Raw genomic sequence first — 88,045 nt, 5'->3', positions numbered from 1 at the left:
GCTCAGCGTTATTGATGGTGGGGACTCTGTCCAGCTTCCCGGCCTGGCTTGATCTCTATCAGTTCAACGTGGCGAACTATAATGACGCCATGATTTTCTATATGTTCCGCCACTTTTTAATGGCGGTGCTGATAATCATCTCGGCATTGCTGTATACCCTGCGTACGTCCGCTCTCTCACGAAGCACCCACATCGGTATCGTTGTCGGCGCCTCGCTCTTTACGGGCAGTATGCTTGGGCTGGCATTGTTCTATTCCAGCCATTCAACCCTGCTCACACTGGACCTGGTAGACAATGAAACCCGACAGTTTATGGTTCTCTGGAGCCAGGCGATTAATATTATTTTGATCGTCCTTTGGGTAGTAACGTTAATCACCCTGATGGCCATTACCCGCGTGAGGAATTTGTTTTGGGTCGGCGGCAATTTTTTATGCGTCTGTTATATCGTCACCCTGCTCATGCTATTGTTAGGCGGACACGCTGAAGATATTTCATGGTACCGGGCACGGTTATTCGAAACTGTCGCTACATTAATCATTATCTTCATCTTACTTTCCGATGTATTTAATTTGTATCGTGACTCGCATGTAAAATATCAGGAGTCTTATCAAAACTCGATCCGCGATCCCCTCACCCGTCTGTATAATCGTAGCTATTTCTATGATTCATTAAACCACGCGCTGAGTACAGCAACCCTGGCGCACCCGGTATCGGTGATCGTGAGCGATCTTGACCGTTTCAAACGCATTAACGACTGCTACGGCCATTTGCAGGGGGATAAGGTTTTACAGTTTGTCTCAAACCTGTTGACCGATTCAGTGCGACCGCAGGATATCGCAGCGCGGATCGGCGGCGAAGAATTTGTGCTCATGCTGACAAATACCCCTTCCGATCTTGCGCAACAGGTTGCCGAACGCATACGTCTCAAATTGAGCGGTTTCGACAACGTTAGCAGCGGCGGTTATCTCCCGGAACCGATAACTATCAGTATGGGGGTATTCACCGCCACCTCGCCGGAGACCAGCGCTGAAACCTGTGTGGAAAGCGCGGATAAAGCCATGTACGAGGCAAAAGAGACGGGCCGCAACCGGGTGGTGGTGTTCAGAACATGACAGAGGCCTTGCACCAGCAAGGCCTGTAAACAACGTCAGTCGCGCGACTGTAAATCGTGGATGTTTTGCTCAAGACGGGCGATGAGTCCGATCAGCATTTCCAGCTCAGCGGGGGAAATACCGGCCAGGATCTCCCCTCGCGTTTTACTGATGACGGTTTCCATCTCAGTGATAATCGGGGCCGCTTTTTCCGTCAATTTGATCCGCTTGGCGCGACGGTCGCTGGCGCAGGTTTGTCGGGAGATGAGTCCCTTCTCTTCCAGCTGGTCAAGGGTACGCACCAGAGACGGCTGCTCAATTCCAATCGCTTTTGCCAGTTGGATCTGTGACTGATCGGGCGGGAGCTGATGAATGTTATGCAGCGTAACCCAGTGCGTCTGCGTAAGTTCCAGAGGTTTCAGGCGATGGTCAATCAGAGCACGCCAGATGCGTACCAACCTTGCCAGATCAGAACCTAATGGCGATTCCAATTTCATCTCCTTATAATTAGCTTGCTAAGTGATTATAGTGATTTTAGAATAGTTTGCAGTATTTGTATTGCCAAAACAAATGCAATCACGGTATTCATCATTCCTTAAAGGATGATTTACACTGAATGGTAATGCGCCATCGCATTGAAATCTGCCAATGTGGCCCTCATTCCACCGCAAAGGATCGCTGCTTGTGACGTTGTTTTCCTTCTCCGCAGGGTTGCCCCTCCAGGATTTGATTGTTGGCGCATCGGTCTACTTTCCGCCACTGTTTAAAGCCGTGATGGTCGGTTTTGTAATCTGGCTCATTGCGCATCGTCTGCTGCGCGACTGGATGTATTCTGGTGAAATCTGGCACCCGATGTTAATGGATCTCTCCCTGTTTACCCTCTCCGTCTGTCTTGGCCTTGCCGTGTTAACCGTGTGGTGAGAATAGCATTGAAAACGTTAAAATATTTTTCCACTCTTTTCGTTTTAGCGCTGGCGGTGATGGCCGGCTGGTGGCTCTGGAATTATTACATGCAGTCGCCCTGGACGCGTGACGGCAAGATCCGCGCGGAACAGGTCAGCATCACGCCGCAGGTGTCCGGCAGTATCAGCGCGCTGCTGGTGAAGGACAACCAGTACGTTCATGCGGGCGATGTGCTATTCCGCATCGACGAGACCCCTTTCCACATTGCGGTGCTTAATGCCCAGGCGCAGCTCGCAAAAGCTCAATCAGATCTGGCAAAAGCCAATAACGAAGCCGAACGCCGCCGCCATCTGTCGAGAAATTACATCTCTGCGGAGGATCTCGATACCGCCAATATCAATGTAAAAGCCATGCAGGCCAGCCTGAAGGTTGCAGAGGCAACGCTGAAACAGGCCGAGTGGCAACTGACCCAGACCGTGGTCAAAGCCCCGGTGGATGGATGGATCACGAGCCTGTCTACCCGTGTGGGTGATTACGCCACCACAGGCCAGCCGGTCTTCGCCCTGGTCGATAGCCACTCTTTCTATGTTGTAGGTTATTTTGAAGAGACCAAGCTGCGCCATATCCGCGAGGGAGCGCCTGCCCGGATCACGCTTTACAGCGGCGCAGAAACGTTACAGGGTCACGTTAGCAGCATAGGTCGGGCAATATACGATCAGAGCGTGGAAACCGATTCTGGCCTGGTGCCTGACATTAAACCCAACGTCCCGTGGGTGCGCCTGGCTCAGCGGGTGCCTGTTCGCGTCGAGTTTGATCAACTGCCGAAAGACATTACCCTGGTCTCTGGCACAACCTGCACCGTCGCCATCGGATCGCGATGATGAACCTGGGGGCTTTCTCCTGGCGCAATACGCCGTGGATAAAAGCGACACGGCCGCAGTGGCGTTACGCGCTGCGCAACGGCATCGCCATGTGCCTTGCGCTTACGGTTGCCTATTATCTGAATCTGGATGAGCCTTACTGGGCGATGACCTCTGCGGCGGTCGTCAGCTTCCCTACCGTCGGGGGCGTTATCAGTAAAAGCCTCGGGCGCGTGGCGGGTAGCCTGCTGGGGGCAACCGCCGCACTGCTTCTTGCCGGCCATACCCTGAACGATCCCTGGCTCTTTCTGTTAGGCATGTCGGCATGGCTGGGGCTGTGTACCTGGGCCTGCGCCCATTTTACCAATAACGTTGCCTATGCGTTTCAGCTGGCGGGTTACACCGCGGCCATTATCGCCTTTCCGGTCGTCAACGTGCTGGATACCACCGAGCTGTGGGATATCGCCCAGGCACGCGTGTGTGAAGTGATGGTCGGCATTCTGTGCGGAGGCGTCATGATGATGATCCTGCCCAGTACCTCAGATGGCACTACGCTTATCACCGCCCTTAAAACGATGCACGCACGTTTGCTGGAACATGCCAGCCTGCTCTGGCAGCCTGACAGCAGCGATGACATCCGCCTCGCGCACGAAAAGGTCATCGGCCAGATCCTGACCATGAACCTGTTGCGCATCCAGGCTTTCTGGAGCCACTACCGTTTTCGTCGCCAGAACACGCTTCTGAACTATTTACTGCACCAGCAATTGCGGATGACGAGCGCGATCTCGAGCCTTCGCCGGATGTTGCTGAACTGGCCTGCACCGCCAGCCCATACCCGGGAGATTATCGAGGCGCTGCTCGCCGCTCTTGCGCGTCCGGATGCCGATATCTATACCGTGGCCCGCATTATCGCGCCGCTCGCCCCAACGGATGAATATGACTACAGGCATCGTGCCTTCTGGCAGCGTCTGAACTATTTCTGCCGCCTGTATCTGCGTAGCAGCCGCTGGTTAAAAGCCGTCGAAAATGCCACGCCCGTCACCGAATTTTCCGTTCCCGGTAGTCCTGCTCTGGCGCGCCATACCGACGCAATGGAGGCGCTGTGGAGCGGTTTTCGTACGTTTTGTGCGTTGACGGCCGTGGGCGCATGGGCCATCACCACGCAATGGGATGCGGGCAGTGCGGCCCTGACGCTTGCGGCAATCAGCTGCGTGCTCTATTCCGTCGCCGCTTCCCCCTTTAATTCCCTTACGCTTCTGCTGCGTACGCTGGTACTGCTGTCGCTATTCAGCTTCGTGGTGAAATTTGGTTTGATGGTGCAGATAACCGACCTCTGGCAATTTCTGCTGTTTCTCTTCCCGCTATTAACCACCATGCAGTTGCTCAAACTGCAAATGCCTAAACTGGCCGGTCTGTGGGGTCAGTTGATTGTTTTTATGGGCTCATTTATCTCTGTAACGAATCCACCGGTTTACGATTACGCTGATTTTCTCAACGACAACCTGGCGAAGATCCTCGGCGTGGGGCTGGCGTGGCTGGCTTTCGCTGTGCTACGCCCGGGCTCGGACGCGCGTAAAAGCCGCAGGCATATTCGGGAGTTGCGCAGGGGTTTTGTCGATCAGCTGAGCCGCAGGCCACATCTGCGCGAAAGCGAGTATGAATCGCTGGTTTACCATCATGTCAGCCAGCTGAACAACAGCCAGGATTCACTCTCCCGTCGCTGGCTGCTGCGCTGGGGCGTGGTGCTGTTAAACTGTTCGCACGTGGTGTGGCAACTGCGCGCCTGGGAGACGCGTTCCGATCCGCTGTCGCAGGTCCGTGATAACTGTATTTCCATGCTCCGAGATGTGATGAGCGAGCGCGGGGTGCAGCAGCGCCCCCTGAGCGTCACGCTCGCCGAGCTTCAGCGTATTTGCGACGCGCTGGCGCACCATCATCAGCCTGCGGCCCGCGATCTGGCGTCCATTATCTGGCGGCTGCACTGCTCCCTGTCACAGCTGGAACAGGCGCCGCCACCCGGAACGATTGGCGATCAGATCACCCCGCAGGCATAGCGCGCCCCGCCGCCGCCAAGCGGTTTAGGCTGATCGGACATGTTATCGCCGCCCACGTGGACCATCAGCGCCTTGCCTTTGACCTCGTCAAGCTTTTTGAGTCGTGGCGCCACAACCGGATCGGTGGCTTTACCATCGTTATTTACCACCAGCACCGGCAGATCGCCGAGGTGCCCCATCCCTTCCGGGCCTTCATGCTTACCGGAGTTGTGCGGGTCGAGATGCCCCCCTGCGGCTTCCGCAGCTGTTGGTTTCCCCTCTTTCATTGCGGGTTGACAGCTGCCTTTGGCATGAACGTGAAAACCATGTTCGCCGGGTGGAAGAGCCTTGAGATCGGGAGCAAATTCCAGCCCTTTATCGGTTTCGGTGATTTTCACCGTCCCGATGGACTGGCCTACCCCCTGAGAAGTGACGAGATTCATTTCAACGTCCTCGCTGGCTGCCTGCGCACCTGCACAAACAACCAGCGTGACCATTGCCAGAGCAAAACGCTTCATAAGACCTCCACGGGTTATTTTTTGCACCTTAAGTCTATACCAGCGGCGCAGATTTCACCGGAAAGTCAGGTACAGGCGTGCTCAGGGTACGTCGTAGCCCAGCGCCGCCTTGCGGATGCGGAACCACTGCTGACGCGTCATATCCAGCTCCTCAGCCACAAGCGCAGCGCGGACGCGCTCAATTTTGCCGGAGCCAATAATTGGCAGCGGTTTAGACGGCAGGCACAGGATCCAGGCGTAAACCACCTGCTCGATACTCTCCGCATTCAGTTCGCGCGCCACCGTTTCAAGCTCGTTACGCAGCGGCTGGAATGCCTCATCGTTAAACAGGCGGCCGCCTCCCAGACAGGACCATGCCATTGGACGGATGCGCAGCTGTTGCAGTTGGTCGAGCGTGCCATCCAGCAGCAGCGGCTGATGAACAGGCGAGATCTCCACCTGATTCGTCGCCAGCGTAAACGGCAGGCGAGACTGCAATAGCGCAAACTGTGCCGGGGTGAAGTTAGACACGCCAAAATGGCGCACTTTGCCGCTCTGGTGCAGCGTCAGGAAGGCTTCCGCGACCTCATCCGCATCCATCAACGGATCGGGTCGGTGGATCAGCAGCAGGTCGATACGATCGGTGGCCAGGTTAATCAGTGACTGCTCGGCGCTTTTAACGATATGCGCGCTGTCAGTGATGTAATGCCCAAGCGCATGCTCCGGTTTTGCTGTGGTGGCAATACCGCATTTGGTCACAATCTCCATACGTTCACGCAGCGCCGGCGCACGCTTCAGCGCTTCGCCAAAGGCAGCCTCGCACTGATAGCCGCCATAAATATCAGCGTGATCGACGGTGGTGATCCCGAGATCGAGATGCTCTTCTATAAAGTCCGCCAGCTGGACCGGAGACATATTCCAGTCCATAAGGCGCCAGTAGCCCATAACAAATCGGGAGAATTCCGGGCCCTGCGGGGCAAGGGTAATACGCTGAACCATAACATTTTCCTCAAGGAAGTCATGTCACCAGTATACGCAATTACCCTGCTAAAACAGTGAAGGTTGCTGAGGTTCTACGCTTTCAACCGCTTTGTTTGCACGAATTTTACGCAGCAGACGCTGTCGACAGAGCCGTAAGACCTCCTGCTTTTGCGCGTCGCTGAAATTTTGCCAGTTAAAACGTTCATCGCGCGTGCGCATGCAGCCACGACAGTATCCTCGTTCATCTACCTGGCAAATACCCCGGCACGGGCTCTGGACAGGGAAAAACTCCAGTTGCTCTGCCACACCTACCTCCAGAACGTCATTATTCCCTACAGTGAAGACCCTAAATGGCTTGCATGCAAGGATGTCCGCCACAAACAGAGCATTAAGGTTTCGCTAATCTTCCCTTCTTATACTCGCCGCATTGATATAACGAATGGTCTGGTCATCATGTGGTTCACTAAAAAGTTACACTGTAACGATATAAAATTTACTCTGGGCTGTGCACTTTTCTTCACCGTACTGAATGCACTGTTTATCCAGCGCAGCTGGTCAATCATTGCGCCTGCGCATCTGCACGATCTCCTGTTTGCTGCCAGCGTGCCGCTGGTGCTGTTCTGCGGCTGGGTGATTGTCTTCAGCCTGCTGAATATTCCCTTTGTTCGCAAGCCGCTCATGATTGTCCTGACCCTGGGATGCGCCGCCGCAACCTGGTTTATGTATACCTATGGCACGGTTATCGATCAGAACATGATTGTTAACGTGTTCGAAACTAATTCCCAGGAAGCGACTGCCCTGGTGACGCCGCAGATGATCCTGTGGCTGGTCGTTGCGGGTCTGGTTCCATCGATTATTTTAGCCCTGACGCGCATTCGCACCGGAAAATGGTGGTATGCCCTCCTGACGCGTGTCGCCGCTATGCTGGGTGCGCTGCTGGTGATCATCCTGGTCGCGGCGGTGTTTTATAAAGACTATGCTTCGCTGTTCCGCAATAACAAAAGCATCGTCAAAATGGTCACCCCGGCGAATTACGTGAGCGCCGTGGTGAAATACAGCAAAATGCGCTGGTTTGCCGGCGACCAGACGCTGGTCCGCATTGGCGAGGATGCTCATAAAGGCGCGCTGATTTCCAGCCAACGCAAGAAAACCGTGCTGATTGTGGTGGTGGGCGAAGCCTCCCGCGCCGCAAACTACTCGTTAAATGGTTACCCGCGTGAAACCAACCCCGAGCTGAAAAAGCAGGATGTCATCAACTTCCCCCAGGCCTCCTCCTGTGGCACGGAAACCGCCGTTTCCGTCCCCTGCATGTTCTCCGGCATGACGCGGAAAAAATATGACGCGGACCTCGCCCATCACCAGGAAGGTCTGCTCGATGTACTTAACCATGCCGGTTTCAACCTGCTGTGGCGCGACAACGACGGCGGGTGTAAAGGCGCCTGCGACCGCGTGCCGCACACGGACATGACCCAGTGGAAACTGGATCAGTTCTGTAAGGACAAATCCTGTATCGACGACGTCAACCTCTACCGTCTGGACAACGTACTGGATGGAATAAAGCAGGATACGGTTCTGGTTATTCATCTGATGGGCAGCCACGGTCCGGCCTACTACAACCGTTATCCGGACAGCTTTCGCAAGTTCACCCCAACCTGCGATACCAATGAAATTCAGGATTGCGATCATCAGTCGCTGATCAATACCTATGACAACTCGATTTTGTATACCGACAGCGTGGTCAGCCGAACCATCGACGCGCTAAAAGCCCGGCAGGCCAACATGAACACGGCGCTCATTTACCTCTCCGATCACGGTGAATCGCTGGGCGAAAGCGGAATTTACCTGCACGGTACGCCGTATATGCTGGCCCCGGAGCAGCAAACGCATATTCCGTTTATGTTCTGGCTCTCCCCGGATTATGCGAAAAACTTCGGCGTAAACACGGATTGCCTGCGTGACCATGCCGCAAAAGAGGCGGTTTCACAGGACAATTTATTCGCCACCGTTCTGGGCATGATGGACGTGAAATCAGCGGTTTATCAACCGCAGCTGGATATTCTGTCGCAATGTCGTCGCTAAGCGGGCTTGCATTAGACCGAACGGTCTATTAGAGTAAGGGCATGAGCAGACACACTGAACACGATACACGAGAACATTTGCTGGCTACCGGCGAGCGCCTTTGCATGCATCGCGGGTTTACCGGTATGGGGCTGAGCGAGTTGTTAAAAACCGCTGAAGTACCTAAGGGATCGTTTTATCACTATTTTCGATCCAAAGAGGCGTTTGGCGTTGCCATGCTGGAGCGGCACTACGCCAGCTACCATCAGCGCCTGGCAACCCACTTCGCCAGCGGTGAAGGTGACTACCGGGATCGTGTTCTGAACTACTATCAGGAAACGCTGACGCAGTTCTGTCAGCAGGGCATCATCAGCGGCTGCCTGACGGTAAAACTGTCTGCCGAAGTGTGCGATCTCTCCGAAGATATGCGCACCGCAATGGATAAAGGGGCCAGCGGCGTTATTGCCCTGTTGGCTCAGGCGCTGGAGAGCGGGCGCAATGAAAAAACGCTCTCCTTCTCCGGCGATCCGCTCACGCAGGCACAGGTGCTCTATTCCCTCTGGTTAGGCGCCAACCTGCAAGCAAAAATGTCTCGCAGCGCCGTGCCGCTCGAAAGCGCGCTGGCGCATGTGAAAAACTGTATTACCGCGCCTGGCGTGTAGCCGGCGTTTTTATTTACCCTTTTACTAGTCGACTGGTCTACTCAGGAGCCGTTATGTCCGCTGAAAAGCTGTTTACCCCACTGAAAGTGGGTGCCGTTACTGCCCCAAACCGCGTGTTTATGGCCCCACTTACCCGTCTGCGCAGCATCGAGCCGGGCGATATCCCAACGCCATTGATGGGTGAGTATTACCGTCAGCGCGCCAGCTCGGGCCTGATTATCTCCGAAGCCACGCAGATTTCTGCCCAGGCAAAAGGCTACGCCGGTGCACCGGGTCTGCACAGCCCGGAACAGATCGCCGCGTGGAAAAAAATCACCGCAGGCGTGCATGCTGAAGATGGCCGTATTGCGGTTCAGCTGTGGCACACCGGTCGTATCTCACACAGCAGCATCCAGCCTGGCGGTCAGGCGCCGGTTTCTGCCTCTGCCCTGAACGCCAATACCCGCACTTCCCTGCGCGATGAAAACGGTAATGCGATCCGCGTCGACACCACCACGCCACGCGCGCTGGAGCTGGACGAGATCCCGGGTATCGTGAATGATTTCCGTCAGGCCGTCGCCAACGCCCGGGAAGCGGGCTTCGACCTGGTTGAGCTTCACTCTGCGCACGGTTACCTGCTGCATCAGTTCCTGTCCCCGTCTTCCAACCAGCGTACCGACCAGTACGGCGGCAGCGTTGAAAACCGCGCGCGTCTGGTGCTTGAAGTGGTGGATGCTGTCTGTAATGAGTGGAGCGCAGACCGCATTGGTATTCGTGTCTCCCCGATCGGTACTTTCCAGAACGTCGACAACGGTCCGAACGAAGAAGCAGACGCGCTGTATCTGATTGAAGAGCTGGCGAAACGCGGTATCGCCTATCTGCACATGTCCGAGCCGGACTGGGCAGGCGGCAAGCCTTACAGTGAAGCCTTCCGTCAGAAAGTGCGCGAGCGCTTCCACGGCGTGATTATCGGGGCGGGTGCGTATACGGCAGAGAAAGCCGAGGATTTGATCGGTAAAGGCCTGATCGACGCCGTGGCCTTTGGCCGTGACTACATTGCTAACCCGGATCTGGTTGCCCGTTTGCAGAAAAAAGCCGAACTGAACCCGCAGCGTCCTGAAAGCTTCTATGGCGGCGGCGCGGAAGGTTATACCGACTACCCTTCACTGTAATCCCGCTTTGTACATTGATAGCGGCGACCTTTCGCCGCTATACTAAAACATCGTTTCTGTTCAAAAAGATAATCCATTCCACTGGTTAATGAGGAAATTATGCGCCTACTTCACACCATGCTGCGCGTTGGCGACCTGCAACGTTCCATCGATTTCTACACTAACGTTCTGGGCATGAAGCTGCTGCGCACCAGCGAAAATCCGGAATATAAATACTCTCTGGCGTTTGTCGGTTACGGCCCGGAATCTGATGAAGCGGTCATCGAGCTGACCTACAACTGGGGCGTGGACAGCTACGAGCTGGGTACAGCTTACGGCCACATCGCGCTGAAAGTGGATAACGCCGCCGAAGCCTGCGAACGTATCCGCAGCAATGGCGGTAACGTCACCCGTGAAGCCGGTCCGGTTAAAGGCGGTACCACCGTAATTGCGTTTGTGGAAGATCCGGACGGTTATAAAATCGAACTGATCGAAGCCAAAGACGCTGGTCGCGGCCTGGGCAATTGATCCCGCAGGGCGCACTATGCGCCCGTTGTTTTGCTGCATCCCCTCTCAAAATTTGCCATAATGCGCACTGCTTTTTCCCCCTTGTAAGAGACCCTGATGTCCGATAACGCTCAATTTACCGGTCTGTGCGACCGTTTTCGTGGTTTTTATCCCGTTGTCATTGATGTTGAAACAGCCGGATTTAACGCTAAAACCGATGCGCTGCTTGAGATTGCCGCCATCACGCTGAAGATGGATGAACAGGGCTGGCTTGTACCGGACACCACGCTGCATTTCCACGTTGAACCCTTTGAAGGGGCAAACTTACAGCCAGAGGCGCTGGCCTTTAACGGTATCGATCCGACAAACCCGCTGCGCGGGGCGGTAAGCGAATACGAGGCGCTGCACGCCATTTTCAAAATGGTGCGCAAAGGCATGAAAGAGAATGACTGTAGCCGCGCCATCATGGTGGCCCACAATGCCACCTTTGATCACAGCTTCACTATGGCTGCCGCCGAGCGTGCCTCGCTCAAGCGTAATCCATTCCATCCGTTTGTGACCTTCGACACCGCCGCGCTGAGCGGCCTGGCGCTGGGGCAAACCGTGCTCTCTAAAGCCTGCATCACGGCGGGTATTGCGTTTGACGGCACCCAGGCGCATTCCGCGTTATACGACACCGAGCGTACGGCGGAGCTGTTCTGTGAGATCGTCAACCGCTGGAAACGTCTCGGCGGCTGGCCGCTGCCGATGGGCGACGAGGCCGATCTTCAATCGTAGGTTGGGTAATCAACAGTCCCACAGGCAAAAAAAAGCGACCAACATAATGTGGTCGCTTTTTTATATCCGCAGAAAACTTACTCTGCGTCCGGCTCTTCGGTTTTATACTTCGCCGCAGTCTCTTTGATCAGCTGTTGCAGTTCGCCGCGCTGATACATTTCAATCAGGATGTCGCATCCGCCGACCAGTTCACCATCAACCCACAGCTGTGGGAAGGTCGGCCAGTTGGCATATTTTGGCAGTTCAGCGCGAATGTCCGGGTTTTGCAGGATATCAACGTAAGCAAAACGCTCACCACAGGCGGACAGCGCCTGAACCGCTTGCGCGGAGAAGCCGCAGCTTGGCAGCTTCGGAGAACCTTTCATGTACAGGAGAATCGGGTTTTCAGCGATCTGGCGCTGAATTTTTTCAATAGTGGTGCTCATGTCTTGCTTCCTTTAACTTCTGTTACGGCATCAGTCTGACATTGTAGCGGGTCAGGCCGACATCGGAAAATAACATTTTTGTCACGTCTAATTATATTATCGCTTATCGCATAAAGTTGCATTGCTAATGTCGTTTATCCCCAGACGAGGTGCGGTTTTGCTTAAGGAGCGAACAGGAGTGCGTCAGAATGATGAATTTTTTTGCACTTGCTAACGAAACATAATTTTTGAATGAAAAATGCTATTAACTTCTTCTGAATTTATGGATTAGAATCGACAGGTTTTGTAAATCTCACGCGGGTATGCATTGTGGCCTGCATTTATCAGGGGACTGCCCAGTGGCGCGGATAACTAAAATCTCGATGACGCTCTGTGCTTTACTGTTTACCACACTCTCATTTACGCCAGCGGCGAACGCCTCTGAACAGGCGCGGCATTCTGCTGTACAAAAATCGCATCTGGCAAAAACCACAGAACGTAAGAAAAAAACCACCAGTAAAACAGTAAAGAAGAAAACCACCGCTCAGACCAAAAAGACCGCCTCCAGTAAACCCAAAACTCTCCGTTCCGGCACGCACAAAACCACCCGCACGACCGCCAGCCTGGTGAATGAAAAATGCACCGTGCGCAAAGGCCATAAAACGAAATGCGCAAAAGTGACGAAGCTGGCTGACGTGCATAAAGCGCGTATGCAGAAAGCGCAAAAAACGGCGATGAACAAACTGATGGGGCAAATAGGTAAACCGTATCGCTGGGGTGGCACCTCTCCGCGCACCGGTTTTGACTGTAGTGGGCTGGTTTATTATGCCTATAAAGATCTGGTGAAGTTTCGCATTCCGCGCACCGCCAATGAGATGTACCATCTGCGCGACGCCGCGCCTGTAAACCGTGGCGAATTGCAAAATGGCGACCTGGTGTTCTTCCGCACCCAGGGACGCGGTACGGCCGATCACGTTGGGGTGTATGTGGGTAACGGTAAATTTATCCAGTCACCGCGCAGCGGTCAGGACATTCAGATCACCTCCCTCAGCGAAGATTACTGGGTGCGCCACTATGTGGGTGCACGCCGCGTGATGACGCCAAAAACCATTCGCTAAACCCTGCCCTGCCGCCTCTGTGGCAGGGTAAGTTCCTCTTTTGCATACCCTTTCAATTTGCTATTCTGTCCTTGTTGTCTGTAGGGTTATTGGCAACGTATAAAACTATAAGGAGAGAAGCAATGTCGTTCGAATTACCTGCACTACCGTATGCAAAAGACGCCCTGGCTCCGCACATTTCCGCGGAAACCCTGGAGTACCATTACGGCAAGCATCACCAGACCTATGTCACCAACCTGAATAACCTGATCAAGGGCACCGATTTTGAAGGCAAAACGCTGGAAGAGATCGTGCGCAGTTCAGACGGTGGCGTATTTAACAACGCCGCTCAGGTGTGGAACCACACCTTCTACTGGCACTGCCTGGCCCCCAACGCAGGCGGAGAACCTGCCGGTGAGCTGGCGGCAGCGATTAACGCCGCGTTCGGCAGTTTCGCGGATTTTAAAGCGAAGTTTACTGACGCAGCCGTTAAAAACTTTGGCTCCGGCTGGACCTGGCTGGTAAAAGAGGCTGATGGCAAACTGGCTATCGTTTCCACCTCTAATGCGGGTACCCCTCTGACCACCAGCGCCACGCCGCTGATGACCGTGGACGTATGGGAACACGCCTATTACATTGATTACCGTAATGCGCGCCCGAACTACCTGGAACACTTCTGGGCACTGGTTAACTGGGAATTTGTTGCGAAGAACTTCGCCGCGTAAGAGACACGCAGAAGGGGCAGCCCTTCTGCGTTTTTGTTTATTCCGCCGTACACACCGCTTCAGGCTGTTTACGACCAGACATCATCACCAGCAGCAGGCCGAGTGCGGCAATGATCGCCCCCATCACCGGCACAAAGCTGTAACCCAAACCACCGGAGATCACCGCCCCGCCCGCTGCGGCCCCCAGCGCATTGCCCAGGTTAAACGCACCGATATTCACCGACGAAGAGAGCCCCGGCGCTTCGTGCGCAACGCGCATTACGCGCATCTGCAACGGTGGCACCACGGCAAAGGTTGCGGCGCCCCACACCACCATGGCAATCGCGGCACCCACTTCGTTACGCGCCAGCCACGGGATCGCCACCATGATGACAATCAGCAGCGTTAAAAAACCTTTCAGCGTCCCGCTGACGGAGCGGTCGGCAAATTTCCCGCCGAGATAGTTGCCAATCGAGAACCCGACACCAATCAGCACCAGCATCGCGGTAACAAAGAGTGGCGTTGCGTGGGTAATGTCGTGCAACACCGGGGAGATATAGGTGTAGAGCGTAAACATCGCCCCCGCCCCCAGCACCGTGGTGAGCAGCGCGGACAACACCTGAGGACGCATCAGCACCGCCAGCTCTTTACGTACTTCCGGACGTTCTCCCGCACTTCCTTTCGGCAGTGAGAAGAACAGCGCAACCATCGCGACCACGCCCAGTCCGGCGGTTGCGAGGAAAGACATACGCCAGCCGATGGCTTCTCCCAGCCAGGTGGCAGCGGGAACGCCGCCGATATTAGCGATGGTGAGGCCCATGAACATAGTGGCTACCGCGCTGGCCTGCTTATGTTTTGGCACCACGCTGGCGGCAACAACCGAGCCCAGTCCGAAGAAGGCGCCATGGTTGAGGCTGGTCAGAATGCGCGAAAGCATCAGAGTGGTGTAATCGGGCGAAATCGCGGAAAGCACATTTCCGAGAGTGAAAATCGCCATCAGGAAAATCAGCGCATTGCGGCGAGCGCGGTGGGAAAGCAGCAGCGTCATCAGCGGCGCGCCCACCATCACGCCAATCGCGTAGGCGCTAATTAACATACCGGCCGCAGGAATTGAGACGTCCACACCCCGGGCGATAACAGGCAATAACCCCATAGGGGAGAATTCAGTGGTGCCAATCCCAAAGGCGCCAATCGCTAGGGCCAGCAGGGGAAAATTGATTTTCATGAAGAGACTCCGGATACCGTGCCATAACCCGGCACAGAACTAAGAAGTCAAAAGCATGACATCAATCACAAAAAATGAGAAGTTAACATTTTGGCAAAAGATTTTTGCCGGAGAGGTAACAATAGCGGCAAGAGAGGGAGAAGGTTCTCCCCCCTCCTGAATCAGTGCAGCGCAGCGGTTAAACCACCCGCAACAATCAGGGCAAGAACAACAATGGTGGTAAACAGCGAAAACTTCAGATCGGTACTCATCAATTTTTCTCCTTTTATTCACCCTACGAAAAGTGAGCTTGCTCATTTTTACACAGTTCAGGTCAAAAATCTTCCAGGATTTAAGCGGATATCCACTTTACCTCTTCCCCTTTTCATCAAGATAGGACAAAATTCCACGCTAAATTTATTAGCGTACCGGCCACTGACCCCCTCCTGACGTCCTGTGTCGTTTTCCCGGCGTGTCGCAACTCATGTTTGCGTGATAAGGGTGAGAGAAGGCAAACGTTTACCTTCAATTTTTTCAGGAGCTTAGGATATGGTCTGGAGTGACATTTAATGGCAACAATTAAAGACGTAGCAAAACGCGCAAACGTTTCCACTACAACCGTATCACATGTTATTAACAAAACGCGTTTCGTCGCTGAAGAGACGCGTAATGCCGTCTGGGCGGCAATCAAAGAACTGCACTACTCGCCAAGTGCCGTCGCCCGCAGCCTGAAGGTTAATCACACCAAATCGATTGGCCTGCTGGCCACCAGCAGTGAAGCGGCCTACTTTGCTGAAATCATCGAAGCCGTTGAAAAAAACTGCTTCCAGAAAGGCTATACCCTGATTCTGGGCAACGCGTGGAACAACATTGAAAAACAGCGCGCTTACCTGTCAATGATGGCGCAAAAGCGCGTCGACGGCCTGCTGGTTATGTGTTCTGAATACCCTGAGTCGGTCCTTTCCATGCTGGAAGAGTATCGCCACATTCCGATGGTGGTCATGGACTGGGGCGAAGCGCGCGCAGACTTCACCGACTCTGTTATTGATAACGCCTTTGAAGGCGGCTACATGGCGGGGCGTTATCTGGTAGAACGCGGTCATCGTGAAATTGGCGTGATCCCGGGACCGCTGGAGCGTAACACCGGAGCTGGCCGTCTGGCCGGTTTCATGAAAGCGATGGAAGAGGCGCTGATCACCGTGCCGGAAAACTGGATTGTTCAGGGCGACTTCGAGCCGGAGTCGGGCTATCGCGCCATGCAGCAGATCGTCTCCCAGCCGCATCGCCCTACCGCGGTGTTCTGCGGCGGCGACATCATGGCGATGGGCGCGCTCTGCGCGGCGGATGAACTCGGCCTGCGCGTCCCGCAGGATATCTCGGTGATCGGCTATGACAACGTGCGCAACGCCCGCTTCTTTACCCCGGCGCTGACCACCATTCACCAGCCGAAAGATTCGCTGGGTGAAACGGCCTTCAATATGCTGCTGGACAGGATCGTCAACAAGCGTGAACAGTCCCAGTCCATTGAAGTCCACCCGCGCCTGATTGAACGCCGTTCCGTTGCGGACGGTCCGTTCCGCGACTACCGTCGTTAATATCATTACGGGGCCAGCTATGCTGGTTCCCGCAACCACTCCCGGTTCAGCGTTTCGCTGTCGCCCAGATAATCCAGCAGCCAGGCCATGGCGGGCGAGACGTCGTTTTGCTGCCACGTCAGACAGCACGCGGCATCCGGGAAGGGGTTTTCCAGCGTCAAGGCCACCCACTCTCCCGCATCGATGCGCGGGCGCGCAAAATGCACCGGCACCATGCCAACGCACAGCCCCGCGCTCAGACAGGTGGCCGACGACTCCCAGTCCGGCGCGACCACGCGGCGCTGATTATCCAGCAGCCAGGTAATGCGCTTGGGCAGCGAGCGGGAGGTATCTTCCAGCACCAGCGAGGGCCAGTTGCGTAAGGTGTCATCGCTCAGCGGACCTTCCAGCGCCGCCAGCGGGTGATCGCGTGCGACCACGCAGGTCCAGCTCAGCATGCCCATGTCGCGAAACGCGTAGCGCCCCCCAACCGGGATCGCCTGGGTTGCACCAATCGCCATCTCCGCCCTGCCGTCCGCCAGCGCATCCCAGACGCCGTTGAACACTTCCTGCGAAACACGCAGTTCGACGTCGGAAAAATGACGATAGAAATCGACGATCATCTGCCGGGTCCGCTCCGGCTTAACGATGTTATCCACCGCGATAGCGAGATGCCCGCGCCAGCCGTTGGCGATCTGCTGGCACTGCTCACGGGTGATCTGCATTTTTTTGATAACAGACCGCCCTTCCTTCAAAAACCACGCTCCGGCAGGCGTGAGCTCCACGTCGCGATGGCGCCGCTCGAACAGCGGGACCGCCAGCCACGCTTCCAGCTGGCGCACCGTATAGCTGATAGCCGAGGGAACGCGATGCAGCTCCTGGGCGGCACCGGTAAAGCTGCCGTTACGCGCCACGGCATCAACCACTTCAAGGGAATAATCTGACCACATATTTAGCCTGCAAAATTTTTGAATGCACCCGCCAAATATTAGCGTTTCACAAGCCGCTTTGCACTCCCTACACTCTGCGCCAACGTACACCTGCCTCCTCAGGAGAAAAAACAGTGCAACCCAGGAAAGGATTTTTAGTCTGGCTCGGCGGCTTAAGCGTGCTGGGCTTTTTGGCGACCGATATGTATCTGCCCGCGTTCGCCGCGATGCAGGAAGATTTGCAAACCCCTGCCGCCGCCATCAGCGCCAGTTTAAGTTTGTTCCTCGCCGGCTTTGCTTTTGCGCAATTGCTGTGGGGGCCGCTCTCGGATCGTTTCGGCCGTAAGCCCGTCCTGTTGTTGGGTCTGGCGATTTTTGCCGTAGGCTGTCTGGGCATGCTGTGGGTCCGCGATGCCGCCTGGCTGCTGGCGCTGCGCTTTATTCAGGCGGTCGGCGTCTGCGCCGCAGCGGTGACCTGGCAGGCGCTGGTGACCGATTACTACCCCGCCTCGCGCACTAACCGCATATTCGCCACTATTATGCCGCTGGTCGGCCTGTCGCCGGCGCTTGCCCCGTTACTGGGCAGCTGGATCCTCGCGCATTTCGACTGGCAGGCTATTTTCGCCACGCTCTTTGCTATTACGCTGGTCCTGATGCTGCCTGCTTTCGGGCTTAAACCTGCGCATAAAAAAGAGACGCATCCGGACGCAAAGCCCATCACCTTTACCTCTTTACTGCGGTCGAAAGCCTATCGCGGTAACGTGCTGATTTATGCTGCCTGCTCTGCCAGCTTCTTTGCCTGGCTGACCGGTTCGCCGTTCATTCTGCATGACATGGGCTACAGCCCGGCGGCTATCGGCCTGAGCTATGTACCACAGACCATCGCCTTCCTGGTGGGTGGCTATGGCTGTCGCGCCGCGCTGCAAAAATGGGAAGGCCAACAGATGCTGCCCTGGCTGCTGGTTTTGTATGCGCTAAGCGTGATTGCGACCTGGGCTGTCGGCTTTATTCCCGGCGCCGGGCTTGCAGAAATTTTGATTCCGTTCTGCGTCATGGCGATCGCTAACGGGGCCATCTACCCTATTGTTGTAGCCCAGGCGTTGCGTCCATTTCCGCAGGCGACAGGCCGCGCTGCCGCGCTGCAAAATACCCTGCAACTTGGCCTGTGCTTCCTGGCAAGTCTCGTGGTCTCTGCGTTGATTGCAACCCCGCTGCTCACCACTACCAGCGTGATGCTGGTCACCGTTGCGCTGGCGGGTTTGGGCTATCGCATGCAGTCCTCAGCCCATCGCGAGCAGAGTGAAAACGCGCATACAGAAACGTCGCACGCCTGATTGCGCGGGAAACTATGTTAAATACCAGTGATTAGGTTGCTAACAATTTTCTGTTGAATCACCAAATTTTGCGGCCTATACTAAATTTGGTTCGATTAAATACGATAAATATTAAGTGTTAACGGGAGCCGGAGCGCTCCCGTTTTACCATTGAAGGCATTTCGGCAAGGGTTATCTCCCTTCCTCTGTTCTACGTCGGATATTAGCCTCGCGGGCATTTACCGTGAGATTTCTCACAAACCAAAAAAGCGTCTACGCTGTTTTAAGGTTCTGATCACAGCAAGGTGATGGAGAAGCTATGAGTTCATCGTGTATAGAAGAAGTCAGCGTTCCGGACGATAACTGGTCCCGGATCGTCAGTGAACTGTTGGGACGTGCGGGCATTACGATTAATGGCTCATCCCCCTCCGATCCCCAGATAAAGCATCCCGATTTTTTCAAACGCGTGTTACAGGAGGGGTCGTTAGGGCTGGGTGAAAGCTATATGGACGGCTGGTGGGAGTGTGAGCGGCTGGATATGTTCTTCTCCAGCGTATTACGCGCCGGTCTTGAAAAACAGCTCCCTCGTCATTTCAAAGATACCTTACGCATTGCCTCCGCCCGCCTGTTCAATCTGCAAAGTAAAAAACGGGCGTGGATCGTCGGTAAAGAGCATTACGACCTGGGCAACGATCTGTTCAGCCGTATGCTCGATCCTTTAATGCAGTACTCCTGCGGATACTGGAAAAAAGCGACGACCCTGGAAGAGGCGCAGCAGGACAAGCTGCAACTGATCTGCGATAAATTGCAGTTACAGCCCGGTATGCGTGTGCTGGACATCGGCTGTGGCTGGGGTGGTCTTGCCTGGTTTATGGCGAAAAATTACGGCGTCAGCGTAGTCGGCGTCACGATTTCCGCTGAACAGCAGAAGATGGCGCAGGAACGCTGTCTGGGTCTGGATGTTGATATTCGGCTTCAGGACTACCGCGACCTGAACGAGCAGTTCGATCGCATTGTTTCCGTAGGTATGTTCGAGCACGTGGGGCCGAAGAACTACAAGACTTACTTCGAGGTCGCCGATCGTAACCTGAAGCCTGAGGGAATTTTCCTGCTACACACCATCGGCTCTAAACGCACCGATAACAATGTGGATCCCTGGATCAACAAATATATCTTCCCGAATGGCTGTTTACCCTCTGTTCGCCAGATTGCGAACGCCAGCGAACCGCATTTTATTGTGGAAGACTGGCATAACTTCGGCGCAGATTACGACACCACCCTGATGGCCTGGCATGAACGTTTCCAGGCTGCATGGCCTGAAATCGCCGACAACTATTCGGAACGATTCAAACGGATGTTTAGCTATTATCTGAATGCCTGTGCGGGCGCGTTCCGTGCGCGGGATATACAGCTTTGGCAGGTGGTGTTTAGTCGTGGGATTGAGCACGGTTTGCGTGTGGCTCGCTGAAAAAATAACCCCGGTTAACCGGGGTTATTTTTTATTCTTCTTCCATGGTTTTAATTATCGCCGCCTCTTTCGCCGCCAGTACGCGCTCAACGGTATCCACGACCGCCTGGGTCTGGGGATCAATTTCGATATTTACGCGCTGCCCTAGTTTTTTTGCGCCAAGCGTAGTACGTTGCAGCGTTTCAGGAATTAAATGCACGCAAAAACGCGTTGGCGTCACTTCACCGACGGTCAGACTAATCCCATCGATGCCAATAAATCCTTTATAAAGGATGTATTTCATTAATGACGGATCCTGCACCTTAAACCAGATTTGACGGTTATTTTCCGAGGTCACGATTTTCGCCACTTCTGCGGTGGTCATAATATGGCCCGACATCAGATGCCCGCCAATCTCATCGCTGAATTTCGCCGCGCGTTCCACGTTGACGATATCTCCCACCACCAGCTCACCCAGGTTAGTGATACGCAGCGTCTCTTTCATTAAATCAAAGCTAATCTGGTTATCGTTAATTTCGGTCACCGTCAGGCAGCAGCCGTTATGCGCTATCGACGCCCCGGTTTCAATGCCGTCGAGCATATATTCAGGCAGCTCAACTACGTGAGTGCGGAAATTCGGTTTTTCATCAATGGACACCACTTTGGCAGTGCCCTGCACAATACCAGTAAACATGCTTACAGCTCCTGTTCATTCCGAACGGCGATGACACCGTATAATCCCACCACAATAACAGTTGAAAAAACAGGTTGCCAGTGATGCGCAATTTCTGGCGATTTTTTCACTAGATAATTAGTTAAACCCCGCTACAATAGCTGGCATCCCTCTGTTTTTTCTTCTTGCTGCCAGTAACGGCGGCCTTTTTAGTCTCTCAAATAACTACAATACAAAGGTGTTCACGTGCAGAAGTATATGATCGAAGCGCGTCAGTTATTGGCACTGGCCATACCGGTGATCGTCGCGCAGGTAGCCCAAACCGCAATGGGATTTGTGGATACGGTAATGGCCGGTGGTTACAGCGCCACCGATATGGCCGCCGTGGCGATCGGAACCTCAATCTGGCTTCCGGCCATTCTTTTTGGTCACGGCCTGCTGCTGGCGCTGACGCCCGTTATCGCGCAGCTTAACGGCTCCGGTCGACGCGACCGCGTGGCCCATCAGGTGCGCCAGGGCTTCTGGCTGGCCGGGGGTGTCTCCGTCCTGATTATGATCGTCCTGTGGAACGCCGGGTATATTATTCGCGCCATGCATAATATCGACCCGGCGCTGGCGGATAAGGCGGTCGGTTATCTGCGCGCCCTGCTCTGGGGCGCGCCCGGCTATCTGTTCTTCCAGGTGGCACGTAACCAGTGTGAAGGGCTGGCAAAAACCAAGCCGGGCATGGTGATGGGCTTTATCGGCTTGCTGGTGAACATTCCCGTGAACTATATCTTCATTTACGGTCATTTTGGCATGCCGGAACTCGGCGGCGTGGGCTGCGGCGTGGCAACGGCTGCGGTGTACTGGGTGATGTTCGGCTGTATGCTCACCTACATTAAACATGCGCGATCCATGCGTGACATTCGTAACGACACCTCGTTCAGCGCACCTGACTGGACGCTCATGACCCGTCTCATTCAGCTGGGGTTACCCATTGCGCTGGCGCTGTTCTTCGAAGTGACGCTGTTTGCCGTCGTCGCCCTGCTGGTCTCGCCGTTAGGGATTATTGATGTCGCAGGACACCAGATCGCCCTGAACTTCAGCTCTTTGATGTTCGTCCTGCCGATGTCCCTGGCTGCCGCGGTGACGATTCGCGTGGGCTTCCGTCTGGGGCAAGGCTCGACGCTGGACGCGCAAACGGCAGCCCGCACCGGCCTCGGCGTCGGCGTCTGCATGGCAGTCTGTACCGCGCTCTTTACCGTGCTGTTGCGTGAGCAAATTGCCCTGCTCTATAACGACAACCCGGAGGTAGTGACCCTGGCCTCGCATCTGATGCTGCTGGCGGCCATTTATCAGATCTCTGACTCCATCCAGGTGATTGGCAGCGGCGTGCTGCGTGGGTATAAAGATACGCGTTCCATCTTCTTCATCACCTTTATCGCTTACTGGGTGCTGGGTCTGCCGTGCGGGTACATTCTGGCGCTCACGGATCTGGTGGTGGATCGCATGGGGCCAGCCGGATTCTGGATGGGCTTTATCATCGGCTTAACGTCTGCGGCCATTATGATGATGCTGCGTATGCGCTTCCTGCAACGTCAGCCGTCTGCGGTAATTTTGCAGCGCGCTGCACGTTAATGACACAGTAGCCGCCGGCTGGCGGCTACTTTCTCTTCACTTTGCGCGGTAATGAAGCAATCGCGTGAAATCAGAGAGAAAAATGCATTTTCCCTCTTGCCACCTTGGGGCTGTGCCGCTAATATTCGTCCCCGTTGTCACCGACAACACAATGCGTTCATAGCTCAGTTGGTTAGAGCACCACCTTGACATGGTGGGGGTCGTTGGTTCGAGTCCAATTGAACGCACCATTTTGCGTCTGTAGCTCAGTTGGTTAGAGCACCACCTTGACATGGTGGGGGTCGATGGTTCGAGTCCATTCAGACGCACCAATCTGTTTTCTCGCACATTTCATTCCCGTTCAGCCTCATGCAGAGGCAGCAAACCTTTTAAGCACATCGAAAGTGACCTCCAGCCCGCGCGTGCAGCGAAAGAGCGGAATGGCATAAGCCCCATCAGGTTAGCAAAACGCCCGGCGTTTGCCGGGCGTGAAAACAACGTAAGTCAATGATTACGGCTTATGTTCAATCGCCGGGTTGTTGTTGATGGCGATGCGCTGCGGTTTCTCTTCTTCCGGGATATCCTGGTGTAATTCAATCGCCAGCAAGCCGTTTTCCAGCGAAGCGCCGGTTACTTTCACATGCTCCGGCAGACTATAGCTGGCCCGGAAGTCGCTGCGGCTGATACCCCGATGGATCCACCCTTCTTCGCCGTTTTCGGTTTTCTCTTCTTCACGTTTACCGCTGATATTCAGCTGACCGCCAACGGTTTCAATTTCCAGTTCGCTCTCTTTCCAGCCCGGCACGCTGAGCGTCAGTTCATAGCGGTTATCACCCACCCGCCGGATATTGTAAGAAGGCGTGGAGGGCAACGGCGTACTGCCGGTTAGCTGGCTAAAAAGGCGATCGATACGGTTAAAACGGTCCGCAAACAGAGAGTCGGAGAGATCGTTCAACATGGGAAAAGCTCTCAGAGTCATCATGTACCTCCTGAACAGTAAAAAAGAATATTCAAAAAGTTCATGTCTTACGGGCAGATATTCCTTACCCGCTTTCTATATGAGGTTACCGCACAATCTTTCAACCTCAGGAGCCTGCAAAATGTAGCTGGAACCTAAAAAAAGCAACGGGCCGTTAAGCCCGTTGTTCGTTACTTCATCGCAATTCTATCACTCTCGCCCGCTCAGCCTGCTTTCGGTAGTGATCATATCGCTCCCGGAACCATGCCTGCTGTTCATTACTCATATTGCCGGTCACGGCATCGATATCAACTGGCTGACCCAGGACGTACATACGGGCAAAACTGCGTGCCAGAAAATCAAAATTCTTTAATGCGTTTATATCTTGTCGCTTCATTAGCATATCCCTCCAGTCATTGTGATTACTGTTCAAGGTCATATGCTTTTCTGATCTCAGTATCCGCCTGAAAAAGATCGTTTTTTGAGCGATGCGTGCGCATCCATCTGCCAGTGTTCACATTTCAGGAACGACAAAACTCTTCAGCCCTGGTCATGATTTTCCCTCCCTTTTATCACTCATGCAGAAAGCATAAACGCCAGCCATGCAGTAAGTTCGCCATGTAGCCGGAAGGTGCGAACGGCATGCTTTAATGCCAGACGCTGTAACAGGTCGCCCAGCGCGTTCAGGTGGGTTTCCACCTGCAAGCGTCTTATCAGTTCGAATAACAGACAAAGAACGTTTACACTGGCGGATTAATACTGATTTCCTGAACAAACGGGTAAATGGGTGAATCCGGGCTTGTTGGCCATATAGAGAAGGGCGCATGTAGGTTGCCGCGGTTGTGTATCGAACTGCGCATTGTTTTCTCCAACACGCTGCTCCTGGCCTTTCACGGCTGTTTTCTTTTTCGTCTGCGCTTGCCTGGCGGAGGGGGAGGGTTTTACCTGCCGGGGCAGTTCGGAGGCACCATAACATGAACAGAATCGCTTCGACTGGCTCAGACTTCCGTCATTGCAGACAAAACGACCATCCGATGTACAGTGTGCTATGCCATCTTTTGAGCCCGAGCAGGGCTGTCTTCCACGGGCGGCATCAGCCTGCATGTTAAAAAGTACACTGACCGTAAGATGGAGAATTCTCCTGATAAAATCAGCTGGTTCTCCTCACTGACGCTGTGCAGGTCAAGCCCGCCGGCGAAGTTACCGTACTTTTTAACCCCCATCACATACAGATAATCGTTAAACCTGGGACCAAACAGTCTTTCCTTTCAGAAATCAGGCAGAATCATATCTAATCAGCCAGGGTCAATTGAATTGACCTTCCCATAAGTTCAGGAAGGGGCGCAACATCCCCTCTTCAAAACGTCTTAATTTTTTCCTTCATTGAATGATTTAACCTTTCTCCTGCTACGCTTATTTTATGGTTCAGAAATGCAGGAACGCTTTCGATGAAAAAAATCGCCATTATCGGCTCAGGTCCAACAGGGATTTATACCTTTTACTCACTTCTTAACAACGCAGCACCGCTTTCGATCACCGTGTTCGAAAAGGCAGACCAACCCGGTGTCGGGATGCCCTACAGCGACGAGGATAATTCCCGGCTGATGCTGGCGAACATCGCCAGTATCGAAATTCCGCCCATTTTTATTACCTATCTCGACTGGCTCAAACAGCAGAGTGCGGCCCATCTTGCCCGCTATAACGTCGACAGTGAGAAACTGCACGACCGGCAATTCCTGCCGCGTATTCTGTTGGGTGAATATTTTCACGATCGGTTTCTTGCCGTCGTTGCTGAGGCGAAAAAGTCGGGCTTTCATGTCGAGGTGCACCCCAACGCAGAAGTCACGGATATTAAGGCTGATGCAGACGGCGTGGCCCTTTCAGTGAACGATGCCCCTTTCTCAAGGCGGTTTGATCTTGCGGTTGTTGCCACCGGCCACGTCTGGCCTGATGAAGATGAAACCACCCGCGCATATTTCCCAAGCCCATGGTCAGGGCTGATGGACGCGGAGGTCCGAGCCTGTGAGGTGGGGATCATGGGTACCTCCCTCAGCGGGCTGGACGCTGCAATGGCGGTTGTGATGCAGCATGGCCGGTTTAGCGGGGAGCAGTTCGTTGTCAATAAAGGCAGCGAAGGGTTAAATATCACCCTGATGTCCCGCACGGGCGTTCTGCCGGAGGCCGACTTCTACTGCCCTATCCCTTATGAACCGCTGTCCGTGTTAACGGAGTCTGTGGCGGAGAGCGAAATCGCCAAAGGCCCGGAAGGGCTGCTTGACCGCATCTTTGCGCTGATGGTGAAAGAGCTCGAGCTGGCCGATCCGCGCTGGTGCCAGGCGATATCGCTCGGTACGCTGAATGCCGACACGCTTCGTGATGTCTGGTTTGAGGATCGTAAAAAGCATGGCCCTTTCACCTGGGCCGAAGCGAATCTGAAAGAAGTGGAGCGCAACAAGCGCGAAAAACGCACCGTTGACTGGCGCTATACCGTGCTTCGTCTGCATGAAGTGGTTCAGGCCATCGTCCCTTCACTCAGTGAGCATGACAGAGAGCGGTTTAAATCCGGGCTGGAGCGTGTGTTTATCGATAATTATGCCGCCATTCCACCGCAGTCTATCCGCCGTTTACTGGCGCTGCGCGAGGCAGGGATCATTAGCGTGGTCGCACTCGGTGATAATTACGACCTGGATATCGGCAGCGATCAGACCGTCATCACCACGGCAGAAAAGCGTTACCGCTTCGACGTGTTTATTGATGCGCGCGGGCAAAAGCCACTCAGAAACAAGGACATTCCCTTCCCCACCCTGCGTAAACAGCTTGCGGAAACCGGCGATGACGTCCCGGACGTGGGGGAAGACTATACGTTGCTGGCGCCTGCATCACTGCGGGGGCGCATCGCTTTTGGGGCGATCCCCTGGCTGATGCACGATCATCCCTTTGTTCAGGGTTTGTCTGAGTGCGCTGAAATTGGTAAAGCGATGGCGAAAGCGGCTGGAAAACCTGCGTCGGGCGTGCGAAGGAAGTTACCATTCATGGAATTTTAACAGAGCTTCCCTGCCCTGCGGGGTCGGGTTACTCGAAGAAGACGTCCGGGTTTTCCGACAGCGACACGAACGATTTAGTGTTCTTGTCCAGGGCAAGGATTTTGCCGCTTTCGATGTCATATACCCAGCCGTGCAGGCGAATGGCGTTGTTGCGCAGGCCTACCGCCACCGACGGATGGGTCTTGATATTGCTCAACTGCGCAAAGACGTTCTCCTGCACCATCGCATTCACCTTATCGATTGGCTTATCCCATGTTTTCTTCTCAACCACCGCTTTTGCCGCATCAGAATAGCGCAGCCAGTGGGAAACGGCCGGCATCGGCTCCAGATCGGCGTTGTCAGCAATCGCCTTCATTGCGCCGCAGTTGGAGTGGCCGCAAATAACGATATCGGTCACGCCCAGGGCAACAACAGCATATTCGATGGTCGCAGAGACACCGCCAGGCTCCGGCCCGAACGGAGGCACAATGTTGCCCGCGTTTCGAATGACAAAGAGCTGTCCTGGCTCCTGTTGCGTAACCAGTTCCGGAACCAGACGGCTGTCGGAGCAGGAGATGAACAGCGCTTTGGGATTCTGACTGGACGCTAAACTACGAAAAAGCTCTTTACGTTGCGGGAAAATCTCTTTTTGAAAGCTGAGAAAACCTTCAATGATATGTTGCATAGCCATTTCTCTTTTATCTGTTTTAGTTTAGGTATGATCGCGATCACACTCGTAAAATTTAACCACCGCGCCTTAGCCGAGACAAGCAATATATTTCTGGCCCGACCGCTGCACGATCTCATCCGCGTTCGCGGGGATGTTCTGCCCTTCAAAGGCCCCGTACAGGCGCTGGTACGTTTTCCCTGTCAGTCGACCAATCACCGACTCAACGGTGCGGGCAGGCAGCGGCAGCATATTCGGATAACTCCACATAAACGACACGGCGTCCTTACCGGGCGTAACCTGCAAAATATCACCGGCCAGCAGCACGCCGTCGCCAGACTGCCAGTGCAGCACCGTGCCGCCTGCAAAATGCCCGCCCAGCCGCAGAAGAGTCACCAAAGGCATAATCTCCAGGGCGTCCTCCTCCCAGAAGCGTATCGCCGGGCTGTCACGCATCACCCACTGCCGATCGCTGGCGTGCAGGTAGATCGGTGCGTTAAACGCCGCGGCCCACTCCTGCATGGTGGTGTAGTAATGCGGGTGCGAAATCGCGATCGCGCTGATCCCCCCGAGCGCGTCAACTAACGCTCTGGTCGCCGGGTCAAGATTGGCGATGCAGTCCCACAGAACATTGCCCTGTGGCGTACGCAGCAGAAGCGCCCGCTGGTTGATGGCAAAAGAGGGAACAGTTTTGATGCTGAACAGCTGCGGCTCCAGCTGTTGCCATTTGTTGGTGTGCGTGGTCGTAAGGCTGTCGAAGTCCGTCCATGTCTGGCCCGTCACCGGGACATACTGGCGCTCATCGTCGCAAATCGGGCAGTTTTTGGGCTGTTCATCGTAAGCGGTACCGCAGGTTTTACAGAGTGTAATCATCGGCTTTCCTCAGCAATAAATCACTGAGTATGGCAGGGATTATCCATATGTGCTGAGGGGTGCCTGGCCCGCTTTTTTTGACTTATACTATGCCAGTATCAAAAACTGAATAACGCAGGTGGCACATGGAAATTGATCTCGATAACTTAGTCTTTAACGGGCTGGATGAAGCAGAAGAGCGCAACGCGGAACGTCTCGACGATGCGGATAAAAAAGCCCAGGCGATTGTCGCCGATGACGACTGCGGCGATGCCTGCAAGATCTGAAGAAAAAGCACCGGGCTCCCCGGTGCTTTTTTTTTATGAATGCCTTTTGCTACCCGCTATCAGATCTCCGGCGTTTTGCTAAACCCGGTCAGCATCAGGATCAGGCTTTGGGGAGATGACCCCGTCTCAAACTGATAGTGATTTCCCTGACGATCGCCGCCGATATACCACGAAATGTCGGTTTTCCCTTCTGCCAGCGCCTTGCGCACCGCTTTATCCACGTCCACCATCCGGTATTCCCGGGAGTGGTTCAGGTACAGCACCGCATCCGAGCGATAGTTGCAGGACGGTCGTGACTGCCAGCTCACGGTGGCCGGTTCCCAGTCGTTACTCGCCGGATAGAAGAAGATTTGATCCGCGCCGTCAGTTTCCACTTTCCCGCCATAAATTCTCACGCGGTATTTAAACTTGGCAGGATCCTGTCCGACAGGCAGCGGAGGGATGTTGAACTTCACCAGCGACAATGTTTCGCTGTTTTTCGTGCGTCCACCGTTCTTCCAGTTATCCTGCACCAGTAAGACCTGGGGATCGGGCTGTGAAAGTGCCGGTTCCATGCTGCTGAGCCAGACGTTAGCCTTCGCTTTTGAATAACCATACGGCACGGTGGTGCCGCAATCCATTCCCCGGTTCATGCACAGGTCGGTCATAAATCGCGCGGCATCTTCCGTCCAGCCGTTCATGAAGTCAGCATGCGCCGTATACAGGCTCCCCCACCGCTCTTCACGCTCACTGCCATGCATGATGGGGTCGAGGGAAAGCTGGACTTTGCTGGTATCCAGAGAGCTAATTGTCGGAAGCACGTACGCAATATTCATGTTCACCGTCGGGATCTTCACCGGGAAGGCGGACGGACACTGTCCTTTCGTATCGTAGGTGGCGTTAGCCAGGCCGTGGGCGGGCTTCAGGTTGACCCCGTCCCAGCAGTTCGGGAACTGAATGCCGATATTAAACTGCACGGCATCCTTCGCCTTGCGTAAGCCGCAGACTTCACCCGTTCTGGTGGTGTAGCCCTTGCCATTGGCGCATAAAAAGGTGATATGCGGATTTGGCGCGGTGCCGCGGTGATCGCCCGCCAGCAGCGACAGCCCCGCCGGGAACGGATGAAGCGGCCAGGCGTCAACGTTCGATGCCTGATAATAGGTTTTTTGATAGGCGGGTTTGACCACCGTTCCGTCCGGCAATTTTAGCGACGGAGCCCAGTAGGCCGAGCTGTCTGCTTTGTTATCGCAGGTGGTCTTTTCCTGGGTACGCAGAGATTCACGGCTGGAGTAAGCATCCGCGTGCACGTTACCAAAAAAATCGTGCAGCATAGCCTCATTGGGCATGCCGAACATCATAATGGCATCATCGCCGAGGGTGTGGGAATAACTGCATACAACATGCGCCTGTGGACCAGCGTGTGCCGCCTGCATGGTAAGCAGAAGTGCGGAGGCAGAAAGCGCGGGGGTTAATACTGTCCGTTTCATTATTATCTCCATCTGTGAAAGGAGATAGTGGTAACAAAACGGCCATCATATACCGAGGATTAGCCTGGGTATTATTCCCTTCATCCTCGCTTTACAGACACCACGCACAGCTCATCCCAGTACATTTCGCGCGTCCGGCGCAGTTCAGCGTGACGTTTTATCATGGAACCACTCCGGGTCGATGTTGGCTACGTCCACGCCATACAGGCTGGCGACAGGCAGTATTGACTCAAGAACACGTTGCGCGCTGTTCTCCGCATTCACTGGTCGGGGCGCAAAAAACCGCCGTAACGTGCTTATCCATTTTTTCATCGTCATTACCCTTCTCGCTTAACCTGTCCTCAGTTAAACACCCAAATTGCGCCCGGGGAAATATCAAAATCCACTGTCGATGTGCAGGATCTGCAAATAGCGCCCCGCCGTCTGCTCTCTTCTTTAACACCTTGTTCACTCATGCTTTTTTTCTCATAGCAAAGAACGATTTCTTATTTGGCGATAGCTTTCCCTTATGGGAGCGTAACGGGGTAAAACAAAAACAACGGGATGGCGTATGACTATGGCTGCAAAAATGAAAGGGTTTAAAAAACGGGCGCAGGTTCTGGGATTAGTGGCAGCCTGGGGCCTGGTTTCAGCGCAGGCGCAGGCCGATCGGCTGGCGGATATCAAGGCAGCAGGCGTGGTGAAAGTGGCCACGTTTGATGCCAATCCACCCTTTGGCTCGATTGATGCCAAAACGCATGAGATCGTGGGTTACGACGTGGACTTCGCCAAAGCGCTGGCGAAATCGCTCGGCGTCAAGCTTGAACTGGTCGCCACTAATCCGGCTAACCGTATACCGCTGCTACAGTCCGGTAAAGCGGATCTCATCGTGGCGGATATCACGATCACTCCGGAACGCGCACAGGTCATTGATTTCTCAACGCCTTACTTTGTCACCGGCCAGCAGTTCCTGGTTCCGGCAAAATCACCGGACAAGCTTGATGACTATAGCCGGGCACGCATTGGCGCCGTAAAAGGTACGACGGGTGAACAGGCGCTGCACCAGCGTTTTCCGCAGTCCCGCGTCCTCTCTTATGATGATATTCCGCTGGCGCTGACGGCACTGCGCAATGGCAACGTGCAGGCCATTACCCAGGACAGCACCATTCTGGCCGGTCTGCTGGCGCAGGCGCCGGATAAAGCCGACTTCAAAATCCTGCCCGACCTGCTCAGTAAAGAAGAGATTGGCGTGGGGGTGAAAAAGGGTGAAACGGCGCTGCTGAAAGCCGTTAACGATGAACTGGTAACCCTGGAGAAAAACGGCCAGGCGGCAAAAATCTATGACGTCTGGTTCGGTCCGGGCACCCCAGCTCCACAGCCTCGTAACTTTAAAATAGAAGCCCGGTAATATGCTCTCAGGTTTATTTTCACGCTCCGCGGCCAATGCCGCGGATTTTTCACTTCTGGAACAGGCCAGCGTTGAGTTTCGCCATGTGGACAAACGCTACGGCGATCATCCGGTTTTAACCGACATTAACCTCACCATCATGCCGGGTGAAGTGGTTGCCATTCTCGGCCCTTCGGGTTCCGGAAAATCGACCCTGATTCGGCTTATCAACCAGCTTGAGAGCCTGAGCGGCGGGGAGATTCTGATCGACCACAAGCCGACCGGACAGCTTTCCGGCAGCAGGCTACGTCAGTTACGCAGCCGCGTCGGGTTTGTGTTCCAGCAGTTCAATCTCTATGCCCACCTTACCGCCAGTCAGAACATCACCCTGGCACTGGAGCACGTTCACGGCTGGAAACCCCTGCCTGCCCAGGAGCGCGCGCTGGCGCTGCTGGAGAAGGTCGGCATGCTGGAGAAGGCGCACCGCTTCCCCGCTGAACTTTCCGGCGGACAGCAGCAGCGCGTGGCGATTGCCCGTGCTCTGGCCTCGTCGCCGCAAATCATTCTCTTTGACGAGCCGACGTCGGCACTCGACCCGGAAATGATTGGCGAAGTGCTGTTTGTGATGAAAACCCTCGCGCACAGCGGGATCACCATGATTGTCGTTACCCATGAGATGCAGTTCGCCCGGGAAATTGCCGATCGAATCGTCTTTATCGACGGCGGAAAAATTCTGGAAACCGCGCCCCCGGCGCAATTTTTCAATCAACCGTCGCATCCCCGTGCGAGGCGTTTCCTGCAAAAAGTGCTGGATCCGCTGCATCAGGAGCAACTGTAATGCCCGCTCTGGACTGGCAGGGGGTGCTGGCCGGACAGCCCCTGCACTGGATCCTCTCCGGATTTCTCACCACTCTGTGGGTGACGCTGGCGGGGATTATGCTGGCCAGCCTGCTCGCCTTGTTCTTTATGCTTTTGCGGCTTTCCGGGGGACGTTTCGGGACATTGATCGTCAGCTGCTGGGTATCGCTGTTTCGCAATACGCCGCTGCTGGTACAGCTGCTGTTCTGGTATTTCGCCGCCTGGAACGGGTTGCCGCAGGGGCTGCGTGACGCGGTGAACGCAGACCACAGCTGGTCCATTTTACCCGGTGACGTCTGGTGGTTTACGCCAGAGTTTTTATGCTCCGCCTGGGGGTTAGGCGTCTTTACCTCGGCGTTTTTAATTGAAGAAGTGGAATCGGGGCTGCGTTCCGTACCTGCCGGGCAACGGGAGGCGGCGCTCGCTCAGGGATTTTCCTCATGGCGTCTGTTTCGCTACATTCTTCTGCCACAGGGGCTCGCTAACGCGTGGCAGCCCGTCGTTGGCCAGTACCTTAACCTGATGAAGCTCTCCTCGCTCGCGAGCGGGATTGGCTTCGCCGAACTGACCTACCAGGTCCGCCAGATAGAAAGTTACAACGCCCATGCACTGGAAGCCTTCACCTTCGGTACGGTGCTCTACTTGCTTACCGGGATGGTGACGGGAAGCGTGCTGGTGCGCCTCGGCCCCCATTCAGGGAGGAAAAATCATGATCCCCGGATTTAACGTTATTGTCGAAAACCTGGATTATCTGCTTTGGGGACGTGCGGCTGCGGGAGAACCCGGCGGCGTACTGCTCTCACTGCTGATGGCCGCAGGCGCCGCCGCGCTTGCCCTGCCCGGCGGGATTGTGCTGGCTTGCGTCGCCTGGCGCTATCCCGGCGTGGTGCGCAGTGCGCTGTTTGCATGGGCAGAGTTGATTCGCGGGATCCCCCTGATCTTCGTGATATTCTGGATGTGGTATCTGCTGCCACTGATAACCGGCAGGGATCTCCCGGGCGCGACGACCGTCACGCTGGCGCTGGCCTGGTTTACCGCGGCTGCGGTGATGCATTCGGTGTTAGCCGGACTGAGAGCCCTGCCGTCGGGCCAGAATGAGGCCGCGCTTTCTCAAGGGTTCAGTACGCAGCAAACGCTGTGGCGCGTGCTGCTGCCGCAGGCGCTGAGAAATATTCTGCCGTCGCTGGTGGGGATTTTTATCAGCCTGCTGAAGGATACGTCGCTGGCGTTTATCGTGAACGTTCCTGAACTGACCACGGTGGCGGGACAGATCAACAACCGGGTGCAAATTTACCCGGCGGCCATTTTTATCTTCACGGGTGTGATCTATTACCTGCTCTGCTGCTCGCTTGAGCTGCTCGCGAAGCGCTGGCGAGTTAGCCGGCCAGCGCTTTAACCACCGTTTCCATCGCTTTGGTGGTCAACTCACTGCGCTTAACGCGCTGGTTCGCCAGCGCGGTACGCAGAACGCCCGCAATGACAATATGTTTCGGCTCCTGCCCTAAATCACGCATTTCGAGAACGACCTTGCCTACCACCCGACACATCTCCTGGTACAGCGCTTCGTCTTTGGTCACATTGCCCATTGCCATCACTCCGTTGCCCTAAACCGTCAGCTTAAATCATTCGTCGGCTGGATACAAAAAAGAAGCCCGGCGTGTAGTTCGCCGGGCTTCGTCTGGAAAATCAGGAGATTAGTTGTTTACCGGGATGACTGCGCCTTTGTATTTGGTGCGGATCCAGTCCTGAATCTCTTTGGAGTGCAGCACGTTCACCAGCGCGACGATATCCTTCTTCTTCTCGTCACCGCGATGAACGGTAATGATGTTGGCGTACGGGTTATTCTCACCGCTTTCAACCGCAATGGGATCGTGCACCGGATCCAGACCGGCATCAATTGCGTAGTTGGCGTTGATCACCACCGCAGCACCTTCGTCGTTGTTGTACATCTGCGGCAGCAGAGATGCCTCAACGTTAGGGGTGAATTGCAGCTTTTTCGGGTTCTCCACGATATCGCTGATGCGCGCGGTCACTTTATCGATGCCTGGCTTCAGCTTGATCACGCCCTCTTTTTCGAAGATGGAGAGAATACGCCCTTCCTCGGAAACCGCATCACGCATGATGATTTTGCCGCCTTCCGGCAGATCCTTCAGCGATTTGTATTTTTTCGAATAGATACCGATCGGCTCAATGTGGATTGCGCCCGCACTGACAAAATCATAATCCTTATCGCCCGCGTGATCTTTCAGGACGCTGTTCAGGTAAGGGATGTGCTGGAAATAGTTGGCGTCAATGTCATGCCCCGCCAGCGCCGTGTTTGGCAGAATGTAGTCCTGGAATGGTTTAATCTCCAGATCGATCCCCTGCTTCGCCAGAATCGGCTTAGCCTGCTCCAGAATTTCCGCGTGCGGGGTGTTGGACGCCCCCACGGTGAGCGTGTCCGCCCAGGAGGCAAAGCTCAGGGCGCTCAGGGTTGCGGCGGCGATCAGTGTCAGTGTCTTTTTCATGATGTGGTTCCTGTGTGTATTTATTAGCGTTTATCTAACAGTGAAGTAATGGCATCGCCGCAGAACTGGATAATGAACACGATGATCAGAATGGTCACCGTTGCCACCAGCGTGACGTCACCATGGTTGCGCTGGAATCCTTCCAGATAAGCCAGATTTCCCAAACCGCCGGCACCTATCACCCCTGCCATTGCGCTGTAGCTCACCAGCGCAATCAGCGTCACCGTCATACCTGAAACCAGTGCGGGTGAAGATTCCGGCAATAAAACCCGAAACACTAACGTGCTCAGCCGCGCGCCCATCGAGCGCGTGGCCTCAATGACTCCTTTGTCCACTTCTCGCAGGGCAATCTCGACCAGACGGGCGTAGAACGGCGCCGCGCCCACAATCAGGGCGGGCAGCGCAGCGTTAGCGCCAAGAATGGTCCCCACAACGGTCTTGGTGAACGGGATCAGCAGAACGATAAGAATGATGAACGGAATCGAGCGGAACACGTTCACCACAATCGACATCACGCTGTAGACCGTGCGGTTGTGGAATAACCCGCCGCGGGCGGTTAAAAACAGCGCCAGACCGAGCGCGATCCCCAGGACAAACGTCGCCACGCCGGAAAGCGCGGTCATGTAAAGCGTCTCCTGGGTTGCAGCCCAAAGCTGATCCCACTTCAGGTGCGGAAAGAGTTCTTCAGCCATGCTTGATTACCTCGCCTTCAATATCGCTTTGCTTCAGGTCGGCGAGGATATTGTTCAGTTGTTCGTCCGATGCCACCACGTGCACCCAGAGCTGCCCGAAAACACCGTGGGCGGTTTGCGTCATTTTGCCGTGCAGGATGTTAAACGGCAGGCCGTAGCGCAGGGTCAGTTCACCGACGATCGGCCTGTGCGTGCTGTGCCCGGTGAAGGTCAGCCTGATCACCGTGCCTTCCAGATCGTTTGCCAGTTCGGTATTGAAGGTCTCTTCCTCCGCGTACTGGCTCACCTGGCGGACAAACTGCCGGGTGATCGGCTGCTGCGGATGCGTAAACACGCTCAGCACGTCCCCCTCTTCCACCACCTTGCCGTTTTCCATCACCGCCACGCGGTCGCAGATTTTGCGCACCACGTGCATCTCATGCGTAATGAGTACGATGGTCAGGTTAAAGCGACGGTTAATGTCCAGGAGCAGATCGAGGATCTGATCGGTGGTCTGCGGATCCAGCGCCGAGGTGGCTTCGTCACACAGCAGTACGTCCGGATGATTGGCCAGCGCGCGGGCAATGCCCACACGTTGTTTTTGCCCGCCGCTCAGCTGGGATGGGTAGGCATTCTCGCGCCCCTTCAGGCCGACCAGCTCCACCAGCTCGGCAACGCGAGCCTGAATTTGCGCTTTTGGCACACCGGCAATTTGCATTGAAAAGGCGATGTTTTCCTTCACCGTGCGCGACCAAAGCAGATTAAAGTGCTGGAACACCATGCTGATTTTCAGGCGTGCCTGACGCAGCGCTTCTCCCTTCGCGGCGGAGATATCCTGACCGTTAATGGTGACGCTGCCGGCGCTGGGCTTTTCCAGACCGTTCAGCAGACGGATCAGCGTACTTTTCCCGGCCCCGCTGTAACCGATGATCCCGTAAATCTTTCCCTGCTCTATCGTCAGGTTGACGTTATCTACGGCTGTCAGCGCCTGTTTCCCGTTGTCAAAAACCTTCGAAATATTGCTGAGTACAATCATTCTTATTCGTTATCCGTTTCGCATATAGCGGTTTAGCAGTATGGATGTCCAAAAGATAGTAAACAGCCGTTATCAGCTTTTAAATGACCAAAAAAGAATTTCTTATAATGCTCAGGAATAAGTAGCGAACTGGCGGGTGAAAAGCATTTAGATGAATATCAGCAATAATTATCTGCCATTTGCATATCAGGTCTTACTCACCCGACGAAATCGGCTAATTTTGCAGCACTTTATGCGGATATAGCCATCCTCACATCCGGACAACTTTACGTCTTGCTGTCTTTCCATCTGAAAACACAAGGATTATTCCTTTCCGTTCTAAAACTCAGTGAAAAGTTCTTTATTGAGAAAATTTCATGGTTCTATCATCCGGTCATCACCTCTTCACAGGACATGACCATGACGCTTTACCACTCCGTCACCGAACTGATTGGCCGTACGCCGCTCATCCAGCTGCACAAGCTGGACACCGGCCCCTGCTCGCTGTTTCTGAAGCTGGAAAACCAGAATCCCGGCGGCTCGATTAAAGACCGCGTCGCGTTGTCGATGATTAATGAAGCCGAGCGTACGGGCCAGCTACGGCCCGGCGGCACCATTATTGAAGCCACGGCGGGGAACACCGGCCTGGGGCTGGCGTTGATTGCGGCGCAGAAGGGCTACTCGCTGATCCTGGTGGTACCGGACAAAATGAGCCGCGAGAAGATTTTCCACCTGCGCGCGTTAGGGGCGCAGGTCGTGCTGACCCGTTCAGATGTGAATAAAGGGCATCCGGCCTACTACCAGGATTATGCCCGGCGGCTGGCGAACGAACTGCCAGGCGCGTTTTATATTGATCAGTTCAATAACGCGGCCAATCCGCTGGCGCACCGCACCACTACCGCACCGGAACTGTTTGAACAGCTTGACGGCCAGATCGATGCCATCGTCGTCGGCGTGGGGTCCGGCGGTACGCTGGGTGGCTTACAGGCGTGGTTTGCAGAACATTCGCCGCAGACGGAATTTGTGCTTGCCGATCCGGCCGGGTCGGTGCTGGCGGACCAGGTTGAAAACGGACGCCATCAGGATGCCGGATCGTGGCTGGTTGAGGGGATTGGCGAAGACTTTATCCCTCCGCTGGCGCACATCGAAGGGGTTAACCGCGCCTGGCGCATTACCGATCGCGAGGCGTTCACCACCGCCCGCGATCTGCTAAAAACGGAAGGGATCCTGGCAGGCTCCTCCACCGGCACGCTGCTGGCGGCGGCGCTGAAATATTGCCAGGCGCAGACTACGCCAAAACGTGTGGTCACCTTCGCCTGCGACAGCGGCAATAAATACCTCTCGAAGATGTTCAACGACGACTGGATGCGCCAGCAGGGGCTGATTTCGCGTCCGCAGGCAGGCGATCTCTCGGACTATATTGCCCTGCGCCACGATGAAGGCGCGACGGTGACTGCCGCCCCGGACGACACGCTTTCCACCGTGCTGGCCCGCATGCGCCTGTACGACATCTCCCAGCTGCCGGTGCTCGATAACGACAAGGTCGTCGGCATCATCGACGAGTGGGACCTGCTGCGACACATCGGGGGAGATGCCGATCGCTTCTCTCTCCCCGTGACGGCGGCCATGACGCGTCAGGTCGAATATCTGGATAAGCAGGCCCCGGAGAGCGCCCTGTACGCCATCTTTGACCGTGGCCTGGTGGCGATTATTTATGACGAAGATCGCTTTCTGGGTCTGATCACACGCAGTGATGTACTCACCGCCTGGCGTAACCGCCTGACAAAATAAAAGGAGCAAAAGATGAAAAACCTGGCCACCCTCAGCGTTCACAGCGGTGAGTATCACGACCCGCACGGCGCCGTGATGCCGCCAATTTACGCCACGTCGACGTTTGCGCAACCGGCACCGGGTGAACATACCGGCTACGAATACTCCCGGAGCGGCAATCCAACCCGCCACGCGCTGGAGACCGCCATCGCCGAACTGGAAGGCGGCACGCGCGGGTACGCTTTCGCGTCAGGGCTGGCAGCCATTTCCACCGTGCTCGAACTGCTGGATAAAGACAGCCATATCGTCGCCATTGACGACGTGTATGGCGGTACGTATCGCCTGATCGAAAACGTGCGCAAGCGCAGCACCGGGTTACAGGTGAGCTGGGTTAAGCCGGACGATGTAGCCGGGCTTGAGGCCGCCATTCGCCCGGACACGCGCATGATCTGGGTGGAAACGCCAACGAACCCGCTGCTGAAACTGGCCGACCTGGAGGCCATCGCGGACATTGCCCGGCGCCATAATGCGATCAGCGTGGCGGATAATACCTTCGCCTCCCCGGTCATTCACCGGCCGCTGGAGGCGGGGTTCGATATAGTGGTCCACTCCGCCACTAAATATCTCAACGGTCATTCAGACGTGGTTGCCGGGCTGGCTGTTGTCGGGGCAAATAAGGATCTCGCGGAACGTCTGGGCTATCTGCAAAACGCGGTTGGCGGCGTTCTGGACCCGTTCAGCAGTTTCCTGACGCTGCGGGGGATTCGCACCCTCTCACTGCGCGTTGAGAAGCACAGCGCCAACGCACTGGCAATTGCGCAATGGCTGGAGCAGCATCCGCAGGTAGACCGCGTGTTCTATCCCGGGCTGGCGTCACATCCCCAGTATGCGCTGGCCCGCAGACAAATGGCGCTGCCGGGCGGCATGATCTCCGTTGTGATTAAAGGCGATGCGCAACACGCGACAGAGGTGATCCGTCACCTAAAGCTCTTTACCCTGGCGGAAAGTCTGGGCGGTGTGGAGAGTCTGGTGAGCCAGCCCTACAGCATGACCCACGCCTCCATACCACTGGCGCAGCGTCTTGCAAACGGCATTGTGCCGCAGCTTATCCGCCTGTCGGTGGGGATTGAGGATGCGAAGGATCTGATCGCCGACCTTCAGCAGGCGCTGGAAAAGTGAGCAAAAAACGGCGGGCGTTGCGCCTGCCGTCATAAGATGACATTAGACCTTAACGCCTTGATAACAAACTTATGTGAATCTGCACAGATTGTTTTGAAACGCTGTTTCCATTTTCCTTTTTACTGTAAATCAGCGTATAATGCGCGCCAAATCCCTGGTGAATGGTTTCAGCGCTTGGAATACAAAAAACAACGTACAACTTCTCCTCTCCTTCGTTGGGCTGGCACTCAGGCACACTTTCTTCTGCACGCTCATTTGATGTCACCTATTCTTAGTGCGTGTCATATACTCTTTCGCAACACAGGTTTGACTCCGCGGCGGTGCGCCCCCGGAGCGAGATTTCCATATCCTTCCCAACTTAAAGACTAAGACTGTCATGAAAAAGACGAAAATTGTTTGTACTATCGGCCCGAAAACCGAATCCGAAGAGATGCTGAGCAAAATGCTGGATGCCGGCATGAACGTGATGCGTCTGAACTTCTCCCACGGCGACTATGCTGAACACGGTCAGCGTATCCAGAACTTGCGCAACGTGATGAGCAAGACCGGGAAAAAAGCGGCAATCCTGCTCGACACCAAAGGTCCTGAAATCCGCACCATCAAACTGGAAGGCGGTAACGACGTTTCCCTGAAAGCGGGCCAGACCTTCACCTTCACCACCGACAAATCCGTTGTAGGTAATAACGAAATCGTTGCCGTGACCTACGAAGGCTTCACCAGCGATCTGTCCGTTGGCAACACCGTGCTGGTGGATGACGGCCTGATCGGCATGGAAGTGACGGCGATCGAAGGTAACAAGGTTATCTGTAAAGTGCTGAACAACGGCGATCTGGGCGAAAACAAAGGCGTTAACCTGCCGGGTGTGTCCATTGCTCTGCCAGCGCTGGCTGAAAAAGACAAACAAGACCTGATCTTCGGCTGCGAACAAGGCGTGGACTTCGTTGCTGCCTCCTTTATCCGTAAACGTTCTGACGTGGTTGAGATCCGTGAGCACCTGAAAGCGCACGGCGGCGAGAACATTCAGATCATCTCCAAGATCGAAAACCAGGAAGGCCTGAACAACTTCGACGAAATCCTCGAAGCGTCTGACGGTATCATGGTAGCGCGTGGCGACCTGGGCGTTGAAATCCCGGTTGAAGAAGTGATCTTCGCGCAGAAGATGATGATCGAGAAATGTGTTCGCGCGCGTAAAGTGGTTATCACCGCAACGCAGATGCTGGACTCCATGATCAAAAACCCACGCCCTACCCGCGCTGAAGCAGGCGACGTAGCAAACGCCATCCTCGACGGTACCGATGCCGTTATGCTGTCTGGCGAATCTGCAAAAGGGAAATACCCTCTGGAAGCGGTCGGCATCATGGCGACCATCTGTGAGCGTACCGACCGCGTGATGAAAAGCCGTCTGGATTACAACAACGACAGCCGTAAACTGCGCATCACCGAAGCCGTGTGCCGTGGTGCGGTAGAAACCGCTGAGAAACTGGAAGCCCCACTGATTGTCGTGGCGACCCAGGGCGGTAAATCTGCGCGTGCCGTGCGTAAATACTTCCCGGATGCGACCATTCTGGCGCTGACCACCAACGAAACTACCGCGCGTCAGCTGGTGCTGAGCAAAGGCGTGATCCCACACCTGGTGAAAGAGATTGCCTCTACCGATGATTTCTATCGTCTGGGTAAAGAAGTGGCTCTGGAACTGGTTGATTGTGGCCTGGCCCAGAAAGGCGACGTGGTGGTTATGGTTTCTGGCGCGCTGGTTCCAAGCGGCACCACCAACACTGCATCTGTCCACGTGCTGTAATATTTCACGAACAAATTATTGTTTTGTTAAAAAGCGTCCTTCGGGGCGCTTTTTTTATTCCCGCCTTTAACCAGAACTATTCAAAAAGCAAATCGGGTTTTTCTATTTAATCGCGATTTATCTAAGATGAATCCGATGAAAAATGCCTTTTTTAACATAGCTTTTTCGTCAAAATTGCCGATTTCGTTGCTTCTTTGAGCGAACGATCAAAAATAGGCGTAATCCCATCAAAAAAATATTCTCAACCCAAAAAACTTTGTGTAATACTTGTAACGCTACATGGAGATTAACTCAATCTAGAGGGTATTAATAATGAATCGTACTAAACTGGTACTGGGCGCGGTAATCCTGGGTTCTACTCTGCTGGCAGGTTGCTCCAGCAACGCTAAAATCGATCAGCTGTCTTCTGACGTTCAGACTCTGAACGCTAAAGTTGACCAGCTGAGCAACGACGTGAACGCAATGCGTTCCGACGTTCAGGCTGCTAAAGACGACGCAGCTCGCGCTAACCAGCGTCTGGACAACCAGGCTACTAAATACCGTAAGTAATAGTACCTGTTAATAAAATGGCGCACATTGTGCGCCATTTTTTTTGCCTTCGTCAAACCTCTACTGAAGCGCTTTCTCTCCCTCGCCTTCCGCCACCGCCGCTGAGACACGACTGTTCTGTACCGACAGGACAGAATTGCTGGCTGAAGAACCACTGCCTGCTGACACGGCAACCGGGATCCCCGCTCTGCGCGCCAGGGCCTTGTCGATTTGCGTTTTATCGCTACCTGACTCCGCTGCAAAGGCGGTAAACGCCGCCGAGTGCGTGAACGGCACCGTCTGTGGGTTTTCGCCCTCAGCCTGCGCCAGCGGCCTGTGCACCTCGATATAACGTTTGCCGTCCGGCTCGACGGAGAACTTCACCGGCTCATTGATGATCTGCACCCGCGTGCCGACGCGCACTTGCTCAAACAACGCTTTGATATCGGGCGCGTTCATCCGCATACAACCCGAGCTGACCCGCAGCCCTACGCTGTCCGGCGCGCTGGTGCCGTGAATAAGATATTCCCCATTCCCGATACCCAGACGAAGCGCAAAGCGCCCCAGCGGGTTATTTGGCCCTGCGGGTACCACAGGCGGCAGTTTAATGCCCTGGGCCAGTGAGCGCGCTCTGATGCCCGCTGTGGGGGTCCAGGTAGGGTTAGGGATTTTCTGACTCACACGGGTGGTGCTGACCGGTGTTTCCAGCCCAAGCTGACCAATACCCAGCGGATAGACCTGCACGATATTTTCGCCAGGCGGATAGAAGTAAAGACGCAGCTCCGCCAGATTCACCACAATGCCCTCACGCTCGGTGTCCGGCAGTAGCATCTGGGAAGGGATGGTAATGACCGTTCCTGGCGCAGGGTTCACCGGAGCAATGGTATTATTGGTTTCAAGGATCAGCTGTGCGGCGGTATTAAAGCGACGAGCGATAGACTGAAGTTTATTGTCACCTTCCTGAATGGTGTATGTCTGGTTTTGCCCAATCAGGCGGCTGCCTGCGGGCGGTAAAGGATAATCAACCGCCCAGGCTGAATTAACAGCACTGAGCGAACCAAGGAGTAATAGAGTTATTAGAGATGCGCGCTTCATGCTGAGATTCCTTATTCACTGACCAAACGTCAGAAAGCTGAAAAACCAGCGAGGTGGAAACCACCTCGCGAAACAGAATGAATGCTGTTCTGTCAGTTTAGCTAAGGATTGCGGCTTTGGCGCGTATGGCGCGGATCATCGCTTCCAGTCCCTGGGATCGGGACGGGGTGAGGTGCTGGGTTAAGGCCATTTTTTCAAACCACGGGCGAACGTCAAAGGCGACAATATCCTGCGCCGACATCTGGTGATAAAGAATAAATACGACGGCAATAAGCCCCTTCACAATGGCGGCATCGCTGTCACCCTGTAATTGAATTACGCCTTCGTCCGTCTGCTGCATCAGGATCCAGACCTGGCTCTGGCAGCCCTGAATGATGTTGTCCGGGTTATGCGCCTCTTCGCTGAGCGGCGGCAGGCGCTGACCCAGCTCGATGATATAAAGGTATTTCTCTTCCCAGTTTGCGCAACGCCCAAAGTTGCGCAGCAATTTATCTCTGTCCGGCAAATCTGCCATCTCTCGCCTCTCCGTTAGCCAAGCAGCTGGTGAATACGTTTTAGTCCCGCCACCAGTCTGTCGACCTCTTCCGTTGTGTTGTACATCACCAGCGATGCGCGGCACATAGCCGGTACCTGATAATACGCCATCAGCGGCATCGCGCAGTGATGCCCGGTACGCACGGCGACGCCGTAATTATCAAGGAAACTGCCCACATCATAGGCGTGATGCTTGCCGAGGTTGAAGGCTATCACACCCAGACGGTCAGCAGGGCCATATAAGGTCAGTTCCGGGACGCTGGCCAGCTCCTGCAAGGCATAATGCATCAGCTGCTGTTCGTACTCCTGAATCGCCGCCAGCCCCGTTTCAGTGACGTAGCTAATGGCCGCGCCCAGCCCGATGATCCCGCCCGTGTTGGGCGTACCCGCCTCGAAGCGCCAGGGCGCACGGGCGTAGGTTGTGCCGTCCGTCAGGCTGACGGTGGCGATCATTGACCCGCCCCCTTCCCACGGCGGCATGGCCTGGAGAATGTCCTCTTTCACATACAACACGCCGATGCCCGTCGGGCCATACAGCTTGTGCCCGGAGAAGACGTAGAAATCGCAGTCCAGGGCCTGAACGTCAACCGCATGGTGCATCACCGCCTGGGCGCCATCAATCAACACTTTCGCACCAACCTGATGGGCTTTGTCGACGATCAGCGCCACCGGATTTTCCGTTCCCAGCACGTTTGAAACGTGGGTCACCGCCACCAGCCGCGTTCTGTCGTCCAGCAGGGCGTCCAGCTTTTCCAGCTGGAGCGTGCCGTCTTCATTCAGGGGGATCACCCGCAGTTGCGCCCCCACACGCTCACAGAGCATCTGCCAGGGCACGATGTTGGCGTGGTGCTCCATCTGGGTGATGATGATGTTATCCCCCGCGTGCACCTGCGCATTGCCCCAGCTGTTAGCCACCAGGTTGATCCCTTCGGTGGTGCCGCGCACGAATACCAGCTCTTCCGGCGAACGCGCGTTGAGGAAGGCAGCAACCTGCGTGCGCACGTTTTCCATGCGCTGGGTCGCCTCGGCGCTCAGGGTGTGGATCCCGCGATGTACCGCCGCATAACCGTGGCGGTAAAACTCGGCTTCCGCATCCACCACCTGATTTGGTTTTTGCGCGCTGGCCGCACTGTCGAGATAGGCCAGCGGCAGACCGTTCACTTCACGGGTCAGTACCGGAAAATCTGCCCGGACTTTCTCTACGGGAAATGTCATGCTTCGCCTCCAGGCAGCCGCTGACCGATACGGGCCAGCACCTGCTGTTTAAGTCCGCCATCGGGCAGCGCTTCCGTCAGCTCAGCCGCAAAGGCGTAAATAATCATCTTTTGCGCGGCCTGCTGGTCTATCCCGCGCGAGCGCAGGTAGAACATCTGCTCATCGTCAATACGCCCGACCGTCGCGCCGTGGCTGCATTTCACGTCGTCCGCATAGATTTCCAGCTGTGGTTTGGTGTCCACCTCTGCCAGACGTCCCAGCAAGAGGTTGTTGTTGGTCATCTGCCCGTCAGTTTTGATGGCGTGCTGCGCCACGTTTATCAGGCCGTTAAACACCGCACGTCCTTTGTCGCTGACGATGGTTTTGTGCAGCTGACGGCTGTTGCAGTAGCCTTTGTTATGCTCAAGCCAGGTGCGCGTGTCGCACACTTCTGACTTCACCGGCATCGCCAGGCTGTTAATACGCAGCGTAGTGTTTTCACCGTTCAGCTGGGTGCTGGTATTGTGGCGCAGCACCGCGCCGCCAAGCAGGAAGCTATGGCTGTACGCCGCGGCATCCTGGCCCAGCAGAATATCGTTGTGGGCGAAGTGGTGACTGAGCGGATTCTCAAACGCCAGCTTGATGTGGTGCAGCTGGGCATTGGCCGCCACGTTCATCGTCAGACGCGAACCGGTAAAATGACGGGTGTCGTTAAGGCTGACGTAATGCTCGATCACCGTCGCCTCCGCCCCTTCTGCCAGCTCAAGATGGTGGCGATAGTGGGCGGTGTTAATCTCATCACCCTCAACGCCCTGGGTAATATGCATCAGCAGCAGCGGTTTCGCCGGACGCTGGTTACGCTTAACGCGAATATGGGTGACAGATTGCGACAGGCTCTCTGTCAGGTGCAGGAAGACTTCAGGCTGAACGGGCGCGTTCAGCGACTGACGTTCATCGTTAATGACGATATCGAACCCGCTCTCCTGCACGCTGTCGCTCAGCTCCGCACGGAACAGACCGTCGACAAACACCAGACGCACGGCATCCACGCTCAGCGCCAGCATGTCGCGCTGATCGGGGCTGACCTGCGCCAGACGGGTGACAAACTCGCCGTTCAGCAGGCCATCCAGCGGGGTATATTTCCAGTTCTCATGTTTACGCGTCGGTAAACCGAGACGCAGCATCTGCTGGAGATGGTGCTGAGCCTGTTCAGAGCGCGCTCCACCCTGCGTTTCAAACAGCCGGTGCCACTGCTGAAGTGCATTACTGCTGTTCGGTAAGCCAGCCATAACCCTGCTCCTCCAGTTGTTTAACCAGCGTAAAGTCACCGGATTTCACAATGCGTCCCTGGTAAAGCACATGGACATAGTCCGGTTTGATGTAGTCAAGTATTCGCTGGTAGTGAGTCACGATGATAAATGAGCGGTTGCCGTCACGCAGGGAGTTCACCCCGTCGGCAACGATCTTCAGGGCATCGATATCCAGCCCTGAATCGGTCTCATCGAGAATGCACAGCGCCGGTTCCAGAACCGCCATTTGCAGAATATCGTTACGTTTCTTCTCACCGCCGGAGAAACCCACGTTTACCGAGCGGGTCAACAGATCTTCCGGCATTTTCAGCAGCTTGATCTTCTCTTCCATCAGATCCTGGAAGTCAAAGCGATCCAGCGCCTCAAGGCCGCGATACTTGCGCACCGCGTTCAGCGCGGTTTGCAGGAAGAACTGGTTGCTGACGCCCGGAATTTCCACCGGATACTGGAAGGCCATAAAGATGCCCTCGCCGGCACGCTCTTCCGGCGACATCTCCAGCAGATCTTTGCCGTTAAACTCAACGGAGCCGCTGGTAACTTCATAATCTTCGCGTCCTGCCAGCGTCGCTGAAAGCGTACTTTTCCCGGAGCCGTTTGGCCCCATGATGGCGTGAACTTCACCCGGTTTGACGTCAAAATTGAGGCCACGCAGGATCTCTTTCTCTTCCACGCTAACCTGTAAATCTTTAATGCTTAACATGTGCTTTCCTTAACCGACGCTGTGTTCAAGACTAATGGCGAGGAGTTTCTGGGCTTCAACGGCAAATTCCAGCGGCAGTTCAGAGAACACGTCCTTACAGAAGCCGTTAACGATCATTGAAATCGCATCTTCTTCACTGATCCCGCGTTGCAGGCAGTAGAAAAGCTGATCTTCACCAATACGTGACGTAGTTGCCTCATGCTCAAGCTGGGCGCTGTTATTGCGGCATTCGACATACGGGAAGGTATGCGCCCCGCAGTCCGCGCCAATCAGCATGGAGTCACACTGGGTGAAGTTACGCGCGTTGGTTGCCGTCGGCATGATTTTCACCAGCCCGCGATAGCTGTTCTGGCTGTGACCGGCAGAGATCCCTTTGGAGATGATGGTCGATTTGGTGTTTTTACCGATGTGGATCATCTTGGTGCCGGTATCGGCCTGCTGATGACCGCTGGTCAGCGCCACGGAGTAAAACTCACCGATGGAGTTGTCGCCGCGCAGAATACAGCTCGGGTATTTCCAGGTAATGGCGGAGCCGGTTTCTGACTGCGTCCAGGACATTTTGCTGTTTTCGCCTTCACACAGCGCGCGTTTGGTGACGAAGTTCAGAATACCGCCGGTGTTGCCGTCGCCCGGGAACCAGTTCTGTACCGTGGAATATTTCACCTCGGCATCTTTGTGGATGATGACCTCCACCACTGCCGCGTGCAGCTGGTAGCTGTCGCGCACCGGCGCCGAACAGCCTTCGATATAGCTGACGTAGCTGCCTTCATCGGCCACCAGGATGGTGCGTTCAAACTGGCCGGTTTTTTCCGCGTTGATGCGGAAATAGGTCGAGAGCTCCATCGGGCAGCGCACGCCTTTCGGCACGTAGATAAAAGTACCGTCTGACGCCACCGCCGCATTCAGTGCCGCGAAGAAGTTATCGTTACTCGGCACCACGGTACCAATATACTTTTTCACCAGCTCGGGGTGATCGTGAATGGCTTCACCAAAGGAACAGAAAATGATCCCCTGCTCCGCCAGTTTTTCACGGTAGGTGGTTGCCACCGAGACGGAGTCAAAAATGGCGTCTACCGCCACCTCTTTGCCTTCGCGCACGGGCACGCCGAGCTGATTAAACGCCTCTTCCACCTCTTTACTCAGGAAGCTGTTCTCCGCGCCGGTTTGCTGAACCGCGCCGGGTTGCGAGGCACAGGTATCATCACAGCTGCCGCAGGAGGGCGCGGAGTAGTAGCTATAATCCTGATAGTTCAGCTTATCGTAATGCGCTTTCAGCCAGTGGGGTTCTTCCATCTCCAGCCACGCGCGGAATGCGCTCAGGCGAAACTCCAGCATCCACTCCGGCTCGTTACGTTTCGCCGAAATGGCGCGCACGACCTCTTCGTTGATGCCTTTCGCCAGCTCATCGGTTTGCAGCTGCGTAAAGAAACCCTCTTTATAGTTGAGGTGTCCGCCGCTCCAGGTGTTTACATCACTCGTTGCTTCAGTATTACGAGACATAGTACCGCCTATACCCCAAAGCTTTCGCCGCAGCCGCATTCGTTCTGGGCTTTCGGGTTATGAAATTTGAATAACTGGTTTAAACCTTCCCGAACGTAGTCGACTTCGGTTCCATCGATAAACGGCATCGCCTGTAGCGCGACGTATAACTTTGCACCGTCGGTTTCAAAGACCAGATCGTCCTTTTCAGGTTCGGTTACGGTATCCAGCACGTAGCCAAATCCCGCGCAGCCAGTCTGCTTAACGCCTAAGCGTACGCCGAGGATGTCGGGATTTTTTGCCACCAGCTCATGAATATGCGCCGCCGCCGCGGGCGTCAGCGTTAAGCCACGCCAGGCAAAATCGGCCGGATTGAAGGTTTCTGAATGCAGTTCCATAGGTCCACCTCATCTGATAAGCCACCAGGGCATAACACCATGTTAGTGATAACGATTATCACTTCAACCCCCTGCGAGCAGGGGCTTTGGGCTAAACCGCCCTTTTTGGCTACTTTCATTAAGCATAGACCCTGTGACGGGATGCGGATGGGATGGTTAGATTTGTTCAATGTATTGATAAATAATGCATTTCATAAGAAAGGCGGTAAGGTGACGGGCAATGATAAAAATTGTATTGGAAATACCTATTTTTAAGATAGCTAAAGTACGCGCAGGCACCATATACATTTTTTACGTATGCCTCCCCCTTAAGCCAGGTTCTTTTTAATCCTTTTTTGCCTTACCTGGGCGCGCATAAAGACTTTTGATGGATAAGTTAACCATTATTTATCAGTCTGATAGTGGTTAAATTCCGATCATGATTAATTACATAAACTCATCCCTTTTCGGCGTAATGTTTCCCTTGTTAACCATTTATTCAATAAGGGATTAAATTATGTGGAGTGCCCATAAAGCCGCAGTTCATGCTCGCCAGCATGCAGGTCAGTATAGCCAGAAAAGATGTGCAGAATTTGTTTCGAAATCCATTCGCGCCGGCGGTGCTAATCTACAGAACACACATTATGCTAAGGATATGAAAAGCAATTTAATTCTGGCGGGTTTCCACCAGGTTTACGGTGAGCCTGTTGAGGGCGATGTGGCGGTGATCCAGCCCACTGCGCACCACCCATATGGCCACGCTTGCATCTATGGTGGGAACGGCGTCTGGTACTCTGATTTTGTTCAGCGAACAATGTATCCGGGAAAGGAATACCGGGAATTAAAGCCAGCATATGCAATTTACAGGCATGACTGACATGAAAAAAATAATTCTGGCGATCCTGCTTCTGCCCACTCTCGCATCCGCTGCACAGAAGTTCCCCCCTGAGGTATCCGCTGCCCTTCAGTTTAATAAATGGTACATCTCGCAAATTATTATCGGGAAAGAGCCCCTGAAAAACTATGAAGCGCTGAGGCCATATGTAACCCGCGAAACTATCAGCAAACTCAAAGCCATGGATAAGCTGGATCCAGATGAATATGACGTGCCTGACGTCGATATGTTCATCAAGGCTCAGGGATATGAAGATGACTGGGGCATCGTCAGTGCGCGGGCGCTGGATTACGATGCCGCCTGTATGCAGGTTTATATCTCATTCGGCAAAAAGCGGGATCACACCGTGATTGACTGCATGGTCAAGGAAGATGGCGTGTGGAAAGTTGAATCCGTGGCCAGTATGAATATTTCAGACAACCTGATGATGGAATAAACCGACGATATGACAGGGGTACTGATGCTATGCATCTTCGCGGATACCCCTGTCGTATCGCCAGAAGGCAAAATCCCGCACTGGCGGTTTACCGTTGGCCCCCTTAACATCAGTGATGGAACGAAACGGCGAAACCCTGTTCACGCCAGTGGTCGAGCTGCTCCTGTTGACGAGGCGTAGGCGCTTTACCGGTCCAGACGAAGATTTTTTGCCCGGGGAAGAGTTCAGGACGTGGAGAATCAATCGGCTCAGCCAGCACGTCGATATGCCAGCCTTTGTAGGCAAGACGGGCCGCTTCCAGCCACAAATGCGTACGGTCGTCGCACTCCCACCCAATCAGCAGCGCATCCTTACCTGCTTTTTTTCGCGACTCACCCAGGCTTGCAACGGCAAACTCAATCAGGACACCGTCCAGCAGGCTCGCCATGTGGCGCACCGTATTCTGGTCCTGGTTCATTCGCTGCCGCACAGGGGTGATGATGTTATCTATCAGAACATCCATCGCATGGTCACGGCGGAATTCGCCGATTTTGGCGCGCAGTTTTGCCGGACTGGCATAGCGCAGAACGGTTAACATCTCTTCCTGAAAAGATGCCCAGTTCCCCTGAGTCATTACTTCTGTATTTTCAAGAAGCGCTTTTACTTTACCGACCGAAACACCCGTTTTCATCAGGCGTTTGATCTCTTCGATACGCAGGATATCTTCATCGTCAAACTGACGATGACCCCCTTCGCTTCGCTGCGGCTTCAACAATCCATAACGGCGCTGCCAGGCACGCAGCGTAACGGGGTTGATACCGCATCGTTCGGCCACTTCGCCGATACTGTAATAGGCCATTAACTCCCTCACGCACAATACTTCCATACCTAACCAAACCAACCTTATCAGATTGTACAAATCATTTGTATAACTAACTCCTCGTTCTGAGACAAGTGAATGGCTCAACGAACCACTCACTCGTTAATGTATTGTTGTATAAATTTAGCCGTACGTACAGGTCACTTTTAAGAGTTACGTACAGGTTTTTATAAATCGTACTTTTTCTCGGGCCAGGCAATCGCCGGTATGCCCCCCAGGCGCGGGCTGGCGAAAAGGTGTCCCTGGAACTGAGAAATCCCGGCAGATTCCAGCCACATCCACTCTTCAGCCAACTCTACGCCTACCGCACAGAACAGAATTTCCAGGGACGCGCAGCATTTAATAATTGACTGAATGATCGCCTGACGCGGGCCGCTCTTGTGCACGTTGGCAATCAAATCACGGTTGATCTTGATTCTGTCCGGCTGAAACTGGGCCAGCAGTTGCAGACCGGCGAATCCCGCGCCAAAGTGATCGATGGCCACGCTGATCCCGGCGCTTTTAAGCTGTCTGACCGCGCTGGTGAACTCTTCGAAGCGCGAGATCGCCTCGCTCTCGGTGAACTCGACCACAATTTGCTCCGGCACAAAACCGTTCGCCTCAATTGCCGTCAGTAAAAAATCGACGGCGCCAGGAACATTGACCAGCGTCATCGGCAGTAGATTGATGGACAACGTTTGAGTCTGTAGGCCCAGCGCGCTGGCCATCGACAAAGCCACCTGCTTACTCTTCAGATCCGATTCGTACAGCGCCTCACGCGACAGGTTGGCAAAATAGCTTTCCGGGGAGTCACCGGACGGCGTGCGGATCAGGGCTTCCCAGGAAACCACCTGCTGCATAAACGGATCGACGATAGGTTGAAATGCGAAACTACAGTCCGCGCCCTTTGCCACTACCGTTGGCTGGGAGGATAACGGCGTGTTTTCGGTGACAAACTCCCAGGCGTCAGCCGGAGGCAGCTCAAAGTAGTTGGCTTTTTCAGTGGCCTCAACGAAGGTGCGGAAAAATTGCAGGGCGCGATCGTTATAGGTCAGCTGATAGCGGGTTGTGCCTTTATCAAGAACCTGTTGCAGCACTTCGTCGGTGTCGTACTGACGAAGGTCAAAGAGCTCCATACCCACATTGCCAAAACGTCTTGAAGGCCCGTGATCGCACAACAATTCGACCACGTTGTGATGCCGTGGGTCACGGCAGATGAGCTCATAGATCTCCTTAACGTTATCAGCGGGCCCTTCAAGTAACTGAAAAAAGTGTGTGCCGTTAAACAGCAAAATCCCCGTCACATCGAACTGGCGATTTCTACAATTTGCAGCAGCGACCATGTCTTCCAGCGCTTTCACTGGAACGTCCTCGCAGATATGACTGCGGTAAATGATGGTTGTGAGCATGCTAATCCTGAAGATTGAGGGGGTGACCACGAAAACACGTGGGGAAAACTCTGTTATAGCACATTAATTGCCCAACAAATAATTTACATCTCAACGATTTACACGGCTTTTTTGCGTCATTTACGGGCTTGTACAACTCTGCGACGCCGCTTCGGATTGTACAATATATCTTGTGAATACCGCAGTAAATCGTATAAGAATAAGCATCTGATAAATAATGATTTTATAAAATATATTATAAAATATTTAAAAAATTGTACATTTTAAATGTACAGATTTGAAAATTATGTATACCTTAAATGTAACGTTACTGATTACGAAAATTTACAGGAGCGAAACATGCAGCAGAACGGACACCTCGCAGACTCGGCAACAGCGATTGCGCAGTATTTCGAAAAAGCCGCGCTTCCAACCCAACAGGAAACATTGGGTCAGGTTGTTGTTGAAATCCTTAGCGACGGGCGAAATCTGAATCGCAAATCGCTCTGCACAAAACTGTTGAGTCGCCTTGAAAAGGCCAATGGCCCGGAAGAGGAACATCATTATCACATGCTTCTTGGCCTGCTCTTCGAACGTTAATGTCATGAACAGCAGTGATGCGGACAGACTGATCGACAAGCTTATTGGAGAAGCCGCTCTTTCACTTTTGAAGGAGCGCGGTCCCGTGACGACCGAGGGATTGGTTCAGCGTCTGCGTAACATGCAAGCATATGAAACGGATCCCCAGCGGCGGGAGACATTAGCGCGAGTGATAGCTGACATCAGCTCTGGCACGGTCGCTTTTAAAGGTCGCAGAACCGCACAAGGACGAATACAGAGAGAGGGATCTCTCAAAAATAACCGAGACAATGTAGTGCCGTTATTTGGAAATGGAAAACCGTCCGATCCTAAAAAGATACATTGACTACAACTTTACAGCTACGGTGAGAACAAATGAGACAAAATATTCAGCTTCAACCCGAATACCACTCCGCCTTTTTAGATAGCGCGTTGTCGGAGTATTTCCGTCACGCAGGCGATCGCTTTGCTGAAGAGTCTGCCATTTTTTCGACTGCGGTTCGTTGTGTTCTTGCTTCCGAAGGTCATTTGACCAACAAAGCGATCATTCTCTGGCTAATCCAGACGCTGGAATCCACCGACGATGTCGTTAAGGCGGATGTGATCCGCAAGACGCTGGAAATTGTCGTCGGTTACACCATGGACGATCTTTAACGCCTCCCCCATCCCTGCGGATAGCGTGTCATCGTCAATTGTGACGAACATACTGACGATGACACACCCTCTCTCCACAAACGCCCTGTTAATCAAGAACGCTGAATGTGGCATGGATCCTGCTTAGTCCGCTAAGGGACTGGGCTTTCCAGTAAACATTGCTTCATTTCTTAACAGGTCTGTTATTGATGAAAAAAATCGCCAGCGTCTGCCCCTACTGCGGTGCAGGCTGCAAACTAAACCTCGTCGTAAAAAATAACCGCATTATCCGTGCCGAAGCCGCTGATGGCGTAACCAATCAGGGCACGCTTTGCCTGAAAGGTTTCTACGGCTGGGACTTTCTTAACGACACACGGCTGCTTACCCCCCGTCTGACGCAGCCCATGATCCGCTACAGCAAAGGCGAGGCCTTTACCCCTGTTACCTGGGAAGAGGCCATTCGTTATACCGCTCACAGGCTTAAAAGCATCAAAGAACAGTATGGCCCTCGGTCCATTATGACCACGGGTTCCTCACGGGGAACGGGCAATGAGACCAACTATGTGATGCAAAAATTTGCCCGTGCGGTGCTGAATACTAACAACGTCGACTGCTGCGCCCGCGTCTGTCACGGTCCGTCCGTTGCCGGTTTACAGGAGACCCTCGGCAACGGCGCCATGAGCAATTCCATTAACGATATTGAAAACTCAAAATGCCTGCTGGTATTCGGCTATAACTGCGCCGACTCTCACCCCATCGTCGCCCGACGCGTGCTTAAAGCACGTGAAAATGGCGCTAAAATCATCGTCTGCGATCCGCGTCATATTGAAACGGCACGCATTGCCGATCTTCATCTTCAGCTAAAAAATGGCAGTAACATGGCGCTGGTCAATGCCTTTGGCTATGTCCTGCTGGAAGAGGAACTGTACGACAAAAACTACGTTGCCCGCTTTACAGAAGGGCTTGAGGCGTACCGGCTGACGGTAAAAGATTACGCCCCCGAGCAGGTTGAACATCTGACGGGGATCCGCGCGCGGGATGTTCGTCAGGCAATGCGCATGTTCGCAGCGGCGCCTTCAGCAACGGTGATGTGGGGAATGGGCGTCACGCAGTTTGGTCAGGCGGTCGATGTGGTGAAAGGTCTCTCCAGCCTGGCGCTGCTGACCGGCAACCTGGGCCGCCCTGCCGTCGGCGTGGGTCCGGTTCGCGGGCAAAATAACGTTCAGGGTGCCTGCGATATGGGCGTTCTGCCCAATATGTTCCCCGGCTACCAGGACGTCACTGACCCGGCGGTCAGACTGAAATTTGCCGATGCGTGGAAAATCAATGTCAACCGGATGGACGATCGCGTCGGGACGCGTATCACCGAAGTGCCACATCTCGCGCTGGAAGGAAAGATCAAAGCGTATTACATCATGGGGGAAGATCCGCTTCAGACAGAAGCCGATCTGGGACTGGTCCGCCGCGGCTTTGAGGCGCTCGATTTTGTGGTGGTTCAGGACATCTTTATGACCAAAACGGCAGAGGTGGCTGACGTGCTGCTCCCTGCCACCTCATGGGGAGAGCACGCCGGCGTGTTCACCTGTGCCGATCGCGGCTTCCAGCGTTTCGGCAAAGCCATTGAGGCCAGCGGCAACGTGAAGCGCGACTGGGAGATCATCAGCCTGCTGGCCACGGAGATGGGTTATCCCATGCATTACGAGGATAACCAGCAGATCTGGGACGAAATGCGCGAGCTGTGCCCCCTCTTCTACGGCGTGACCTACGAAAAAATGGGCGAGATGGGCCATGTGCAGTGGCCTTGCCCATCCCTCGATCATCCCGGCACCCCCTACCTGTACAAGGATAATCAGTTCGACACCCCTACTGGCAAAGGACAGCTATTTGCCGCCCCCTGGCGCGCCCCGGCGGAGACACCGGATGCGGATTACCCGCTGGTACTGTGCACGGTGCGCGAAGTGGGTCACTACTCCTGTCGCTCAATGACCGGGAACTGCGCGGCGCTGCAAAGCCTGGCCGACGAGCCGGGCCGGGTGCAGATCAACCCGGCCGACGCGGATGAACGGGGGATTGCCGAGGGCCAACTGGTCTGGGTACGTTCACGCCGGGGTAAAGTGATCACGCGCGCCAGCATCAGCGAGCGCATCAATGCGGGAGCAATCTATATGACCTACCAGTGGTGGATTGGCGCCTGTAATGAGCTGACGCAGGATAATCTCGACCCGATCTCCAGAACGCCGGAAACGAAATATTGCGCCGTGCAGCTGGAGGCGATCGAGGACCAGCGCTGGGCGGAGGATTTTGCGGCTTCCGCGTACCAGACCATGAAGACGCGTTTGATCGCTGCGGTTAACGTTTAAATGCATTGCCGGGTGGCGGCTATCGCTGCCCGGCCCGCTATCCGCTGCTGTTTTACGTTATCTGTTGTGCATAATTATTTTCCAGGTAATCGCGAAGCAGGTTCGGACGGCTCTTTTTCTCCATCAGCCTTCTCAACAGTACGATCAGCTCGTAATCGCTTCGCAGATTAAATTTCTGCATCATCATATATTTATGGGTAAAGACCGTTTTTTCGCTCATCTTCAACGCGTTCGCGGTCTGCACCACCGACAGCCCCCGGTAAAAATTGACCATAATACGAATCTGTTGCCGGGATAACCCTTTATGCTGGCAGTCGAAACAGGTCTTTTTATTCAACGTGTAACCTGGTAATTGCGTCCTGAACCACGCGATAAACAGAACGCCGCTAATACGATCAAGCGACGCCCGGCGCGGAAGAAAAATAATGTCCTGAAAGCAGGAAGGCAGCGCCGAAAAACGCAGCTCATCGTCGACGAGACCTATCACAATTCCTTTTTGCCGGGCCAGTAACTCCGGAAAACAGGTCAGCGTTTCCCCCTGACATAATGAAAGAACAATAATATCGGCCTGGCTGACGTTTTCATTGGTCAGCGCCAGGTGAAATGTGATGGAGCGATGAAAGTTATGCTTAAAAAAATCGTCGAAAAAGCTCTGTAGCCCAGCCTGAAAAAACAGATCCGTTTCCTGAATCAGAATATTTAACATAGTTCACACCAACGTCTTTAAAAAAGGCTTATCACCGGCATTTAGTTGTACTGCATCGTCATTACCACAACCGCGCTGATGCTTCCCGGCGTGGCGCCTCCCGGCATGGATTTTACCGAGGCCAGCATAGCCAATGTCGCGGTTCTGTCCGCGGCAATGGTCTGGGTCATACTGGTGCCTGTTCCTTTAAGCGCGCCGGTTTGGGCATCGCGCATGGCTATCGCCACGTGCGTGGCCGAACCGCTGTTCATGAAATAGTCCGCTCCCGCCTCGGGATCGGGGCTGCCGGTGAAAGCGACGGTCACACTCTGCGTTCCCGTTGGGCACTGGGTAAACAGCAGACTGAAAGGCACCGGATCCGATGTTGAGCCCGGCGTCGCCATATTGGTTGCCTGAATATTGCCCAGGTTGACATCGAGGCTGTTACTGCCGCCATTAAATATGCACGGCGACGCAACGATATTTCCCGTCACACCGATGTTGACGCTATCAGCGGAGCATACCTTCCCGCTGAGTAAGGCAAGTAAAAGCAGTGTCCTGCATCTTATTTTCATCTTCTTACCTGCTACTGGTAGGTCAAATTAAGGGTGGCGGAGGCATTCGCTGAACCTGACTCCACGCGGGTTAACGTCTGGTAATACCGGGCCGTTAATGGCAACGTCTCTTGCCCCCCGGCAGACTGCCGCAAGAATAGTCGGCTGTTCATCACCAGCGGTGCACCGTTATAGATAAGCTGCACCCCCACCCCTTTCGCAGTGCCGGCATTTCCCTGCCCGGTTAAGGCCATTACGCTGGTATTGGCGCTGTCCGGGTTCTGTATTCCACTGAGCGAGACCGTAATATTGGTTCCGGCGGCGCAGGTCAGGCCCAGGTTTTGCGTGTTCTGTGCTCCCGCTGGCGTGGTGCCCACCGTGGAGCCGAACGCCGAGGCGGGAATATCCCCTATCGGAAACGTCAGCTGGGCCGTATTCACCGTGCACGCCAGCGCATTGATGGTGCCGGAGGTGAGCTGCGTGGTCAGACCGTCACGGTAGAGGCCATCGCTTCCCTGAAGCGTCACGACGCCGATCGTCCCCGGCGTTAATGCCCCCGATGAGACCGGCCCCGTCACCACCAGCTCAATCCTCCCGCCGTACCAGTCCACATAGGAGGTCTGCGCATTGTACGAGAACGTATTGCTCGGGTTTTCAAAATAGCCGTTGGAAGAAAAGCGTATCCCTATCCCGCTGACGTTCGTGTTGTAAACATGGTTGCCGTAGCTGCTCAACGTGGCGCCGTTGTAGCGCAGGCTGAATCCCAGCATCAGCGGATTCGTACACCCGGTAAGATAGGAGCCTGTGGCTGACGCCGCGCCAGAAAATACCACCGTGCCGACAGGCGCATCGCGCTGCACGTTGATCGTCCCCACGGACAGGGTGGAAAGCTGCGGGGTGATGGTGGTGCAGGTACCGGCACGAGCCATATTTGCCGCCGCGAGCAAACAGAGCAGCAGCATCGCGTTAAGACATTTCATGTTAGCGTTCCTGACGGCAGGTGGCGTGCATATCAGCGATCCCACCGTACGTTGAGTGATTCGGCAGCGTGAAATCAGCGCGGCATTGCTGACTGGATTGACTTCCCCATGTAGCGACTAACGTTCCCTGCTCGCGCATCCCGGTTAAATAGACCTGACCGCGATCGCCGACAATAAAACTGCCGCTGTCATCACCCACAAGGGTGACCACCGCCCCAAACGGAACGGCGCGATTGTTGTCGGTCAGGGTCATCAGCACCCGGCGACCTGACTTCGGCAGATAATCGGCTCTCACCACCGCTCCCCGCGTCGGCGTCACCGTGCGGGTGTTGATCTCCAGCTCGACATCGTCCGGCATCGTTTCCGGGTCGAGGGTGAGATCGTTTTTCCGGTAGACAGAAAGGTTGCTCACGACCGTATATCCGCGAAAATCTGTCCGTACACCGGGCTGATTGCGGATATCCACGTCGTGGGCGCCAGGGGCTTTGATTAAGACGCTGGTCTCCCCCAGCGGCTGGGAAAGCGTGATGCCATCAGCATGGGCGAGAATGCCGCCTTGCAGCCCGTAATTCAGGCGTTCACTGTTTTTGTCATAACCATAACCTGCCGTGACTTCGCCATAGGTGCCTTTGTAGTCCGCGTTAACATTGCCGGTATAGCCCACACCCTCTGTTCCGTATCCCTGCTGTACGTTCCAGTTCAGGGCACGGTTCTCGAGCGCTACCCCGTTCAGGCCGACGTTATGCGTCGTCCCGTTATTCCCGCTGGCGTTCATGCCATAGTTAGCCCATGTCTGCGGCAAAAATTTATCCAGCGGAATGCTGACGTTGAACGCCAGAAGCTGGTCATGGTCAGCGTTTTTTTGGCTGTCGCGGGTTTCTGACGCTGAGCGGACATTTTTGCTGTAAGTCCATGTCAGGCCATAGCTGATGTTGTGCCAGTAGTTGCTATAGCCGACGCTCCACGAAGCCATCGACTTACCGTCATTCCAGTAATCTTCCCGCGCCGCACTGAGGGTAAGCGCGCCCAGGTTGTCCCCCAGCGTCTGGCTCATCGTCAGCTCGGCACGGTTACGTCGCCTGTCCTGAAGCGCGCTGCTGTCGCCGTACGAATCGAGGACGTCCTGCATCCCGTAATAGCCGCGGGTCGAGTAGCGATACCCGGCAATCGAAAAGTTGGTCCCGGTATTGATAAAATTCTTGCTGTATCGGGCCCGCCACGACTGACCGTTTGTTTTCGCGGCATGCTCCGGCGTTGACCAGCCCTGAGTGACGTCTGCGGATACAGCCCCGAGATCGCCCATATTCTTGCCCACCCCCAGAGCCGCCGACTGGTACTTATCTGCCCCCTGGACGCCGCCATAGAGCGTAATACCGTGAGGGAGGCCGTAAATTCCGGTCAATTGCCCGAAGGGGGTTTTCTCCACGCTACGGTTATACGAGCGATACTGCCCGGCGGTAAGGGCATATTTCAGGCGCCCCTCCCGTTGCAGGACCGGCAGCGAAGCGTACGGCAGGGTGAAATGTTGCTCACTACCATCAGCTTCGACGATCGTGACATCAAGGTCGCCCGCGCCGCCGGTGGGATACATATCCGCGATCTCAAACGCGCCCGGTGCCACATAGCTTTGGTAGATTTGATAGCCATTCTGACGCACCACGACCTGCGCGTTAGTCCGCGCAATACCGCGCACCACCGGCGCATAGCCTTTCAGGGAATCCGGCAGCATATCGTCGTCGGACGCCAGCTGGACGCCGCGAAACGGCATGCTGTCAAAGACATCGGCAGACGCGGAACTGTCTCCGAGCGTAAGCTGGGCTTGCAGGGGAATAATCGCGCGCTGCATCAAGGTATAGACGTTGTCCCACTTATCCTGGCCGGACGCATCGCGGGACCAGGTGGTGTAGTTGCGTAACCGCCAGGGACCGACGTTGATCCCCGGCCGCAGGTTTGCATACTGGCTGTCGCTGCGGGTGCCTGCCCCGCTTCTTGCCCGGCTGTTTGCCCCGCTCAGGCTGTAGTTGAGCATGGCCGCGGTAATGCCTTCATCCCACATATCCGGCGGAACGTAACCTCTCGCTGGCAGGTCTATAGCCGCCTGTGGAATGCTAATCGCCAGACGCTGGGCGCCAAACTGAAAATCCGCGCTGGCCTGTGGAATCGCCCTGAGATCGGCGCATTCACCTTCCCCGGCGGCAAGCTGTGGGAAAAGCGCCGTTTTCACGCCCCACGCTTTTAACTGCCCGATACTCAGGCAAGGCTGCAACGTTTCACTGCCGTTAGCATCCTTCACTGCCATAAAACGAATATCCCGCGTTTCCAGCAGCCGATCGTCAAGAATAATATCAACGTGGTATGTCCCGGGCGCCTGCGAGCCGGATTCAAAGGCAGATAAATCCGCTTTTCCCATTCCGGGATTATCCAGCTCTACCAGTTCCGTATTAAACGTCTCACTGGCATACAGTGTGGAAGAGACACCAGCAAGCGCGAGGGCAATAAATATTGCCAGGCGCGCAGGCTGCATTGTATTCAATGCCGTTTTCATGACGAACACCTGATTAACGCGTAAGGATCACAAACTGGCCCGGTGTAATTCGCCAGGGCTGCCATAATCGTTAATGACTTTAAACGTCAGCGTATTGCCACTGGTTCCGTTCGGTAACGGAAAACGGGCTGTGCCTGAAGGCATCACGTACGTGACATCGTCAAGTTTCTTATTACCCAACGTAATTTCATTGAAATTGATAACGTACGGCGTAGGGTTATTAACCTGAAGGGTATTTCCCGCACGACGCCAGGTTAATTTATTGGCTTGCTCCTCGGGGGTAGACGCACGAAGAGTCTCTGGTCGATAAATTAATTTGATGCGCGTTTTGACGGCAATTTGCAGCGAGTTCATCTGCTTTGAGGCTGAAGGAATAGCTTTAATGTTCAGCCAGAATAAACTCTCCCGCCCCTGAGGCAGTGAGCCGGTCATGACAATACGCTCAAGGTTCTTTTGCCCGCCGTCCAGCCGATACAGTGGTGGCGTAATAATAAAAGGCGCTTTACCCGATTGTTCATCCTGAACATCTATCCACGACTGGATTAAATAAGGAACATTATCAGGATTAGTAATACCTATTGACGCCTCTTTTTTAGTCCCATCAAAAATAATACGGGTGCCGCCAATAATTACTCCTGCACTGACGGATGTTAACGTCAGCGGTAACAGCGCCATAGCCAGGCCCATTGTCGTGATAAAACGCATTTTAATACCTCATAAAACAAGGGGCCGGGCGGCCCCCTGCTGATTACTGCAATGACTTAGTTGTATACCACTGAGAAGTTTGCGACCGAGTTAGCCGGGCCCGCGGTCACGGATGCCGCGGTGGAGATATACTGCGCGTAGAAGTTCAGCGTATTATCAGCCGTACTGCTGAGCGGGTAAATATAGCTGTTACTGCCGTGCAGCGGCAGATCGGCTTTATCTGCCGTCATCAGGTTAATCGCCACCCCGGTGGCCGCCCCCGCCACGGACGTATCAATCGCCAGCAGGCTGGCGTTGGTTAAATCCGGCGTGCCGTCAAAACGGACTTTTGCATTGGTGACCGTTACCGGACAGTTTTTCAAAATAATATTGAATTGCGTCGCAGCCGTTCTCGCCCCGGTTGTCGGGAATTCCGTTTTATAATAATCGCCTAATACCACCACCTGATTCTGGGATGCCACATCAACGTCGCAGGCAGAATCCAGAATATTCCCGTTAAAATTAACGGTACCGGCCGCTGCGAATGCATTGGTCATGGTGAGTACAGAACCTGCCGCTAACATTGCCATCATCAATTTTGTATTCATAATTTTATATCCCGTATTACTTTATTTATTACCGACATTCAGTTGCAGAAACAAAAGCCCTTCCGACGAGTCAAAATTTATACAACTCTTTTTCCGCATACAATCAATTTTGAGGTCTAGCTGTAGACCCTCTTTTAACAATTACAAAACATATTCACTCGGAAACACCTTAAGAATAATGGCCAAAGTCTACTTTTAGACCTGAATAAAAAAGGTTTCAATTTCAATTAATTAAGACTCAAAAAAAAGCGAGTCTATAATTAGACTCGCCGCAAACATTCCCTGATCTGCTGGTTTTTAAGATAATTCTTTATGCCGATCAAAAAATGATCGCATCAGTCAGTGAGGTTTCACATGAATACCCGTTTCGCGCCTGAGTCAGATATTGATAAGTCAACAGTGCTCGGCGCTAAGCCTTTTAAGCACATTGAAAAAATTATCGATAATGTTTTGCCGCATGCGGAGAGAAGCATTATTGCCAGAGGAGAAATTATCCATTATTGCTCCGGCGATACCCGTCAATGCTTTTTACTGTTGCATGGCAGCGTGGCGTTACACCGTCGCGGGGACGGTATCGTCTTAAATTCTGAATCCGCGCCATTTATACTCGGCGTGAGCAGCCAGTTATCGTCTGAACACCTGTACGTCAGAGCGCTGGAAACTTCAGAGGTGGCCAGCGTTTCGCTGGCGTGTTTCAATCATGTTGTCGCACAACAGAATTTATGGGAGCACTTCTCAAACCTGCTGATCTATACCGCATCGCGCGTCTACGAACATTGTGCCCAGATATCGCAAATGTCGGCTTATGACATTATCCGCTTTCAACTGGTTGAGTTAATGCAGGAGCCGGAAGCCATAAGACAAAACATTACCGCCGCAGCCTATATCAAAAGCCGCACCTATCTTTCACGCAGCGGCATTATGCGGATCCTCGCGGAGTTGCGGACGGGGAAATACATCACCATGGAGCGTGGCGTACTAGTTGAGATCCATCACTTACCCCGTAAGTACTGAGGCTGTATTTATCTCTGGAGAAGGTGGAAAAGAAGAGCGACACTATAGAGAGTACAGTCTCTTTCCAGGTTAACGCTATGTCTTCTGACAAACCATCGCATCGCGGCTCTCCCTATGCTCAGGAACTGATTTCTCATTTACAGCCGCACTGCGCCACGCATAAAACCGATCCCGGCGAGCAACTTGATCTCCAGGTTGACGGGCAGAGCATGTGTTATTTAATTCTTGATGGCACGGTCGCCATATACAGAAGAAGCGACGACATGATGCTTTCAACGGCGCGCAGTCCCGCCCTGTTTGGCCTCGCTAACCTGACGGACATTTATTTTAATGACTACCTCCGAACGGTAACGCCTTGCCTGATTGGTGTGCTCACGACCGATCGGGTGGCTCAAATTATCAAAGAGAAGGCGCTGTGGGGGCTGCTTTCTAATCATCTGATGTTTGTCTATAACCGCCTCTATCACAACGTCATGCCGAAAGGCGCGCCAACCGCGTACGAGATGATTCGCCAGCAGCTCGTGCTGCTGATGCAGGAAGATGACAGCTACCGACGCAGCGTGACGGCGGAAAGGTATATCAGGGATAAAACCCATCTTTCCCGCAGTGGCGTAATGCGGATCCTGGCTGATCTGAAAACGGGTGGGTTCATCGAAATGGAAGAAGGCCGGCTGATTAAAATTAACAAACTGCCTGCCAGATACTGAATGTCAGACACAAAAAAGGCCGCGCTTGCGGCCTTTTCTTCACTGCTTAATGGACGTGAACGCCCAACCGCCAGGCAAAGTAGATCTCTTCTTTCAGTTCGTTTGAAGAGAGCGCCAGCAAATCCGTAAATTCCAGCTCAAGCTGTTTCAGCTTTTTCAGGTACTGGGCGGGAGACAGATTGCTTTTATCGCGACGTAAATATTCAATTGCCAGCTGTGTTGGGGTTATTTCAGTATCCATGATGTCCTCGCTTATGTTCAAAACGTGACCAGTATATCACAATCAGGCGGCTAATTTTTGACCAAAAACAAGACATCCGGAAACTTTACACAACGGCCGTCGTCAGCCTGGATGAACAACACAGGCGATCCTGCTCGTCCAGAATATCAATCTGCCACACCTGATGACGGCTTCCGGCATGCAGCGCCCGGCAGACGCCGCGCACGCGTCCGCTGCGAACGGAGCGGATGTGGTTGGCATTGACCTCCAGACCCACCACCTTCTGCTCTCCTTCCGTACACAGGTAGCCCGCCACCGACCCCAGCGTTTCGGCCAGCACGACGGACGCGCCGCCGTGCAACAGGCCAAACGGTTGATGAGTACGGTTGTCTACCGGCATCGTCGCTTCCAGTTCGTTGTCGCCAATGCGCGTGAACTGGATATCCAGCAAACCGACCATGTTCTCCGCGCCCATGGCATTTAAGGCCTCCAGCGTGACCGCACGTTTCCAGATCATCCGATAATCTCCAGTAAAGCCTGCAATGGATGGCGGACGCCGTTACCTTCCACCCGTTTCACCTGGCTGCGGCAGGAGTAGCCCGTCGCCAGACAGCGGTTGCGTGGCAGGCGCTGCATCGCCTGATGCCACGACAGCTCGTAAATGCCGAGCGAATTAGCGTGGTTTTTGACTTCATGGCCGTAGGTTCCGGCCATACCGCAGCAGCCCACGTTAACGCTTTCCAGCTTCGCGCCAAACCGGGCAAAGATAGAAGCCCACTGGGCAGGCGCCGTCGGCAGCGCCGTCACTTCGGTGCAGTGCCCAAACAGATACCAGGCTTCTCCACTCACCTCCTGAGTGGGCGTTTGCGTCAGCACCGCAGGCAGCCACTCGTGCACCAGTAAGACCTGAAAATCACCGCGCTTATCGCCGAGCGTCTGCTTATATTCATCCCGGTAACAGAGCACCAGCGCCGGATCGACGCCCACCATCGGCATACTGAGCTGCGCCACGCGATTCAGAAAATCTGAAGTTTTCTGCGCGGTTTTCGCAAAGCGGGTGAGGAAACCTTTTATGTGCTGCGCCTTGCCGTTCGGCGAGAACGGCAGCACCACCGGCTGGTAGCCGATTTTCTCGGCCAGTCGGACAAAATCGGCCACCACCTGGGCATCGTAATAGCTGGTAAACGGATCCTGCACCACCAGCACCACCTTCGCTTTCTGCTCAGGGCTTAATGCTTCCAGTTGTTCCAGGGTCATGTTCGCCGAGCGGTGCCCCACCAGCCGACGCTGGAGCGATGGCACCGACAGCAGCGGCAGATCCACCATGCCGATATGTTTTTCTGACAGTTTGCGCACCAGCGGCTGGTTGATAAAGAAGTTAAAGGTTTTTGGCGCACGGGCCATCAGCGGCGCGTAACTCTCCACCGTCGCCACCAGATGATCGCGCATCGGGCGCAGATAACGCGTGTGGTACAGCTGGAGGAAGCGGGAACGGAATTCCGGTACGTCAATTTTAATCGGGCACTGGGTTGAACACGCCTTGCACGCCAGGCAGCCGGACATCGCCTCTTTCACCTCATGCGAGAAATCGTATTCACCTTTGTTCGCATGCCAGCTGTTGCGGGTGCGTTCGATAAGCCCGCGCAGGCTGGCGCGTTTTTCCGGCAGCTCCTGTTCCAGCTTGAGCGGGTCAACGCCGCGGTCGGCCAGCAGGCGCAGCCATTCGCGCACCAGCGTGGCACGCCCTTTCGGGGAATGAATGCGGTTGCTGGTGATTTTCATCGACGGACACATCGGGCTTTTCACATCGAAGTTGAAGCACAGCCCGTTGCCGTTGCACTCCATCGCGCCGCGCCAGGAAGCGCGTACCGCAATCGGAATTTGTCGGTCATAGGTGCCGCGCTTGACGGCATCCACCTGCAACATCGGCGCATCGATGCCCTCCGGCGGGCAGATTTTTCCCGGGTTGAGGCGGTTATCGGGATCAAAAGCGGCTTTCACCTTACGCAGCTCGGCGTAAAGTTGTTCGCCAAAAAACGCCGGGCTGTACTCGGCGCGGAATCCTTTGCCGTGCTCGCCCCATAACAAGCCGCCGTATTTGGCCGTGAGGGCCACGACCTGGTCGGAGATCTCCTTCATCAGGATCTCCTGCTGCGGGTCGCACATGTCCAGCGCCGGGCGCACGTGCAGCACACCCGCGTCCACGTGCCCGAACATGCCATAGCTCAGACCATGGCTGTCGAGCAGCGCGCGAAACTCCACAATATAATCAGCAAGGTGCTCCGGCGGCACGCAGGTATCTTCCGCAAACGGAATAGGCTTCGCCGCCCCTTTCGCGTTGCCGAGCAGCCCCACCGCTTTTTTACGCATCGCGTAGATTCGCTCGATGCCGGAGAGATCGTTACACAGCTGCCAGCCAATGACGCCGCCTTCCCCCTGGGCAATCAGCTCGTCCAGACGCTGGCAGAGCGTGCTTACCTGGCTCTCAATCAGCTCTGCGTCATCCCCGGCGAACTCGACGATGTTCAGGCCGAGCATCTCTTTATCCGGCACGTCGGTAATCAGTTCGCTCACCGAATGCCAGACGATATCTTCCCGGGCCAGGTTCAGAACTTTTGAATCGACGGTTTCCACCGACAGCGCCCGCGCCTCCACCATAAACGGTGCATTACGCAGCGCGGAGTCAAAGGAGTTGTATTTGACATTCACCAGACGGCGCACCTTTGGCAACCGGGTGATATCCAGACGCGCTTCGGTGATGAAGGCCAGCGTCCCTTCTGACCCGGTCAGTACGCGGGTAAGATCGAACTGGCTCAGATCGTCATTAAAGACATGGCGCAGATCGTAGCCCGTCAGGAAGCGGTTAAGCTTCGGGAATTTGTTGAGGATCAGTTCGCGATTTTCGCGGCAGCGCTCCAGCACGGTACGATAAATCCGTCCGCTGGTGGTGCTCTCTTTTGCCAGCGTTTCGGCCAGCTCGATCGGCATCGGTTGGGTATCGAGGATATCGCCCCCCAGCAGCACCGCCCGCACACCCATAACGTGATCGGAGGTTTTGCCGTAGACCAGCGAGCCCTGCCCCGAGGCATCGGTGTTGATCATCCCGCCAATGGTCGCGCGGTTACTGGTGGAAAGCTCTGGCGCAAAAAAATAGCCGTAAGGTTTCAAAAACTGATTCAGCTGATCTTTGATCACCCCCGCTTCCACTCGCACCCACCCCTCTTCAGGGTTGATCTCAATGATGCGGTTCATATAGCGGGACATATCAATGATGATGCCCTGGTTCAGCGCCTGCCCGTTGGTACCCGTCCCGCCGCCGCGTGGGGTAAAGACCAGGGTGCTGAAACGCTCCTGCGACGCCAGACGGGCGATGAGCGCCACATCGGCGGTAGAGCGCGGGAAAACGACGGCATCGGGAAGAAGCTGGTAAATACTGTTATCGGTCGCCATCGTCAGCCTGTCGGCATAATCGGTGGCGGTGTCACCTGTAAAACCCTGTTGCTCCAGTGCCTGCAAAAAATTAAGCACCAGCTGAACGACGCCCGGTGCCTGAGAAATCTGTGGGATCATTGCTGTCGACCCTAATGAGAATAGTGTGAAATCGTTTGCGTTGTGTCTGGAAAGTTTTATCACATTTTTTTCTTATGTGCTTCGTAGAATTACGGGCAAAATCCGCCTGTCAAAAATCGCTGAAATCACTAATGATTAGAGAGATGCGGTTTATATTCCCATCAGCCTTGCTGGTGTTCATTTAAGGAAAGTTTCGTTTATGGTCAATCTTCGTCAGCCCAGGGATGTCGCGCAGATACTGCTGTCGGTGCTGTTCTTAGCCATTATGATTATTGCGTGTCTGTGGATTGTTCGTCCTTTCGTGCTCGGATTTGCCTGGGCCGCGACCGTCGTCGTCGCAACCTGGCCTTTACTCTTACGTTTGCAGAAACTGCTGTTTGGTCGCCGCGGCCTGGCCGTGCTGGTGATGACGCTGCTGTTGTTCCTGCTGTTTATTATTCCCATTGCACTGCTGGTTAACAGCCTGGTTGACAGTAGCGGCCCGGTTATTCGCGCGGTCACCAGCGGTGATATGACGCTGCCGGATCTCGCGTGGCTGAACAGTATTCCTGTTGTGGGCGCAAAACTGTACAGCGGCTGGCACAGCCTGCTGGAGATGGGCGGTAGCGCCCTGATGGCCAAAGTGCGTCCGTACATCGGCACAACCACCACCTGGTTTGTGGGGCAGGCTGCGCACATTGGTCGCTTCATGATGCACTGTACGTTGATGCTGGTCTTCAGCGCCCTGCTGTACTGGCGCGGCGAGCAGGTTGCGCTGGGGGTACGTCATTTCGCCACCCGACTGGCAGGTAAACGCGGCGATGCGGCCGTGCTGCTGGCAGCCCAGGCCGTCCGCGCGGTAGCGCTCGGCGTGGTGGTCACAGCGCTGGTGCAGGCTGTACTTGGCGGAATCGGGCTGGCAATTTCCGGCGTACCTTATGCCACCATTTTCACCGTCGTCATGCTGATGACCTGTCTGGCTCAGCTCGGTCCGCTGCTGGTGCTGGTTCCCTGCATTATCTGGCTTTACTGGACGGGGGACACGACCTGGGGCACGGTGCTACTGGTCTGGAGTTGCGTGGTGGGCACCATGGATAACGTGATCCGTCCCCTCCTCATCCGCATGGGCGCTGACCTGCCGCTGATTCTGATCCTGTCCGGGGTGATCGGGGGGTTAATTGCCTTCGGCATGATTGGCCTGTTCATCGGTCCGGTGCTGCTTGCGGTAACCTGGCGTCTCTTCTCCGCCTGGGTGCATGAAGTGCCGCCGCCGGGAACCGACCCTGACGTCATCTTAAGCGAACTTGAAGAACTGGAAGATAAGAACGCGCAGTAAGAACGTAGGCCGGGTGGCGCTAACGCTTACCCGGCTACACTCTCCACAGCAATACTTAAACGTTGCTAAACTATTTATTCTCTGCACACTGGTCAGACCCGCCTTTTTCTGCCTAAAACCGTCATTCTCTTCAAGAAATCTTTACCTGCCTTTAACTATTGAGACGAATCCGATCGACTCAAAATCCTGGCATGCCTACTATTAAGACACGGTTATAAATCAACACCTTGATTTATAAGCATGGAAATCCCCTGAGTGAAACAACGAATTGCTGTGTGTAGTCTTTGCCCATCTCCCACGATGGGCTTTTTTTTATCCTTTTTACGCCCGTGTAATGTCACAGCGGCTGAGCATGCGCCATTCCCCCGCCAGCTCCCGCGTCTCCCCGGTTACCAGCACGTTCACCACCTCGCGTATATCCGCCGAGGACGCGCCAACCTGTAGCTCAAATTCCCCTGGCTCGACAATCCGCTTCCCGTCCCGGCGGGTGAAATTAAACATCTCCACCGGCAGGGTAAAGGTCAGCGTGGCGGTTTCTCCCGGTGAAAGCGTAACGCGCTGGAACGCTTTCAGCTCCTGAAGCGGACGCACCTGCGTGGCGACCTTATCGCGTACGTACACCTGTACCACTTCGCTGTCGCTGCGCTCGCCGGTGTTGGTGATATCGACGCTTAACGCCACCTCTCCGTCGATCGGGACGCGGCTTTCCGCCAGGCGGGCCGCGCCCCAGCGAAACTGCGTCCAGCCGAGACCGTAACCGAACGGGTAAAGTGCGCCGAAATGGAACGCAAACGGCGTGCCGCCGCTTTTCAGCTTGTGGTTATAGTAGTACGGCATCGCCCCGGCGTTTTTCGGCACGCTCACTACCAGCCTGCCCTGCGGCTCCGCGCGGCCGGTTAAGACATCGGCAATCGCCCAGCCCCCTTCCTGCCCCGGCGCCCAGGCCATCATCAGCGCGGCCACCTTCTCTTCCAGCCCCTGAAGGTTATAAGGACGCCCACCCGTCATGACGACAATCACCGGCTTACCGGTTGCCACCAGCGCCTCCAGCAGCTGTTGCTGCACGCCCGGCAGATCCAGCGAATCGGTATCCGAACCTTCCCCCACGGTGCCGCTCTGGAATAGTCCGGCGAGGTCGCCCACGCAGGCCACCACCACGTCACTCTCTTTTGCCGCGCTCACGGCGTCGGGGATCAGATCCGTGCGTTGTGAAACCGGCGATTGCTGCATCGGCTTACCGCCGCTGTCGCCCGGGAACACCGGTGCGCCCGCCATCCGTTTTTCGATAATGTGGCACCCTTTGGCGTAACGTACCTGTGATGCGCCAAGGTACTGTTCCAGCGCCGCGCGCGGGGTAGTCACCTGCGAGGTCTCTTCAACCATATCGCTGATAATCAGGTGAACCGGGAAGCTGTAGCCGCTCAGTAACGCCAGTGGATCGTCCGCCGTCGGCCCCACTACCGCTACACGGGGTTTTCCGCCGAGGGGCAAAATGCCGTTATTTTCCAGCAGCGTGATCGATTTTGTTGCCACCTCGCGCGCCACCTGCCGGGTCGCCTCATTCTGCAAATCGATACCGTCTTCGTCGGCGTACGGTTTTTCAAACAGCCCAAGACGGAATTTTTCACTTAGCACGCGCGCCACAATCTCATCCACTTTCGCCATTGAGATGAGCCCACGCTCTACCGCTTCAGCCAGATGACGCGCGCAGTCATCCTTCGGCAGTTCCACGTCCAGCCCGGCATTAAACGCCAGCGCCGCCGATTGTGCTGGATCGTGAGAAATCCCGTGGTGCTGGTGCAGCAGGCTGACGCCGCCGTAATCCGCCACGATAATGCCGTCGAAGCCCCACTGTTCACGCAGCACGGTGGTGAGCAGAAAATGGTCGCTGTGCCCTGGCTGATTATCAATGTCGTGATAGGCTGGCATCACCGAACCGGCGTTGGCCAGCTTTACCGCCATCTCAAACGGCAGCAGGAAGGTATCGTTAAGCTCGCTGAAACCGAGATGGACCGGCGCATGATTGCGCGCCCCTTCGCTGAAGGAGTGGCCGACGTAATGTTTCAGGGTCGCCAGCAGATCGCGCTTATCGCCCTGCAACCCCTTCACGTACGCCGTCGCCATCACCCCTACCAGCCACGGATCTTCCCCAAAGGTCTCTTCCGTCCGTCCCCAGCGCACGTCGCGCGAGACATCCAGCACCGGGGCCAGCCCCTGCTGGCACCCGACAGACCGGGCCTCTTTGCCAATCTGCTCCGCCGCGCGCTGCACCAGCGCCGGGTCCCAGGTAGAACCGTAGTTCAGCGACGACGGGAACAGCGTTGCATCTTTGCACAGCAGCCCTACCAGACACTCCTCATGAAACAGCGCCGGAATGCCGAGCCGGGTCTCCTCCATCATCATGCGTTGCAGGCGGTTGGCGGCACGCACGCCGGTTTTTGCATCAACAATGTGCGTGCCGAGCGGGCGGGTGATCTGCCCGACGCCGAACTTCAGTCTTTCGCTGAGGGACGCCTGTTCGCTCACGCCGGCGAATTCATCGCTCAGATCGCTGCGCTCGCGGTGGTTGCCGTGTTCATCAAGGATCAGCCAGTACGCGTGCATCTGAGCAAATTTCTCTTCCGGCGTCATACGCGCCAGTAAATCAGCGACACGCTCGTGTACGGAACGTCCCGCGTCCTTGTAGATCGCAGTCATGGTTTACTCCTGTAGTGCGGATTGGGTTGCCGGGCTGAGCTGCCCCGCATCGTTTCGACTATCGCGTTTGCTGGCCAGCTCGCGGGCGATGCTGTCCACCAGCCGGCTGTTAAGTTTGTAGATGGCAAGGAGCGCCACCATGCAGAGGAACAGCGCGCAGGGGATCAGGGTGAACAGGGCATTGATGGTTGCGAGAACGTGAGGCGCCTGGTTTGCCTGACCGGGAGCGTAATCCACCATGCCAAGCACCCAACCGACCACCGCCCCACCCAGCGCCAGCCCAAACTTGATGGCAAACAGGGCGGTAGAAAAGACCAGCCCGTCCAGGCGGCGGCCACTACGGTGTTCTTCGTAGTCCACCACATCGGAGAACATGGTCCATTGCAGCGGCGTGGTCAGGTTCTGAATAAAACTAAACACAATATTCAGACCGAATATCAGCCACACCTGCGAAGGCGGAATGAAGAAAATCAGCGCGCCAAAAATAACGAAAGAAATAATGGTCCACTGATAGGCACGCACCCGGTCAAATTTGCCCAGCAGGCGTTCAGATAATAATGCGCCGCTTAAGGAGGCCACCATGCCGGAAACAATAAAGGCAAAAACCAGTTCCGGACGTAACAGAACATAATTAACGTAATACATGGTCGCAGAGCCACGCGTCACGACGGCGGTTAACAGTAAAATATTAAACAGAAAAACAATTCGCCACTGGCTATTGGCGGCCAGCAGTTTTAAATCCGTCAGCATCGAGCCGGAGGTGTCATTGCGCGGCGAGTAACGCTCCCGGGTCATAAAGAAGCAGCAGAAGAATAAAACAATGCCCAGCAGCCCCATCAGGCTCATGGCATAGAAATAGCCTTTTTGCACATTCCCCTGGCCTAATAATGAGACCAGCGGCAGCGCGATGACCGTTACAATCAACCCGCCGATAAACGACAGGCCAAAGCGCCAGGATTGCAGCGAGTGGCGTTCGCGCGGGTCGAGCGTCAGCGCGCCGGGCATGGCGCAGTAAGGGACGTTAATCGCGGAATAGATCAGGCTCAGGATGGCATAGGTTACGCAGGCATAGACAATTTTTGCCGTCGCCCCGGCATCCGGTACGTAGAAGGTAATCAGGCAGCTCACGCCAAACGGAATGGCAAACCAGAGCAGCCAGGGACGAAAACGACCGTGGCGGGTCTGAGTGCGGTCCACCAGCGCGCCAATGCACGGGTCGACAAACGCATCGACCACGCGCACCACTAAAAACATGGTGCCCATAATGGCCGCAGGCAAACCGAATACGTCCGTATAGAAATAAGCGAGAAATAACGTTGCCGTTTGCCAGACCAGCGCGCTGGCCATATCGCCGAGGCCGTAACCTATTTTATCTTTGGTACGTAATACAGAGGAGATTGTCATTGTTATTTGCCTTTTTATCAGGTTAAAACGTATTTCAACCAGTCGCGCATCATCCCGACGGATGTACGCGGTAAGGCTCAAGTATTAGCAACGCCCTGCCCGCTAACAATTGTCTAAATTAACAGATAAATTATGATATTTGGTTTTTTGCTTTATTTGTGATGGTGAGCATATTCGCAGGAAAATAAAAAAGGCGAGGACAGATATCCTCGCCTTTTTCAGGTTGTGCAGGTTTTACTTGTTCAGCTCTGCCAGGCTCAGCCAGGTCTGCACCACGGTGTCCGGGTTCAGGGAGAGGCTATCAATCCCCTCATCCATCAGCCAGGCCGCAAAGTCTTCATGGTCAGAAGGACCCTGGCCGCAAATCCCGACATATTTACCCTGTTTCTTCGCCGCGCGGATGGCCATGGAGAGCAGCGCTTTCACCGCCTCGTTACGCTCATCGAACAGCTCAGAGACGACGCCGGAGTCGCGGTCCAGGCCGAGCGCCAGCTGCGTCATGTCATTCGAGCCAATGGAGAAGCCGTCGAAGTGCTCCAGGAACTGCTCGGCCAGCAGGGCGTTGGACGGAATTTCACACATCATGATGATCTTCAGCCCGTTCTCGCCGCGCTTCAGCCCCTGACGCGCCAGCTCATCCACCACCGCTTTCGCCTGATCCACGGTACGGACGAACGGGATCATGATTTCCACGTTGGTCAGCCCCATGTCATTGCGCACGCGTTTTACCGCCTCGCACTCCAGCGCGAAGCAGTCGCGGAAGCTTTCCGACACGTAGCGTCCGGCGCCGCGGAAGCCCAGCATCGGGTTCTCTTCTTCCGGCTCGTAGCGTTCGCCGCCCACCAGGTTGGCGTATTCGTTGGACTTAAAGTCCGACAGACGCACGATCACGCGTTTCGGGTAGAAGGCCGCGCCGAGCGTGGCGATCCCTTCCGTCAGACGCCCCACATAGAACTCTCTCGGCGAGTCGTAACCCTTCATCATCTCGCGGATTTCGTTTTGCAGTTTTGCGTCCTGGTCGTCGAACTCCAGCAGCGCACGCGGGTGCACCCCGATCATACGGTTAATAATAAATTCCAGACGCGCCAGGCCCACGCCTTCGTTCGGCAGGCAGGCGAAGTCAAACGCGCGGTCCGGGTTACCGACGTTCATCATGATCTTCAGCGGCAGGTCCGGCATGGTATCCACGCTGGAACTTTTCACGCTGAAGTCGAGGATATCGGCATACACGTAGCCGGTATCGCCTTCGGCACAGGAGACCGTCACCTTCTGGTCGTCCTTCATGCGCTCGGTGGCATCACCGCAGCCGACTACCGCCGGGATCCCCAGCTCACGGGCGATAATAGCCGCGTGACAGGTACGGCCGCCGCGGTTGGTGACGATGGCAGCCGCTTTTTTCATGATCGGTTCCCAGTCCGGGTCGGTCATGTCGGTCACCAGCACGTCGCCAGGCTGAATGCGGTTCATCTCGCTGATGTCGTGGATCACTTTCACCGGACCGGCACCGATGCGGTGACCAATTGCGCGGCCTTCCGCGACAATTTTGCCCTGCGCGTGCAGGGTGTAGCGCTCCATGACCTGACCGCGTGAACGGACGGTTTCTGGACGCGCCTGCACGATAAACAGCTTGCCGGTGTGTCCGTCTTTCGCCCACTCGATGTCCATTGGACGGCCATAGTGTTTTTCAATCTGCACCGCCTGCTTCGCCAGCTCTTCCACTTCGGCGTCGGTCAGTGAGAAGCGATCCCGCTGCTCCTGCGGCACATCTTCAATGGTGACCTGCTTGCCATGCTCTTGCGTCGGAGCATAGATCATGCGAATTTTTTTCGAGCCCATGGTGCGGCGTACCACTGCCGGACGGTTAGCCGCCAGCGTAGGCTTGTGCACGTAGAATTCGTCAGGGTTTACCGCCCCCTGCACCACCATCTCGCCCAGACCCCACGCGGAGGTGATAAACACCACCTGGTCGAAGCCGGATTCAGTGTCGATAGAGAACATCACGCCGGAAGAGCCTACGTCCGAGCGCACCATGCGCTGCACGCCGGCGGAAAGCGCGACGCCGCGGTGGTCATAGCCCTGGTGCACGCGATAGGAGATGGCGCGGTCATTAAACAGGGAAGCAAACACGTGCTTCACCGCCACCAGCACCGCATCGTAACCCTGAACGTTCAGGAAGGTTTCCTGCTGTCCGGCGAACGAGGCATCGGGCATATCTTCTGCGGTTGCAGAAGAACGCACGGCAAAGGAGGCCTGCGCATCGTCAGCGGAGAGCTGGTTGTAGGCGTCGTGAATGGCTTTTTCCAGTTCCGGCTGGAAAGGTGTGTCGATAATCCACTGGCGGATTTGCGCGCCGGCTTTGGCAAGCTCGGTGACATCATCAATATCCGTTTTATCCAGCAGGTCGTAAATGCGCTGGTTTACACCGCTCTGGTCTAAAAACAGGTTAAACGCATCGGCGGTTGTGGCAAACCCGTTAGGTACGGAGACACCCATACCGGACAGATTTGTAATCATTTCACCCAGGGAGGCATTTTTGCCCCCAACTCTGTCTACATCATTCATGCCGAGTTGGTTATACCAAAGCACCAGCGGTGACGAGCCATTGTTGGACATCGAAACAATCCTTTTGTGATATTTGATCGGAGTAAGAAACACCTGACTACGTATTTATACTGGCATATTTATTTCCGCTAAAAAAACGGTGAATCGTGTAAGCAATTTAAATTTTCAACTTTTCGGACAGTTTCCCGGCACTCGCTAACCCGATGATTCCTATAGATTCCGGCAAAAACCATAGAAATAAAGCCGCTATTCGAAAAATGAAATCCACTTTTCAGGAAAATCAAAAACACCATTTCATTTTAAATTCAGATAAGTTCTTTGCTGTGAAATTAACTTTTTTAATTTATGCTTTCAGGCAATTACGTACGCTATTCAGGGTGGATAAAATGGATAATGCTGTCGATCGCCACGTTTTTTATATTTCTGATGGGACGGCGATAACCGCCGAGGTGCTGGGACACGCGGTGATGTCGCAGTTTCCGGTATCGATAAACAGCATCACGTTGCCGTTCGTGGAAAATGAGAGCCGGGCCAAAGCGGTCAAGGACCAGATCGACGCCATTTACCAGCAGACCGGCGTTCGTCCGCTGGTGTTCTATTCCATTGTGATCCCTGAGATCCGCAACATCATTTTGCAAAGCGAGGGCTTCTGTCAGGACATCGTGCAGGCGCTGGTTGCTCCCTTGCAAAGCGAGCTGAAGCTCGACCCGACGCCGATCGCCCACCGTACCCACGGTCTGAACCCCGGCAACCTGACCAAATACGATGCGCGTATTGCCGCCATTGACTACACCCTGGCGCACGACGACGGGATCTCCCTGCGCAATCTCGACCAGGCGCAGGTGATTTTGCTCGGCGTGTCGCGCTGCGGTAAAACCCCCACCAGCCTTTACCTGGCCATGCAGTTTGGCATTCGTGCCGCCAACTACCCCTTTATTGCCGATGATATGGATAACCTGGTGCTGCCCGCCGCGCTCAAGCCGCTCCAGCATAAGCTGTTTGGGCTGACCATCAACCCGGAACGACTGGCAGCGATCCGCGAAGAACGTCGCGAGAACAGCCGCTACGCCTCGATGCGCCAGTGCCGAATGGAAGTCTCCGAAGTCGAAGCGCTGTACCGGAAAAATCAAATTCCCTGGCTGAACAGTACCAACTATTCAGTAGAAGAAATTGCCACCAAAATCCTCGATATCATGGGGCTGAATCGCCGCATGTACTAATATGCTAGTACATTAATCCAGTTTCAGTTATTATCACGCCATCTTCGGGGCGACGTGCCCCGAACTTGAAATCAGCAGGGATTGGTTTAAGGTGATGCCCATCACTTCCCGGTAGTCTGCCGATGAAGCAAAAAATTTCTGAGACATTCCATGAATAAAACCGACGAACTGCGCACCGCGCGCATTGATAGCCTGGTCACACCGGCTGAACTGGCCCGGCTGCATCCCGTTTCCGCCGAGGTGGCGGACCATGTGACGGCCTCCCGTCGCCGCATCGAAAAAATTCTCAATGGTGAAGACAAACGTCTTCTGGTGGTGATTGGCCCCTGCTCCATCCACGACCTCGACGCGGCAATGGATTATGCACAACGCCTTCAGACGCTGCGCGGCACGTATCAGGATCGCCTGGAGATCGTGATGCGTACCTACTTTGAAAAGCCGCGTACCGTCGTGGGCTGGAAAGGATTGATTTCCGATCCCGATCTGAACGGTAGCTACCGGGTGAATCACGGTATTACGCTGGCGCGCAAGCTGCTGTTACAGGTTAACGAGCTGGGCGTGCCAACTGCCACCGAATTTCTGGATATGGTGACCGGACAGTTTATTGCCGACCTCATTAGCTGGGGCGCGATTGGCGCACGTACCACCGAAAGCCAGATCCACCGTGAAATGGCGTCGGCGCTTTCCTGCCCGGTGGGCTTCAAAAACGGAACGGACGGCAATACCCGAATTGCCGTAGATGCCATCCGCGCGTCACGCGCCAGCCATATGTTCCTCTCCCCGGATAAAAACGGCCAGATGACCATCTACCAGACCAGCGGCAACCCGTTCGGACATATCATTATGCGTGGCGGTAAAAAACCGAATTACCATGCAGAAGATATTGCCGCCGCCTGCGAAACGCTGGCGGAATTTGACCTGCCGGAGCATCTGGTGGTGGATTTCAGCCACGGCAACTGTCAGAAACAGCACCGCCGCCAGCTGGACGTCTGCGAGGAAGTTTGCCAGCAGATCCGCAGCGGCTCGACCGCCATTGCAGGAATTATGGCGGAGAGTTTTATCAAAGAAGGCACGCAGAAAATCGTCGCCGGACAGCAAATGGTCTACGGCCAGTCAATCACCGACCCGTGCCTGAGCTGGGAAGACAGCGAGCTGCTGCTGGAGATGCTGGCTTCAGCCGTGGACACACGCTTTTAAAATCCTGCCGGGTGACGCTACGCTTACCCGGCCTACGGTACGTGCCCTTCTCCCTCTCCCCGTGGGAGAGGGTCGGGGTGAGGGCATCAGACCGCACCTCTCCCCCAAATTTGATCCCGTCACACAATTTTCACAAAAACGCTTGCCGTGAATTTGCAGTTTATTGATAATGATTATCATTGTTACATTGATTGTTATTTATAAACATTATGTCACCTACCGATAACAGCGCGGCAACGCCAACAAAAACACACACAGCACCGTCCCCTGCTCCCACCGATCGCCGAATCGACAGCAAAAGCCTGTTGGGTGAGGAGGGACGGGTCATTATCGAGCATGACGGCCAGCACTACCTGCTGCGCCAGACCAATGCCGGAAAACTGATCCTGACTAAATAAACCAGACAACACATTCGCCAGCCACCCAGGTGATCCCCAGGCAGCCAGCGCTTTTCAATTCTTATGGAGAGTTGCTATGCCACACCTGCAATCCGCGTCTTTACGCCCGTCTCTTCTGGCGCTGGCGATTGTCAGCACCCTGCCGGGCGTTACGTTTGCCGCCGCAGACGAGATCACCGTCACCGCCACCGGCAATGCCCGCAGCGCCTTTGAAGCCCCCATGATGGTGAGCGTGATTGACGCCACCGCGCCGGAAAACCAGACCGCCAGCTCCGCCGCCGACCTGCTGCGCAAGGTGCCCGGTCTGACGCTGGACGGCACCGGGCGCACCAACGGTCAGGACGTTAACCTCCGGGGCTATGACCGCCGTGGCGTGCTGATACTGGTGGATGGCGTGCGCCAGGGCACTGATACCGGACACCTGAACAGCACGTTCCTCGATCCGGCGCTGATCAAACGTATTGAAGTAGTACGTGGTCCTTCCGCCTTGCTGTACGGCAGCGGCGCGCTGGGCGGCGTAATTTCGTATGACACCGTCGACGCCAGCGATCTGCTGGATGCAGGTAAAAACAGCGGCTATCGCGTATTTGCTACCGGTGCAACGGGCGATCACAGCATCGGGATGGGTGCCAGCGCCTATGGCCGCACCGATACCCTGGACGGTCTGGTCTCCTGGTCCAGCCGCGATCGCGGCGACATTCGCCAGAGTGACGGCGCGAGGGCGCCAAACGACGAATCCATCAACAATATGCTGGCGAAAGGCAGCTGGAAAATCGATCCGGCGCAGACGCTGAGCGGCTCTCTGCGCTACTACAACAACGACGCGCAGGAGCCGAAAAATCCGCAGACCACGGATGCCAGCAGCAGTAACCCGATGACCGATCGTTCCACCATTCAGCGCGATGCCCAGCTTGGCTACCGCATTGCGCCAGCCGGAAACAACTGGCTGAACGCCGATGCGAAATTTTACTGGTCCGAAGCGCGGATCAACGCCCAGAACATCGACGCCAGCGGCGAGTTCCGTAAGCAGACTACCAAAGGCGGCAAAGTGGAAAACCGCACCCGCCTGTTCAGCGACTCCTTCGCCTCGCACCTGCTGACCTACGGCGGGGAATACTATCGTCAGGAGCAACACCCTGGCGGCGCGACCACCGGCTTCCCGGACGCGAAAATCGACTTCAGCTCCGGCTGGTTGCAGGATGAGATCACCCTGCGCGACCTGCCGGTAACGCTTCTCGGCGGGACGCGTTACGACAACTACCGCGGCAGCAGCGACGGTTACGACGACGTGGATGCGGATAAGTGGTCATCACGCGCCGGGTTAACCGTGAGTCCAGCCGACTGGCTGATGCTGTTCGGCTCTTACGCCCAGGCCTTCCGCGCGCCAACGATGGGCGAGATGTATAACGACTCGAAGCACTTCTCTATCGGCAGCTTCTACACCAACTACTGGGTGCCGAACCCGAACCTGCGTCCGGAAACTAACGAAACCCAGGAGTTCGGTTTTGGGCTACGTTTTGACGATCTGCTGCTCGCCAACGACGCGCTGGAGTTCAAAGCCAGCTACTTCGACACCAAAGCGAAAGATTACATCTCCACTACCGTCGATTTTGCGGCGGCCACCACCATGTCCTATAACGTACCAAATGCCAAAATCTGGGGCTGGGACATGATGGCGACCTACGCGACCAGTCTGTTCAACCTGGACGTGGCCTACAACCGCACGCGCGGGAAAGATACCGACACGGGCGAATACATCTCCAGCATCAACCCGGACACCGTCACCAGCAAGCTGGATATCCCCGTGGCGCAAAGCGGCTTCTCCGTGGGCTGGATCGGCACCTTCGTCGAACGTTCAACGCACATCAGCAGCAGCTACAGCGAGCAGCCTGGCTACGCAGTGAATGATTTCTACGTCAGCTATAAAGGTCAGCAGCAGTTCAAAGGCATCACCACCACCCTCGTGCTGGGGAACGCCTTCGACAAAGCCTACTGGTCACCACAAGGCATCCCGCAGGATGGCCGCAACGGCAAGATCTTCGTCAGTTATCAATGGTAATTCCCTTCGGGGCAACGATTCAGAAGGATAAGATTATGGGTCACTACACACGCTGGCTTGAGCTTAAAGAAGAACATCCGGGTAAGTACGCCCGTGATATCGCCGGATTAATGCACATCAGCGAAGCAGAGCTGGCATTTGCGCGCGTTGGACACGACGCCTGGCGGCTGCGCGGTGAAATCCGTGAGATTCTGGCAGCGCTGGAGTCGGTGGGGGAAACCAAATGCATCTGCCGTAACGAATACGCCGTTCACGAGCAGGTCGGGGCGTTTACTAACCAGCACCTCGGCGGCCACGCCGGGCTGGTGCTGAATCCGCGCGCGCTGGATCTGCGTTTGTTCCTCAACCAGTGGGCGAGCGCGTTTCACATAAGTGAAACGACCTCCCGCGGCGAACGTCAGAGCATTCAGTTCTTCGATCATCAGGGCGACGCTTTACTGAAGGTCTACACCACGGATCACACCGACGTTGCCGCCTGGGGCGACGTGCTGACCCGTTTTATCATTGCCGATAACCCCACTCTGGCACTGAAGGCTGTCGATGCCCCTGCGCATTCCGACGGTGCTGATGCAGGCCCGGTGGAGAAAGAGTGGCGCGCCATGACCGATGTGCATCAGTTCTTTAGCTTACTGAAGCGCCATAAACTGAGCCGCCAGCAGGCGTTTCGTCTGGTGAGTGACGATCTGGCCTGTAAGGTGGATAACAGCGCGCTGGCACAGCTGCTGGAGACGGCGCGACAGGACGGAAACGAAATCATGATCTTCGTCGGCAACCGCGGCTGCGTGCAGATCTTCACCGGTGTGGTGGAAAAACTGACGCCCATAAAGGGCTGGCTGAACATCTTCAACCCAACCTTTACCCTGCATCTGCTGGAGGAGACTATCGCCGAGACGTGGGTAACGCGTAAGCCTACGGCGGACGGACACGTTACCAGCCTGGAGCTGTTTGCTGCGGACGGCACTCAGATCGCCCAGCTCTACGGGCAGCGTACCGAAGGCGAGCCTGAGCAGAGCCAGTGGCGCCGCCAGATTGACGCCCTGACGCCAGAAGGGCTGGCCGCATGAAAAACTGGTTCGCCCTGCTCTGCGCCCTGCCGCTGGTCGCTGTCGCCGCGCCGGAGAGAATTGTCGCCCTCGGCGGCGACGTGACGGAGATCGTCTACGCCCTCGGCGCGGAGTCTTCTCTGGTTGCGCGCGACAGTACCAGCCAGTGGCCGCAGGCGACAAACGCGCTGCCTGACGTGGGGTATCTTCGCCAGCTGAATGCGGAGGGGATTTTGTCCGTACGCCCGACGCTGGTGCTGGCAAGCGACCAGGCGCAGCCCTCTCTGGCGCTGAAACAGGTTGAACAGAGCCACGTCCGGGTGGTTACCGTTCCCGGCACGCCTGACCTGCGCGCGATTGACGAAAAAGTACGGGTGATAGCTCAGGCGACGCATCATGAGGCGCAAGGGGAAACCCTGCGCAACTCGCTGCGTCAGGCGCTGGCGGCACTGCCCTCAACACCGCTCAACAAGCGGGTGCTGTTTATCCTCAGCCACGGCGGAATGACCGCAATGGCGGCCGGGCAACAGACCGGCGCGGATGCGGCAATACGCGCCGCCGGGTTGCAGAACGCCATGCAGGGCTTTACCCGCTATCAGCCGCTTTCCCAGGAGGGGGTGATGGCCAGCCAGCCGGATCTGGTGGTGATTTCGCAGGACGGTCTTAACGCGCTGGGCGGCGAAGAAAATCTGTGGAAACTGCCCGGCCTGGCGCAAACGCCAGCGGGACGAAGCAAGCAGATGCTGGCTATTGATGATATGGCCCTGCTGGGCTTCAGCGTCCGCACGCCGAAAGCCATACAACAGCTGCGTGCCAGAGCGGAGCAACTGCCCTGATGTCCCGGCGCATCACGTTATCGTTATGGCTTCTGGCGGGGTTGCTTACCGTCATGACGTTCATGGCCACCGGTTTTGGGGCGTTACGCCTGCCGGTGAACGTGCTGTGGAGCGGCAGCGATGAGACGCTACGCCAGATCTGGCTTACCATCCGTCTGCCCCGCGTACTGCTGGCGCTGGTGATTGGCGGATCGCTGGCGCTCGCCGGCTGCGTCATGCAGGGGCTGTTCCGCAATCCACTGGCCGACCCGGGCCTGCTCGGGATCAGCAGCGGTGCGGCGCTGGCCGTCGCCCTGTGGGTGGTGCTCCCGCTCTCGCTGCCCGCGCTGGTGATGCTTTACGCCCCTATGCTGGCGGCATTTTTTGGGGCGCTGGCAGCCACTGGCGTGATCTTCCTGCTCAGCAAGCAGCGTGACCCCTCTCTGTCACGTCTGTTGCTGGTGGGTATCGCCATCAATGCCCTGTGCGGTGCGGCAGTGGGTGTGCTTTCGTGGGTCAGCAATGACGCCCAGCTGCGTCAGCTTTCACTCTGGGGAATGGGAAGTCTTGGTCAGGCACAGTGGTCAACGCTGCTCGCCGTGACCTCGCTGATGGTGCCTGCCGTTCTGGCGATCTGGCGTTGTGCCAGCGCATTAAATTTACTGCAACTGGGTGAGGAGGAAGCGCATTACCTTGGCGTGGACGTTGCCCTTGTACAGCGAATATTACTGTTATGCAGCGCCCTGCTGGTCGCGGCGGCTGTCGCCGTCAGCGGCGTGATTGGCTTTGTCGGACTCGTGGTGCCGCACCTGATGCGCATGTGGCTGGGCGCCGATCACCGGGCAACCCTCCCCGGCACGGTACTCGCGGGCGCGTTACTGCTGCTGGTGGCGGATACGGTCGCGCGCACCCTGGTCGCTCCGGCAGAAATGCCGGTCGGCCTGCTGACCAGTATCCTTGGCGCTCCCTGGTTCTTATGGCTCATTTTTCGTCGTGGAGAACAGCATGGCTGAACGTTATACGGCTGAAAATCTTACTTTTACCCGGTCTGGCCGCACGCTGACAGATAACGTTTCGCTGTCACTGTCGCAGGGAGAGCTGGTTACATTGATCGGCCCCAACGGCGCGGGGAAATCCACGCTGCTGCGGCTGCTGACCGGCTACCTGAAACCCGACAGCGGCGGCTGTTCGCTGGCGGGAAAAGCGCTGGAGGAATGGCATCCGCAGATGCTGTCCCGCTATCGGGCAGTGATGCGCCAGCAGTCTCAGCCTGGATTTGACTGGCAGGTGGAGGAGATCGTTGGAATGGGGCGTGCGCCCTGGACGCGTCACCCGGAACCGTCGATTGTGCGTGAGGTGTTGCAGCTGACCGGTTGCCTGCCGCTGGCCGGCAGGCGTTATCATGCCCTCTCGGGGGGCGAACAGCAGCGCGTCCAGCTCGCCCGCGCGCTGGCGCAGCTGTGGCGTGACGGAACGCCGCGCGGCTGGCTGTTTCTCGACGAACCCACTTCAGCGCTGGATCTCTACCACCAGCAGCATCTGCTGCGCCTGTTGAAATCGCTGACCCGTCAGGGCCATCTTCACGCCTGCGTGGTGCTGCACGATCTCAATCTTGCCGCATTATGGTCGGACCGGATCCTGCTGTTACACAACGGCAGGATTGTTTCTCAGGGCATACCGGAGACGGTTTTGCAGGCCGACGCGCTGGCACACTGGTACGGTGCGCAGGTGCACGTCGGCAGACATCCGGCGCACGCCGCACCGCAGGTTTTTCTCGCCCCTTAGCTTGAGCAGCTCACTTCCAGCCGCTTGCCCCAGTCCGGCGGGCGGCTGACATAGTCATCCTCCCGGTCGGCAAACGGCGTGCGCAGGGCGATATGCAGCCGATGCAGCTCGGTATAATCCCCCTGCTCTGCCTGCTCAATGGCCCGCTGCGCCAGCCAGTTGCGCAACACCATCGCCGGGTTAACCGCCTTCATCCGCGCCTGGCGGGTATCGTCATCAATCTGTTCCTGCTGTAAACGCGTCCGGTAAACGGCAAACCAGTCATCAAACGCCTGACGATCGATGAACTCGTCGCGCAGCGGTGACGCGGCGCTCTGCTGCGCGGTCTGGCTCAGCATACGGAAGGTTCGGGTATAGTCGCTGTCTTCACGCACCATGATGGCAAACAGCCCATTCAACAGCGCGTTATCGCCTTTTTCCTGCGTCATCAGCCCCAGCTTGTTGCGCATTAACACACCATATTCTCGCAGCAGGATCTCCTGATAGCTGTCCAGCGCATCGTTCAGGGCATCGACGTCGATAAACGGCGACAGGCTTTGCGCAAGCCGCTGAAGGTTCCACAGCCCCACCGCAGGCTGGTTGTCGAAACGGTAACGCCCCTGATAGTCCGAATGGTTACAGATGTAACCCGGCTGATAGTCATCAAGGAAGCCGTACGGACCGTAGTCAAACGTCAGCCCTAACAGGGACATGTTGTCGGTATTCATCACCCCGTGGGCAAAGCCGACGGCCTGCCAGCGGGCAATCATTGCGGCAGTGCGCGCGACAATATCCCGGAACCAGAGAACATAGCGGTCCGGCTCGTTTTGCAGGTGCGGCCAGTGACGGCGAAGGGCGTAATCGGCAAGCTGGCGGACCTTATCCGGCTCGCGGCGATAGTAGAAGTGTTCAAAATGACCGAAACGCAGATGGCTTTCCGCAACGCGGACCAGCATCGCTCCCTGCTCCATCGTTTCACGGGCCACCGGCGTGTCGCTGGTGACAATGGACAGCGCGCGTGAGGTAGGGATCCCCAGGGCATGCATCGCCTCGGAAGCCAGAGCTTCACGGATGGTTGAACGCAGCACCGCGCGGCCATCCCCCATGCGTGAGTACGGGGTTAGCCCTGCCCCTTTCAGGTGCCAGTCGAGCGTTTCGCCATTCGGCAGAAGCTGTTCACCCAGCAGGATGCCGCGGCCATCGCCGAGCTGTCCCGCCCAGACGCCAAACTGATGTCCGCTATAGACCTGAGCCAGCGGCTTCATGCCCGGAAGCAGCGTTTCGCCGCCCCAGACGCCGGCGCCTTTTTCTGGCTGAAAAAGCGTAGCAGGGATGCCAAGCGAATCCGCTAATGCATCGTTATGCCAGATAAGACGCGCGTTCTGTAGAGGCGTTGGCTTAAGCGCGGTGTAAAAGCCGGGTAATTCATCGTGCCAGTGAGCAGTAAAAGACAGGGTCATAAGTCCTCCTGCTTTAAGTGTAGAGGGTTTCCCTGGACGTAAACACGGGCGAAGAAAGGGGTTATTGCTGAACGAGAGTCGTTACCCGCTCTGCCGGGACGGCAGGCCACAGGCTTCCCTGCATTGCACCAAAATTGAAGGGCAGCACGCGTTGTAAGATGCCGTGATCGTCAATTCCCGAGACCATGACCGACTGACAATGCGGCGCGATCTGCCAAAGAATAGCGCGCATAAAAGGCTCAAACGAGAGTGCCGACACGCGCTGCTGGATAAAGTTTTTATCCAGAATCACCCGTTTGAACAGACCATCATAAACCGGTTTAAGGGACGCAGCCCCTGCACCGAAGTTAGCCAGCACTAAGGGGAAATGGATCGCCATTCTTGCCAGACAGGGATCGTCTTTCCCGTTATTTAAACCTGGATAGTTCTCATTAACGGTAAACTCAAGAAACGGATATCGCTCAAGGATTGAAACAGCGTTCTCATTAGTTAATAAAAACTCAACAATTGCAGGTGTAATATTGATCCATGCAATTAACTGATGCTGAATAAAAAATAGCTTACAGGTATCGAGTAATTGCAGTTTCTCCTGAAACAGCGCTAATTCATCTTCCTGAGAAAGATGTGGGATAACCAGTTCAGTCGGGATCCGTACGTCCGCACCCACGCCAGTAAAGTTAACCAAAATCTCTAAACCTTTAAGCAAACCTGCACTATCACGCGCCGGAAGGAGTAAAAGTTCAGACTGGTAAGCATTATCTAGCGTAATAATCATCGCGCTTGTCCTGCATTAAAGATGAGAGAGAACATCCTGGAGCAATTGCAGGCACAATTCCACTGTCTTGATTTTAATAAGATTAATTTCATTCTTTCCGTATTAATTTTCAGATTTTTCCCTGAATCTAAATTAATTTTATCCTGGTTATTGAATAATAGCCAGTTTTAGATAAAACAGGCACATGCGGACATAAATAATTGGGCAAAAATTTAACTTTAATCAACCCGCAAGAAAAGCCTGACGTCTATTTTCACCGCCAGGCCCTCCGCACTGCATTTTTATGCAGCGGTTAAATACGTCTGGCCTGCCAGAAGTTTTTACGCCAGTAAACATTATCCAGAGAGGAGCGCATCACGCCACGACTGGTCGAGGCATGAATGAACTGATTATCGGTATCATAGATGCCGACATGAAGGCCGTTTTCTCCGGAGCCCGTTTTAAAAAAGACCAGATCGCCGGGCAGGAGCTCGTCTTTATCAATTTCAGTGCCGATTTTCGCCTGCATACGCGTTTCACGCGGAAGCTGGAGGTCAAATTTATCGCGGAAGGTCATCAGCACGAATCCCGAGCAATCCACCCCGCCCCGGCTCATGCCGCCGTAGCGATAAGGTGTGCCGCGCCAGTTGCTGAGCTGATCGTTCAGGCTGGCAATGACCGTAATGGAATCGGAAAGCCGTGGGTTGGGCGGAGGTGCACGATGGCTGCTGCATCCTGCAAGAAAGAGCGCCGCAACAAGGAGAAACCAGAATCGCATTTCAGACGAATCCTCTGCTTTTTTTGTTCTTTCGGTAATTTAGCGTGCATCTATGCAGCTGTGCAAGAAAGGTTATTCCTGCGCCGTGGAAATGAGCATCTTGTGGCCTTCAATATCCAGCCTCCGGAACGACATGTGGTAAGCGCTCGCAAGATTGGCGGCCGTCAGCACGCTGTCGCGCGTTCCGCTGGCAATCAGCTTGCCACGCGCCAGCAACCACACCCGATGCGCGTGGCGCAACGTATGGTTCAAATCATGGCTGCTCATCACGATGGCGATCCCCTTGCGACACAGCGCGCTGAGCAGGGTATCCAGCGCTGCTTGCTGGGCAACGTCCAACCCACTCATCGGCTCGTCCAGCAGCAACAACCGCCCGTGAGGATTTCCCGCCGGATGGATCTGAAGGATGACGGCGGCCAGACGCACGCGCTGCCACTCGCCGCCGGAAAGCTGATTTGCCTGCCGGGTAAGCTTGTCGTCTAACCCGAGTGCCGCAGCAACCTCGTTGAGCAATCCCACCTGATTTTTGTCAGGCAGATGCAGCGTCAGGTAGTGCCAGACGGGCATCGCAAAGGGCGGAACCTGCTGCTGAACCAGATAGCTTCGACGGGAGGCAAGTGTAGCGGGTAGCCAGTCGACGAGCGATTGCCCGAGAAAGGTAATCTTTCCTTCCCCGGTGGTCAGCCCCGCCATGCACGCCAGTAGCGTGCTTTTTCCGGCGCCGTTTGGCCCAACCAGGTGAAGGATTTCACCTGCGTTGACTTCGGCGGTAACAGGCTCAAGACGCCCCTTGCCGGCAACGTCCGTGAGCTGCATCAGCAGCGTCATTATTTCGCCAGCGCCAGCTTAATTGATTCCATCACGATAGGATCTTCAGGCGTCATGTCAGGCGAAAAACGCTGCACGACCTGACCGTCACGGCCAATCAGGAATTTTTCGAAGTTCCACAGAATATCATCCGGATAGAGCGGCGCGCGGCCTTTACTTGTCATACGCTCATAGAAACCACTCTCTTCAGGCGCAACGGCGGTCGGCGCCGCGGCCACCAGTTTGGCATACAGCGGATGACGATTTTCCCCGTTCACATCAATTTTGCTGAACATCGGGAACGTCACGCCATAGGTTGTGCTGCAAAAGGTCTTAATCTCCTCTTCGCTGCCCGGCTCCTGGCCCAGGAACTGGTTGCACGGGAAGCCGAGTACGGTAAAGCCGTCTTTTTCCCAGGCTTTATGAATGTTTTCCAGCAGTTCATACTGCGGCGTAAGGCCACATTTCGACGCCACGTTCACGATGAGCAGCACCTTGCCCTTGTAGCCTTCCAGCGTGGTTTTCTCGCCGTCAATGGTCGTCACTTCGGTATTCAGAATATCAGACTGCATAGCATTCCCTCAGGTTGACTTACAGGTTGTGTTTTAACGTCCAGCTTTTAATAGTAGCCAGATAAAAGCCTGAACCCATAATTCTTTTAGCATTCATAATTTTACATGAAAACCAATCAATTAGCTTCATCACTATCGGAGAATGTTAGAGAATCACGGAAAACATCTTGCCCCTTTTCATGCCCCCAACGTCTCTTTTGCCCCCAAACTTGCCCCCAAATCCTATCTTGTTTTGCGTAGCTCTTTCCAGTTTCGCAACACACTGCTTTACGCATTTCTACCTGATCAGCATAATCGCCCCGAATCCGTTTGTAAGACTTAACCAGCGCGCTACTTTTTCTCCCTGCCTTATACTTTCAGTCTGACTGACCGGAGGTTTATATGTGTGGACGATTTGCACAAGCCCAAACCCGTGAGGAATACCTGG

Annotated in this window: 88 protein-coding genes, 2 tRNA genes and 1 other RNA gene; 45 read left to right on the top strand and 46 right to left on the bottom strand. The window is 55.2% G+C overall.

Going from position 1 to position 88,045, the window contains the following annotated elements; translation table 11 throughout:
* The coding region (locus IMQ56_RS06740; RefSeq protein WP_196063612.1) for a GGDEF domain-containing protein at positions 1–1,112 on the top strand (1,112 nt) is incomplete at its 5' end.
* 35 nt (positions 1,113–1,147) lie between these two features.
* Here IMQ56_RS06740 and slyA read toward each other — a convergent pair.
* Positions 1,148–1,588, bottom strand: coding sequence for a transcriptional regulator SlyA (gene slyA / locus IMQ56_RS06735; RefSeq protein ID WP_006808997.1), 441 nt, complete (start codon positions 1,586–1,588; stop codon positions 1,148–1,150).
* A gap of 187 nt (positions 1,589–1,775) precedes the next feature.
* Here slyA and IMQ56_RS06730 point away from each other — a divergent pair, with 187 nt between their 5' ends.
* Genes IMQ56_RS06730 through IMQ56_RS06720 form a run of 3 tightly spaced genes read left to right on the top strand, consistent with a single transcriptional unit; the run spans position 1,776 to position 4,908 of the window.
* Positions 1,776–2,012, top strand: a complete 237-nt coding sequence (locus IMQ56_RS06730) for a DUF1656 domain-containing protein (protein WP_003857607.1) — start codon at positions 1,776–1,778, stop codon at positions 2,010–2,012.
* A 2-nt stretch (positions 2,013–2,014) separates the two neighbouring features.
* Positions 2,015–2,875, top strand: coding sequence for an HlyD family secretion protein (locus tag IMQ56_RS06725; RefSeq protein WP_026080710.1), 861 nt, complete (start codon positions 2,015–2,017; stop codon positions 2,873–2,875).
* Positions 2,875–4,908: an FUSC family protein gene (locus tag IMQ56_RS06720; protein ID WP_196063611.1), complete on the top strand. Its 2,034-nt coding sequence runs from the start codon at positions 2,875–2,877 to the stop codon at positions 4,906–4,908. The genes IMQ56_RS06725 and IMQ56_RS06720 overlap by 1 nt, the downstream gene beginning before the upstream one ends.
* Here IMQ56_RS06720 and sodC read toward each other — a convergent pair.
* From sodC to IMQ56_RS06705, 3 genes are all read right to left on the bottom strand, one after another.
* Positions 4,887–5,405 carry a superoxide dismutase [Cu-Zn] SodC gene (gene sodC / locus IMQ56_RS06715; RefSeq protein WP_023303563.1) on the bottom strand — a complete coding sequence of 173 codons (519 nt, stop codon included), beginning with the start codon at positions 5,403–5,405 and terminating at the stop codon, positions 4,887–4,889. The genes IMQ56_RS06720 and sodC overlap by 22 nt on opposite strands.
* A gap of 81 nt (positions 5,406–5,486) precedes the next feature.
* Positions 5,487–6,383 (bottom strand): aldo/keto reductase family oxidoreductase, encoded by an 897-nt coding sequence (locus tag IMQ56_RS06710; RefSeq protein ID WP_017693550.1) that lies wholly within the window; start codon positions 6,381–6,383, stop codon positions 5,487–5,489.
* Between the two features lie 48 nt (positions 6,384–6,431).
* Complete coding sequence (locus tag IMQ56_RS06705; RefSeq protein WP_032619785.1) at positions 6,432–6,671, bottom strand: DUF1289 domain-containing protein; 240 nt, start codon at positions 6,669–6,671, stop codon at positions 6,432–6,434.
* Between the two features lie 147 nt (positions 6,672–6,818).
* Between IMQ56_RS06705 and eptA the strand changes: the two genes are divergently transcribed.
* From eptA to rnt, 5 genes are all read left to right on the top strand, one after another.
* Positions 6,819–8,444 carry a phosphoethanolamine transferase EptA gene (gene eptA, locus IMQ56_RS06700; RefSeq protein ID WP_045329740.1) on the top strand — a complete coding sequence of 542 codons (1,626 nt, stop codon included), beginning with the start codon at positions 6,819–6,821 and terminating at the stop codon, positions 8,442–8,444.
* Positions 8,445–8,485: 41 nt separating this feature from the next.
* Complete coding sequence (locus IMQ56_RS06695) at positions 8,486–9,085, top strand: TetR/AcrR family transcriptional regulator (RefSeq protein WP_017384602.1); 600 nt, start codon at positions 8,486–8,488, stop codon at positions 9,083–9,085.
* 53 nt (positions 9,086–9,138) lie between these two features.
* Positions 9,139–10,236, top strand: a complete 1,098-nt coding sequence (locus tag IMQ56_RS06690; protein ID WP_023299948.1) for an alkene reductase — start codon at positions 9,139–9,141, stop codon at positions 10,234–10,236.
* Positions 10,237–10,335: 99 nt separating this feature from the next.
* Positions 10,336–10,743, top strand: coding sequence for a lactoylglutathione lyase (gene gloA / locus IMQ56_RS06685; protein WP_196063610.1), 408 nt, complete (start codon positions 10,336–10,338; stop codon positions 10,741–10,743).
* A 96-nt stretch (positions 10,744–10,839) separates the two neighbouring features.
* Positions 10,840–11,499 (top strand): ribonuclease T, encoded by a 660-nt coding sequence (gene rnt / locus IMQ56_RS06680; RefSeq protein WP_003857625.1) that lies wholly within the window; start codon positions 10,840–10,842, stop codon positions 11,497–11,499.
* A gap of 77 nt (positions 11,500–11,576) precedes the next feature.
* On the opposite strand, the gene grxD is transcribed toward rnt, so the two are convergent.
* Positions 11,577–11,924, bottom strand: coding sequence for a monothiol glutaredoxin 4 (gene grxD / locus IMQ56_RS06675; protein WP_003832760.1), 348 nt, complete (start codon positions 11,922–11,924; stop codon positions 11,577–11,579).
* Between the two features lie 338 nt (positions 11,925–12,262).
* On the opposite strand from grxD, the gene IMQ56_RS06670 reads away from it, so the two are divergent.
* Positions 12,263–13,021 carry a C40 family peptidase gene (locus tag IMQ56_RS06670; protein ID WP_017384605.1) on the top strand — a complete coding sequence of 253 codons (759 nt, stop codon included), beginning with the start codon at positions 12,263–12,265 and terminating at the stop codon, positions 13,019–13,021.
* Between the two features lie 122 nt (positions 13,022–13,143).
* Positions 13,144–13,725, top strand: a complete 582-nt coding sequence (sodB, locus tag IMQ56_RS06665; protein ID WP_017384606.1) for a superoxide dismutase [Fe] — start codon at positions 13,144–13,146, stop codon at positions 13,723–13,725.
* A gap of 37 nt (positions 13,726–13,762) precedes the next feature.
* Here the strand turns inward: sodB and IMQ56_RS06660 are convergent, their stop codons facing one another.
* Complete coding sequence (locus IMQ56_RS06660; protein ID WP_017384607.1) at positions 13,763–14,929, bottom strand: MFS transporter; 1,167 nt, start codon at positions 14,927–14,929, stop codon at positions 13,763–13,765.
* 161 nt (positions 14,930–15,090) lie between these two features.
* Positions 15,091–15,180: a YnhF family membrane protein gene (locus tag IMQ56_RS06655; protein ID WP_003857632.1), complete on the bottom strand. Its 90-nt coding sequence runs from the start codon at positions 15,178–15,180 to the stop codon at positions 15,091–15,093.
* Between the two features lie 297 nt (positions 15,181–15,477).
* Here IMQ56_RS06655 and purR point away from each other — a divergent pair, with 297 nt between their 5' ends.
* Complete coding sequence (purR, locus tag IMQ56_RS06650; protein ID WP_003857634.1) at positions 15,478–16,503, top strand: HTH-type transcriptional repressor PurR; 1,026 nt, start codon at positions 15,478–15,480, stop codon at positions 16,501–16,503.
* A 17-nt stretch (positions 16,504–16,520) separates the two neighbouring features.
* On the opposite strand, the gene punR is transcribed toward purR, so the two are convergent.
* Positions 16,521–17,432: a DNA-binding transcriptional activator PunR gene (punR, locus tag IMQ56_RS06645; RefSeq protein ID WP_003857638.1), complete on the bottom strand. Its 912-nt coding sequence runs from the start codon at positions 17,430–17,432 to the stop codon at positions 16,521–16,523.
* Positions 17,433–17,545: 113 nt separating this feature from the next.
* Between punR and punC the strand changes: the two genes are divergently transcribed.
* Together punC and cfa are read left to right on the top strand one after the other, a co-directional pair.
* Complete coding sequence (gene punC, locus IMQ56_RS06640) at positions 17,546–18,745, top strand: purine nucleoside transporter PunC (protein WP_047726942.1); 1,200 nt, start codon at positions 17,546–17,548, stop codon at positions 18,743–18,745.
* A gap of 298 nt (positions 18,746–19,043) precedes the next feature.
* On the top strand, positions 19,044–20,192 hold the full coding sequence (cfa, locus tag IMQ56_RS06635) for a cyclopropane fatty acyl phospholipid synthase (RefSeq protein ID WP_017384609.1): 1,149 nt from the start codon (positions 19,044–19,046) through the stop codon (positions 20,190–20,192).
* A gap of 31 nt (positions 20,193–20,223) precedes the next feature.
* Here the strand turns inward: cfa and IMQ56_RS06630 are convergent, their stop codons facing one another.
* Positions 20,224–20,865: a riboflavin synthase gene (locus tag IMQ56_RS06630; RefSeq protein WP_047726940.1), complete on the bottom strand. Its 642-nt coding sequence runs from the start codon at positions 20,863–20,865 to the stop codon at positions 20,224–20,226.
* A 225-nt stretch (positions 20,866–21,090) separates the two neighbouring features.
* On the opposite strand from IMQ56_RS06630, the gene mdtK reads away from it, so the two are divergent.
* From mdtK to IMQ56_RS06615, 3 genes are all read left to right on the top strand, one after another.
* Positions 21,091–22,464, top strand: coding sequence for an MdtK family multidrug efflux MATE transporter (gene mdtK, locus IMQ56_RS06625; protein WP_017384611.1), 1,374 nt, complete (start codon positions 21,091–21,093; stop codon positions 22,462–22,464).
* Positions 22,465–22,617: 153 nt separating this feature from the next.
* Positions 22,618–22,694: transfer RNA gene (locus IMQ56_RS06620), tRNA-Val, on the top strand.
* A 4-nt stretch (positions 22,695–22,698) separates the two neighbouring features.
* Positions 22,699–22,775, top strand: a tRNA-Val gene (locus tag IMQ56_RS06615).
* 179 nt (positions 22,776–22,954) lie between these two features.
* Here the strand turns inward: IMQ56_RS06615 and IMQ56_RS06610 are convergent.
* The 3 genes from IMQ56_RS06610 to IMQ56_RS23115 all read right to left on the bottom strand — a co-directional run bounded on the left by IMQ56_RS06610 (position 22,955) and on the right by IMQ56_RS23115 (position 24,100).
* Positions 22,955–23,425 (bottom strand): Hsp20 family protein, encoded by a 471-nt coding sequence (locus tag IMQ56_RS06610; RefSeq protein WP_026080712.1) that lies wholly within the window; start codon positions 23,423–23,425, stop codon positions 22,955–22,957.
* 172 nt (positions 23,426–23,597) lie between these two features.
* Positions 23,598–23,798, bottom strand: coding sequence for a cell surface composition regulator GlgS (gene glgS / locus IMQ56_RS06605; protein ID WP_026094313.1), 201 nt, complete (start codon positions 23,796–23,798; stop codon positions 23,598–23,600).
* Between the two features lie 179 nt (positions 23,799–23,977).
* On the bottom strand, positions 23,978–24,100 hold the full coding sequence (locus IMQ56_RS23115) for a hypothetical protein (protein ID WP_255353781.1): 123 nt from the start codon (positions 24,098–24,100) through the stop codon (positions 23,978–23,980).
* A 749-nt stretch (positions 24,101–24,849) separates the two neighbouring features.
* On the opposite strand from IMQ56_RS23115, the gene IMQ56_RS06600 reads away from it, so the two are divergent.
* On the top strand, positions 24,850–26,445 hold the full coding sequence (locus IMQ56_RS06600; protein ID WP_196063609.1) for an FAD-NAD(P)-binding protein: 1,596 nt from the start codon (positions 24,850–24,852) through the stop codon (positions 26,443–26,445).
* A 28-nt stretch (positions 26,446–26,473) separates the two neighbouring features.
* Here the strand turns inward: IMQ56_RS06600 and IMQ56_RS06595 are convergent, their stop codons facing one another.
* Together IMQ56_RS06595 and IMQ56_RS06590 are read right to left on the bottom strand one after the other, a co-directional pair.
* Entirely contained in the window at positions 26,474–27,109 is a 636-nt protein-coding gene (locus IMQ56_RS06595; protein WP_015570694.1) for a carbonic anhydrase, read from the bottom strand.
* A gap of 72 nt (positions 27,110–27,181) precedes the next feature.
* Entirely contained in the window at positions 27,182–27,964 is a 783-nt protein-coding gene (locus IMQ56_RS06590; RefSeq protein ID WP_017384617.1) for an MBL fold metallo-hydrolase, read from the bottom strand.
* Positions 27,965–28,089: 125 nt separating this feature from the next.
* On the opposite strand from IMQ56_RS06590, the gene IMQ56_RS06585 reads away from it, so the two are divergent.
* Positions 28,090–28,230, top strand: coding sequence for a hypothetical protein (locus IMQ56_RS06585; protein ID WP_003857665.1), 141 nt, complete (start codon positions 28,090–28,092; stop codon positions 28,228–28,230).
* Between the two features lie 59 nt (positions 28,231–28,289).
* Here the strand turns inward: IMQ56_RS06585 and IMQ56_RS06580 are convergent, their stop codons facing one another.
* Positions 28,290–29,696: a DUF1996 domain-containing protein gene (locus IMQ56_RS06580; RefSeq protein WP_196063608.1), complete on the bottom strand. Its 1,407-nt coding sequence runs from the start codon at positions 29,694–29,696 to the stop codon at positions 28,290–28,292.
* A gap of 144 nt (positions 29,697–29,840) precedes the next feature.
* The gene (locus tag IMQ56_RS06575) at positions 29,841–30,008 is read right to left on the bottom strand and encodes a hypothetical protein (RefSeq protein WP_032653328.1); all 168 of its coding nucleotides are present in this window, start codon (positions 30,006–30,008) and stop codon (positions 29,841–29,843) included.
* 244 nt (positions 30,009–30,252) lie between these two features.
* On the opposite strand from IMQ56_RS06575, the gene IMQ56_RS06570 reads away from it, so the two are divergent.
* The 4 genes from IMQ56_RS06570 to IMQ56_RS06555 are packed head-to-tail and all read left to right on the top strand — an operon-like array spanning position 30,253 to position 33,316.
* Positions 30,253–31,083 (top strand): ABC transporter substrate-binding protein, encoded by an 831-nt coding sequence (locus IMQ56_RS06570; protein WP_044488997.1) that lies wholly within the window; start codon positions 30,253–30,255, stop codon positions 31,081–31,083.
* A 1-nt stretch (position 31,084) separates the two neighbouring features.
* Positions 31,085–31,900: an amino acid ABC transporter ATP-binding protein gene (locus IMQ56_RS06565; protein ID WP_017384620.1), complete on the top strand. Its 816-nt coding sequence runs from the start codon at positions 31,085–31,087 to the stop codon at positions 31,898–31,900.
* Positions 31,900–32,646 (top strand): amino acid ABC transporter permease, encoded by a 747-nt coding sequence (locus IMQ56_RS06560; RefSeq protein ID WP_023303553.1) that lies wholly within the window; start codon positions 31,900–31,902, stop codon positions 32,644–32,646. Before IMQ56_RS06565 ends, IMQ56_RS06560 begins: the two co-directional genes overlap by 1 nt.
* The gene (locus tag IMQ56_RS06555) at positions 32,630–33,316 is read left to right on the top strand and encodes an amino acid ABC transporter permease (protein WP_015570700.1); all 687 of its coding nucleotides are present in this window, start codon (positions 32,630–32,632) and stop codon (positions 33,314–33,316) included. The genes IMQ56_RS06560 and IMQ56_RS06555 overlap by 17 nt, the downstream gene beginning before the upstream one ends.
* On the opposite strand, the gene fumD is transcribed toward IMQ56_RS06555, so the two are convergent.
* The 4 genes from fumD to IMQ56_RS06535 all read right to left on the bottom strand — a co-directional run bounded on the left by fumD (position 33,297) and on the right by IMQ56_RS06535 (position 36,134).
* Positions 33,297–33,506, bottom strand: coding sequence for a fumarate hydratase FumD (gene fumD / locus IMQ56_RS06550; RefSeq protein ID WP_003857676.1), 210 nt, complete (start codon positions 33,504–33,506; stop codon positions 33,297–33,299). The two genes, IMQ56_RS06555 and fumD, sit on opposite strands and share 20 nt — an antisense overlap.
* Before the next feature lie 108 nt (positions 33,507–33,614).
* On the bottom strand, positions 33,615–34,427 hold the full coding sequence (locus IMQ56_RS06545; RefSeq protein ID WP_003857677.1) for a MetQ/NlpA family ABC transporter substrate-binding protein: 813 nt from the start codon (positions 34,425–34,427) through the stop codon (positions 33,615–33,617).
* Between the two features lie 23 nt (positions 34,428–34,450).
* Positions 34,451–35,119, bottom strand: coding sequence for a methionine ABC transporter permease (locus IMQ56_RS06540; protein ID WP_017384621.1), 669 nt, complete (start codon positions 35,117–35,119; stop codon positions 34,451–34,453).
* The gene (locus IMQ56_RS06535; protein WP_047719404.1) at positions 35,112–36,134 is read right to left on the bottom strand and encodes an ATP-binding cassette domain-containing protein; all 1,023 of its coding nucleotides are present in this window, start codon (positions 36,132–36,134) and stop codon (positions 35,112–35,114) included. Before IMQ56_RS06535 ends, IMQ56_RS06540 begins: the two co-directional genes overlap by 8 nt.
* A 399-nt stretch (positions 36,135–36,533) precedes the next feature.
* Here IMQ56_RS06535 and IMQ56_RS06530 point away from each other — a divergent pair, with 399 nt between their 5' ends.
* The 4 genes from IMQ56_RS06530 to lpp all read left to right on the top strand — a co-directional run bounded on the left by IMQ56_RS06530 (position 36,534) and on the right by lpp (position 41,409).
* Positions 36,534–37,904 carry a cystathionine beta-synthase gene (locus tag IMQ56_RS06530; RefSeq protein ID WP_047062639.1) on the top strand — a complete coding sequence of 457 codons (1,371 nt, stop codon included), beginning with the start codon at positions 36,534–36,536 and terminating at the stop codon, positions 37,902–37,904.
* 12 nt (positions 37,905–37,916) lie between these two features.
* On the top strand, positions 37,917–39,062 hold the full coding sequence (locus IMQ56_RS06525; RefSeq protein ID WP_045334080.1) for a PLP-dependent aspartate aminotransferase family protein: 1,146 nt from the start codon (positions 37,917–37,919) through the stop codon (positions 39,060–39,062).
* A 376-nt stretch (positions 39,063–39,438) separates the two neighbouring features.
* Complete coding sequence (pykF, locus tag IMQ56_RS06520; protein WP_015570703.1) at positions 39,439–40,860, top strand: pyruvate kinase PykF; 1,422 nt, start codon at positions 39,439–39,441, stop codon at positions 40,858–40,860.
* 312 nt (positions 40,861–41,172) lie between these two features.
* Positions 41,173–41,409, top strand: coding sequence for a murein lipoprotein Lpp (gene lpp, locus IMQ56_RS06515; RefSeq protein WP_001082307.1), 237 nt, complete (start codon positions 41,173–41,175; stop codon positions 41,407–41,409).
* A gap of 60 nt (positions 41,410–41,469) precedes the next feature.
* On the opposite strand, the gene IMQ56_RS06510 is transcribed toward lpp, so the two are convergent.
* The 7 genes from IMQ56_RS06510 to sufA form a co-directional block, all read right to left on the bottom strand.
* On the bottom strand, positions 41,470–42,483 hold the full coding sequence (locus IMQ56_RS06510) for a L,D-transpeptidase family protein (RefSeq protein WP_032648093.1): 1,014 nt from the start codon (positions 42,481–42,483) through the stop codon (positions 41,470–41,472).
* Between the two features lie 97 nt (positions 42,484–42,580).
* On the bottom strand, positions 42,581–42,997 hold the full coding sequence (gene sufE, locus IMQ56_RS06505) for a cysteine desulfuration protein SufE (protein ID WP_015570705.1): 417 nt from the start codon (positions 42,995–42,997) through the stop codon (positions 42,581–42,583).
* 14 nt (positions 42,998–43,011) lie between these two features.
* Complete coding sequence (sufS, locus tag IMQ56_RS06500; protein ID WP_032619799.1) at positions 43,012–44,232, bottom strand: cysteine desulfurase SufS; 1,221 nt, start codon at positions 44,230–44,232, stop codon at positions 43,012–43,014.
* Positions 44,229–45,500 carry a Fe-S cluster assembly protein SufD gene (sufD, locus tag IMQ56_RS06495; RefSeq protein WP_047729004.1) on the bottom strand — a complete coding sequence of 424 codons (1,272 nt, stop codon included), beginning with the start codon at positions 45,498–45,500 and terminating at the stop codon, positions 44,229–44,231. Before sufD ends, sufS begins: the two co-directional genes overlap by 4 nt.
* Entirely contained in the window at positions 45,475–46,221 is a 747-nt protein-coding gene (sufC, locus tag IMQ56_RS06490) for a Fe-S cluster assembly ATPase SufC (protein ID WP_003857736.1), read from the bottom strand. The genes sufD and sufC overlap by 26 nt, the downstream gene beginning before the upstream one ends.
* 9 nt (positions 46,222–46,230) lie before the next feature.
* Positions 46,231–47,721, bottom strand: coding sequence for a Fe-S cluster assembly protein SufB (gene sufB / locus IMQ56_RS06485; RefSeq protein ID WP_003857739.1), 1,491 nt, complete (start codon positions 47,719–47,721; stop codon positions 46,231–46,233).
* Between the two features lie 8 nt (positions 47,722–47,729).
* Positions 47,730–48,098: a Fe-S cluster assembly scaffold SufA gene (gene sufA, locus IMQ56_RS06480; RefSeq protein ID WP_003857741.1), complete on the bottom strand. Its 369-nt coding sequence runs from the start codon at positions 48,096–48,098 to the stop codon at positions 47,730–47,732.
* Positions 48,099–48,594: 496 nt separating this feature from the next.
* Here sufA and IMQ56_RS06475 point away from each other — a divergent pair, with 496 nt between their 5' ends.
* Both IMQ56_RS06475 and IMQ56_RS06470 read left to right on the top strand, forming a co-directional pair.
* Positions 48,595–48,954 carry a hypothetical protein gene (locus IMQ56_RS06475; RefSeq protein WP_017693570.1) on the top strand — a complete coding sequence of 120 codons (360 nt, stop codon included), beginning with the start codon at positions 48,595–48,597 and terminating at the stop codon, positions 48,952–48,954.
* A 1-nt stretch (position 48,955) separates the two neighbouring features.
* Complete coding sequence (locus IMQ56_RS06470) at positions 48,956–49,408, top strand: DUF3828 domain-containing protein (RefSeq protein WP_017384630.1); 453 nt, start codon at positions 48,956–48,958, stop codon at positions 49,406–49,408.
* Positions 49,409–49,517: 109 nt separating this feature from the next.
* Here IMQ56_RS06470 and IMQ56_RS06465 read toward each other — a convergent pair whose 3' ends face one another.
* Complete coding sequence (locus tag IMQ56_RS06465; protein ID WP_015570709.1) at positions 49,518–50,246, bottom strand: MerR family transcriptional regulator; 729 nt, start codon at positions 50,244–50,246, stop codon at positions 49,518–49,520.
* 188 nt (positions 50,247–50,434) lie between these two features.
* On the bottom strand, positions 50,435–51,655 hold the full coding sequence (locus IMQ56_RS06460) for a diguanylate phosphodiesterase (RefSeq protein WP_045347439.1): 1,221 nt from the start codon (positions 51,653–51,655) through the stop codon (positions 50,435–50,437).
* 339 nt (positions 51,656–51,994) lie between these two features.
* Between IMQ56_RS06460 and ycgZ the strand changes: the two genes are divergently transcribed.
* From ycgZ to fdhF, 4 genes are all read left to right on the top strand, one after another.
* Positions 51,995–52,234, top strand: a complete 240-nt coding sequence (gene ycgZ, locus IMQ56_RS06455) for a regulatory protein YcgZ (protein ID WP_017384632.1) — start codon at positions 51,995–51,997, stop codon at positions 52,232–52,234.
* Positions 52,235–52,238: 4 nt separating this feature from the next.
* A complete protein-coding gene (locus IMQ56_RS06450; RefSeq protein WP_015570712.1) occupies positions 52,239–52,559 on the top strand; it encodes a hypothetical protein in 321 nt (106 codons plus the stop codon).
* A 29-nt stretch (positions 52,560–52,588) separates the two neighbouring features.
* Entirely contained in the window at positions 52,589–52,867 is a 279-nt protein-coding gene (locus tag IMQ56_RS06445; RefSeq protein ID WP_003857748.1) for a biofilm/acid-resistance regulator YmgB/AriR, read from the top strand.
* Positions 52,868–53,055: 188 nt separating this feature from the next.
* A complete protein-coding gene (fdhF, locus tag IMQ56_RS06440) occupies positions 53,056–55,206 on the top strand; it encodes a formate dehydrogenase subunit alpha (protein ID WP_063136256.1) in 2,151 nt (716 codons plus the stop codon).
* Between the two features lie 52 nt (positions 55,207–55,258).
* Here fdhF and IMQ56_RS06435 read toward each other — a convergent pair whose 3' ends face one another.
* From IMQ56_RS06435 to IMQ56_RS06410, 6 genes are read right to left on the bottom strand one after another with little or no spacing between them, the layout of a single operon-like run.
* Positions 55,259–55,912 carry a LuxR C-terminal-related transcriptional regulator gene (locus IMQ56_RS06435; RefSeq protein ID WP_015570713.1) on the bottom strand — a complete coding sequence of 218 codons (654 nt, stop codon included), beginning with the start codon at positions 55,910–55,912 and terminating at the stop codon, positions 55,259–55,261.
* 41 nt (positions 55,913–55,953) lie between these two features.
* Complete coding sequence (locus tag IMQ56_RS06430; RefSeq protein ID WP_026094315.1) at positions 55,954–56,466, bottom strand: fimbrial protein; 513 nt, start codon at positions 56,464–56,466, stop codon at positions 55,954–55,956.
* Between the two features lie 11 nt (positions 56,467–56,477).
* Positions 56,478–57,425: a fimbrial protein gene (locus IMQ56_RS06425; RefSeq protein WP_023296361.1), complete on the bottom strand. Its 948-nt coding sequence runs from the start codon at positions 57,423–57,425 to the stop codon at positions 56,478–56,480.
* Between the two features lies 1 nt (position 57,426).
* Complete coding sequence (locus IMQ56_RS06420; protein WP_196063607.1) at positions 57,427–59,970, bottom strand: fimbria/pilus outer membrane usher protein; 2,544 nt, start codon at positions 59,968–59,970, stop codon at positions 57,427–57,429.
* A 27-nt stretch (positions 59,971–59,997) separates the two neighbouring features.
* Positions 59,998–60,675 (bottom strand): molecular chaperone, encoded by a 678-nt coding sequence (locus tag IMQ56_RS06415; RefSeq protein WP_015570716.1) that lies wholly within the window; start codon positions 60,673–60,675, stop codon positions 59,998–60,000.
* Between the two features lie 56 nt (positions 60,676–60,731).
* Positions 60,732–61,262: a fimbrial protein gene (locus tag IMQ56_RS06410; protein WP_015570717.1), complete on the bottom strand. Its 531-nt coding sequence runs from the start codon at positions 61,260–61,262 to the stop codon at positions 60,732–60,734.
* A 354-nt stretch (positions 61,263–61,616) separates the two neighbouring features.
* Here IMQ56_RS06410 and IMQ56_RS06405 point away from each other — a divergent pair, with 354 nt between their 5' ends.
* Positions 61,617–62,276, top strand: coding sequence for a winged helix-turn-helix transcriptional regulator (locus tag IMQ56_RS06405; RefSeq protein ID WP_015570718.1), 660 nt, complete (start codon positions 61,617–61,619; stop codon positions 62,274–62,276).
* A gap of 77 nt (positions 62,277–62,353) precedes the next feature.
* A complete protein-coding gene (locus IMQ56_RS06400) occupies positions 62,354–62,983 on the top strand; it encodes a helix-turn-helix domain-containing protein (protein WP_023296357.1) in 630 nt (209 codons plus the stop codon).
* Between the two features lie 46 nt (positions 62,984–63,029).
* Here IMQ56_RS06400 and IMQ56_RS06395 read toward each other — a convergent pair whose 3' ends face one another.
* From IMQ56_RS06395 to IMQ56_RS06385, 3 genes are all read right to left on the bottom strand, one after another.
* Positions 63,030–63,224, bottom strand: coding sequence for a YdiH family protein (locus tag IMQ56_RS06395; protein ID WP_003857766.1), 195 nt, complete (start codon positions 63,222–63,224; stop codon positions 63,030–63,032).
* A gap of 85 nt (positions 63,225–63,309) precedes the next feature.
* Positions 63,310–63,720 carry a 1,4-dihydroxy-2-naphthoyl-CoA hydrolase gene (gene menI / locus IMQ56_RS06390; RefSeq protein WP_023296356.1) on the bottom strand — a complete coding sequence of 137 codons (411 nt, stop codon included), beginning with the start codon at positions 63,718–63,720 and terminating at the stop codon, positions 63,310–63,312.
* Positions 63,717–66,773 (bottom strand): FAD-binding and (Fe-S)-binding domain-containing protein, encoded by a 3,057-nt coding sequence (locus tag IMQ56_RS06385; protein ID WP_032648074.1) that lies wholly within the window; start codon positions 66,771–66,773, stop codon positions 63,717–63,719. Before IMQ56_RS06385 ends, menI begins: the two co-directional genes overlap by 4 nt.
* Before the next feature lie 199 nt (positions 66,774–66,972).
* Here IMQ56_RS06385 and ydiK point away from each other — a divergent pair, with 199 nt between their 5' ends.
* Both ydiK and rprA read left to right on the top strand, forming a co-directional pair.
* Positions 66,973–68,088, top strand: coding sequence for an AI-2E family transporter YdiK (gene ydiK / locus IMQ56_RS06380; RefSeq protein ID WP_015570721.1), 1,116 nt, complete (start codon positions 66,973–66,975; stop codon positions 68,086–68,088).
* A 208-nt stretch (positions 68,089–68,296) separates the two neighbouring features.
* An RNA gene (gene rprA / locus IMQ56_RS06375) (antisense sRNA RprA) lies at positions 68,297–68,404 on the top strand.
* Positions 68,405–68,409: 5 nt separating this feature from the next.
* Here rprA and IMQ56_RS06370 read toward each other — a convergent pair.
* The 3 genes from IMQ56_RS06370 to ppsA all read right to left on the bottom strand — a co-directional run bounded on the left by IMQ56_RS06370 (position 68,410) and on the right by ppsA (position 74,802).
* Positions 68,410–70,785 (bottom strand): glycoside hydrolase family 3 N-terminal domain-containing protein, encoded by a 2,376-nt coding sequence (locus IMQ56_RS06370; protein ID WP_196063606.1) that lies wholly within the window; start codon positions 70,783–70,785, stop codon positions 68,410–68,412.
* Positions 70,786–70,788: 3 nt separating this feature from the next.
* Positions 70,789–72,189, bottom strand: coding sequence for an MFS transporter (locus IMQ56_RS06365; RefSeq protein WP_017384642.1), 1,401 nt, complete (start codon positions 72,187–72,189; stop codon positions 70,789–70,791).
* A gap of 234 nt (positions 72,190–72,423) precedes the next feature.
* Positions 72,424–74,802, bottom strand: a complete 2,379-nt coding sequence (ppsA, locus tag IMQ56_RS06360; RefSeq protein WP_017384643.1) for a phosphoenolpyruvate synthase — start codon at positions 74,800–74,802, stop codon at positions 72,424–72,426.
* A gap of 335 nt (positions 74,803–75,137) precedes the next feature.
* Between ppsA and ppsR the strand changes: the two genes are divergently transcribed.
* The 8 genes from ppsR to IMQ56_RS06320 all read left to right on the top strand — a co-directional run bounded on the left by ppsR (position 75,138) and on the right by IMQ56_RS06320 (position 83,268).
* A complete protein-coding gene (gene ppsR / locus IMQ56_RS06355; protein WP_017384644.1) occupies positions 75,138–75,971 on the top strand; it encodes a posphoenolpyruvate synthetase regulatory kinase/phosphorylase PpsR in 834 nt (277 codons plus the stop codon).
* 150 nt (positions 75,972–76,121) lie between these two features.
* Positions 76,122–77,168 carry a 3-deoxy-7-phosphoheptulonate synthase AroH gene (gene aroH, locus IMQ56_RS06350; protein WP_032670070.1) on the top strand — a complete coding sequence of 349 codons (1,047 nt, stop codon included), beginning with the start codon at positions 76,122–76,124 and terminating at the stop codon, positions 77,166–77,168.
* A 209-nt stretch (positions 77,169–77,377) separates the two neighbouring features.
* Positions 77,378–77,566, top strand: coding sequence for a hemin uptake protein HemP (gene hemP / locus IMQ56_RS06345; protein WP_015570723.1), 189 nt, complete (start codon positions 77,378–77,380; stop codon positions 77,564–77,566).
* Positions 77,567–77,642: 76 nt separating this feature from the next.
* Positions 77,643–79,625: a TonB-dependent hemoglobin/transferrin/lactoferrin family receptor gene (locus tag IMQ56_RS06340; RefSeq protein ID WP_196063605.1), complete on the top strand. Its 1,983-nt coding sequence runs from the start codon at positions 77,643–77,645 to the stop codon at positions 79,623–79,625.
* 35 nt (positions 79,626–79,660) lie between these two features.
* Positions 79,661–80,689, top strand: a complete 1,029-nt coding sequence (gene chuS, locus IMQ56_RS06335; protein WP_196063604.1) for a ChuX/HutX family heme-like substrate-binding protein — start codon at positions 79,661–79,663, stop codon at positions 80,687–80,689.
* Entirely contained in the window at positions 80,686–81,504 is an 819-nt protein-coding gene (locus IMQ56_RS06330) for a hemin ABC transporter substrate-binding protein (RefSeq protein ID WP_032104821.1), read from the top strand. Before chuS ends, IMQ56_RS06330 begins: the two co-directional genes overlap by 4 nt.
* Entirely contained in the window at positions 81,504–82,496 is a 993-nt protein-coding gene (locus IMQ56_RS06325) for an iron ABC transporter permease (protein WP_032104822.1), read from the top strand. Before IMQ56_RS06330 ends, IMQ56_RS06325 begins: the two co-directional genes overlap by 1 nt.
* Positions 82,489–83,268, top strand: a complete 780-nt coding sequence (locus IMQ56_RS06320) for a heme ABC transporter ATP-binding protein (RefSeq protein ID WP_047745625.1) — start codon at positions 82,489–82,491, stop codon at positions 83,266–83,268. Before IMQ56_RS06325 ends, IMQ56_RS06320 begins: the two co-directional genes overlap by 8 nt.
* Here the strand turns inward: IMQ56_RS06320 and selO are convergent.
* The 5 genes from selO to IMQ56_RS06295 all read right to left on the bottom strand — a co-directional run bounded on the left by selO (position 83,265) and on the right by IMQ56_RS06295 (position 87,618).
* Entirely contained in the window at positions 83,265–84,707 is a 1,443-nt protein-coding gene (selO, locus tag IMQ56_RS06315) for a protein adenylyltransferase SelO (RefSeq protein WP_047726916.1), read from the bottom strand. The genes IMQ56_RS06320 and selO overlap by 4 nt on opposite strands.
* Positions 84,708–84,768: 61 nt before the next feature.
* On the bottom strand, positions 84,769–85,482 hold the full coding sequence (locus IMQ56_RS06310) for an EAL domain-containing protein (RefSeq protein ID WP_017384651.1): 714 nt from the start codon (positions 85,480–85,482) through the stop codon (positions 84,769–84,771).
* Between the two features lie 292 nt (positions 85,483–85,774).
* Positions 85,775–86,239: an NlpC/P60 family protein gene (locus IMQ56_RS06305; RefSeq protein ID WP_017693586.1), complete on the bottom strand. Its 465-nt coding sequence runs from the start codon at positions 86,237–86,239 to the stop codon at positions 85,775–85,777.
* A gap of 72 nt (positions 86,240–86,311) precedes the next feature.
* Positions 86,312–87,067, bottom strand: coding sequence for a vitamin B12 ABC transporter ATP-binding protein BtuD (btuD, locus tag IMQ56_RS06300; protein ID WP_015570731.1), 756 nt, complete (start codon positions 87,065–87,067; stop codon positions 86,312–86,314).
* Positions 87,067–87,618, bottom strand: coding sequence for a glutathione peroxidase (locus IMQ56_RS06295; protein ID WP_017693587.1), 552 nt, complete (start codon positions 87,616–87,618; stop codon positions 87,067–87,069). Before IMQ56_RS06295 ends, btuD begins: the two co-directional genes overlap by 1 nt.
* Positions 87,619–88,045: the final 427 nt, after the last annotated feature.

The organism is Enterobacter sp. Res13-Sevr-PEC09-46 (assembly GCF_015672585.1).
GTDB classification, from domain to species: Bacteria; Pseudomonadota; Gammaproteobacteria; order Enterobacterales; family Enterobacteriaceae; genus Enterobacter; species Enterobacter hormaechei_C.
Note: the sequence above shows the minus strand (reverse complement) of the source record. Positions and strands in the feature narration are given on the sequence as shown.

Coding starts and splice junctions, on each gene's coding strand:
- slyA (WP_006808997.1), bottom strand. CDS start 1,588: ATGAAATTGGAATCGCCATTAGGTTCTGATCTGGCAAGGTTGGTACGC.
- IMQ56_RS06720 (WP_196063611.1), top strand. CDS start 2,875: ATGAACCTGGGGGCTTTCTCCTGGCGCAATACGCCGTGGATAAAAGCG.
- sodC (WP_023303563.1), bottom strand. CDS start 5,405: ATGAAGCGTTTTGCTCTGGCAATGGTCACGCTGGTTGTTTGTGCAGGT.
- IMQ56_RS06710 (WP_017693550.1), bottom strand. CDS start 6,383: ATGGTTCAGCGTATTACCCTTGCCCCGCAGGGCCCGGAATTCTCCCGA.
- eptA (WP_045329740.1), top strand. CDS start 6,819: ATGTGGTTCACTAAAAAGTTACACTGTAACGATATAAAATTTACTCTG.
- IMQ56_RS06695 (WP_017384602.1), top strand. CDS start 8,486: ATGAGCAGACACACTGAACACGATACACGAGAACATTTGCTGGCTACC.
- IMQ56_RS06690 (WP_023299948.1), top strand. CDS start 9,139: ATGTCCGCTGAAAAGCTGTTTACCCCACTGAAAGTGGGTGCCGTTACT.
- gloA (WP_196063610.1), top strand. CDS start 10,336: ATGCGCCTACTTCACACCATGCTGCGCGTTGGCGACCTGCAACGTTCC.
- rnt (WP_003857625.1), top strand. CDS start 10,840: ATGTCCGATAACGCTCAATTTACCGGTCTGTGCGACCGTTTTCGTGGT.
- grxD (WP_003832760.1), bottom strand. CDS start 11,924: ATGAGCACCACTATTGAAAAAATTCAGCGCCAGATCGCTGAAAACCCG.
- sodB (WP_017384606.1), top strand. CDS start 13,144: ATGTCGTTCGAATTACCTGCACTACCGTATGCAAAAGACGCCCTGGCT.
- IMQ56_RS06660 (WP_017384607.1), bottom strand. CDS start 14,929: ATGAAAATCAATTTTCCCCTGCTGGCCCTAGCGATTGGCGCCTTTGGG.
- IMQ56_RS06655 (WP_003857632.1), bottom strand. CDS start 15,180: ATGAGTACCGATCTGAAGTTTTCGCTGTTTACCACCATTGTTGTTCTT.
- purR (WP_003857634.1), top strand. CDS start 15,478: ATGGCAACAATTAAAGACGTAGCAAAACGCGCAAACGTTTCCACTACA.
- punR (WP_003857638.1), bottom strand. CDS start 17,432: ATGTGGTCAGATTATTCCCTTGAAGTGGTTGATGCCGTGGCGCGTAAC.
- cfa (WP_017384609.1), top strand. CDS start 19,044: ATGAGTTCATCGTGTATAGAAGAAGTCAGCGTTCCGGACGATAACTGG.
- IMQ56_RS06630 (WP_047726940.1), bottom strand. CDS start 20,865: ATGTTTACTGGTATTGTGCAGGGCACTGCCAAAGTGGTGTCCATTGAT.
- IMQ56_RS06610 (WP_026080712.1), bottom strand. CDS start 23,425: ATGATGACTCTGAGAGCTTTTCCCATGTTGAACGATCTCTCCGACTCT.
- glgS (WP_026094313.1), bottom strand. CDS start 23,798: ATGAAGCGACAAGATATAAACGCATTAAAGAATTTTGATTTTCTGGCA.
- IMQ56_RS06600 (WP_196063609.1), top strand. CDS start 24,850: ATGAAAAAAATCGCCATTATCGGCTCAGGTCCAACAGGGATTTATACC.
- IMQ56_RS06595 (WP_015570694.1), bottom strand. CDS start 27,109: ATGCAACATATCATTGAAGGTTTTCTCAGCTTTCAAAAAGAGATTTTC.
- IMQ56_RS06590 (WP_017384617.1), bottom strand. CDS start 27,964: ATGATTACACTCTGTAAAACCTGCGGTACCGCTTACGATGAACAGCCC.
- IMQ56_RS06585 (WP_003857665.1), top strand. CDS start 28,090: ATGGAAATTGATCTCGATAACTTAGTCTTTAACGGGCTGGATGAAGCA.
- IMQ56_RS06580 (WP_196063608.1), bottom strand. CDS start 29,696: ATGAAACGGACAGTATTAACCCCCGCGCTTTCTGCCTCCGCACTTCTG.
- IMQ56_RS06575 (WP_032653328.1), bottom strand. CDS start 30,008: ATGAAAAAATGGATAAGCACGTTACGGCGGTTTTTTGCGCCCCGACCA.
- IMQ56_RS06570 (WP_044488997.1), top strand. CDS start 30,253: ATGGCTGCAAAAATGAAAGGGTTTAAAAAACGGGCGCAGGTTCTGGGA.
- IMQ56_RS06565 (WP_017384620.1), top strand. CDS start 31,085: ATGCTCTCAGGTTTATTTTCACGCTCCGCGGCCAATGCCGCGGATTTT.
- IMQ56_RS06560 (WP_023303553.1), top strand. CDS start 31,900: ATGCCCGCTCTGGACTGGCAGGGGGTGCTGGCCGGACAGCCCCTGCAC.
- IMQ56_RS06555 (WP_015570700.1), top strand. CDS start 32,630: ATGATCCCCGGATTTAACGTTATTGTCGAAAACCTGGATTATCTGCTT.
- fumD (WP_003857676.1), bottom strand. CDS start 33,506: ATGGGCAATGTGACCAAAGACGAAGCGCTGTACCAGGAGATGTGTCGG.
- IMQ56_RS06545 (WP_003857677.1), bottom strand. CDS start 34,427: ATGAAAAAGACACTGACACTGATCGCCGCCGCAACCCTGAGCGCCCTG.
- IMQ56_RS06540 (WP_017384621.1), bottom strand. CDS start 35,119: ATGGCTGAAGAACTCTTTCCGCACCTGAAGTGGGATCAGCTTTGGGCT.
- IMQ56_RS06535 (WP_047719404.1), bottom strand. CDS start 36,134: ATGATTGTACTCAGCAATATTTCGAAGGTTTTTGACAACGGGAAACAG.
- IMQ56_RS06530 (WP_047062639.1), top strand. CDS start 36,534: ATGACGCTTTACCACTCCGTCACCGAACTGATTGGCCGTACGCCGCTC.
- IMQ56_RS06525 (WP_045334080.1), top strand. CDS start 37,917: ATGAAAAACCTGGCCACCCTCAGCGTTCACAGCGGTGAGTATCACGAC.
- pykF (WP_015570703.1), top strand. CDS start 39,439: ATGAAAAAGACGAAAATTGTTTGTACTATCGGCCCGAAAACCGAATCC.
- lpp (WP_001082307.1), top strand. CDS start 41,173: ATGAATCGTACTAAACTGGTACTGGGCGCGGTAATCCTGGGTTCTACT.
- IMQ56_RS06510 (WP_032648093.1), bottom strand. CDS start 42,483: ATGAAGCGCGCATCTCTAATAACTCTATTACTCCTTGGTTCGCTCAGT.
- sufE (WP_015570705.1), bottom strand. CDS start 42,997: ATGGCAGATTTGCCGGACAGAGATAAATTGCTGCGCAACTTTGGGCGT.
- sufS (WP_032619799.1), bottom strand. CDS start 44,232: ATGACATTTCCCGTAGAGAAAGTCCGGGCAGATTTTCCGGTACTGACC.
- sufD (WP_047729004.1), bottom strand. CDS start 45,500: ATGGCTGGCTTACCGAACAGCAGTAATGCACTTCAGCAGTGGCACCGG.
- sufC (WP_003857736.1), bottom strand. CDS start 46,221: ATGTTAAGCATTAAAGATTTACAGGTTAGCGTGGAAGAGAAAGAGATC.
- sufB (WP_003857739.1), bottom strand. CDS start 47,721: ATGTCTCGTAATACTGAAGCAACGAGTGATGTAAACACCTGGAGCGGC.
- sufA (WP_003857741.1), bottom strand. CDS start 48,098: ATGGAACTGCATTCAGAAACCTTCAATCCGGCCGATTTTGCCTGGCGT.
- IMQ56_RS06475 (WP_017693570.1), top strand. CDS start 48,595: ATGTGGAGTGCCCATAAAGCCGCAGTTCATGCTCGCCAGCATGCAGGT.
- IMQ56_RS06470 (WP_017384630.1), top strand. CDS start 48,956: ATGAAAAAAATAATTCTGGCGATCCTGCTTCTGCCCACTCTCGCATCC.
- IMQ56_RS06465 (WP_015570709.1), bottom strand. CDS start 50,246: ATGGCCTATTACAGTATCGGCGAAGTGGCCGAACGATGCGGTATCAAC.
- IMQ56_RS06460 (WP_045347439.1), bottom strand. CDS start 51,655: ATGCTCACAACCATCATTTACCGCAGTCATATCTGCGAGGACGTTCCA.
- ycgZ (WP_017384632.1), top strand. CDS start 51,995: ATGCAGCAGAACGGACACCTCGCAGACTCGGCAACAGCGATTGCGCAG.
- IMQ56_RS06450 (WP_015570712.1), top strand. CDS start 52,239: ATGAACAGCAGTGATGCGGACAGACTGATCGACAAGCTTATTGGAGAA.
- IMQ56_RS06445 (WP_003857748.1), top strand. CDS start 52,589: ATGAGACAAAATATTCAGCTTCAACCCGAATACCACTCCGCCTTTTTA.
- fdhF (WP_063136256.1), top strand. CDS start 53,056: ATGAAAAAAATCGCCAGCGTCTGCCCCTACTGCGGTGCAGGCTGCAAA.
- IMQ56_RS06435 (WP_015570713.1), bottom strand. CDS start 55,912: ATGTTAAATATTCTGATTCAGGAAACGGATCTGTTTTTTCAGGCTGGG.
- IMQ56_RS06430 (WP_026094315.1), bottom strand. CDS start 56,466: ATGAAAATAAGATGCAGGACACTGCTTTTACTTGCCTTACTCAGCGGG.
- IMQ56_RS06425 (WP_023296361.1), bottom strand. CDS start 57,425: ATGAAATGTCTTAACGCGATGCTGCTGCTCTGTTTGCTCGCGGCGGCA.
- IMQ56_RS06420 (WP_196063607.1), bottom strand. CDS start 59,970: ATGAAAACGGCATTGAATACAATGCAGCCTGCGCGCCTGGCAATATTT.
- IMQ56_RS06415 (WP_015570716.1), bottom strand. CDS start 60,675: ATGCGTTTTATCACGACAATGGGCCTGGCTATGGCGCTGTTACCGCTG.
- IMQ56_RS06410 (WP_015570717.1), bottom strand. CDS start 61,262: ATGAATACAAAATTGATGATGGCAATGTTAGCGGCAGGTTCTGTACTC.
- IMQ56_RS06405 (WP_015570718.1), top strand. CDS start 61,617: ATGAATACCCGTTTCGCGCCTGAGTCAGATATTGATAAGTCAACAGTG.
- IMQ56_RS06400 (WP_023296357.1), top strand. CDS start 62,354: ATGTCTTCTGACAAACCATCGCATCGCGGCTCTCCCTATGCTCAGGAA.
- IMQ56_RS06395 (WP_003857766.1), bottom strand. CDS start 63,224: ATGGATACTGAAATAACCCCAACACAGCTGGCAATTGAATATTTACGT.
- menI (WP_023296356.1), bottom strand. CDS start 63,720: ATGATCTGGAAACGTGCGGTCACGCTGGAGGCCTTAAATGCCATGGGC.
- IMQ56_RS06385 (WP_032648074.1), bottom strand. CDS start 66,773: ATGATCCCACAGATTTCTCAGGCACCGGGCGTCGTTCAGCTGGTGCTT.
- ydiK (WP_015570721.1), top strand. CDS start 66,973: ATGGTCAATCTTCGTCAGCCCAGGGATGTCGCGCAGATACTGCTGTCG.
- IMQ56_RS06370 (WP_196063606.1), bottom strand. CDS start 70,785: ATGACTGCGATCTACAAGGACGCGGGACGTTCCGTACACGAGCGTGTC.
- IMQ56_RS06365 (WP_017384642.1), bottom strand. CDS start 72,189: ATGACAATCTCCTCTGTATTACGTACCAAAGATAAAATAGGTTACGGC.
- ppsA (WP_017384643.1), bottom strand. CDS start 74,802: ATGTCCAACAATGGCTCGTCACCGCTGGTGCTTTGGTATAACCAACTC.
- ppsR (WP_017384644.1), top strand. CDS start 75,138: ATGGATAATGCTGTCGATCGCCACGTTTTTTATATTTCTGATGGGACG.
- aroH (WP_032670070.1), top strand. CDS start 76,122: ATGAATAAAACCGACGAACTGCGCACCGCGCGCATTGATAGCCTGGTC.
- hemP (WP_015570723.1), top strand. CDS start 77,378: ATGTCACCTACCGATAACAGCGCGGCAACGCCAACAAAAACACACACA.
- IMQ56_RS06340 (WP_196063605.1), top strand. CDS start 77,643: ATGCCACACCTGCAATCCGCGTCTTTACGCCCGTCTCTTCTGGCGCTG.
- chuS (WP_196063604.1), top strand. CDS start 79,661: ATGGGTCACTACACACGCTGGCTTGAGCTTAAAGAAGAACATCCGGGT.
- IMQ56_RS06330 (WP_032104821.1), top strand. CDS start 80,686: ATGAAAAACTGGTTCGCCCTGCTCTGCGCCCTGCCGCTGGTCGCTGTC.
- IMQ56_RS06325 (WP_032104822.1), top strand. CDS start 81,504: ATGTCCCGGCGCATCACGTTATCGTTATGGCTTCTGGCGGGGTTGCTT.
- IMQ56_RS06320 (WP_047745625.1), top strand. CDS start 82,489: ATGGCTGAACGTTATACGGCTGAAAATCTTACTTTTACCCGGTCTGGC.
- selO (WP_047726916.1), bottom strand. CDS start 84,707: ATGACCCTGTCTTTTACTGCTCACTGGCACGATGAATTACCCGGCTTT.
- IMQ56_RS06310 (WP_017384651.1), bottom strand. CDS start 85,482: ATGATTATTACGCTAGATAATGCTTACCAGTCTGAACTTTTACTCCTT.
- IMQ56_RS06305 (WP_017693586.1), bottom strand. CDS start 86,239: ATGCGATTCTGGTTTCTCCTTGTTGCGGCGCTCTTTCTTGCAGGATGC.
- btuD (WP_015570731.1), bottom strand. CDS start 87,067: ATGACGCTGCTGATGCAGCTCACGGACGTTGCCGGCAAGGGGCGTCTT.
- IMQ56_RS06295 (WP_017693587.1), bottom strand. CDS start 87,618: ATGCAGTCTGATATTCTGAATACCGAAGTGACGACCATTGACGGCGAG.